At 48.2% G+C, this 115,343-nt stretch carries 100 protein-coding genes and 1 pseudogene (2 of these 101 cut by a window edge); 35 read left to right on the top strand and 66 right to left on the bottom strand.

Annotation, left to right across the window (positions count from 1 at the left end; all coding sequences use genetic code 11):
- Window positions 1-2,688 carry the 5' portion of an NAD-glutamate dehydrogenase gene (locus MJ595_RS20695; RefSeq protein WP_263080004.1) on the bottom strand. Its footprint begins 2,136 nt before the window's first position, so only the first 2,688 of its 4,824 coding nucleotides appear in the window; its start codon is at window positions 2,686-2,688; the stop codon falls past the left edge of the window.
- 343 nt (window positions 2,689-3,031) lie between these two features.
- Between MJ595_RS20695 and MJ595_RS20700 the strand changes: the two genes are divergently transcribed.
- The 7 genes from MJ595_RS20700 (at window position 3,032) to MJ595_RS20730 (ending at window position 10,884) form a co-directional block, all read left to right on the top strand.
- Window positions 3,032-3,994, top strand: coding sequence for a MoxR family ATPase (locus MJ595_RS20700; protein ID WP_263080005.1), 963 nt, complete (start codon window positions 3,032-3,034; stop codon window positions 3,992-3,994).
- 22 nt (window positions 3,995-4,016) lie between these two features.
- Window positions 4,017-4,979: a DUF58 domain-containing protein gene (locus MJ595_RS20705; RefSeq protein WP_263080006.1), complete on the top strand. Its 963-nt coding sequence runs from the start codon at window positions 4,017-4,019 to the stop codon at window positions 4,977-4,979.
- Window positions 4,957-5,433, top strand: coding sequence for a DUF4381 domain-containing protein (locus tag MJ595_RS20710; protein WP_263080007.1), 477 nt, complete (start codon window positions 4,957-4,959; stop codon window positions 5,431-5,433). Before MJ595_RS20705 ends, MJ595_RS20710 begins: the two co-directional genes overlap by 23 nt.
- Window positions 5,426-6,457: a VWA domain-containing protein gene (locus MJ595_RS20715; protein WP_263080009.1), complete on the top strand. Its 1,032-nt coding sequence runs from the start codon at window positions 5,426-5,428 to the stop codon at window positions 6,455-6,457. The genes MJ595_RS20710 and MJ595_RS20715 overlap by 8 nt, the downstream gene beginning before the upstream one ends.
- Window positions 6,454-8,385, top strand: coding sequence for a VWA domain-containing protein (locus tag MJ595_RS20720; protein ID WP_263080010.1), 1,932 nt, complete (start codon window positions 6,454-6,456; stop codon window positions 8,383-8,385). The genes MJ595_RS20715 and MJ595_RS20720 overlap by 4 nt, the downstream gene beginning before the upstream one ends.
- A gap of 10 nt (window positions 8,386-8,395) precedes the next feature.
- A complete protein-coding gene (locus MJ595_RS20725; protein WP_263080011.1) occupies window positions 8,396-10,144 on the top strand; it encodes a BatD family protein in 1,749 nt (582 codons plus the stop codon).
- 359 nt (window positions 10,145-10,503) lie between these two features.
- On the top strand, window positions 10,504-10,884 hold the full coding sequence (locus tag MJ595_RS20730; RefSeq protein WP_263080013.1) for a hypothetical protein: 381 nt from the start codon (window positions 10,504-10,506) through the stop codon (window positions 10,882-10,884).
- 211 nt (window positions 10,885-11,095) lie between these two features.
- Here the strand turns inward: MJ595_RS20730 and pepN are convergent, their stop codons facing one another.
- From pepN to MJ595_RS20755, 5 genes are all read right to left on the bottom strand, one after another.
- The gene (pepN, locus tag MJ595_RS20735) at window positions 11,096-13,726 is read right to left on the bottom strand and encodes an aminopeptidase N (RefSeq protein ID WP_263080014.1); all 2,631 of its coding nucleotides are present in this window, start codon (window positions 13,724-13,726) and stop codon (window positions 11,096-11,098) included.
- Between the two features lie 109 nt (window positions 13,727-13,835).
- Window positions 13,836-14,633, bottom strand: a complete 798-nt coding sequence (locus tag MJ595_RS20740) for a DUF2797 domain-containing protein (RefSeq protein ID WP_263322557.1) — start codon at window positions 14,631-14,633, stop codon at window positions 13,836-13,838.
- Between the two features lie 54 nt (window positions 14,634-14,687).
- Entirely contained in the window at window positions 14,688-14,954 is a 267-nt protein-coding gene (locus tag MJ595_RS20745; protein WP_263080015.1) for a YeaC family protein, read from the bottom strand.
- A 12-nt stretch (window positions 14,955-14,966) separates the two neighbouring features.
- Entirely contained in the window at window positions 14,967-15,893 is a 927-nt protein-coding gene (locus MJ595_RS20750) for a rhomboid family intramembrane serine protease (RefSeq protein ID WP_263080016.1), read from the bottom strand.
- Complete coding sequence (locus tag MJ595_RS20755; RefSeq protein ID WP_263080017.1) at window positions 15,890-16,774, bottom strand: NAD(+) kinase; 885 nt, start codon at window positions 16,772-16,774, stop codon at window positions 15,890-15,892. Before MJ595_RS20755 ends, MJ595_RS20750 begins: the two co-directional genes overlap by 4 nt.
- Before the next feature lie 217 nt (window positions 16,775-16,991).
- On the opposite strand from MJ595_RS20755, the gene MJ595_RS20760 reads away from it, so the two are divergent.
- The gene (locus MJ595_RS20760; protein ID WP_263080018.1) at window positions 16,992-17,450 is read left to right on the top strand and encodes a DUF2780 domain-containing protein; all 459 of its coding nucleotides are present in this window, start codon (window positions 16,992-16,994) and stop codon (window positions 17,448-17,450) included.
- Window positions 17,451-17,677: 227 nt separating this feature from the next.
- Here MJ595_RS20760 and MJ595_RS20765 read toward each other — a convergent pair whose 3' ends face one another.
- The 6 genes from MJ595_RS20765 to MJ595_RS20790 form a co-directional block, all read right to left on the bottom strand.
- Complete coding sequence (locus tag MJ595_RS20765) at window positions 17,678-18,994, bottom strand: HAMP domain-containing histidine kinase (RefSeq protein WP_263080020.1); 1,317 nt, start codon at window positions 18,992-18,994, stop codon at window positions 17,678-17,680.
- A 31-nt stretch (window positions 18,995-19,025) separates the two neighbouring features.
- Entirely contained in the window at window positions 19,026-19,706 is a 681-nt protein-coding gene (locus MJ595_RS20770) for a response regulator transcription factor (RefSeq protein WP_263080021.1), read from the bottom strand.
- A 68-nt stretch (window positions 19,707-19,774) separates the two neighbouring features.
- The gene (locus tag MJ595_RS20775; RefSeq protein ID WP_263080022.1) at window positions 19,775-20,308 is read right to left on the bottom strand and encodes a PepSY domain-containing protein; all 534 of its coding nucleotides are present in this window, start codon (window positions 20,306-20,308) and stop codon (window positions 19,775-19,777) included.
- Between the two features lie 93 nt (window positions 20,309-20,401).
- Entirely contained in the window at window positions 20,402-21,250 is an 849-nt protein-coding gene (locus tag MJ595_RS20780) for a transglycosylase SLT domain-containing protein (RefSeq protein ID WP_263080024.1), read from the bottom strand.
- Between the two features lie 115 nt (window positions 21,251-21,365).
- Window positions 21,366-23,147, bottom strand: a complete 1,782-nt coding sequence (gene aceK / locus MJ595_RS20785) for a bifunctional isocitrate dehydrogenase kinase/phosphatase (protein WP_263080025.1) — start codon at window positions 23,145-23,147, stop codon at window positions 21,366-21,368.
- A gap of 24 nt (window positions 23,148-23,171) precedes the next feature.
- The gene (locus MJ595_RS20790; protein ID WP_263080026.1) at window positions 23,172-24,107 is read right to left on the bottom strand and encodes a hypothetical protein; all 936 of its coding nucleotides are present in this window, start codon (window positions 24,105-24,107) and stop codon (window positions 23,172-23,174) included.
- 211 nt (window positions 24,108-24,318) lie between these two features.
- Between MJ595_RS20790 and MJ595_RS20795 the strand changes: the two genes are divergently transcribed.
- Together MJ595_RS20795 and MJ595_RS20800 are read left to right on the top strand one after the other, a co-directional pair.
- Entirely contained in the window at window positions 24,319-24,774 is a 456-nt protein-coding gene (locus MJ595_RS20795) for a DUF882 domain-containing protein (protein ID WP_263080027.1), read from the top strand.
- A 244-nt stretch (window positions 24,775-25,018) separates the two neighbouring features.
- The gene (locus tag MJ595_RS20800) at window positions 25,019-25,303 is read left to right on the top strand and encodes a hypothetical protein (protein WP_263080028.1); all 285 of its coding nucleotides are present in this window, start codon (window positions 25,019-25,021) and stop codon (window positions 25,301-25,303) included.
- 121 nt (window positions 25,304-25,424) lie between these two features.
- Here the strand turns inward: MJ595_RS20800 and MJ595_RS20805 are convergent, their stop codons facing one another.
- Complete coding sequence (locus MJ595_RS20805; protein ID WP_263078002.1) at window positions 25,425-26,792, bottom strand: transposase; 1,368 nt, start codon at window positions 26,790-26,792, stop codon at window positions 25,425-25,427.
- Between the two features lie 213 nt (window positions 26,793-27,005).
- On the opposite strand from MJ595_RS20805, the gene MJ595_RS20810 reads away from it, so the two are divergent.
- Window positions 27,006-27,947, top strand: a complete 942-nt coding sequence (locus tag MJ595_RS20810; RefSeq protein ID WP_263080029.1) for a hypothetical protein — start codon at window positions 27,006-27,008, stop codon at window positions 27,945-27,947.
- Window positions 27,948-28,085: 138 nt separating this feature from the next.
- Here the strand turns inward: MJ595_RS20810 and MJ595_RS20815 are convergent, their stop codons facing one another.
- Window positions 28,086-28,295, bottom strand: a complete 210-nt coding sequence (locus MJ595_RS20815; protein ID WP_263080030.1) for a cold-shock protein — start codon at window positions 28,293-28,295, stop codon at window positions 28,086-28,088.
- 606 nt (window positions 28,296-28,901) lie between these two features.
- On the opposite strand from MJ595_RS20815, the gene MJ595_RS20820 reads away from it, so the two are divergent.
- Together MJ595_RS20820 and MJ595_RS20825 are read left to right on the top strand one after the other, a co-directional pair.
- Window positions 28,902-29,813 (top strand): hypothetical protein, encoded by a 912-nt coding sequence (locus tag MJ595_RS20820; RefSeq protein ID WP_263080031.1) that lies wholly within the window; start codon window positions 28,902-28,904, stop codon window positions 29,811-29,813.
- Window positions 29,814-29,965: 152 nt separating this feature from the next.
- Window positions 29,966-31,142: pseudogene (locus MJ595_RS20825) on the top strand (IS3 family transposase).
- Between the two features lie 494 nt (window positions 31,143-31,636).
- On the opposite strand, the gene MJ595_RS20830 reads toward MJ595_RS20825, so the two are convergent.
- Entirely contained in the window at window positions 31,637-31,873 is a 237-nt protein-coding gene (locus tag MJ595_RS20830; protein ID WP_263080032.1) for a hypothetical protein, read from the bottom strand.
- Between the two features lie 157 nt (window positions 31,874-32,030).
- The gene (locus MJ595_RS20835) at window positions 32,031-33,014 is read right to left on the bottom strand and encodes a transposase (RefSeq protein ID WP_263080033.1); all 984 of its coding nucleotides are present in this window, start codon (window positions 33,012-33,014) and stop codon (window positions 32,031-32,033) included.
- Between the two features lie 70 nt (window positions 33,015-33,084).
- Between MJ595_RS20835 and MJ595_RS20840 the strand changes: the two genes are divergently transcribed.
- On the top strand, window positions 33,085-33,660 hold the full coding sequence (locus tag MJ595_RS20840; RefSeq protein WP_263080034.1) for a hypothetical protein: 576 nt from the start codon (window positions 33,085-33,087) through the stop codon (window positions 33,658-33,660).
- A gap of 968 nt (window positions 33,661-34,628) precedes the next feature.
- The gene (locus MJ595_RS20845; protein ID WP_263080036.1) at window positions 34,629-35,777 is read left to right on the top strand and encodes a retroviral-like aspartic protease family protein; all 1,149 of its coding nucleotides are present in this window, start codon (window positions 34,629-34,631) and stop codon (window positions 35,775-35,777) included.
- A gap of 139 nt (window positions 35,778-35,916) precedes the next feature.
- On the opposite strand, the gene MJ595_RS20850 is transcribed toward MJ595_RS20845, so the two are convergent.
- A complete protein-coding gene (locus tag MJ595_RS20850; protein ID WP_263080037.1) occupies window positions 35,917-37,053 on the bottom strand; it encodes a hypothetical protein in 1,137 nt (378 codons plus the stop codon).
- A 242-nt stretch (window positions 37,054-37,295) separates the two neighbouring features.
- On the opposite strand from MJ595_RS20850, the gene MJ595_RS20855 reads away from it, so the two are divergent.
- The gene (locus tag MJ595_RS20855) at window positions 37,296-40,202 is read left to right on the top strand and encodes a UvrD-helicase domain-containing protein (RefSeq protein WP_263080038.1); all 2,907 of its coding nucleotides are present in this window, start codon (window positions 37,296-37,298) and stop codon (window positions 40,200-40,202) included.
- Window positions 40,203-40,260: 58 nt separating this feature from the next.
- On the opposite strand, the gene MJ595_RS20860 is transcribed toward MJ595_RS20855, so the two are convergent.
- On the bottom strand, window positions 40,261-40,521 hold the full coding sequence (locus MJ595_RS20860) for a helix-hairpin-helix domain-containing protein (protein WP_263080039.1): 261 nt from the start codon (window positions 40,519-40,521) through the stop codon (window positions 40,261-40,263).
- A 30-nt stretch (window positions 40,522-40,551) separates the two neighbouring features.
- Window positions 40,552-41,772: a DUF4236 domain-containing protein gene (locus tag MJ595_RS20865; RefSeq protein WP_263080040.1), complete on the bottom strand. Its 1,221-nt coding sequence runs from the start codon at window positions 41,770-41,772 to the stop codon at window positions 40,552-40,554.
- Between the two features lie 295 nt (window positions 41,773-42,067).
- Here MJ595_RS20865 and MJ595_RS20870 point away from each other — a divergent pair, with 295 nt between their 5' ends.
- The 8 genes from MJ595_RS20870 (at window position 42,068) to MJ595_RS20905 (ending at window position 51,195) form a co-directional block, all read left to right on the top strand.
- Window positions 42,068-43,624 carry a type I restriction-modification system subunit M gene (locus MJ595_RS20870; protein ID WP_263080041.1) on the top strand — a complete coding sequence of 519 codons (1,557 nt, stop codon included), beginning with the start codon at window positions 42,068-42,070 and terminating at the stop codon, window positions 43,622-43,624.
- On the top strand, window positions 43,621-44,877 hold the full coding sequence (locus MJ595_RS20875) for a restriction endonuclease subunit S (protein WP_263080042.1): 1,257 nt from the start codon (window positions 43,621-43,623) through the stop codon (window positions 44,875-44,877). Before MJ595_RS20870 ends, MJ595_RS20875 begins: the two co-directional genes overlap by 4 nt.
- Window positions 44,878-44,881: 4 nt before the next feature.
- Window positions 44,882-45,871 (top strand): Fic family protein, encoded by a 990-nt coding sequence (locus tag MJ595_RS20880; protein WP_263080043.1) that lies wholly within the window; start codon window positions 44,882-44,884, stop codon window positions 45,869-45,871.
- Window positions 45,868-48,966, top strand: coding sequence for a type I restriction endonuclease subunit R (locus tag MJ595_RS20885; RefSeq protein ID WP_263080044.1), 3,099 nt, complete (start codon window positions 45,868-45,870; stop codon window positions 48,964-48,966). The genes MJ595_RS20880 and MJ595_RS20885 overlap by 4 nt, the downstream gene beginning before the upstream one ends.
- A 267-nt stretch (window positions 48,967-49,233) precedes the next feature.
- Entirely contained in the window at window positions 49,234-49,599 is a 366-nt protein-coding gene (locus MJ595_RS20890; protein WP_263080045.1) for a calcium-binding protein, read from the top strand.
- A 65-nt stretch (window positions 49,600-49,664) separates the two neighbouring features.
- On the top strand, window positions 49,665-49,829 hold the full coding sequence (locus MJ595_RS20895) for a hypothetical protein (RefSeq protein WP_263080046.1): 165 nt from the start codon (window positions 49,665-49,667) through the stop codon (window positions 49,827-49,829).
- A gap of 29 nt (window positions 49,830-49,858) precedes the next feature.
- The gene (locus MJ595_RS20900) at window positions 49,859-50,533 is read left to right on the top strand and encodes a GIY-YIG nuclease family protein (protein WP_263080047.1); all 675 of its coding nucleotides are present in this window, start codon (window positions 49,859-49,861) and stop codon (window positions 50,531-50,533) included.
- A gap of 44 nt (window positions 50,534-50,577) precedes the next feature.
- On the top strand, window positions 50,578-51,195 hold the full coding sequence (locus MJ595_RS20905; RefSeq protein WP_263080048.1) for a plasmid pRiA4b ORF-3 family protein: 618 nt from the start codon (window positions 50,578-50,580) through the stop codon (window positions 51,193-51,195).
- A 7-nt stretch (window positions 51,196-51,202) separates the two neighbouring features.
- Here the strand turns inward: MJ595_RS20905 and MJ595_RS20910 are convergent, their stop codons facing one another.
- Window positions 51,203-51,436 carry a hypothetical protein gene (locus MJ595_RS20910; RefSeq protein WP_263080049.1) on the bottom strand — a complete coding sequence of 78 codons (234 nt, stop codon included), beginning with the start codon at window positions 51,434-51,436 and terminating at the stop codon, window positions 51,203-51,205.
- Window positions 51,437-51,474: 38 nt separating this feature from the next.
- On the opposite strand from MJ595_RS20910, the gene MJ595_RS20915 reads away from it, so the two are divergent.
- Window positions 51,475-51,897 (top strand): hypothetical protein, encoded by a 423-nt coding sequence (locus MJ595_RS20915; RefSeq protein WP_263080050.1) that lies wholly within the window; start codon window positions 51,475-51,477, stop codon window positions 51,895-51,897.
- A 2-nt stretch (window positions 51,898-51,899) separates the two neighbouring features.
- Here MJ595_RS20915 and MJ595_RS20920 read toward each other — a convergent pair whose 3' ends face one another.
- From MJ595_RS20920 to MJ595_RS20930, 3 genes are read right to left on the bottom strand one after another with little or no spacing between them, the layout of a single operon-like run.
- On the bottom strand, window positions 51,900-53,741 hold the full coding sequence (locus tag MJ595_RS20920; RefSeq protein WP_263080051.1) for a hypothetical protein: 1,842 nt from the start codon (window positions 53,739-53,741) through the stop codon (window positions 51,900-51,902).
- A 4-nt stretch (window positions 53,742-53,745) separates the two neighbouring features.
- A complete protein-coding gene (locus tag MJ595_RS20925; RefSeq protein ID WP_263080052.1) occupies window positions 53,746-54,954 on the bottom strand; it encodes a hypothetical protein in 1,209 nt (402 codons plus the stop codon).
- Entirely contained in the window at window positions 54,954-58,475 is a 3,522-nt protein-coding gene (locus MJ595_RS20930) for a hypothetical protein (RefSeq protein ID WP_263080053.1), read from the bottom strand. Before MJ595_RS20930 ends, MJ595_RS20925 begins: the two co-directional genes overlap by 1 nt.
- Window positions 58,476-58,508: 33 nt before the next feature.
- On the opposite strand from MJ595_RS20930, the gene MJ595_RS20935 reads away from it, so the two are divergent.
- Entirely contained in the window at window positions 58,509-58,937 is a 429-nt protein-coding gene (locus MJ595_RS20935; protein WP_263080054.1) for a hypothetical protein, read from the top strand.
- 256 nt (window positions 58,938-59,193) lie between these two features.
- On the opposite strand, the gene MJ595_RS20940 is transcribed toward MJ595_RS20935, so the two are convergent.
- The 17 genes from MJ595_RS20940 to MJ595_RS21020 all read right to left on the bottom strand — a co-directional run bounded on the left by MJ595_RS20940 (window position 59,194) and on the right by MJ595_RS21020 (window position 75,566).
- Window positions 59,194-60,519, bottom strand: a complete 1,326-nt coding sequence (locus MJ595_RS20940; RefSeq protein WP_263078492.1) for a transposase — start codon at window positions 60,517-60,519, stop codon at window positions 59,194-59,196.
- A gap of 39 nt (window positions 60,520-60,558) precedes the next feature.
- Complete coding sequence (locus MJ595_RS20945) at window positions 60,559-60,849, bottom strand: hypothetical protein (protein ID WP_263080055.1); 291 nt, start codon at window positions 60,847-60,849, stop codon at window positions 60,559-60,561.
- The gene (locus MJ595_RS20950; RefSeq protein ID WP_263080056.1) at window positions 60,849-63,641 is read right to left on the bottom strand and encodes a tape measure protein; all 2,793 of its coding nucleotides are present in this window, start codon (window positions 63,639-63,641) and stop codon (window positions 60,849-60,851) included. Before MJ595_RS20950 ends, MJ595_RS20945 begins: the two co-directional genes overlap by 1 nt.
- Window positions 63,642-63,644: 3 nt before the next feature.
- The gene (locus tag MJ595_RS20955; protein WP_263080058.1) at window positions 63,645-64,388 is read right to left on the bottom strand and encodes a hypothetical protein; all 744 of its coding nucleotides are present in this window, start codon (window positions 64,386-64,388) and stop codon (window positions 63,645-63,647) included.
- Between the two features lie 32 nt (window positions 64,389-64,420).
- Window positions 64,421-64,831 (bottom strand): hypothetical protein, encoded by a 411-nt coding sequence (locus MJ595_RS20960; protein ID WP_263080060.1) that lies wholly within the window; start codon window positions 64,829-64,831, stop codon window positions 64,421-64,423.
- Window positions 64,809-65,429: a hypothetical protein gene (locus MJ595_RS20965; protein ID WP_263080062.1), complete on the bottom strand. Its 621-nt coding sequence runs from the start codon at window positions 65,427-65,429 to the stop codon at window positions 64,809-64,811. The genes MJ595_RS20960 and MJ595_RS20965 overlap by 23 nt, the downstream gene beginning before the upstream one ends.
- The gene (locus MJ595_RS20970) at window positions 65,419-65,712 is read right to left on the bottom strand and encodes a hypothetical protein (RefSeq protein ID WP_263080064.1); all 294 of its coding nucleotides are present in this window, start codon (window positions 65,710-65,712) and stop codon (window positions 65,419-65,421) included. Before MJ595_RS20970 ends, MJ595_RS20965 begins: the two co-directional genes overlap by 11 nt.
- Window positions 65,697-66,692, bottom strand: a complete 996-nt coding sequence (locus tag MJ595_RS20975) for a major capsid protein (protein ID WP_263080065.1) — start codon at window positions 66,690-66,692, stop codon at window positions 65,697-65,699. The genes MJ595_RS20970 and MJ595_RS20975 overlap by 16 nt, the downstream gene beginning before the upstream one ends.
- Entirely contained in the window at window positions 66,689-67,069 is a 381-nt protein-coding gene (locus MJ595_RS20980; protein WP_263080068.1) for a head decoration protein, read from the bottom strand. The genes MJ595_RS20975 and MJ595_RS20980 overlap by 4 nt, the downstream gene beginning before the upstream one ends.
- Before the next feature lie 35 nt (window positions 67,070-67,104).
- Window positions 67,105-68,091 (bottom strand): Clp protease ClpP, encoded by a 987-nt coding sequence (locus tag MJ595_RS20985; protein ID WP_263080069.1) that lies wholly within the window; start codon window positions 68,089-68,091, stop codon window positions 67,105-67,107.
- Complete coding sequence (locus tag MJ595_RS20990; protein WP_263080070.1) at window positions 68,069-69,562, bottom strand: phage portal protein; 1,494 nt, start codon at window positions 69,560-69,562, stop codon at window positions 68,069-68,071. The genes MJ595_RS20985 and MJ595_RS20990 overlap by 23 nt, the downstream gene beginning before the upstream one ends.
- A gap of 62 nt (window positions 69,563-69,624) precedes the next feature.
- Window positions 69,625-70,404 carry a hypothetical protein gene (locus MJ595_RS20995; protein WP_263080072.1) on the bottom strand — a complete coding sequence of 260 codons (780 nt, stop codon included), beginning with the start codon at window positions 70,402-70,404 and terminating at the stop codon, window positions 69,625-69,627.
- A 186-nt stretch (window positions 70,405-70,590) separates the two neighbouring features.
- Window positions 70,591-70,809 carry a hypothetical protein gene (locus MJ595_RS21000; protein ID WP_263080074.1) on the bottom strand — a complete coding sequence of 73 codons (219 nt, stop codon included), beginning with the start codon at window positions 70,807-70,809 and terminating at the stop codon, window positions 70,591-70,593.
- A 5-nt stretch (window positions 70,810-70,814) separates the two neighbouring features.
- Window positions 70,815-73,139 carry a phage terminase large subunit family protein gene (locus MJ595_RS21005; protein ID WP_263080075.1) on the bottom strand — a complete coding sequence of 775 codons (2,325 nt, stop codon included), beginning with the start codon at window positions 73,137-73,139 and terminating at the stop codon, window positions 70,815-70,817.
- 71 nt (window positions 73,140-73,210) lie between these two features.
- Entirely contained in the window at window positions 73,211-74,359 is a 1,149-nt protein-coding gene (locus tag MJ595_RS21010) for an IS4 family transposase (RefSeq protein ID WP_263079026.1), read from the bottom strand.
- A 38-nt stretch (window positions 74,360-74,397) separates the two neighbouring features.
- Window positions 74,398-74,991, bottom strand: coding sequence for a phage terminase large subunit family protein (locus MJ595_RS21015; RefSeq protein ID WP_263080076.1), 594 nt, complete (start codon window positions 74,989-74,991; stop codon window positions 74,398-74,400).
- Between the two features lie 68 nt (window positions 74,992-75,059).
- Window positions 75,060-75,566, bottom strand: a complete 507-nt coding sequence (locus tag MJ595_RS21020) for a hypothetical protein (protein WP_263080077.1) — start codon at window positions 75,564-75,566, stop codon at window positions 75,060-75,062.
- Window positions 75,567-75,673: 107 nt separating this feature from the next.
- Between MJ595_RS21020 and MJ595_RS21025 the strand changes: the two genes are divergently transcribed.
- Window positions 75,674-76,144, top strand: coding sequence for a DUF3489 domain-containing protein (locus MJ595_RS21025; protein ID WP_263080078.1), 471 nt, complete (start codon window positions 75,674-75,676; stop codon window positions 76,142-76,144).
- 18 nt (window positions 76,145-76,162) lie between these two features.
- Window positions 76,163-76,492 carry a hypothetical protein gene (locus tag MJ595_RS21030; protein WP_263080079.1) on the top strand — a complete coding sequence of 110 codons (330 nt, stop codon included), beginning with the start codon at window positions 76,163-76,165 and terminating at the stop codon, window positions 76,490-76,492.
- 361 nt (window positions 76,493-76,853) lie between these two features.
- On the opposite strand, the gene MJ595_RS21035 is transcribed toward MJ595_RS21030, so the two are convergent.
- From MJ595_RS21035 to MJ595_RS21105, 15 genes are all read right to left on the bottom strand, one after another.
- A complete protein-coding gene (locus MJ595_RS21035) occupies window positions 76,854-77,222 on the bottom strand; it encodes a holin family protein (protein ID WP_263080080.1) in 369 nt (122 codons plus the stop codon).
- The gene (locus MJ595_RS21040; protein ID WP_263080081.1) at window positions 77,219-77,668 is read right to left on the bottom strand and encodes an N-acetylmuramoyl-L-alanine amidase; all 450 of its coding nucleotides are present in this window, start codon (window positions 77,666-77,668) and stop codon (window positions 77,219-77,221) included. Before MJ595_RS21040 ends, MJ595_RS21035 begins: the two co-directional genes overlap by 4 nt.
- A 3-nt stretch (window positions 77,669-77,671) precedes the next feature.
- Window positions 77,672-77,947 carry a hypothetical protein gene (locus MJ595_RS21045; protein ID WP_263080082.1) on the bottom strand — a complete coding sequence of 92 codons (276 nt, stop codon included), beginning with the start codon at window positions 77,945-77,947 and terminating at the stop codon, window positions 77,672-77,674.
- Window positions 77,913-79,241: a site-specific DNA-methyltransferase gene (locus MJ595_RS21050; RefSeq protein WP_263080083.1), complete on the bottom strand. Its 1,329-nt coding sequence runs from the start codon at window positions 79,239-79,241 to the stop codon at window positions 77,913-77,915. Before MJ595_RS21050 ends, MJ595_RS21045 begins: the two co-directional genes overlap by 35 nt.
- 185 nt (window positions 79,242-79,426) lie before the next feature.
- The gene (locus MJ595_RS21055) at window positions 79,427-79,807 is read right to left on the bottom strand and encodes a DUF6362 family protein (RefSeq protein ID WP_263080085.1); all 381 of its coding nucleotides are present in this window, start codon (window positions 79,805-79,807) and stop codon (window positions 79,427-79,429) included.
- Between the two features lie 274 nt (window positions 79,808-80,081).
- Window positions 80,082-82,217: an AAA family ATPase gene (locus MJ595_RS21060; RefSeq protein ID WP_263080087.1), complete on the bottom strand. Its 2,136-nt coding sequence runs from the start codon at window positions 82,215-82,217 to the stop codon at window positions 80,082-80,084.
- Window positions 82,214-83,140 (bottom strand): hypothetical protein, encoded by a 927-nt coding sequence (locus MJ595_RS21065; RefSeq protein ID WP_263080088.1) that lies wholly within the window; start codon window positions 83,138-83,140, stop codon window positions 82,214-82,216. The genes MJ595_RS21060 and MJ595_RS21065 overlap by 4 nt, the downstream gene beginning before the upstream one ends.
- Window positions 83,119-83,871: a Bro-N domain-containing protein gene (locus MJ595_RS21070; RefSeq protein ID WP_263080089.1), complete on the bottom strand. Its 753-nt coding sequence runs from the start codon at window positions 83,869-83,871 to the stop codon at window positions 83,119-83,121. The genes MJ595_RS21065 and MJ595_RS21070 overlap by 22 nt, the downstream gene beginning before the upstream one ends.
- 55 nt (window positions 83,872-83,926) lie before the next feature.
- Window positions 83,927-84,535, bottom strand: coding sequence for a hypothetical protein (locus MJ595_RS21075; RefSeq protein WP_263080091.1), 609 nt, complete (start codon window positions 84,533-84,535; stop codon window positions 83,927-83,929).
- Window positions 84,532-85,377 carry an ATP-binding protein gene (locus MJ595_RS21080; protein WP_263080093.1) on the bottom strand — a complete coding sequence of 282 codons (846 nt, stop codon included), beginning with the start codon at window positions 85,375-85,377 and terminating at the stop codon, window positions 84,532-84,534. The genes MJ595_RS21075 and MJ595_RS21080 overlap by 4 nt, the downstream gene beginning before the upstream one ends.
- Window positions 85,374-85,850, bottom strand: coding sequence for a hypothetical protein (locus tag MJ595_RS21085; RefSeq protein WP_263080094.1), 477 nt, complete (start codon window positions 85,848-85,850; stop codon window positions 85,374-85,376). The genes MJ595_RS21080 and MJ595_RS21085 overlap by 4 nt, the downstream gene beginning before the upstream one ends.
- The gene (locus MJ595_RS21090) at window positions 85,847-86,152 is read right to left on the bottom strand and encodes a helix-turn-helix domain-containing protein (RefSeq protein WP_263080095.1); all 306 of its coding nucleotides are present in this window, start codon (window positions 86,150-86,152) and stop codon (window positions 85,847-85,849) included. The genes MJ595_RS21085 and MJ595_RS21090 overlap by 4 nt, the downstream gene beginning before the upstream one ends.
- Before the next feature lie 161 nt (window positions 86,153-86,313).
- Window positions 86,314-87,261: a hypothetical protein gene (locus tag MJ595_RS21095; protein ID WP_263080096.1), complete on the bottom strand. Its 948-nt coding sequence runs from the start codon at window positions 87,259-87,261 to the stop codon at window positions 86,314-86,316.
- Window positions 87,254-87,955 carry a hypothetical protein gene (locus MJ595_RS21100; RefSeq protein WP_263080097.1) on the bottom strand — a complete coding sequence of 234 codons (702 nt, stop codon included), beginning with the start codon at window positions 87,953-87,955 and terminating at the stop codon, window positions 87,254-87,256. The genes MJ595_RS21095 and MJ595_RS21100 overlap by 8 nt, the downstream gene beginning before the upstream one ends.
- A gap of 99 nt (window positions 87,956-88,054) precedes the next feature.
- Complete coding sequence (locus MJ595_RS21105) at window positions 88,055-88,417, bottom strand: hypothetical protein (protein ID WP_263080098.1); 363 nt, start codon at window positions 88,415-88,417, stop codon at window positions 88,055-88,057.
- 186 nt (window positions 88,418-88,603) lie between these two features.
- Here MJ595_RS21105 and MJ595_RS21110 point away from each other — a divergent pair, with 186 nt between their 5' ends.
- Genes MJ595_RS21110 through MJ595_RS21125 form a run of 4 tightly spaced genes read left to right on the top strand, consistent with a single transcriptional unit; the run spans window position 88,604 to window position 91,043 of the window.
- Window positions 88,604-88,837, top strand: a complete 234-nt coding sequence (locus tag MJ595_RS21110) for a hypothetical protein (RefSeq protein ID WP_263080099.1) — start codon at window positions 88,604-88,606, stop codon at window positions 88,835-88,837.
- On the top strand, window positions 88,830-89,282 hold the full coding sequence (locus MJ595_RS21115; protein WP_263080100.1) for a DUF2924 domain-containing protein: 453 nt from the start codon (window positions 88,830-88,832) through the stop codon (window positions 89,280-89,282). The genes MJ595_RS21110 and MJ595_RS21115 overlap by 8 nt, the downstream gene beginning before the upstream one ends.
- Window positions 89,263-90,603: a recombinase family protein gene (locus MJ595_RS21120; RefSeq protein WP_263080102.1), complete on the top strand. Its 1,341-nt coding sequence runs from the start codon at window positions 89,263-89,265 to the stop codon at window positions 90,601-90,603. The genes MJ595_RS21115 and MJ595_RS21120 overlap by 20 nt, the downstream gene beginning before the upstream one ends.
- On the top strand, window positions 90,603-91,043 hold the full coding sequence (locus MJ595_RS21125; protein WP_263080104.1) for a hypothetical protein: 441 nt from the start codon (window positions 90,603-90,605) through the stop codon (window positions 91,041-91,043). The genes MJ595_RS21120 and MJ595_RS21125 overlap by 1 nt, the downstream gene beginning before the upstream one ends.
- A gap of 21 nt (window positions 91,044-91,064) precedes the next feature.
- On the opposite strand, the gene MJ595_RS21130 is transcribed toward MJ595_RS21125, so the two are convergent.
- Window positions 91,065-91,427 (bottom strand): DUF3024 domain-containing protein, encoded by a 363-nt coding sequence (locus tag MJ595_RS21130; protein ID WP_263080105.1) that lies wholly within the window; start codon window positions 91,425-91,427, stop codon window positions 91,065-91,067.
- A 155-nt stretch (window positions 91,428-91,582) separates the two neighbouring features.
- Here MJ595_RS21130 and MJ595_RS21135 point away from each other — a divergent pair, with 155 nt between their 5' ends.
- The gene (locus MJ595_RS21135; RefSeq protein WP_263080107.1) at window positions 91,583-91,768 is read left to right on the top strand and encodes a hypothetical protein; all 186 of its coding nucleotides are present in this window, start codon (window positions 91,583-91,585) and stop codon (window positions 91,766-91,768) included.
- A 65-nt stretch (window positions 91,769-91,833) separates the two neighbouring features.
- Here MJ595_RS21135 and MJ595_RS21140 read toward each other — a convergent pair whose 3' ends face one another.
- The 5 genes from MJ595_RS21140 to drmD all read right to left on the bottom strand — a co-directional run bounded on the left by MJ595_RS21140 (window position 91,834) and on the right by drmD (window position 107,710).
- Entirely contained in the window at window positions 91,834-97,779 is a 5,946-nt protein-coding gene (locus MJ595_RS21140; RefSeq protein WP_263080108.1) for a DEAD/DEAH box helicase, read from the bottom strand.
- On the bottom strand, window positions 97,776-98,540 hold the full coding sequence (locus MJ595_RS21145; RefSeq protein ID WP_263080110.1) for a hypothetical protein: 765 nt from the start codon (window positions 98,538-98,540) through the stop codon (window positions 97,776-97,778). The genes MJ595_RS21140 and MJ595_RS21145 overlap by 4 nt, the downstream gene beginning before the upstream one ends.
- Window positions 98,541-98,542: 2 nt before the next feature.
- A complete protein-coding gene (locus tag MJ595_RS21150; RefSeq protein WP_263079044.1) occupies window positions 98,543-100,018 on the bottom strand; it encodes a hypothetical protein in 1,476 nt (491 codons plus the stop codon).
- 103 nt (window positions 100,019-100,121) lie between these two features.
- A complete protein-coding gene (locus MJ595_RS21155) occupies window positions 100,122-104,438 on the bottom strand; it encodes a hypothetical protein (RefSeq protein WP_263080111.1) in 4,317 nt (1,438 codons plus the stop codon).
- Window positions 104,435-107,710 carry a DISARM system SNF2-like helicase DrmD gene (gene drmD, locus MJ595_RS21160; protein ID WP_263080112.1) on the bottom strand — a complete coding sequence of 1,092 codons (3,276 nt, stop codon included), beginning with the start codon at window positions 107,708-107,710 and terminating at the stop codon, window positions 104,435-104,437. Before drmD ends, MJ595_RS21155 begins: the two co-directional genes overlap by 4 nt.
- Window positions 107,711-107,942: 232 nt before the next feature.
- On the opposite strand from drmD, the gene MJ595_RS21165 reads away from it, so the two are divergent.
- A complete protein-coding gene (locus tag MJ595_RS21165) occupies window positions 107,943-109,061 on the top strand; it encodes a helix-turn-helix domain-containing protein (RefSeq protein WP_263080113.1) in 1,119 nt (372 codons plus the stop codon).
- Window positions 109,061-109,630, top strand: coding sequence for a DNA-binding protein (locus MJ595_RS21170; RefSeq protein WP_263080114.1), 570 nt, complete (start codon window positions 109,061-109,063; stop codon window positions 109,628-109,630). Before MJ595_RS21165 ends, MJ595_RS21170 begins: the two co-directional genes overlap by 1 nt.
- 19 nt (window positions 109,631-109,649) lie before the next feature.
- On the opposite strand, the gene MJ595_RS21175 is transcribed toward MJ595_RS21170, so the two are convergent.
- The 5 genes from MJ595_RS21175 to MJ595_RS21195 all read right to left on the bottom strand — a co-directional run.
- Window positions 109,650-109,883 carry a hypothetical protein gene (locus MJ595_RS21175; RefSeq protein WP_263080115.1) on the bottom strand — a complete coding sequence of 78 codons (234 nt, stop codon included), beginning with the start codon at window positions 109,881-109,883 and terminating at the stop codon, window positions 109,650-109,652.
- 35 nt (window positions 109,884-109,918) lie between these two features.
- Window positions 109,919-110,185: a DUF3081 domain-containing protein gene (locus MJ595_RS21180; protein ID WP_263080116.1), complete on the bottom strand. Its 267-nt coding sequence runs from the start codon at window positions 110,183-110,185 to the stop codon at window positions 109,919-109,921.
- Window positions 110,186-110,272: 87 nt separating this feature from the next.
- Window positions 110,273-112,117: a hypothetical protein gene (locus MJ595_RS21185; RefSeq protein ID WP_263080117.1), complete on the bottom strand. Its 1,845-nt coding sequence runs from the start codon at window positions 112,115-112,117 to the stop codon at window positions 110,273-110,275.
- A gap of 4 nt (window positions 112,118-112,121) precedes the next feature.
- Window positions 112,122-113,330: a hypothetical protein gene (locus tag MJ595_RS21190; protein WP_263080119.1), complete on the bottom strand. Its 1,209-nt coding sequence runs from the start codon at window positions 113,328-113,330 to the stop codon at window positions 112,122-112,124.
- Window positions 113,330-115,343 carry the 3' portion of a hypothetical protein gene (locus MJ595_RS21195; protein ID WP_263080120.1) on the bottom strand. 1,508 nt of this gene lie beyond the right edge of the window, so only the last 2,014 of its 3,522 coding nucleotides appear in the window; its start codon lies beyond the right edge, outside the window; it ends in the stop codon at window positions 113,330-113,332. The genes MJ595_RS21190 and MJ595_RS21195 overlap by 1 nt, the downstream gene beginning before the upstream one ends.

Here is a 115,343-nt window from a genome sequence, read left to right on the forward strand (position 1 = left end):
GTCATCATCATCGTAATGTATAACCTGTCCGGGATGAATAACCTGCCCCTCCACCAGATTGTCCGTCACATCCAGCAATGCCCTGATAAAGGTTTGGTAACAGGCCACCCCTTCCGCTTGTAGCTCTTCTCTGGAACCTCCGGAGGGCAGCTGTTTTGGTACAAACCCGCCCTTGGCTCCCACAGGGACAATAAGAGCATTTTTTACCTGCTGGGCTTTCACCAATCCCAGCACCTCTGTTCGAAAGTCCTCAATCCGGTCAGACCAGCGCAGTCCGCCCCGTGCTACTTTTCCACCACGAAGATGGACACCTTCGACCCGGGGAGAATACACAAAAATTTCATAAAGAGGGGTAGGTTTTGGAATACCCTCAATGTCCCTGGGAGACAACTTAAGAGAAATATACGATTTGGATTCGCCCTGTTCATCTTCCTGATAAAAATTGGTTCTTAAAACGGCACAAATAACACTCTGCATCCGCCGTATAATATGATCTTCACTAAGGACAGTGACATCATCCAATGCTTCAAGAATGGATTTCTGAATATGCTGCTGCTTTGCCAAACGTTGTGTTTTTGATAACTCCAGGGCTGGATTAAAGCGAACATCAAATAATTCTGCCAACATTTGGGTAATGGCAATATTATTACAGAGCGTTTCAGCTATATAACTTTGACTGAAGCCCACCCGAATTTGCTTCAGATAACGGGCGCAGGCCCTTAGCATGGTTACCTTGCGCCAGCTCATTCCTGCCGCCAGTACCAACCGGTTAAATCGATCATTTTCAGCCTGGCCTAACCAGATTTGCTCAAAAGCCTGCCTGAAAACCGGTGCTATTTTCTGAATATCGACGTTGCTGTTTTCCCCAAGGCTTAACTGGAAATCATGTATCCAGATAACCTGCCCATCACTTTTCCGAATGACATAGGGGTATTCTCCAAGTACCCTAAGCCCCAGATTTTCAATAATGGGAATCTGATCCGCCAAGGGCAATGGTTCAACATAATGATACAGTTTGAAATGAATCAGCCCCTGTTCATCATCAATGGCCTGATAAAAACCCATTGAAAGGGGCATTGCCGGGTTAATTTCCTCAAAATGCCTGACATCTTCTACTGCCGACTGTGGCGAGAAAACCTCGCGGTAACCCGCACTAAACCCTTCTCTGTAAGTGGAAACCAATTTATTACCATCAGCCTCGCCATAAGATTCCAGGATGCAATCTGCAAAATCATCTTCCCAGGTCAATGCCGCAAGGGTAATTTCTTCGTTGATGCTATTTCTGTTAAATTCTACCCGGCCACGAAGCTTAAGGATAAAATGCACCCGGGCTAAAACCGATTCGGAAAAATAAGTGGTAAATTCCGAGTCTACGGCTTGCAGTCTCTCACACAGGATTTTTTCAATGCGGGTTCTGAACTCAGTGCTATAGATATCCCTGGGAACAAACACCAATACAGAACAAAATGGTCCATATGCATCCTGTCTTACAAAAACCTTAACTTGCTTTCTTTCCTGAATGCGCAAAATAGCGGTTACGGTTTCATAAAGCTCATCCAGTGATGTTTGAAACAGTTCATCCCGGGGAAATATTTCAAGAATCTGGCTCAGCTCTTTGCCATGATGACTTGATGACTCCAGTCCAGCACGGGCAATAATCGCATCAACCTTTTTTCGGATATAGGGGATAGTGACAGGGCTTTGCCTGTAAACCGGCGAGGTGCAGAGTCCCACCAACCTGCTTTCAGAAATGACCTGACCATTTTCATCAAACTGCCTGATAGAGATAAAATCCGGATAAGCCGGTCTATGCACACTGGAACGAACGGCAGCTTTCGAAAATGATAATTTTTCATGGTGTTTAAAAAAGTCTTTTTCGATATAAGGCTCAAGTTGAAGTTGTCCCAGATTACCCTGGTGCATGGGCCTCAATAGACCCAGTAAACTATCAGGGGATCTGACAATCTGTTTCTTATTACTTTTCTCAATGACCTTTAATTCTTCAAATCCAAGGAAGGTAAAATTATCTGCCAATAGCCACTCAAGAAAATCCTTGATTTCATTTTCTTTAGCCGTTTCTGTACTGGCGATCAAATCAGTGACTTTTTTCCTCATCACCTGGTGGTCATCCACCACCCGGACAACATCTGCAAGAACGCCAGCTAACTGCTCGCGCAGTTGCACCAATTTTTCCTCATTTTCGAGCCGATCCACCTCCAGATAAATAAATGCATCCCGGCCAGCAGTAACCCCCTTTCCCTGCTCAAAGGCAAGATTATGATCTGCATCCCTCAAACAGGCCAGGGAGCCATTTCTCACCAGATGCGTTTCGGTTCCGAATTCATTGAGTTTCATTCGGACAGAATCCACCAGAAACGGCATATCCCGATGAACAATTCGAATCACTGTGTGAGTCGAATGCCAGCCGTGGTGAGAGTGGTTCGGATTGAACACCTCGATTTTCGGCTGTGCCGGGTTATGCTGCTGCATGAACTTCCAGAATGACAGCGTGGAACTCACCAGTCCACGTCGATCCCCACCCAGCAAGTCCTGGCGGGTATCCATTGAATAAAATCGGTAAACAAAGTTCTTGAGATATTCAAATTGTTCTGGCTTACTATGTTCACTCAACTCTTGCAGTAACTTGTCAAGGGCTTCTTGACGTTCCTGTGTATCCAGGTGGCCCATCCTTGTGTCTCCATGAAAAAACATCCCTTCTATTTTCAAGGTAGACCATGAGACTCTATAAACCTATATTAACCTGTGCAGTACATGGTTTTCTCAGGATCGCCGTTTTATTGACGGTAGGGAATAGTGCACTTTTCCCTTAATAAAATGTCAGTAATCGGTAAAGAGCAGGTTCAGGGTTGCAGGCTTCTGTAAGGTTCGACTATTTTTCTATTCCTGAGCAGCCGAATGCGTGCTCTTTACGGCCATGAAATCAGGCCTTTGGGTTTCCGGAGAGAGATCAGAGCTTCTGAAAATAACTCAAACCGGGCAGGATGCAAATTGACGCTGATGATTACTTTTTATGTCTTATAGCAATACGCTGAGCCAGCTTAGAGAGTACCTCTCCGCCTGTATTATTGGTCAGGAACACCTCGTTAACCGCCTTTTAATCGCCCTGCTGGCGGACGGGCACCTTCTGGTAGAAGGTGCTCCGGGACTGGCCAAAACCCGGGCCATAAAAGCCATGGCTGATGGCCTGGATGCCAATTTCCACCGGATTCAGTTTACTCCGGACCTGCTCCCTGCTGACGTAACCGGTACCGATATCTATATTCCGGAAGACAGCAGCTTTCGTTTTCAGCCCGGACCCATTTTCCATAACCTGCTGCTGGCAGATGAAATCAACCGGGCTCCGGCAAAGGTTCAGTCAGCATTACTGGAAGCCATGGCAGAACGTCAGGTCAGTGTGGGCAGAAAGACCTACCCACTGCCTCGGGTCTTTATGGTGATGGCCACTCAAAACCCCATTGAGCAGGAAGGAACCTACCCACTGCCAGAGGCTCAGTTGGATCGTTTCCTGATGCATGTAAAAGTGGGCTACCCATCCGTTAGCGCCGAGAAAAAAATCCTGAGGCTGGCACGGGGAGAGGCAATGAAACAAATGCCTCCGAAGCTGGAAGAACTGATCAAGCAAGCCAGTATTCTTGAATCCAGGCAGCAAGTACTGGCTATTCATATGGAACCGGTGGTAGAGGAGTATATTGTCCAACTCATCAATGCCACCCGTAATCCTGAGCCTTATCACTCAAAGCTGGCCAGCTGGTTAGACTACGGTGCCAGTCCCAGGGGAACCATTGCACTGGATCGATGTGCCAGAGCCCATGCCTGGCTCGAAGGGCGAGATTATGTCAATCCGGATGACGTTCAGGCGGTGGCCCATGATGTGCTCAGGCACCGGTTGCTACTGTCTTTTGAAGCCGAATCTGAAGGTAAGGATACCGACCAGGTGATTGATATGCTCCTCAAAGTTGTGCCCGTAGCCTGAAATTCAAAAGAGAGTTTGATGGATGAGCAGCATATACTGTGACTTGGACGATCTGGTTCGCCTGCGCTTTAAGGCACGAAGTCTCCAGTTATTCAACAAGGCAGCCTCAAAAAGCCTGTTGTCCGGTGGCATCCTGTCTCCATTCAAGGGTCGGGGGATTGATTTTGAAGAAGTCAGGGCCTATCAACCAGGCGACGATATTCGCTCTATTGACTGGCGCGTAACCGCACGCCGGTCCAAGCCACATACAAAAATCTTCAGGGAAGAGCGGGAAAGGCCTGTGCTTATTCTGCTTGACCAGAGTCACTCACTCTTTTTTGGCAGCCAGCTGAACTTCAAGTCGGTAACCGCCTGTGAAGCCGCATCAATGGTTGGCTGGGCCACACTATTTAACAAGGATCGGGTGGGAGGCATCCTGTTTAACGAACAGGAAGTCTACAATATACGTCCCAAGTCCTCCAAACAGACCCTGATGCATTTTTTGAAACAGGCTGAAAAAATCAATAAGCGACTAACCCTCGACGCCATGCCAGCCTCTCCTCCCGAAGGTTATATGGCCAAAGCTCTGCGCCATGCCAAACGGGTGGCCCATCCCGGCACTCAACTGTTTATTGTCAGTGATTTCAAAAATATGGATAGTGATGCAACCCGCTTGCTATCCCAGTTAAAACGCCACTGTGAAATCATGGCGCTGCATGTTTCAGACCCGCTGGAGAGAGAACTGCCGAAACCCGGAAACTATGTGATCACAAACGGTGTGCACCGGTATGCCATTGATACCCGAAAACACGCACAACGACAGCGATTCCGAAACCAGCAGCAGGAACAGGTTGAAAAGCTCCGGAACACCCTGCGTGAACTCAGGATACCTCACCTGAGTCTCTGTACCAGTGAAAACACGGCCGAACAGCTTCTTTTTATGCTATCTGCCAGAAAACCGCATAGAAACACCGGAGGGTCGCATGGATCAAACCTCTCTTCTTGACCAGCTGCGCCCCAACCTGTTGCCGGAACCTGTGAGCTATTGGCCTCCTGCCATGGGTTGGTGGCTTATTGCAATACTCCTGATAACCGGCATCGCCGTAGCCGCTACCTTCCTGGTTAGGCATTACCGTAAAAACCGTTATCGCAGACACGGTCTCAGGAAAGTACAGGCCATTTATCAAAGCTACCTTAATCACCAACAAAAAAGACAGTTTGCCCATGACTGCAATCGCTTGTTGAAGGCCGTCGCCCTGCAAGCGTTTCCCCGACAAAAAACCGCTCAACTAAACGGACAGCCCTGGCTGGACTTTTTATACGAGTCTTCAGGAAATGGCCTGTTTAAACAAACAGCGGCAGCAGCCCTGGGTGCAGAACGATTTAAACCGGACCAGGAACCCGATGTGGAACTGCTCCATACCCTGACAAAGAGCTGGATCAAAAAACACCATGCTTGAACTGGAATGGCCCTGGATACTACTGGCAGCCCCATTACCCCTGATAATTTACAAGTTAATTCCACCGGCTGCCCAGGCAAACGAACGCGCATTAAAAGTTCCCTTTTACCGGGAACTGGTCAGTAACACCTATACCAGCACTGTTGAGATAAAAAGCAGCAATACATATACCATCTGGCTGTTAGGACTTATCTGGCTGTTATTACTATTGGCTGCCAGCCAGCCAAAGTGGCTGGGTGATCCCGTACAACTGAAAGGTTCCGGCCGTGACTTGATGCTGGCGGTAGATCTGTCTGGCAGCATGGAAATAAGAGATATGGAGCTGAATAACCAGGCTGTAGATCGTTTAACGGCAACAAAACATGTTCTGACAGACTTCATTCAGCGACGTCGCGGGGATCGTATAGGCCTCATTTTATTTGGCTCTCAGGCGTATTTGCAGGCACCGCTGACCTTTGACCTGAAAACCGTCAAGACCTTGATGGACGAATCAAATATTGGTATCGCCGGCAACAAGACAGCCATAGGTGATGCCCTGGGCCTGTCCGTCAAGCACCTTCGTAATCGGCCGGAAGAAAGCCGGGTACTGATTTTGTTAACTGATGGTGCCAATACCGCCGGTCAAATCAGTCCCATTCAAGCCGCCAAACTTGCCCAGGAAAAGCAAATCAAGATTTATGCCATTGGCATGGGAGCGGATGAAATGATCCAGCCGGGACTGTTTGGCTCATCCATTGGTGCCAGAAAAGTCAATCCATCCGCAGATCTTGATGAGAAAACCCTTACAGAAATTGCCGAACTAACGGGTGGCCAATATTTCAGAGCCCGTAATACCGAGGAACTGGATAAAATTTATCAATTGCTTGACCAACTTGAACCTGTTGACCAGGAGGAAGAGGTGTTTCGCCCCAGTAAGGCTCTCTATCCCTGGCCTCTGGCCTCCGCACTTATCATCAGTTTATTGATGGCATTAAGTTCATTGTGGTCCGGCTTCAGGCCTTTTAATAAGCGGGGGCAGGTATGATGCTGTTAGACAGTTTTCACTTTCTACGCCCCCTGTGGCTTATTATGCTGATTCCCTGCCTGATCATGGCGGTGATGTTATGGCAACGAAAGCTTCAACAAAGCAGCTGGAAGCAGGTGATTGCTCCCCATCTCCTACCCCACCTGCTTCAGGGAAAAGAGCAGAAATCCGGTAAATTCCCCTACTCCCTTCTGATTATCGGCTGGTTCATTGCCTGCCTAGGACTGGCTGGCCCCACCTGGGAAAAAATCCCTATTCCGGTCAACAAAAGCCAGGAACCACTGGTTGTAGTGGTGGATATGTCATATAACATGCTGGCAACAGACCTTAAGCCCAACCGGCTCACCCGGCTGAGATATAAATTACTGGATCTTTTCGAAAACAGAAAGGAAGGCCTGACAGGACTGGTTGTTTATGCAGGCTCAGCACATACGGTTGCACCATTGACCGATGACAGTCGTACCCTGGCCAACCTGGTTAAGGCCCTTAGCCCTGATATTATGCCATCCCAGGGCAATAACCCGGCTACCGGCGTTGAAATGGCCATAAACCTCCTTCAGCAAAGTCTTGGTAAACCCGGAACGATACTGCTTATCACCAGTCAGATCAGTGACTCCGGAACCCATAAAATCGAGTCCATGCTGAAAAGCTCACCCAATAAACTGTCCATCATCGGTATTGGCTCCGAGCAAGGGGCTCCCATCTCACTGCCCAGAGGAGGATTCCTGAAAAATGAGCAGGGTAAAATTGTTATCCCTCAGCTGGAACGTGACAATCTGGTGAACCTCACCAGAAAAAACCGGGGCGTCTATCATGATTTCACCCTGACAGATGCAGACCTCCAACAAGTACTTCCGAAAACATCCAGAAGCGATGAGGCTATTCAGGTTGAGCGACAATTTGATCAATGGCACGATGCGGGCTTCTGGCTGGTATTGCTACTGCTACCTTTAGCTTTAGGCGCATTCCGCCGGGGATGGGTGACCCTGTTTTTAATCGCTGTACTGTACCAACCCTCGCCCAATGCCATGGCACTGGAGTGGCCATCCCTATGGAAAAACCAGAACCAGCAGGGAGCAGAAGCCCTTGAGAAAGGTAACCCGGAAGAGGCTGCTGAGCTATTTCAGGATCAACAGTGGAAAGCTGAAGCCCTGTACCAGGCAAAAAAATATAAAGAAGCGGCGACACTCTTTGGCACATCAGAGGTCGCGAGCCAGCTCTATAACAAAGCCAATGCCCAGGCCAGGGCCGGAGAGCTGAAACAGGCGGTTGCCACTTACCGGCAGGCACAGGAAAAGCTCTCTTCCAGTCCGGAAGAGCAAACAAGATACCCTGCCCTGAAAGAAGATATCACGTTTAATAAAGCCCTGGTTGAGAAGTTGCTGAAGGAGCAGGAGAACCAGAAAAATAATAAAGACCCGCAAAAAAATAAAGATCAGCAAAAAGACAAGAACCAGCAACAGGATCAACAGCAATCACAGGATCCATCTGACCAGCAAGACCAGCAAGACCAGCAAGACCAGCAAGACCAGCAAGACCAGCAAGACCAGCAAGACCAGCAAGACCAGCAACAGGATAACTCTAACCCATCAAACCAGCAGGAAGGGCAGAATCCACAGAACTCACCACAAAATCAGCAAGAGCCTGAATCTGCCAAAGACCAAAATAACCAGGACCAGCCACAGGACTCCCCCCCGAAGCCGGAAGAGCAACAGTCCACACCTGAATCATCAGGGGAAGATGAAGACCAGCAGACCGAAGGTGAGCAAGCCAAAGCCAACCAGTCACCTGCGGAAGCAGATAACAGCCCCATAACACCTGATGAACAGGCGCTGGAAAGCTGGCTCCGGACCATTCCTGACGACCCGGGTGGCCTGTTAAGACGTAAATTTATGCAACAGCGTGAACAAGAGCAAAGAGAGGAATAAAGAAACTGGCATGGAGATCATTCAGAATACAGCGCTTTATCGCACGTTCTTAGTCACCCTGCTGTATATGCTGGTCGTCTTTTCACAACCATCATTTGCAACCTTCAGTGCCTCAGTGGATCATTCCGTTATTGGTTCTCACGAAACCTTTGAACTGAATCTCAGATCTGACACGGATAGTGCCAGTGCTCCCGACCTGAGCAAGCTGGAGAAAGACTTCGATGTTCTCGGAACCCGCCAAAGCCGACAGGTGCGGATTATCAATGGCCGCAGTGAATCCTGGAGAGACTGGATCATTACCCTGGCACCCAAAAGAACAGGATCGCTCACTATTCCTGCTATATCACTGGGCTCAGAGCAATCCTCCCCGGTAACCATTACCGTCAGCGGCACCCTTAATCAGCCAGGAACGACCAGTAATGTCAGCCCTGTTTTTATGAGGGCAGAACTGGATACCGAGCAGGTTTATATTCAGCAGGAGGTGGTACTGACCCTTAAGATCTTCCATCGGGTCAATTTATATGACGATAGCCGCTTATCACCCCTGGAAATTGAAGATGCCATTGTCCAGCAATTAGGTGATACAAAAAAATACGAATCGGTTATCGATGGCACTCGCTACGGTATTTTTGAACTCAAGTTTGCCATCTACCCCCAGAAAACCGGTAGCCTGATGATCCCTGCCATGACCTTTACCGGCACTATGGCCGATAGAAGGGCACCCTTCAGCGGGATGTTTTCAATGGGAGGCAAACCCATTGTGGCCCGATCCCCGGAAATCTTGCTGTCCGTACAGGAGCAACCCGATGACTATCCTGGCCATGATTGGCTGCCCACCAAAAAGCTAACCCTCACTGAATCCTGGAGCCAATCGCTGGATTCCATCAAAGTGGGTGATGCGGTTACCCGCACCATTACCATGCAGGCCGACGGATTGAATGCAGCCCAGTTGCCCCCCCTTAACCTTCCAAGCCCATCGGGAGCCAACAGCTATCCGGACCAGTCCTCCACAGAAGATATACCCACAGCAGAGGGCATTATTGGCAAGCGGGTTTCAGCCATTGCCATAGTACCAACCCAGGCAGGGCCTATGACCTTGCCTGCCATTAAAGTCACCTGGTTTGACACCCAGAGAAAGATTGTCAGAACCACAGAAATCCCCGGTAGAACCATTCAAGTTCAACCTGCGGAAAATTATGAGCTGGTTCAGCCCTTCAAGGCTGCGGCACCGGTTGAAACAACAACAGAACAGACGACTCCCGTAGCAGAGGAGGAGGTACCCCCTCAACAGGAAAGCTACTGGAAATGGCTTGCCCTGGCGATGGGATTGCTTTGGCTGATAACAGGGTTAGGAGGCTGGCTGTTCTGGAAGAAATCCAGAAAATCACCCTTACAAACAACGAATAAAGCCACTGGAAAAACAACAGTCGTCGTTGATAAAACAGATGAGAAGTCACTATTCCAGCAGTTTGAAAACACCTGCCATAACCATGAAAAGCCGGGCATGATACTGGAGAGCTTTAAACAGTGGAGCAGGGTATACCTCAATGCTCCCGAGCTGGCAACAGTCCAGCAATGTGTACAACGGTTTGACTCGGAAACACTTAAAACAGTGTGCCACCAAATAGATTCAGCCATCTATTCTGGCAAAACGGCCGAAGCAGAAGCGGAGGAGCTGCTTGCTCTTTGTCAGAAGATGAGAAAGAACCGCAGCAGAAAAAAAATTCATGAAGAAACGGTAGAGCTTTATCCTCAGTAAACCGCATCCATTTAGAGATTGATGCATAACTTCCTCGTTCCCAGACTCCAGAAGGAGTCGCAAAAGTCTGAATTTTCTCCGTCGTCATCCCGTACAAGGATTGTACGGGATTCATATCACAGGGAGGTGAATCTCTCAGCTCGCATGATACGTGCGGTTAGACTGCCTTCCATGGCAGATGGTTCCTGTACAATCCCTGTACAGGATGACGCTATTGAGTCTATTTCATGGTTTCGCGACACCCTCTCCCCCCTGGGAATACATACGGATGTTTCAAGCTATCCCCAAGCAGCAGGGGCTGCTTCGCTGTCCCACTGACTGCTGTTGTTAGGTGAAGTAAATGATTCGGAGTTTTATTTATGAAGGTATATTTAACAAATCGTGAAGATCGTGATGAGGAATTCGCTTTTGAAATAAAAAAAATTGTTCATCTTGGAGGTAGAATTAATATAGTCGCTATTGGTTATGATAAATTTGGTGAACAAGCTCAATTAAGATTCTATCTTAATACCACAGGAAACCTTCAAATCTCCGAAGGTATTTGGAGCTACCCTACCCCTTGGAAAGAAAATAGTAAATTTTCTGATTCTGATAGTGACTCAGGAACTGATGATCGTTCATCAAAAATAGAAGGTGAGTTGGAAGATTTTGACGGAAAAACAATAATATTTTGTGGGACTTGGAAAGATGCAGATGGTTTATATGACTTAGAGATTGATGCACAACTCACTGAGACCTAACACTGTACTTACCACCAAGAGAAAATCTGCATTCCCAGACTGGAGGGGGTGTAGCGAAGCCCTCAGCGCAATGCCCTGTTTTTTTTTGAACCACGAAGGAGACTAAGTAAACCAAGACTTTTCTTAACATTCTTCGTGTCCTTCGTGGTTCAAAAAAAACTTTTGCGAAACCCTCTGGAGCCTCGAAACGAGTTAACGTTACTGCATCAAATTACAGACTCTTATTTACCACCTCAAAAACATCCGTGGATAACTCAGGCACTTTGCTGATAGATTCCAGCGCTTTCTTCATCAGCTCCCTGCTTTGAGGCTCGTATTTTTTCCAGCGAGTCAACGGTTGTAACAGACGGGAGGCCAGTTGCGGGTTTTTACAATCATATTCAATCACAAGATCAGCCAGGAATTGATAACCTTCGCCTTCTGAATCATGGAACCCGGCCATATTCTGGGCAAAGGCTCCCACCAGGGCTCTTAGCTTGTTAGGACTGGTGGCATCAAACAGCTTATGTTCCATCAGGGATTGCACATGAGACAGGGTTCCCATCTGGGGACTCCCCGCCTGAACGCTAAACCACTGATCCATCACATTGGCATCATCCTGATAGCGATTAAGGAAATCGCTGAGCAATGCATCTATAGAAGGTTTATCCTGATACTCCGCATTCACCACATAAGACAACGCGGCAAAACGATCAGTCATATTGCCAGAACGATCATATTGCTCTTTGGCAAGATCCATCATTTCCTTGTGGTTTAGAGCTACCATATAACCCAGACAAATATTTTTCAGGGTTCGTTCAGCAATATCCCTGGCCTCTGGACGGTAAGGTTTTTCCTGTGACAGCTCTTTCCAAAGCTGATGGAATTGGGACTGATGGGCTGCGGCAATTGCCTGCTTAACCTGCTTCCGCGCCTTATGAATCAACCCGGGCTGAATACTCTCTGATTGTTCAGCAATAGCGGCTTCAAAAGGCAGCGTCAGCATTTCAGTTTTTACGGCCATATCCAGGGTGGAGTCCGCCAACACATGACCAAACGCATCAATCAGTTGCTGATCAGGCTCTTTTGACTCTCCTCTTGCCAGAGCAGCTACCAGCTGATTAATTTCTGCCATGGCCAGACGTTGACAGGCATCCCAGCGGTTAAAACTGTCAGAATCATGCTGCATCAGGAATACCAGGTCATCTTTGCTATAGGCGTATTCCAGGCGAACAGGTGCAGAAAAACCGCGCAACAATGATGGCAAAGGCTTTTCAGGCAAATTATTAAACAGGAAGGTTTCTTTGGCCTGTTTAACATCCAGAACCTGCTCAACATCCCCATGCTCATTCAGGGACAGTGCTTTACCGGAGTTATCAAGAAGTGCCAGCTTGACGGGGATATGGAAAGGCGCTTTGTTCTCCTGACCGGGGGTTGCAGGGCAGCTTTGCTCTATTGTCAGGCTGTAGGTGCCAGAGGCTTTATCATAGGCATCAGAAACATGCAGAACCGGTGTTCCTGACTGGCTGTACCACAACCTGAACTGACTGAGGTCTTTACCGCTGGCATCTTCCATTGCCTTAACAAAGTCTTCACAGGTTACCGCCTGACCATCATGGCGCTTGAAGTAAAGGTCAGAACCTTTACGGAAATCCTTCTCTCCTAACAGGCTATGGATCATCCGAACCACTTCCGCCCCTTTTTCGTAGACCGTTACGGTATAGAAATTGGAAATCTCTATATACGACTCAGGACGTACAGGGTGAGACATAGGACCCGCATCTTCTGCAAACTGAGCCGTTCTCAACATGGCTACGTCTTCAATCCGCTTGACCCCACGGGAGTTCATATCAGCGGAAAACTCACTGTCCCTGAATACCGTGAACCCTTCTTTTAAACTTAACTGGAACCAGTCACGGCAAGTCACCCTGTTACCGGACCAGTTATGGAAATACTCATGGGCCACTATCGCTTCTATGCGCTGATAACGGGCATCGGTTGCTGTCTCAGGGCTGGCCAGGACGCAGGAGGAGTTAAAAATATTCAACCCCTTGTTCTCCATGGCTCCCATATTGAAATGATCCACAGCAACGATCATAAAGATATCCAGATCGTATTCACGCCCATAGACCTCTTCATCCCACTTCATGGATTTTTTCAGGGATACCATGGCATGATCACACTTATGGATATTATGGGACTCGGTAAAGATCCTCAGGGTCACTTCCCTGCCACTCATGGTGGTATACCGGTCTTCAATAGACTCCAGATCACCAGCCACCAACGCAAAAAGATAGCTGGGCTTTTTGAAAGGATCTTCCCATTTTACCCAGTGCCGGCCATTATCCAGCTCCCCACGCTCAACATCATTACCATTGGCCAGCAGCACTGGATAACGCGCTTTATCCGCAATAATTTGTGTGGAAAAAGTAGACATTACATCCGGGCGGTCCAGGTAATAGGTGATTTTCCTGAAACCTTCTGCCTCACACTGGGTACAGAACATTCCGTTGGACTTGTACAGTCCCTCCAGGGAAGTGTTTTCCTGAGGCTTGATGCGGTTCTTGACCTCCAGAATAAATTGATCCCGGTCTATAGGAATAACCAGCTCGGACTGGCCTTCCCTGAACTCATCTTCCGCCAGTTTTCTGCCGTCAATGGCAACACTGACTAACTCCATATCAACACCACTAAGAACCAGATCGGGATGCCCCTCACCCTGTTCATTCTGACGTATGTGTAATGTTGAAGTGACCAGTGCATAATCTTCGTGAAGATCAAAGACCAGGTTGGTCTTGTCAATCCAATAGTCAGGTGCCTGATAGTCTTTCAGAAAAATAGCTTTGGGCTGCGATTCTTTCATTTTATAAACCTTTTTTATCAATCAATGGCCATAGGGCTGGGAGGCTGTTGAGGTTTTATCCTGAATTCAACAACCTCCGCGCAACCAGGTTAGACCGGCTTGTATGCCCCTAATGAACACAGACACGGGCTTGATAGGCAGTATGTTTCCGCACATTGAATACACCAGTATCCAGCAGCAGATACTGCCCCTTGATACCTTGCAAAACACCTTCTATAAAAGGTGTTTTATCAAATGATAGAGAAGTGACCTTAGTGGGATAGCATTCAACAGGATAATCAATAGTGATTGCATCCAAATTTTCAAGGGGTTGAATAGCCTGAAGACCAAACTCTTTCTGGATAGCATCAATGCGGCTTCTATTCATGGCTAATAATTCAGAAGCTGCCTCAACCAGATCAACCGGTTTAGCAGGGCCTTTTAACATAGCTCTCCAGTTGGTCCGGTCATTCACAAACTCCTTAAAGAGCTGCTCCAACAAACCAGACTGCTGTCGTGTAGATACCCGAATAAAAGGCAGTGCCTGGGTTGCCCCCTGGTCAATCCAGCGGGTGGGAACCTGGCTGGCCCGGGTGATACCCACCTTGAGTCCGGAAGAATTGGCAAGATAAACGATATGGTCAGCCATGCAAAACTGCTCACCCCAGGCCGGGTCACGACAGGTTCCTAGATGGTAGTGACACTTTTCCGGACTGACTATACAGCTGTCACATTGGGGCAATTTGCGAAAGCAGGGGTAACAATACCCCTGACTGAAACTCTTTCTGGTTTTCCGTCCGCAATGACTACAATGAATTTCTCCCAGATACTCCAAAGAGAGTTTCCGGCCTAATAACCCGTTTAAAGGCAACTGCTGATTGCCTACAGCCAGGGTATAACTTACCTTATCCTGAAGTGCCACTGGCATTTTACTTAATGAGCCAGAAAGCCCTTCTTTCCCGGTTAAATCCACTGCCACTCCTTACGGTTTAAATCGGATGATACTTTCGGGGCTATCAGAACCTGTGTCAACAGTGGTTTCATCTTTTCCCTGCCGGCACTGCACAGGCATATAACCTGTACGCCGGGATTCAGGCAGGTGTTGACGTTCGTATACTAACATAGCCAGCAGAACCACCTCTTTCTGTTCTGCGGTCAAATCCAGTCCATTGGGCCATTTACCTAACTCCAGGGATTCTTTTAACTGCCGGTACAACCCGGGGGTTACCTGACTGACAAATTCACTCATGTCCATTCGTTATTATTCCTGCTTTTCAGCGTTTTTTTTGCCTGTTTTAACTAATATTCCAGCAAGCCCTCCGATAAATGCTCCGGACAACAAGCCTCCGGTATGGGCGGCGTTAGCTATGCTACTACCCAGCATAAAGTCCAGTGCTCCGGTATATCCAACCACTAAAAAGATCAGCATAAACCCATAAATCGCAGGCAAAATATCAAAGTGGCAAGACTTATCGACTTTCTCACGGATCATACAGTAGCCCAGCAATCCGTATATCACCCCGGAAAATCCTCCAAAGATCACGATATCACCGCCAAAGATATATTGGGCAAAATTAGAAACCAAACCTGATGTAATAACCAGCAATAACAAATGCAACCCGCCAAACCTGGCTTCAATCCTTCGCCCCAGGTCAAATAACCACATCATATTAAACACCAGGTGCAGTACTGAAAAGTGGAGCAAAACCGGGGTTATTAAGCGCCAATACTCTCCCTGCTTCAGGGTGAACGCCAGACTGGATAAGTAGACCGTTGTTCCCTGGTCGGTTGGCAGGAATTGCAAGGGTACAAAATTAAGTGCTGCAACCACTGCCCCGTTCTGGCCAAAGTCAGAAATAACGGCAACCAGTACAGAAATAACCAATAACAACAGTGTCAGGGGGTACCTGGACCATGGAATATTTTTTGTCATGGCCTTTATTCCTACCCCCTTTCGTTCAGGGGCAGGAGTTAACTTCAACAGACCCGATTGCCAGTCCTGATACACCTGCCTGACGGGATCAACCAGTGTGGCACTTAAAACCCAAATGACCTGCACGCCCACTTCCTCGGTTATCTTGTGAGGAATTCCCTGACGATAAAGAAAAAAAGACAATGGACTCAAGTCAACCCCGGGCGGAACCTCCAGAGCCCGACACTCTTGCCGCTTATCATCTGGATGGCTCACCGGCTATATTCCTGATAGTTCCAACGCAACTTGGAACGACAGGCCTCATAAAAATTATGGTTTAACGGATGGATCGCTCTTAGTTTTTCCGGCTTCTTCCGAATAATAATCTGGTCTCCAGGGGCTCCCCCTATATGAATCTGGCCATCACAGCTAACCTGAGGGTAGATGTCATTATTCGTACTGATAACCAACTTAAGTTCACTATTGCCATCAACAACCAGGGGGCGGTTCGTCAGCATATGGGGAAACATGGGAACCAGCACAATGGCATCAAGGGTGGGGTGCATAATAGGGCCACCACCGGATAAGGCGTAAGCGGTAGAACCTGTGGGGGTAGAAATAATTAATCCATCCGAGCGCTGTTTATAGACAAACTGACCATCGATATAGAGTTCAAACTCAATAATCCGGGTGGACTTCCCCGGGTGCAACACCACATCATTCAAGGCACTTCCCTCGCCGATCAATGTCCCGTCACGCTTGACCTGGGCTTCCATCAAAAACCGGCTTTCTTCCAGATACTGTCCTTCAAGTACCTCTGATAGCTGGGTTTCCAGTTCACTGGGGCAAATATCGGTTAAAAAACCCAACCGGCCGCGATTAACGCCAATTACCGGTACATTATAATGAACCAGGTCTCTGGCAGCCCCTAACAGGCTACCATCACCTCCAACAACAATAACAAGGTCACACCGCTCTCCCATTTCAGTACGCTGACAAACAGGCAGGCCATGCCCCGGAAGCAGGTTGTCAATTCGCTCATCCAGGAATACAGAAAGCTTTCGGTCACCAAGAAACTGTAACAGGCGCGTCAAGGTATCCGACGCTTCCGCACGCCCCTGGCGACCGGTCACTCCTATACATTTAAACTGTTCCATAAAAGATACACTTGTTATTCACTTTGGGGTCACAGACTATAAGCAATCACCTTGGAATGGAAGGCAAGTTATGCACTGAAGATGGCAAACTTAAAGCAGTACGTCTACTTTTTAGGTGCATTGTCAATAAAGTCTACCGACTATGATTTATCCTAAACGATTAATTGCCTGCGTTATAATACTACTTCTTATGGTATTACTTCAGGGATGTGGAAACGTGCCATGGAAGTCAACACCATCATCTCCTGAGCAGAAAATCAGAATCGATGAGAACAGCCTTACCAGCTCACTGGTTCAGTCGTTGGGGGTGACGACAAAACAGGCAGAAGGAGGAGCCGGAGCCTTACTGGATGTAGCAGAAAACACGCTTTCCAAGGCCGATTTTTCGAAAATTGTTACCGCCATACCTGATGCCGGTAGTCTACTGGGAACCACACCCACAATGGGTGGAAATTTAGCTTCCAGCGGTGGTAGCAGCAAGTTAATAGATGGCTATAACCATATAAAAAAACAATTTGAATCCCTGGGACTCAACAGCTCGATGATTTCCAGCTTTATATCTGTAATGGTTCAATACCTTGGCAAAGGAGATGACAGCACCCCCTCAGACCTGCTTCAATCAGCACTGTCTACAGCTTTATCCGGTTCTGCCGGCTCTTTAATTAACAGCTTTTAAACGCAGTGATTCTGCACCTGTTCATATGAACAGAAACTTAAGAGGCTATTTCTAAATAGCCTCTAGCAGCCTGTCGGACTTAGCCGATCGTAGCGAGAAAAAGACCGGTTTGAGCCATTTTTTATGCTGATTCGAGGCGAATAGTGGTTCTATTTAACGAGAATCAGCATAAAAAATGGCCAAATCCGGCTTTTTCGCAGTAGGTCAGAGCTAAGTCCGACAGGCTGCTAGGGAGCACAAAGGCATACGCTAAAACCGTCTTTATTTTCAAGCGTTACAGTCAGGCCGTGCATATGTGCTACCGCCCGAACCAATGAAAGCCCAAGGCCAAACCCGTCTTCCTTACGACTTCTATCAAGCCGATACAAACGACGAAAGACTTTTTCCTGTTCGTCAACCGGTATACCTGGTCCCTGATCATGGATACAGACTTTGTTTGAATACACCACCATTTGAATGGTTCCACCATCAGGAGAATACTTGATGGCATTTTCTACAAGGTTATAAAGGGCTCGAAACAACAGCTCACGATTCCCCTCTAAAATAAAGGTTCCTTTTAGCTCAAGCTGCAGCTGCTGGTCATTGCATTCAGCCAGGGGTATAGCAAGCTCAATGACCTCTTCACACAACCCGCTGATGTTGCAGGGGCCAAAAGCAACCCTCCTGGCTCCCTGCTCCAGGCGGCTCAGTTCCAGCATTGCATTAAAGGTGGTCAGTATCCGGTCAACTTCACCCCGTAATACCAGCAATTCTTCCACTCCAGCAGAACCCTTGGCAATATGACCATCCATTCGGATACGCAGCCTGGATAATGGCGTACGTAAATCGTGGGCAATATTATCCGTTACACTGGCAATGCCTTCCATGCCACTTTCAATTTGATCCAGCATGCTATTAATGCTGTTAGCCAGCTCATCAAATTCATCATTTTTTGTACCCACCGGAACCCTTGCACTTAACTTGCCCTTCCTGACTTCTGAGGTAATGCGGTTCACATGGGCCAAACGGTTGAGTAATTTCCTCGCAAACAGAAAGCTGACGAGTGATGCGGCTAATAATGCCAGCAACATGGAAGAATACAGGGCAAGCTGAAAGCGACTGGCAAACAGGTTAAAGTCTGGGGCGTTATACCCCACCAGAACATCCCCCCAACGAGTGGCGATACGACTACCCCTTACATTTTGCAGGCGCTCTTCCACGCCTGCTGAGTCGTCCCATACTAAAAAATCACCTATTAATGGTGTTTCGGGAATGCTGGCAGGAAGGTAGTTCAGATTACCAAAATAGCCCTGACGGTTTTTAAGCACCACCAGTGAGTTTCTATTATCACCGGCTATTCTTTTCAGATTATCGATAAACTCAAATCGACTTTCAGTCTCTGAGAATGACTTCAACGTCGCCAAGGTTTGAAAGATAAATAAATCCTTATGCTGACGGTAATATCCAATGCTGTATTTACTGACGATTCCGATGATAAGCAAACACAACAACGTCATCACTGCTGTATGCATAAGCGTATAGCGAAGCAGTGATGATGACTTCAAAGGACTGAATATCCCCATAACCCCCTTCAACCTATGAAGAACTGCCTCTAAGCACGTAACCTACCCCCCTGATGGTGTGAATCAACCCTTTTCCACCACACCGATCCAGCTTCTTTCGCAGTTTTGCCACATGCACATCAATAAGATTACTGCCCGGGTCAAAATGGTATCCCCATACGGCCTCAAACAGAAGTGTCCGTGAAATAACCTGACCCTGGTGCTCCAGAAGATAACGAAGTAGTTGAAATTCCCTGGGTTGCAGAGCCACTTCTCCCCCCTCCAGAAATACCTGGTGTGACAGTAACTTCATCGTCAGGTTATCCACTTTGATCTGTGTTTTTTCCTGGGCCGTATTTCCCCGGCGAATAAGTATCTCAACCCGAACCAATAACTCAGCAAAGGAAAAAGGCTTGCAAAGATAATCATCTCCTCCCTGCTTCAACCCCTTTATCCTTTCATCAACCGCATCCAGGGCACTTAAAATGATCACAGGGGTATTGATACCTGTAGCCCTCAGGCCCGCCAATACCTTCAGTCCCTCCATTTCCGGCAGCATACGATCCAAAACAATAGCATCGTATTCCCCTGAAGACGCGAGAAACATACCTTCCCGACCATCTCCGGCCTGATCAACAGTCCACCCCTCCTCTGCAAAGCCTTTGGCAATATAGGTTCGGGTGGTTTCGTCATCCTCTACAACCAGTAATTTCATAAAATTCTCTCGCCCGGAATGCATATGACCATTTAAGTGTATGCAGATACTATACGGATATTAAGGGGCTAATCTTTATGAAAATTTCTGGTCGCCACCGGTATGGGCTTACCTGTCTCCACATCAACGATCACTTTACGAACACCCTGGTCAGTCATCAATTCTATTTCAAAGAAAACCACCCCTTTTTCGTGCTCCAGTTCTGCCTCAAGCAAAGTACCCGGAATCATTTTCTTCGCCTCGGCAACGGCTTTTTCCAGGGTTATGCCATTAAAGAAACTGCCGTATTTGCTTGAGCTAAACCGGTCTCTTTCCTGCTCCTGAATAGCACCGGTATCCGGATCTACACTGACCTCTATTTTCTCACCCCTGGTCTGATCAACCACTTCCAGCTCATACACCATTTTATGATCATGATCCCGGTCATCTACACTAAATTCACTCAGCTTGCCGGAATATTGCTTGCTGACTATTTCCATTGCCTGCTCAGGTTTTACCTGGGCTTTTTCTATTGCCAAACTGGTAATCACACTATCCTGACCAGCAAGTGCTGCTGTAGAAACAAGATACAGGCCTAAAATAATTTCTTTCAGCGCTTTCATTTTTAACCCCCTGACTCACCTTTGCATCATCTTGTTACTGGCTACTATACACCAGTAACCATTAAGGCAACGTGATGAGTTCATTAATTAAAATTAATTTTCTTCTCTGAACGGGAAAGGGGGACCCGGCCTAACTCCATGCTTTACTTTCCCTGCTCCAGAACCAGGAGTAAATTGATGACTTTTCTTCGAAGATATTTTTTCTGAAAAAGTTTTCTGTTGTTTTTGTGATAGTTTTTGCCGGGATGGACTCCCCCCTCGCTGTGAGAGCATTGTCCTGGCCACTGGTCTCTTTTGCGGCAAAGCTGTCCTGACAGGCGTCAAGGTTCTTTCCTTTTTCATGGAACAACATTTTAGCTGTGCCGCGTACTGCTTAGCCTGGTTCTCAACCTGCCGGGCATAATTCAGAATTTTCTTCTTTTTCCTATGCGTTTTCCTGTTATAACCCTCATGACCCTCATGGTAAGCCAGATAAAGATTATAAGCATCATGCCTTTTAATTCGGCATTTTTTACGGCTTTGCTCATTATACCAACCAATAAACTGGACACAGTCAGCAAAGTTATCCCGTCTTGCCAGATATTTGCCTGTTTGTTTACGGTAATGCTTCCAGGTGCCATCCAAAGCCTGGGCATAGCCATAAGCCGAGGATAGATATTTTTTCTGCTTTTTATGCTTTGTCCGAGGATCAACTGGGCGGGCATTATGACGAAAATCCGACTCTTTTTTAATCATTGCCATCATCAGTGGCGTAGAGCTGCCCCATCGTTTAGCTGCTTTTTCTGTTTGCCTATACCAATCAGGATTGGCCTGAACTACCGAACAAATATTACAGGTATTTACTGGCTTACGGGCAGGCATCTTTTTAGCGTTAGAAACACACCCCGAAAGTACCAGAGGAAAAATAAAAACCCACCCCAGCCTGTAAAAAAAAGTCGCCATTGCCCCAAGTGTCTCCGGATTGCCCTTTAGGACAAACCTTATAAACTCAGGGCATAAGAATTAGCGCATAAGACTCATTAAGAGTAATGTACCAGTCTAGCGTCTAAAACAAGATTTATCCGGCAGGCTCTGTATAATATTTGTTACTTTTAGACGATCTTTGTACTCCCGGTTTCTGATGGAATAAGCGAAAGCGACGACTTCTCCGGTATGGAAACACATCCATTATCTCACCGCTTGATATTTCTTCCTGTACGGCGCACCAATATCTGGCTGTAAATAAATCACCATGCAACTCTTTAAACATTCTTCGGACATGACTATCTGGAAACAAAAAAACCGGAAACTCTTCAGGAAAAATATCATTAACACCCACTGAATACCAAGGCTCTGCGGCCAGCTCTTGCTCAGGATATAAGGGCTCTGGAATATCCCGAAAATTGCACTCCGTCAGATAACAAATTTCATCATAGTCATAAAAAACAACGCGACCATGACGCGTTACCCCAAAATTTTTAGGCAACATATCACCCGGGAAAATATTGGCCGCCGCCAGTTGTTTAATGGCATTGCCGTACTCATCAAGTACATCACTCAACGCCTGACCGTCACTCTGATCAATATAGATATTTAACGGAGTCATTCGCCGCTCACAATACATATGCCGGATCAAAACCTGATCGCCAGCTAACTCAACCGTTGACCCTGCTTCATCCAGCAAAACCTGTAGCAATTCCTCTGAAAACCGGTTTTTGGGTAGGGAAAGGTTGGAAAACTCCTGGGTGTCCGCCATTCGTCCCACCCTGTCATGGGTTTTTACCAGATAATAACGATCTTTCACCCGCTCTTTTGTGACTTCTTTCGGGGGATCAAAACGATCTTTGATTATTTTAAACACAATATCCAGAGAGGGCAGGGTAAACACGGTCATAACCATGCCCTTGATACCCGGTGCAATAACAAACCGGTCTTTGGAATAAGCCATATGCTCCAGCAAATCCCGATAAAAGACAGTCTTGCCATGCTTGAAGAAACCAATAGAGCTGTACATTTCCCATCGGGATTTACCCGGTAACAGAGTATGTAAAAATTCTATGCACTCCGAAGGATTTCTGGCATCCACCATAAAATAGGAGCGGGTAAAACTGAACAGAATACTGATATCATCATTATCACAAAGCAGGGTATCAACATACAGACGTCCATCACCATCATTCAAAGCCGATAGCACAAAAGGCAAAAGACGGCTGGAAGAAACCACCCGGCCCACCAGATAAGCCCCCTTATTTCTGTAAAAAACCCATTTCAGTACATCCACCCGAATATCCGATGGGTTTAATAATGAAGGCGACTGCTCTCTCAAAGCAACCACTATATTCCGAACGTCACGACGACAGTTTTGCCACGGCAACTCATTTGAAAAGTCACCTAAAACTTGTTTGACCAGGCTGACCAATCCCCGGTCAGGCCGATAGGTACGATAAATTCCTCTTGGGCTGTGTACTGAAAAACCCTCAAACTCAGATGAAACAAAAGACTCTGATGCATTGGCTGCCTGGTTTGGAAAAACCTTGCGATAAACCGAGTTATAAAAGGTTTCTGCAAGTTCAGGATCAGTACGGTAGGAAATCAGATCCATGTATGCTTGCCGGGCTTCCAGCCAATACTGGTGGTGATAAAAATCTCCTTTGGCTCTTTTATTTAGCAATTGCATCACATGGCAAATGGCATGGTCATATAAATTGATACGGTCAGAAGCCGCCTGCTGGGCAGCACACCAGTCAGCATTCAAAAAACGCTGCCGGGCACCCAGGGTAATTTCTGTAAATTGAGTTCTATAGTCACTAAACCCCTCGAGAATCACCCCGGCAATTTCACGTGCAGTAGCACTGCCCATAACTCCCCCACGGATACATTGTTGTTATTTTATACCCCGCTTTCCCTGCAACCCACCGGTATGGATCATTAAAATTCGGCAACCCTTGCTCAACCGGCCTTCGACTATTTTTTTCTTTAATGCCAACATCACCTTGCCGGTATATACCTGATCCAACGGTATGCCTGTATCTAACTCAAACTGGGCAATAAAGTCCAGTAATTCAGGTGTTGTGCCACCATAACCACCACAATGGCTGTCAGTATTCAGCTGCCAGTTTGCTGAAACGTTTCCCACCAGACTGGTGATATCATGGCGCAAAAAATCAGCCCCCTTCAATACCGCTATGCCGTACATCAGTGACTTCAGACCCACTGACCTTGCAACACCCGCCAGGGTAGCTCCAGTACCACAGGCCAACCAGATTTGATGGTAGGAACACGGATCGACACCACCGGCCGATAGAATTTCTTCACAGCCCTTAACCCCTAAACCACCGCCTCCTCCTTCAGGAACAACCAGAACTTCGCTGGGTCTATAGCCTAACTTCTCTACCAGCTCATTCTGAAATACCAATTCATAACGACGACGATAGTCTATCCTGGTGACAAAATGCAGAGCCATCCCCCAGCGCTTTGCATCCTGAAGGGTGGGTGTTAGCTCTTGGTGCTCTCCACGGATAATGCCAATGGTATTAAAGCCTGATAACCGTCCTGCCGCCGCCAAGGCATGAATATGATTAGACCAGGCACCACCAAAACTCTGAATATGATTAGACCAGGCACCACCAAAACTCATTACCGTATCAATGCCCTTGACCCTGGCATTTTCAAGATGATATTTTAATTTAAACCACTTGTTGCCACTGATCCGGGCATGAAGCTGATCAAGCCGGAGAACGTCCAGAGTAACTCCTCCCCGCTCTGCCCAATCTGGCCTTACCCGCTGAACCGGAATAGGACTCTTTAAACAATCTGTCATTGATATAAACACACGTTGATTATTAAACCGCAGGGAACTTTATTCATTTAACAGGCTCAAATCTACCTTATGGTTATTCAGCGAGCTTCTTCCCATGTCAGGCGATAAATCAGGCCTGCTCAGCCGCCGGCAATTTCTGAGTCGATGTTTACAGACCACTGCCGGCTGTTTAATAGCCCAGAGTTCTGTTGCACGGGGATTGAGCCAATACATGCACCATTTAAATGAAAGGCAGCTCAGCTTTTTTCACCTACGCACCGGTGAAAAACTAAAAACAGCCTACTGGGCTGATGGACACTATCTGGATGATGGCCTGTCAGAAATCAACCACCTGCTACGTGACTTCAGACAGAATGAAGTAGCCGCTATGGACCCCCTGTTATTAGATCAACTCTTTTCTATCCAAAGGATTCTTGCCAACAGTGACACAATTCAGGTTATCTCCGGCTATAGAACCGAAAAAACCAATAATATGCTGGTGCAACAAAAACGTGGAGCGGTAAAAAATAGCTTTCATACCCTTGGACGGGCTATCGATCTGAACATTGCTGGCGTAGCATTAAAAGACCTTAGAGAAGCAGCGCTTTTGCTTCGTGCAGGTGGTGTAGGTTACTACCCCCGGAGCCAGTTTATTCATCTTGACACCGGGCCAGTGAGGACGTGGTAAATTTTTTTACTTTTAAATAGAATCAAATATTCTAACATTTCCAATAAATACTAATAGTGACTTCTTTTTCAGTAAACTCGCTGACATCCGGATACTAAAAAAACAGGCTATGCTCATCTCCGGTATTTTAAAGTGATTTATACCCAACATATAGCTTTCTCTAAAATTATAATTTCGATTTATAATTTGCATCATTTGTGTCCATTGCAAAACTTAATGAGGTATTAAGCAGGGGGTACATGAAATGTATTTCTCAAAAATATTTTTGTCTAACCATGTCAGATTATTTCAATATTTAATTATATTCCTTGCTTATTGGAGTATCACCGCAAATGCCGGTAATCATAGAGAAAAGCATATCCCTATAGAATTTAAAACGGATGGACAAGACTTAAAACCGATCATTAATAATAGCCGTTTCGCTCTTATCGCAATAGTTCCAGAGGATAACCCCTCTTTTTTTGAAGTTAAAATAACCCTGGAAGACAATACTCTCTCCCAGCTATTCCCGCATGATGAACGTCGATGATCGTTGGTATTGACAATAAGGCAGCAAAAATAATGAAGCCGATCAAAACTGAGCCGCCAATTAACAAAGCGGAGCTTTAAAGAAAAAATGTCACCCCTGAACGTAGCTACGATATGGCCGGTTATGATGTATCGAATGGAATCACCCTTTTCTCTTCAATACCATGAGTTACTGTGTAAAAAAGCCCCTCCCACGTTTTTATCAGCCAATGCAAAAAATAGCCCTGTATCCATTTCCATAATGCTATACGGACTCCTTTTGAGCGGGTTCTTAAAGCTTCCTGAAACTGGGGACAGCACAGTTCCTGTATTTGATCTACGAGAAAAGCAAGCATCGTCAGATAGGCCAGATTTGTGGCTAAGTGCTTCTCACCGTGACCGTAGTTATGTTCGAGATCGTAGCCTTGATTTTTCAGGGTGTTAAACGTCTGGTTCTCAATATGCCATCGGCAGCGCCCTCCTTTCATGACGGGTTCTATGGTTTCTTCGTTAAGCGGAATATCAGTCACCCAGCACCAGATATGCTGTTTACCTTTTTTATCGGTTTCGACAAAATCAAGCACATTAACCTGTTCTGCATATTTTGCCTTGTTCAGCCTGACGTCATTGGCATAGCGAAACCACCACTTAATTCCAGTCTCTTCATTAACTTTTTCAGCACGGTGAACTTTTCCTTCTTTATCCAGCTCATCCATCGCTTCAACCAGCGAGGCATGGTTGCCATCTTTCGCGACAATGATGTAATGCCAGCCATAACTCTTAATCAGTTGGACAGTGGGGTTGTCAGCATAAAGACTGTCCAGAAGAATAACGAACTTTAGACGTGGGTGATGCTCTCGTATGGTGGCAAACAACCGTTTAATGGCATTTTTTTCACAGTCATTTTTGGTCGAACCGTCCTGGCAAACTATGGCTTCCGGTGCCAATGGCAAGACTGTTTTTTGATCCGGGTGAGCAATGCATGCTGCCATTAACTGGTGGTAGTGAGCTTCGTTGGCCTTTCCCTTATTTTTAGTACAGCACTCCTGACAAGGTTTTTTATTATTGCAGGAGTAAAATAGCCCAGTTCCATCGATCGGGAGCAAGTAGTGATTTTTCAAGTTCCCGCAGTGAAATTCGAATGCCTTCAGTAATCCGCCCCTTTGGACGTTAGACAGCAATGTCTTAAAAGGCTTTTTGAACTCTACGGGATCTATTGGATCCAGGATTTCCCGCATACTGGTATCACAGGGAGCACGTTTTTTTATCTGATACAGGTGCTCAAGGTTATGCCTTACTTCTTGCTCTGTTTTATCACGCTCAAACGAGAGGAGCGATGGGTACTTGAGATGCATCATGGCAAAAGCGGACATGGAGGCATCATGTATTGTTATTTTTCTGGAATCCTTGTTTGGTCGGACATCTGGAATTTGCTCATAACTTTCAGAAATCGTAGTAATTAAACTGTTTGCACAAAGATGCTTACGACTTTTTTGGAATGGATAAGCCATGAGAGACAGCCATTGATAAAGTATCCCTATCAAAAGTAGACGTTATTTTGTGCGAAATCACTCCATTTGGAATTTACTGTAAGCCTTGCTGTTGCAGTGATTTAATTGATGTCACGGGAATAGCTGACTCTCTCCATAGGTCGGAATATCCCTAATACTGACCCTTTAAGAGATCAAGACTTTACAGGCATTTTAAAAAACATCGAACTCTTGATGATGAAGCTAAAACTAAAATGCATAAACATCACACTTGGACCAAAACCTGATAACTTCCGGGTCACCCTAACATTTGCAAACAGCCCCCAAAGGGAGAAGATCGCTGCCCTTATAAAATGGTCCGAAGAAGGAGGGAGCAGCATAAAATGGCACACAGGCCTTCCAGATAGAAAAGAGTTCACCCCGGAAACCCTGAGCTACATGAGGGATACCATATGGCATGACCAATGGATGGCATTGCCTTTGTCCCATGGCTTTCTTGCACATGTTTTTGAAGTTGTAGTGTTTATGTATAACACCCATGTCAAGTCGCCTGACTACACTGGTCAAGATAAAGACCCGGGTTGCCACTGCCATTCATGCAGCTTAAGGGCGTGGGAGTTCCTTTGCCAGGGGAGATATACACCTGAACCCACTGATAAAATGAATATGTCAGTTACAGTGAGTCACCCCTATGGGAAATACTTCACATTTCCATTCGAAACAGCTGAACCAATGAATTCAGTGATTATCCGGCAACCAAGTGGTATTGAAAAACAGTTTGACTGGTATGCCTCAGGGAAAAAAGCAGGCTCCTTGACTCTTAACTTTCCTACCGATAATCCTGAATCGTCAACAGTTGCCGATGCCCGGAAAGAAGCAGATAGCAGTGAATCTTTAATAGATAAGCTACCCGACAAAATAGCCATTTGCATACATACTAAGCAAGCATCAAATGTTCACGAAGATCCAGGCTGCATAGGTAGACTAACTGGTTGTTTCTCTATTTGCTGCATACAGCCATGTTCCACTTGCTGCGATAATAGCTGTTCTTGTTGCCTATGCGTCTATAGGAAAATTATTGCTCGCATTAACAGTAATCACCCATTTATGGAAAAAAGAGGCGTATACGAGCCTGTTCCTACTGAAGAGGGGGAAGAGGAAGAGGATAAATTTTAAGCAGCCCAGGCTTTCATGTTTCTTTTTCACCAGGCTGAAATAATGCCAAAACAAAAAAAGGCACTACTCCAAAAAGTAGTGCCTTTCTCCCCCTCACTATCTGTGAGGTTGTAGACTACATCGCTGTAACCCCGTCCATTACAGAGGACGAATTTCTTCTGCCTGAGGGCCTTTCTGACCTTGGGTTACTTTGAACTCAACACGCTGGCCTTCTGCCAGAGACTTGAAACCATCACCAATGATTTGACGAAAGTGAGCAAATACGTCTGGCCCACCATTGTCCTGAGCGATGAAACCAAAACCTTTCTCGTCGTTAAACCACTTAACTGTACCGGTAGTAGTAGACATAATCATATCCTGATATTTAAATAATAACTGCTGCCTTGTAACAAGGCCGTGGAGCTAGAAGTTTTATTATTACTTATGAAGAACATGACGAGCTATTACACTCGGAACATCAAATCTATACATAAAGAATAAATCACACTTTTAACGCACCGCTATTATATACTTCTTTATCACTTAGGCAAGGTGTATATATGCATCTTTTTTGTAAAAATAGTACGTACATTCCACAAACAACACCCTCTAACGTTGAGTTTACACCACTTAACCAGCCCCTCTGTGATTCTGGCAAGGGTTATGGCATAAGTTCCATTACACTCAGGGGTTCTTGAGGTTTTATCATCTGCTCAGCCAAAGTCCGTGGCTTCCCAGCCAGGCGTAATAACGCAGGAATGCCCATGTATCTCACGCTACTGCAACAAAGGCACAAACTCTGGCTCTCCAGCTGACTTATAAAGCAGCCTTCCCGGAGGCTTGAGTAGATCACTGCGTGTTGAGCCAGTTCCCGGCGTACCCCTCTGGATACTATCCAGGGCCGCTGCTTTACGAACCACCGAGCTCACTATAAAACCTCATCCCCCCCCAAACATCAACAAAGGAATAATCATCATGCAAAAAAGATTGATTGATCACTTTAAAATATTAACCCTTTGTCTTCTCTATTATCAGCCTCCCACCAAAGCAGGAGTAGAAAAAAATAATTCCAATGGCTGTAGCAAAAACTGTTACAAATGTAAGTTTATGTCGGAAGATACAAGCCCCGTTGAAATTCGCTCAGCCATATCAGCAAAAGATCAATCGCAAGATACTTTTAAAGAAGCAGAACCCGATAGAGATGAAAGCCCTACGCAGACTCCCGATACGATAGAACCCCATAACCAGGATACAGTACCTCCTTTACTTATCCAGCAATCCTCTCATGCAACAACTACGATAACTTTTGATTGGCTCACATACACTCACCACAACCCTGCATATCTGCCTGGTCAATTTATCTTGACACCAATGCCCCATCCATATCCGCCCTTAGTGCATCAAACTCCCTTTCAAAATATCAGTGGAATAAACTGGGACATTATAAATACACCATTGGATTTTCAGGATTTAGCAAATCCAGAAATTTTAAACTATATAGAACAGATTTACGGTTTCATCAATAATGAACAATATATTGAAGCATGCCCCATGTTGTATTCACTATTTGATCAAAATAGTAACTATTACCCGCAATTAATAGCAGCTGATCAAAGTCATCATTTTGAGGCTTTATTACGACTTGAACAACTTAGAAACAATCTAAAAATAGGTGACTTAAAATTTGAAGACAATGATTTAAAAGCCGCAAAAAAATATCATGTTACATACGCCAGTTTTAGCCAGGTAAAACTACACCCCTTACAGAGTCACATGCCTGATAACGCCAAAATACTCCATAAAGAATTATTTAAATGGCATCAAATGCGATTACTCAACAACTACCAGGATTTATTCACAAGAGGCTGCAAGCCGGACGTTATCTGAGCAAAAAAGACTGAAACATAGATCTCCATTCCCAGCTTCCACCTTCTTTTAAAGCCCCTCTTGGGTCAGCTGCTGCACATCAAGTTGAAGTGGTTATAGTTTTCCGGACACACAAACAATGGTAATCTTGAAACCCTACTAAGGTGTGAAGCATGTCGGAAAAGAAAGTAAAAAATTACACTGCTGAGTTCAAGGAATCTGCTGTGAAGCTGGCAGTTGAATCAGATAAGCCAGTGACTGAAACTGCTCAGGAGCTTGGGGTTAATGCGAATACCCTGCATACCTGGATAACAAAGTACCACCGCCATAAGGTGGCTAATCAGCCCAGGAAAAATGATGAGCATGTGTATGATGAAGTGAAACGTTTGCGTAAAGAGCTGAAAATACTCAAAGAGGAGCATGCTATTTTAAAAAAGGCGGCAGCCCATGTGCCCTGTGGGTATTCTTTGCAAGAGAAAGTCTCTGAAATTTCAGTTCATTAAGGACAACCAGGAGCGCTTCAGTATTACTGCCATGTGTCGGGTTATGTCTGTATCGACCACAGGCTTTTATGACTGGTGCTCTCGTCCAGAATCGAACCGAAGTCAGGAAGACCGTGCATTGAAGGCAGATATCCGCGTGATACATGAAAAACACCGCCAGCGTTATGGTGAGCGCCGTATAAAAGACGATCTTGCTGATCAGGGTAAAAACGTTAGCCGTCAACGAATCAGTCGCCTAATGAAGGAGGAAGGCATTGTTTGCAAAACAAAGCGCAAGTTCAAGGCAACAACAGACTCCCGCCATAACAAGCCGGTGGCCGAGAATCTGCTGAACCGCAATTTCAAACGGGAGCAGCCCAATGAGGCTTACGCGGGAGACATTACCTATATTCGTACCCGGGAGGGCTGGCTGTACTTGTCCGTATTCATTGATTTGCATTCGAGGGCTGTGGTTGGCTGGTCTATGAGAGATCGCATGACGGCATCACTGGTCACTGACTCCCTTGTGATGGCTATGTGGAAGCGGAGGCCAACAGAAGGGCTGCTGGTACATAGTGACAGGGGCAGCCAGTATGTCTCGGAAAGCTATCAGAAATTGCTGAAAGAAAATGGCTTTATTTGCAGTATGAGCCGTAAGGGAAATTGCTGGGATAATGCGGTGGCAGAGAGCTTCTTCCATACGCTGAAAGCTGAGCTTGTTCACCATGAAGACTTCCAGACAAGGGAAGAGGCGAAGCAGGCAGTTTTTGAATACATTGAGGTCTATTATAACCGCCAGAGAAAACACTCTGGTAATGGCTACCTGGCACCTTTCAAATATGAACAGAAAATTGCCGAGGCAGCGTAAAAAAGTGTCCGGAAAACTCTTGCCAGATCAAATCAGTATTCTCGTGCTTCTAATGAGTTGGCACGGCCTGCGCCTTCTTGACTGGGAATGCATAAACAACATGAATTAAGGAGTTTGTTATGGCAACGCCAGCTAACCGGCCAGCGTGTGCACGGCTCGGTGAAAATCAACAAAATGCTTGATAAGTGCTCGCTATTGTTGAAAAACGCCCTGACTTCCAGTGAAAAACCAACTGGTTCCGTACTTCTGCCAGTGGTACTCAGGAGGACTATCACACGATAATGAATCAGACCTGTTGATCTAATATATTCCGTGCACGAAAAAAGCCCACGTAACTTTTTATTACGTGGGCTTTAAAGAGTGGCGGTGGCAGCGATACCCCCTGCGAACTATTGTGAGAATGGCTTAATTTGTACTATTGTTCTTCTATCTGCACAGCTCGTTCTCAACCACCTTTAACCCTTATGAAACAAAACATAATCATTTACACAACTTCACTCTTCAAGTATTTTCACCCCATCAAAATGAGCACCATTTTCGTTGCAATTCATTGCATCCATATGCAGCATCACAGGCTTCTTTTGAGCTTGAGCAGAAAGCAATAAGGATTGGATCATCATTCTCCATTCATAGCTCCCCCCCTCTCTTAAAGCCCCTCTTGAATCTGTAGCAGCACAACCTGTTTTTAATTTTTCCTTCACGCCTATTAAAATATCGCCACGTAAGCCCACCTCTTTAAGCGTATAAGACCCTTGTCAGCTAAACCCAGCAAAAGCAGAACCAGACGCAACAGCCAGCACCAGAGTCAAAATTAATCGCATATTTTCTTTACACCTTTTGGTCTTACATAACATTTTTCAAAAAATAAACAACCATGGCTATCAGTCATCAACCTGAATAAATCCACTTACTTATGACCAGCCCTTTCACCCAGTGCTGACCAATCTGTTTTGAGTATTGCCGTAACGAGGCAATGGTTCCTGCCGCTCGCTGGAAACGGTTACCCTCAGGCTGCATAGTCTTCAACCACTCATGGCCATCAATTCCCAGGCGCACCAGTAAAGGAGGCAGGTCAGCAGGAATAACACCTTTTTCGTCTGGCCTCACTGAACGACCAGTCCAGTCAACCAGATAAAAATAATCCAGTAAGGAAAAAGGCACCGATTTATCAGCCGTGATACCTTTCCACTGCAATGGCTTTAAGTGATTACACTGTTTTTTCCCGCTATTTTGCTGCCACTGCCTTATCCGATCCTGAATCGAAGTAAAATCAGAGGACTCTGGCCTCTTTGCCTGTCCTGCCCGTACCGGGTTAAGGTCAACATAGGCCATGCAGGTCAACACCGCTGCCTCATCAAGCAACGCCTGACTTTTAAAGCGCCCCTCCCAGAAGCGGCCTTTACAACCGTCTTCCAGATTAGCCTCCCGAGCCAGATGTTCATTCAGGCAACGCATAAACCAGCTAATATCCAGCAGACGGTTGCGATAATCATCAGCAAACTGCTCCACCCGTTGATACTCTGCCTTGCTCAGTTTTTCCCCTGCTAGGTAACGTTGAACCAGCAAAGGCCCTGCAAACAACTGCGTCCAGCGTTCAAGCACCCCTCGGGTTGTCAACACTTTACCCGCCGCCTCATTCACAAACAGCACCACATGATAGTGATTGGACATCACCGCATAGGCGCACACTTCAATAGTAAAGACACCTGCCAACACCTTGAGCCGGTCAACTACCCAGGCTTTACGGTGCTCAAAGCTTTTCCCTGTCAAATGATCCTCACCACAGAGAAATGCCCGCCGCACACACCGCGCCATACAGTGATAATACGGCGTACTACCCAAATCCACCAACTGCCTCCGCGCTCGGGTCATCACTTACTCCTCAGCCTGAAATTACTACAACTGAGTAAAAAGTAGACGCCCTGTCCGAAGAGTCAAATTGGTGGCTGTCCTGCAAACCGTCCTGCAAACCGGTCAACCGGTGGCTGTCCTGCAAACCGGTCCTGCAAACCGGTCCTGCAAACCGGTCCTGCAAACCGGTCCTGCAAACCGTCCTGCAAACCTGCAAACCCTCAGTCCTGCAAACCCTCAGAAAGTGGGCAAGGAAACCGTTGAGTACCTGGAAAAAGAAAACCTGATCAAGGTGACCGTACCCATCAAGATCATTCGCAGAGGGGGCAAGAGCACCATTGAAACACCGGACGGACCCGTACAACAACATGATATGAGTCAACTGCAGCACGCCCTGATACAGGGTCACCGGTGGATCAAACTCCTTGAAAACGGTAGGTACAAAAGTGTTCGCCTACTGGCAGATAAAGAGAAAGTTGATAAGGCCAGAATATCAAAATGCATCCGCCTCACCTGCCTGGCTCCCGATATTCAGGAGGCTATCCTTTGCGAAACAGGGGAATGGGTGCTGACCATCGAGGCTTGCCTGAAACCCTTCCCCATGCTGTGGACTGAGCAGCGGGAGCACTTTAAGAAGCTGGCAATCAAATTCCCCGAGAATGGATAAAAACCTGACTGCAAGACCATCTACATCTACTCTGCTATAAATAAGGGCATGTTGCACAAGTATGCTAATGATATGCGCCAGATTCTATATTTGTTGTTTTCCCTTGTATTGCTAGCAATAACAAAGCTTTCAGCAATCGAATACCAAATAAAGTTCAACTATCCTCCGACTAGCGATACTCCCGATCTGTATGTAACAGTTAAGCCCAATGACTGCGGACTTGAATTTCTGTGTCAAACAGACACTGTTCAGTACTGCTGGATAAAGCCTAAATATATTCTACTTCACAACGATACTAGCTACCCTCTAAAATCATTGGAAAATAACACTAATGGTTCATCACCATATTCGGTTGCAATGAGATTCTACCCAAATCGTATAATTAAGGGGTTAGTCTGTGAAGGTAGCTCTTTACCAGTCCACGGGTTAATTACAACTGTCTCAGCAGATTAGAGTTGCTACTCATACCCTACCTTACCAACAAGGAAAACTCATCTTCAGTCTCGTCCCCCTACCAGAAAACCGCCAACGAACTCGATACACCGCCTCCAGCAAAAAACAGTAATAACGTATTGTTTTAAAAAGAAAAACCAAAGTAGAGGAGGTCAACCCGCATTTCCTCCACTTTGTGAGAGAAGAGAGAAAAACACAGAAAAAACGGGGGAAAATGGTGTTGATATGGGGAGAGTTAAAACTACGGCCACCAGCCGTAAAACTCTTAAAAACAGGGGCTATAAACAAGAAAGCCCCAACGACATTCGTCGTTGAGGCTGTATGTAGTGGCGGTGGGGGCGATACCCGTTGCGAACTTTTTTGAGAATGGATTACCTGATACTATGGTTTATCAGTAGGCGGTTGGTAGAGTGCATGCATTTCACCAACCACATACGCTTGAGCTATAGTTGTTAGGGTGAGAAATCTATCTCCAACAGTCGCTTACATGGTTTACGCACTTATCACTTGAATTCATGAACACTAAAAAAAAGCAAATCCAATTTGCTTTACACGCAGTCATAACACTACTATCATTTTCTATTTTTACAGATAATACATTTTCTGAATACCACATCCCTTCCCCCAGTTTAATTTATTCCAAAGAAGTACTTATGTTACAAAAAAACATCTTATTTTCTGGACTTGGAAATGGTAACCAAGATAGCACATGTTATTTATGTGCAAAAAAAGGAACAAGGAATAACGAACATGACCAACAAATAAACAACCGCTCCCCCAGCGAATCTAACGGGACGTCTCTTGAATACTCTGCTTCTGGCGATGGTGGAGACGACAATGATCCAGATAAAAACAAAGATGTACGTTTATTAAAGGAAGATAAAGAAAAATCAATGGTTTTGTTACAGTCATTGGAAGGAGTCACCTCCAGTTATCTGCCAGTTAGAATAAACGGATGCATCAGGCAAGCGCTGGTAGATACAGGTGCTCAGATCACAATAATTTCTAAAAAACTTATTCAAGAATGTGGACTCTTGGAAATTTGTGATACACGAGTTTATGGAATGGCTAAAGGGATAGGGTCAGCAACGGTTTTTGGCCGTATTCATTGTCTTATACTTGAAATATATTCCTACAACCGCTATTTATCGATTGTTACAGGGGCAACTATTATAGACTATGAGTATGACGATGACGATGACGATGACTACTATGATTTAATTATCGGATTAGATTTTCTAAAAAAGTTTTATGCTGAAATTGATTACAAAAATGACATCATCACATTATTTTTAGATAACAATCATAAAATGTATAATCCGCATATTGCTAGCAAGAAATATTCTATCCCATTAATCCTGGAAGAGGATCTAGATAGAGCTGAAGCTTGCAAATTAGATCAAAGCAGAAATTATTTTTCTTGCAAAGAATGCCGGCATAAAGTAAAGCTCGAGAGCCAAAAAATGTCAGAAATTCACAAAAGACAAATTAGTAATACCGATTTAAATCAATATTTAAAAGACTCTACCAGTTACCGCTCAATCACTTTGGGAGAGTTCTTCTACAGAGTCAGAAATTTTAAGCAAACCATGGATGAAGCTATTAAATTATTTATTGATATGAAAGGTGATGTAGAAGGCTATCTTCAAGAATTGGAACAGTAATTGTTTATAATTTTACTTCGACAGCAAGAAAGAACGGAGCCAAGTCTTGAATATTGAAGGTCTATCTTTACGGAATACGGATAAGCGGTTGGTAGAGTCATGCACCCCACCAACCGCATACCTTTATCAACGTTTTTTTTCAACTACCAGAAACCGTCGTCGCATCAAAGTTGGCTCTACGCATAGCCTGCCAGTGGCTTTGTTTTTTAGCGTACCGCAACTGCAGGTCAGCTACCCGCTTTTTATATGCTGTCACCTTATCTTCCCTGACTGCCACCAAATGCAAGTCCCTGAGTTTGGTTGATAACTCTTGGTAAACCGCAGAACTACCACGTTTCTCAAACAACTCATCCACTCGACGCCAGTAAGCAGGTTCTTTTGCAGCGACATCAACAATATATTTATCCAGCTCTTTGCGACGTTCTTCTTCTGCCCTACGCAAACCTTCCGCTTTTAGCTCTCTCGCTTTGTTTTTTAATTCAGCAGTCGTCTGTTGAGAGACTGCCGGATCATTTCGTTCGGCCTTAAGCAACGATGCAATTTTCTCAGCCCTTACCGCTCCCGATTCATCCAGCAGCAACGACTTTACTATTTTCTTACAATGAGCCAGCGGCAAATCATCCAGCCAGTTATCAATACAGCTTTCCAGATTAACCTCACTGGCATCCGGTGAGTTTTTTGCAGCCGCTTCGACAATATATTTATCCAACTTGAGGAAGTCACACAATGCACTCTGGCTGGCAGTCAAATCACTTAAGCCTGGAGGAACCGGGATTTCGCCAGCATTCTCTGCGACCTCATCATCTTCCAGCGCAGCCAACCACGCAATATAAAGACTGCGATAATCCCCTCGCATTAACTCTGAGCGAATCGACAGCAGGCTACCCATCCAGCCTTCACTGCCCTCCTCCCACCAGTTATCGTCATAACAGTCTTCATCGGAATAACAAAATTCAATCAGCCAGTGATCCCGACTGGGTTTAAAGCAGGAATGCTCCCCAGGAAAGTATCGCTCAAGCAACCTCCTATCAAAGCACGCCTTTGGCATCTTGACTATAAAACGTCTGTAGGAAAAGTTTGAGTCGTAGACAAACGCATCAAAGTAATCCCTCAGCATCTGCTCCGGCTGTGCTTTCAGGTCACCGTAATTGTAGGTATTACAGAAATGGGTTGAAGATATCTTGGCCCGAGAGGATATACTTCTCAGCTGATCCATTTCATCTCGCGTTAACTGACGGTCAACGGCAACAAACTCGTAATATTGGTACTCACTCATCGTTTTTACTACCTTGAATAGAACGCTGCAAGCCTGTTTCTAAAGGCGATGACTCTAATGATCTGATGCAGAATAATACCAATAGAATAGGACAAAACAGACTCTTTTTCGGCGGGTTAGTAAAAAACATTCCTATCAAAGCAGGTACTTGAACAAAAAGGCAAATTTGACGTGTTAGGGCTTGCGGCACTAATAGCCCAGTAACAATAGATTACCTGCTGCTTATTCTCTACTATAGCGCCATGAATATACTACTCTACAACGATCTCGACCCTGATCGCATCAAGGGTTTTGCCAAGGTAAGGAAAGCACTGGAAGCCGGTAACTTCACCCAGGCTGATGTGCGAAAAATTGGTGACAACCTCTACCGAGCCAGGCTTAACAAAAACGACCGCCTGCTGTTTGCCTTACACAGTTATCAGGAGCAGTGTTATTGTCTGATATTGGAATATCTCCCCAACCACGCCTATGAGAAATCACGTTTTCTTGAACGAGGCGTCACCATTGATGATGATAAAATACCCGAAGTCACTGGCATAGAGGCTGCTGAGCCGGTCCCACTGGTTTATCTGAACCCCGACAATGAACGTTTCAACCTGCTGGATAAAATCATTTCCTTCGACGAGGCGCAATCCTCGGTTTACCAACTGTCACCACCACTGGTTATCATCGGCAGTGCAGGCAGCGGCAAAACAGCCCTGACCCTGGAAAAAATGAAGCAAGCCACCGGTGATGTGCTTTACGTCAGCCTGTCACCCTATCTGGTACAAAATGCCCGTAACCTTTACTACTCCCATCACTACGACAATGAAGACCAGGAAATCGAGTTTCTTTCTTTTCGGGAGTTCCTGGAAAGTATTAAAGTTCCAGAGGGGCGGGAAATCAACCTTAAAGACTTTGAAGGATGGTTTCAGCGCCATAAGGGCAATTCCCAGCTTAAAGACCCTCACAAATTATTTGAGGAATTCAGGGGGGTTCTCACCGGCCCCTCCACGGAGTCAGCCTGGCTTTCCCGTGCAGACTATCTGTCACTGGGCGTGAAGCAATCTATTTTTAACGATGACGAACGCCCGAAGGTCTACGATCTTTTTGAAAAATACCTGCAATTCCTGAAAAAAGAGCAACTGTACGATACCAACATCGTCAGCCACGGCTACCTCGAACAATCCCAGCCGAGATACGACTTTATTGTGGTGGATGAAGTGCAGGATATCACCAATATCCAGCTGTACCTGATCCTGAAATCCCTGCGCAATGACGGCCAATTTATCCTCTGTGGTGATTCAAACCAGATAGTGCATCCCAACTTTTTCTCCTGGTCCAAGGTTAAATCCCTGTTTTTTGAGCAACAGGGGCTGACCGGCCATGGTGAAGTCATCAGAATCCTGCAATCCAACTATCGTAACGCACCGGTGGTGACCCATATTGCCAACCGGATACTCAAACTCAAACATGCGCGTTTCGGCTCTATTGATAAAGAAAGCAATTACCTGGTCAATAGCATCGGAGCCCATCAGGGTCGGCTGCAACTCCTTAACGATAAACCGGATGTCAAAAAAGACCTGGACAACCGAACAGCACAATCTACTCGCTTTGCTGTGCTGGTCATGCACCCGGATCAAAAAGCCGCTGCCCGAAAATGGTTTAACACCCCGTTGATATTTTCTATTCAGGAAGCCAAAGGGCTGGAATATGACAATATCATCCTCTACAACTTTATCAGCGATGAAGAAAAAGCCTTTCGTGACATCGCCGCCGGGGTTGATCCTGCCGCTCTGGAAAAAGAAAGCCTTAACTATGCCCGTGCCAAAGACAAGCACGACAAATCCCTGGAAGTCTACAAGTTTTACATCAATGCCCTATACGTGGCCATGACCCGTGCGGTGCGAAATCTGTATGTCGTCGAAGCCAGCCACAAGCACCCGATGGTTCGCCTGCTGGATCTGGCTCGATATAGCGGTGATCTGGAGGTTGACCAACAGAAATCCAGTCTCGACGAATGGCAGAAAGAAGCCCGTAAGCTGGAACTGCAGGGCAAGCAGGAGCAGGCAGAAGAAATCCGCAACCGCATACTGCAAATCAAGCCCGTCCCCTGGCCAGTTTTGGACAGAGTTCATTTTGAAACACTGCAAACAGAAGCCATGGCGGGTAAAAACAAGAAGAAACAGATTCTGGCGCTGGAATATGCCCTGATTTACCACCACCGCCCCATGCTCAACGCCTTGATCAACACGGGTTTCAAAGCGGCCTCACAGCCAGAAAACAAGTCATTGCAACAGCTAAACCGCAAGCACTACATGAGCTATGACCTGAAAAACCCTGGTGCCGTGCTGCGTGACACTGAGAAATACGGGATCGATCATCGCACCATTTTTAACCTGACCCCGCTCATGGTGGCAGCCCGACTGGGCAATGCGGGTCTGGTTGACGCATTGATTGAACGGGGCGCAGACCCGGATAAACAAGGCAGCAATGGTTTTAATGCCCTGCAAATGGCACTGGAACAAGCGTTGTTTGATAATAAATATGCCGCTGCCAAACTGACAGCGATTTATGAAAAGCTTGAGCCTGACTCCCTGGCTATTCAAGTAGAAGGCCGACTGATCAAGCTCGACAAACGGTTAATGGGACTGTTTGTGCTCAACCTGATGTTCGCCCTTTTTTACCGCACCCTGGGAGACGCCCTCAGTAGGTCCCAGGGGTTTACGGCCAAAGATCTGGCCGAGCGAGTACAATCATTACCGGATGCCGTACTACCAGAACGACGCAAACGACAGTCTTACATCAGCAGCATTTTGTCCGGCAACGAAGTAGAGCGCCAATCGCCTTATAACCGCCAACTATTCAAGCGGATCAAGCGGGGCCATTACATCATCAACCCTCTGCTAAAAATTCGCCGGGGCGAAGACTGGCTGTCCGTGCATGACCTGCTGAATGTGGATGATCTCGGGTTCATTCCCCTCACACAAAAGATGGACAGGGAGAAGTTAAGTTATTACCGGAGATATCACAGCGACTATCTTGACAGTGCCGATGATTACAGCGAGAAATTACTGAGTCACTTCCGTAAAGAAGTCAAAAAGATCACTTCAGACGATCGCCGGATCAGAAAGGTGATCGATAGCGAACAATTAACAGAGGTTCAATAATGGATCTTCAGGAACCTGAACAATTCAGGTCATGCCGAGCACCGACTCATCTGAACCACTAACCCAACCGCCCTGGCAAATTAGTCCGCCGCCGGGCGGAGGTGATTTTCTCCCGGCGTTTTTTACCGATGCCGTCCAGCTCCATCAACCGATCCGGGTTCTCCTCGATAATATCAAACACCTGTTCACCAAAGGCTTTCACCAGCCGCTTGGCAAAGTGAGGGCCAATCCCTTTCACCATCCCGGAGCCGAGATACTTCTCAACCCCTTCAATGGTGGTCGGTGTCACCGTTTTAATCTGCTGAACCTTAAACTGCACTTAAACAGGCACGGATTAAAGCCACCTCACTCACAATGACATAGCCAACTGCTCTGATGAAATAACAGAAAATGGCTCAACGCTTCTGAAGATACCGGTTTTGGTCATATTCCTGCGCAGATCAAAGGTCGCCATCACCTCTGGCAAAGACAACTCATCCAGCGTTGAAAAGTCCACCTGCTGCCACGCTTCACGGGATACCTTTGCAGAGTACAGGCACTCTTCATCAAACGACGCTGTCGCAGAATTCAGGCGCTGGGTATGCCCGGTGAAAATCACCGTTTGCACAGGTATGGCTCTGAATATTTCCCCGATAAGCCGAAAGCCAATGCCGTGTACGTAGTGCATATACAGCTTTCTTTTTTTGGTGGGCGTTAACCCTTTTGAAATAAGCCGCCACTCTTTTTCCTGTACTTTATATTCAATACCGGGCAGCTCAGTAATCTCGGGAAAATGCGTCTCCAGCGCAATCCGTTTCATGGTGCTATCAACGATTAAGCGGGTATCCACTTTATGAGGCCACTCCAGCCGTCCTAAAACCTCATAAAGAAACGCCGTGGCATTGGCAACTGAGGCAAACCGGTCATTCCAGCGTGCTCTTTGCTGTTGTTCATGTTCATCAACCTTGCGCTGCCAGACCACCTGTTCTCTTCGGTACTGGCTTTCCAGTCGCTGGTTCGCTTCATCAATAGCCTTACGTCGCCAGGGCAGCACACGGTCAAGCCAGGTAATGGGTTGATAACAGGGTTCTTCCGGTACCGGTTCATCCAAAGGGCAATAATATAATGACCAGTCGAAGGTGCTGTCGGGTTTGGGGGTACTCTCATGAATATGAGTGATAGCCAATAACGGTCCATTTAACCGTGCGCAAGCCATCCGCAGCAATGCCGTCATATCCTCCCAGTGATGTTGCCGAATACGCCAGGCTTGCTCTTCTGTAAAATTATTACCCTCATCATCCTGTATCAACAACCTGTGGGCACTATCCAGAATAAAATAGACATTGTCCTCGGTAGACGGCACCCGCATATGAGAGATATCAACGCGGTCTTTCATACTGCCTCCTGGCTTATCAATTCGGGTACGGTAGGACAGTCCGGAACCGGGTACGCCAACATTGGCATAGACGCCTTTCTTCCCGGCAGTCACCGAAGCGCCCTTAACACCTGCACTGACACTGACGCCACTTTTGGAAAGATTTAAACGAACACCGGGCAGAATTTTAATGGCTCGACGAAAGCGATATCCCATAGCGATGCACTATTCCTTAGTCACCCTTTAAAAATGACATTTTTTCATAATCAGTACCAATTGGAAAAATTGATAGAAAAAAAGATCAGCTCCCCTTCGGGGATAGCTAATACAACAACCCGTTTTAAGGCAGGTACAATGCGTTAATTTCCTGTAATCTACTCAGCAGTAAAAATTTCACCCTAAGCTACCGAGGCCCATGCTCCGCCTGGTCAATAACAGACCAAGGCTCACCTCCGGGCGGTAGCGTCTCAAAATTTTCACATTCCACGTCTCTGAAAACAGGATAAGCACCATGAAAAGTATGCAACAAAGGAAAGAGCTGCATCGACAGATATGGCAAATTGCCAACGATGTACGGGGTGCAGTGGATGGCTGGGATTTTAAACAATACGTGCTCGGTGCCCTGTTCTATCGTTTTATCAGTGAAAACTTTGCCAGCTACATAGAAGGGGGCGATGACAGCATTGATTATGCCAAGCTGGATGATGGCGTGATCACCCCGGAAATCCGGGATGATGCCATCAAAACCAAGGGCTATTTTATTTACCCCAGTGAACTGTTCGCCAATATCGTCAAGAACGCCAGCAAAAACGACAGTTTAAATACGGATTTGGCTGACATATTCAAGGACATTGAAAGCTCTGCCAATGGCTACCCGTCCGAAGTGGATATTAAAGGCCTGTTTGCCGACTTTGACACCACCAGCAACCGCCTTGGCAACACCGTTGCCAACAAGAACCTTCGTTTAACTGCGGTACTTAAAGGGGTGGCCGGACTCGATTTTGGCGATTTCCATGGCAGCGATATTGACCTGTTTGGCGATGCCTATGAATTTCTTATCTCCAATTATGCGGCCAATGCGGGTAAATCCGGGGGTGAGTTTTTTACCCCGCAGCAGGTCTCCAAGTTGATTGCCCAACTGGCCATGCACGGGCAAACCAGCATCAATAAAATCTACGATCCTGCCTGTGGTTCCGGCTCTTTGCTGCTGCAAGCCAAAAAGCACTTTGATGCCCATATTATTGAAGACGGTTTTTTTGGTCAGGAGCTCAACCACACCACCTATAACCTGGCCCGTATGAACATGTTTTTGCACAATATCAACTACGACAAGTTCAATATGCAGCTGGGCAACACCCTGACCGAGCCTCATTTTGGTGACGATAAACCCTTTGATGCCATCGTCTCCAATCCACCCTATTCGGTGAAATGGATTGGCAGCGGCGACCCTACCTTGATTAACGACGACCGTTTTGCCCCGGCAGGTGTGCTGGCTCCTAAATCCAAAGCGGATTTCGCCTTTGTTATGCATGCCCTGAACTATCTTTCTGCCAAAGGACGGGCGGCCATTGTCTGCTTTCCGGGTATTTTTTACCGGGGGGGGGCGGAAAAGAAAATCCGTCAGTATCTGGTGGATAACAATTATGTGGAAACCGTGATTTCCCTTGCCCCCAACCTGTTTTATGGCACCACCATTGCCGTAAATATTCTGGTGCTGTCCAAACATAAAACGGACACCCGGATCCAGTTTATTGATGCCAGTGGTCTGTTTAACAAAGGCACCAATAACAACCTGTTGACCGATCAGCATATTGACAAAATCATACAGGTCTTCGATAGCAAAGAGGATATTGCGCATTTTGCCAAAGCAGAGACGCTAGAGAATATTGCAGAGAATGACTATAACCTCTCTGTCAGCAGCTATGTGGAAGCGGAAGACATGCGGGAAAAAGTAGATATTACTCAGCTTAATGCTGAGCTCAGCACGACTGTTGAGAGGATTACACAGCTTCGGTCTGATATTGATGCGATTGTGGCGGAGATAGAAGGGGTGGAGACTGAAGTATGAACCAGATAAGCTTTATGAAGAAACTGCTTGATGGGGTTGAGGTTGAGTGGAAGGCCCTGGGAGACGTTTCTCAATTTATAAACGGTAGAGCTTACAAGAAGACTGAGTTATTAAACGAAGGAAAATACCCAGTTTTACGCGTAGGAAATTTCTTCACCAATGATAGTTGGTATTATTCAAACCTAGAATTAAATGATGATAAATATTGTGACAATGGAGATCTTCTATATGCTTGGTCTGCTTCATTCGGCCCCCGAATTTGGGAAGGGTCAAAGGTTATTTATCATTACCATATCTGGAAGGTTGTGCCTAATGAAAACTTACTGCTCAAAAAGTTTCTTTTTTATCTCTTAGAGTGGGATACAAAAGCACTTAAAGAAGAGCAGGCTACCGGCTCAACGATGTTACATATTAGTAAGGGGGCGATTGAAAAAAGATTAATTCCCATCCCCTGTCCAGAAAACCCCAAAAAATCACTGGCAATTCAAGCCGAAATCGTCCGGATTCTGGATAAGTTCACCGAGCTGACCACCGAGCTGACCACCGAGCTGACCACCGAGCTTAACGCACGAAAAAAACAATTCAACTACTATCGTGACGAATTATTAAGTTTCAAAAACAGTGAAGTGGAGTGGAAGTCTCTCGGAGAGATTGGTGACTTTATTCGTGGCAAACGCTTTACCAAAGCGGATTACGTGGAAAGTGATGGAATCAAGGTTATTCACTATGGGGAAATCTACACACAGTACGGAACTTCAACGTCACAGGCTCAGTCCCAGGTGCGCGCTGAACTGGCTGAGTCACTACGCTATGTCGAACCGGGGGATGTTGTATTCACTGATGTCGGCGAAACGGTAGAAGAGGTTGGCAAAGCCGTGGCCTGGCTGGGTAGTGAAAAGATAGCAATACACGATCACTGTTATGCCCTTCGTCATTCGATGAATCCAAAATTTGTTTCTTACTGTATGCAAACAGCCAACTTCGTTGCAGCAAAGGCAAAATATATTGCCCGTACAAAAATCAACACCTTATTGATCAAAGGATTTTCAAGAGTTCAAATACCCGTCCCTTATCCAAATGATCCTGAAAAGTCGCTCGCAGAACAGGAGCGTATCGTAACCATACTCGATAAATTCGAGATTTTAACGACCTCCATTAACGAAGGCTTACCCCGAGAAATCAAACTCCGCCAGCAGCAATACGAATATTACCGTGATTTGCTGCTGAGCTTCCCCAGGCAAGGAGCACTCTAACACTATGGCTTATCAACCACCCTTTACTATCAATGCTGATATTCTCAATCTGGTGGCCGAGATTAGCCAGCAGGTGGGCAGCCTTGATGTTCGTGGTTTTAACACATCACCGCAACTACGCAAACAAAACCGGATTAAAACCATCACCGGCACCCTGGCTATTGAAGGTAATACCTTAACCGAAGCGCAGATTACCGCCATTGTGGATGGCAAGCCCGTGCTGGGCAGCGTGCGGGAGCTGGCCGAAGTCAAGGGCGCTATTGCAGCCTATGAAGCATTGCCTGGCTATCAACCGGCGAAACTGGACGATTTACTGGCAGCCCATGGTGTCATGATGGGCGATATTCTCACGAATGCGGGCAAGTTTCGCACGAAAGCCGTGGGTATTCACAAAGGCACGGCAGTGCATCATGTTGCTCCGCCTGCCCATCAGGTATCAGGATTAATGGCTGATTTAATCCACTGGTTAGCCCAGGCCAAAGACCATCCCCTGATCACCAGCAGCGTGTTCCATTACGAATTTGAGTTTATTCACCCCTTCAGTGATGGTAATGGCCGTATGGGGCGCTTATGGCAAACCCTGATCTTGTCCCAGTGGCATCCACTGTTTCTCTCTTTGCCTTTGGAAAGCGTGGTTAAAGACCATCAGCAGCGCTACTATCAAGCTCTGGAAGAGGCCGACCAGCAAACCGATAGCAGCCCGTTTATCCACTTTATGCTATGGGCCATTGCTGAAACCTTGAGGCAAAACGCCCCTGTAAACGCCACTGCAAACGCCCCTGAAAATATCCCTGTTGACGTAAACGGACTCAAAACCCCCGAGGCCATCCTGACCTTGCTGACGGCTAATCCGGATATGACACGTCAACAGTTGGCCAATGTTATAGGCAAAGATATCCGCACCATTGGCCGGGCGTTGACCAAGTTGCAACAAGCGGGCAAAGTGACGCGGGTTGGTTCTGATAAAACGGGGCATTGGGAGATTAATCTGTGACAGACTACAAAACCATCGCCGAGTCCAAAAACTTTATTGTTCTGGATAAATACACCCGCGACCATGAGGTTAACGAAAGCTACCAGAGTGAAGATGATCTGGAGCAGGCGCTTATTCGTGACCTGCAAAATCAGGGCTATGAATACGTTTCCGGTTTAAATTCCCCCGATAAAATGCTGGCAAATGTACGTGAGCAGTTGCAAACCCTCAACAATATGGCTTTTTCTGACCATGAATGGCGGCGTTTTGTTGAAACCTTTCTGGATAAGCCCAGCGATAACATTATCGATAAAACCCGGAAAATTCACGATAACCATATTCACGATTTTGTTTTTGATGACGGGCATATCCAGAATATTTATTTGCTGGATAAAAAGACCATTGCCCGTAACAAAGTGCAGGTGATTAAACAGTTTGAACAAACCGGCACCCATGCCAACCGCTACGATGTCACCATTCTCGTGAATGGCTTACCGCTGGTGCAAATCGAGCTGAAAAAACGGGGCGTAGCCATTCGTGAAGCCTTTAACCAGGTACATCGCTACAGCAAAGAGAGCTTTAACAGCGAGCATTCCCTGTATAAATATTTGCAGCTGTTTGTGATCTCTAACGGCACCGACAGCCGCTATTTTGCCAATACCACCCAGCGCAATAAAAACAGCTTCGACTTCACCATGAACTGGGCGAAGGCCGATAATACCTTGATCAAAGATCTGGAAGACTTTACCGCCACCTTTTTTCAGAAAAACACGCTGCTCAAGGTTCTGCTGCAATACTCAGTATTGGATATCAATGATACCTTACTGGTGATGCGCCCCTACCAGATTGCCGCCACAGAACGCATTTTATGGAAGGTAAAAAGCTCCTTTGAAGCCAAAAGCTGGAGCAAACCGGAAAGCGGTGGTTTTATCTGGCATACCACCGGTTCTGGTAAAACTTTAACCAGCTTTAAAGCAGCACGTTTGGCCACTAAGCTGGATTTTATCGACAAGGTATTTTTCGTGGTAGACCGGAAAGACCTGGACTACCAGACCATGAAAGAATACCAGCGCTTTTCGCCCGATAGCGTCAATGGCTCTGATAGTACTGCTGGCCTTAAACGCAATCTGGATAAAGACGATAACAAGATCATCGTTACCACCATTCAGAAGCTCAACAATCTGATGAAAAGCGAGGGCGACCTTGCCATTTACCACCGTCAGGTGGTGTTTATTTTTGATGAATGTCACCGTAGCCAGTTTGGTGAAGCCCAGAAAAATCTGAAGAAGAAGTTCAAACGCTTCTATCAGTTCGGCTTTACGGGTACGCCTATCTTTCCGCAGAATGCTTTAGGTGCGGAAACCACCGCCAGCGTGTTTGGCCGTGAATTGCATTCCTATGTGATTACCGATGCTATTCGTGATGAAAAGGTGCTCAAGTTCAAGGTGGACTACAACGATGTGCGCCCGAAGTTTAAAGCCATCGAAACCGAACAGGACGAGAAAAAGCTCAACGCAGCGGAAAACAAGCAAGCCCTTTTGCACCCGGTCCGTATTCATGAAATCTCTCAATACATTCTGAAACACTACCGCCAGAAAACCCATCGCCTTCAAATGAGTGAAAAAGGCTTCAATGCCCTATTCGCAGTCAGTAGCGTGGATGCCGCCAAGCTGTATTATGAATCGCTCAACCAATTGCAGGCTGACAGCGACAAGCCGCTGAAAATCGCCACTATTTTCTCCTTTGCCGCCAATGAGGAGCAAGATGCGGTGGGGGATATTCAGGATGAGAGCTTTGATGTCTCGGCCATGAATAGCAGCGCAAAAGAGTTTTTAAGCGCAGCGATTAGCGATTACAACGCCTTCTTTAAAACCAATTTCAAGGTCGATAGCAAAGGCTTTCAGAATTACTACCGTGATTTGGCCAAGCGCGTTAAATCAAAGGACATCGATTTATTGATTGTGGTGGGTATGTTCCTCACTGGCTTTGATGCACCTACGCTTAACACCTTGTTTGTAGACAAAAACCTGCGTTACCACGGTTTAATGCAAGCCTACTCGCGCACCAACCGCATTTATGACGCCACCAAGACGTTTGGCAATATTGTTACCTTCCGTGATCTTGAAAGAGCCACTGTGGATGCTATCACCCTGTTTGGTGATAAAAACACCAAAAACGTGGTTCTGGAAAAGAGTTATAAGGAATACATGGAAGGCTTTACGGATTTGGTCACCGGTCAGGCCAGACGCGGCTTTATGGAAGTGGTGAGCGAACTGGAGCAGCGCTTTCCTGACCCTTCGGCTATTGAGAAAGAGTCTGACAAAAAAGCCTTTGCCAAACTGTTTGGTGAGTATCTGCGGGTAGAAAACGTGCTGCAAAACTACGATGAGTTTGCCAGCCTGAAAGCTCTGCAAGACATCGATATAAGCGACCCGGATGCCGTTGAGGCATTTAAGGTCGAGCATTACCTGGATGACGACACTCTGGCTCAATTGCAGACCATACGCCTCCCTGCCGAACGCAAGATTCAGGATTACCGTTCTACCTATAACGATATTCGTGACTGGCAGCGCCGACAAAAATCCTCTGAGGAAAAAGAAAAATCGACTATTGACTGGGATGACGTGGTCTTTGAAGTGGACTTGCTCAAATCCCAGGAAATCAATCTGGATTATATTCTGGAGCTGATCTTTGAGCATCACAAGAAAACCAAAAGTAAAGCCGATTTGGTTGACGAAGTACGCCGTGTGATTCGCGCCAGCCTTGGCAACCGTGCAAAAGAGGAATTGGTGGTTGATTTTATCAATCAAACAGATCTCGATGAGATTGGTGATAAAGCCAGCATTATTGATGCCTTTTTTGCTTTTGCCCAGAAGGAACAACACCGTGAGGCAGATGAACTGATTGATTCTGAGAACCTGAATACTGAGGCTGCCAGGCGGTATATTGCCACATCGTTAAAACGGGAATTTGCCAGCGAGAATGGCACCGAGCTCAATGCCATTCTGCCTAAAATGAGCCCGCTGAACCCACAGTACTTGACGAAGAAACAGAGCGTGTTTCAGAAAATCGTGGCTTTTGTTGAAAAGTTCAGGGGAGTGGGTGGTGAGGTGTAGCTTCCATTGACAGGCACTCGGGGAAGCTGACACTTTTTAGGACTCTGCTTATTTGTATTTCTAGGAGCCTGTCGGACTTAACGCAGGCCTGCTGCGAAAAAGCCTGATTTGGTCATTTTTTATGCTGATTTTCGTTAAATAGAACCACTATTCGCCTCAAATCAGTATGAAAACTGGCTCAAACCGATCTTTTTCTCGCTACGGCTGGTTAAGTCCGACAGGCTCCTAGGCAACGACCTTTATTCAACTGACGAAGCGAATTAAACCATGGACATTCAACACCAACCATCAATGCAGAACCTTATTGAAGACGAAATTGTGGTTGACTGCTATGACAGCGAGGAGGTGGTTAGTGGCTGGTATCACTGGCTATATGATCAGATGAAATTTCCATTTACCGCCCGTTGTATTCACGAAACCCGAGGCTCATTGCTTCGGGTTGACGAAACGGTGACTGTAACCGATATGGGGGATATGGATGAATGTGATGCTGGTATGCGAGTGTTGATCGAATGGAAAGACCGTACATGCTCCGTTCCGCTGGAGCAGCTTGTTTATGAGGGTGAGGATAAAAATACCCAACAGGCTATAAAAGTCTGGAATTACTGGATGCAGCAGGGTTATTCATTCTGACAAACAGTATCAAAACCAATGGAAACACCAGTAATTGTCCAACAAAACATCAATATCTACCGCCTATGCAACCAACTACAATAAAACTTTTCCTCGTTAAAGGCAGCCCAACAGGGCTGCGCACTGCTGAAATACCGAACTGGACGGGCAAGGCTATCGCAGGGCCTCGCAGTGACCTTGATGACTTTCTTGACCGTGAAGAGTTGAGAAGCCCTGTGTTTATCTTCTGACCGGCACTGATTCTGAATCAGGCGAGCCTGTGCTTTATATTGGTGAAGCAGAGAATGTTTCAAAACGCCTGAAACAGCATGCGAAAACAGAGGAAAAGGATTACTGGATTCACACCTCTGCGTTTGTCAGCAAAGATGATAATCTGACCAAAGCCCATATACGCTACATTGAAGGCAAGCTTATCCATGCCGCTTATGCCAGCAAGCGGGCTGCTGTTATGAACAGTGCGTCCAGTGGTTCCTCACTGCCGGAGGCTGATCGGGCAGAGATGGATATTTATATTGAGCGAATGCTACAACTGTTACCTGTTCTGGGGATTCACCACTTTTCAGCCCCGACTGTCTTCTCACAACCTAAACAAGCAGCTTCACTGGAAAAACCCAAGCCACCAGCAATAACCTTCTACTTAAAAGTTAAAGGATTGGTCGCCTCAGGTGCACGCTCTGAGGAAGGTTTCACAGTGTTCAAAGGCTCAAAGGCAGTAACAACACCGGTTAAATCATGCCCAGCTGGTACGCTTAAAGAGCGAGAACTTCTGATTCAAAAAGGGATTATCACCCTTGAAGAAGGCTGCTATTGTTTTGCTGAAGACTATGAATTTAGCAGCCCTTCTTCTGCCGGTGCTTTTATTTCTGGCAGAAGCACTAATGGACTGACGGCTTGGGTGACAGATAGCAAACAGCCACTCAAAGAACTGATCTAAAATAAGCAATTTGTTCCAAAAAATGCTATCAGGAGGTTAGCTGAATGCCACGCCCCAAACAGATCCCAAATATCTACCAGTTAAAAATTAGCCTTAAGGAAGCCAAACCGCCGATATGGCGTCGTGTACTGGTAAACGCAGACATCCCTCTGTCTGACCTTCACTGGGTTATCCAGCTGAGTATGGGTTGGACGAACAGCCATATGCATCAATTTAATCATCACGGCCGCCTTTTTGGAGAGCCAATGAATGATATTTACTGCGACGACTTGAAAACCGAGAACGAAGCTGACACACAACTTTCTCAGCTATTAACAACAGAGAAAGACCGGCTCGGCTATGAATATGATTTTGGTGACAGTTGGTCTCATGCTATCAGCCTTGAAAAAATACTCCCACCCAATCCTGAGCAACCACTGCCTTATTGTATCAAGGGTAAAGGCGCCTGCCCTCCGGAAGATTGTGGAGGTATCTGGGGTTATATGAACTGGGTGGAAGCCCTCAATGACCCTGAACATGAAGACCACGAAGATGCCGTTGAGTACTATGGTGATGAAATATCCGATCCTGATCACTTTGATTTAAAGGTAACCAACAAGGCTTTAAAAACCCTGAAAACTCATCAAATTCTCTCCTCTAACATGCCATCAATGATGGCTTGATACTTCATCAAACTTCCACCTCATACTGCGCCAACTCCGGCGCAGAGCCTTTGATTTCCCCATCTTGCACAAACGCTTTCTGCCCTGCCTCAACTGACTCGCCTTTTACTGTAACCACAGAGCCATCTCTTAACTCTGCCTGACTGGTGCCGTTGCTGTTGTTGGCTGTGATGGTAACAATGGTTCGGCTGCCTTCCGGGATCAGCGCCTTGAACTTTTGCCAGATGTTGGTGGTTGCCATGAGCTACACTTCTTCCATTTGAAATAAGGTGAAAAGCGGTGGATATTACTGAAGAGTATGAAGATGTGCTTCAAAACCTTGAATCCCCTATCATCAGTATTTTTCGTCAATACCCATCTCTAGTTGACTGGGAGGTAAAGCGGGCACTCGAAGCAACAATCGAACACTATAGAGCAGAATACGCTAACCGCCCGCCCAAAAATAAACACTTGTCTGACATTGAGCAGAAGCTCACTCATGCTTTAGTCACCGTCTGTGAGTGGCGGCTCGGTCGCACTGGGATTGAAAGTGTTCTCACACTGAATGAACACTTCACCTTTCAGTTGAAACAAGATGCCCCAAAGAATACGTCAGAAGAATTGCAAAAATGCCTCAAGAGAATCATCAAATCTGTTGACCGATGGCACAGAGAAGGTGGAAAGCAAGGGTATCTGAATTTTTCGCAACAGTTCTTTCCCTGAGTTCAATAATGCCTTTCCAGCTCAATGATTTGAGTAACCTTTGCCATCCTTACCTTAATACGGGTGCTGAGGCATAAGGTACGCCAGTCTCCTCTGATATCCTGAACCTCAACCAGTTTACCCGGTTCTATCAGGCCGGGGGCTGCTTCGCTGTCGGTGAGGGGGATCTCGATGGTAGTGGTGCTCTGGTTGCCGCCTTTGCTGAGTTCGTTTCTGCCTCGCTCGGTGTTGACCTGGGTTTCTGTCAGCCAGTCTTCAAAAATATCCGGGGCGGGATTATCACCAGCTGTACCTTGTCGTTTGACGTTGACGGATACGCCTTCATAAATGCCGGAGACATAAACAGCATTATAGTGTGGTTCCGGTTGCCAGCTCGCACTCAGGCTTATGACCATACTGGCGGGGACTATTTTGTCCATGGTAGTGTCGGGCCAGTTCCATGGACTTTCCGGATAGCGGGGCTGGATAGTGAGAGTGTCTGTGTTTTTATCGGGGATGATAACCGCTCCGGCTGTGGTGGCGATTATGGCCATGACCTGCATAGCCGTTTGGTTCTGGTAACTGAAGGTGTTGCCGGGGATGATCCAGTCAGGGGTGGTGTAATCACCTTCGGTGGGCCAGTTAAGAGTAAAGCCGGTGTTGGTGAGTTCTTCTGTAGCCGCCTGTTTTGCATTGATGCTGGTTGTATTGCTTTTGCTTCTTAGTGGTGCATAGGGTGCGGCTAACAGGCGGGTTCGGCTGGTGCCGTGAATGGTGTAGCGTTCCCGGTTAAATGCCCGGTCGGTGTCATAACGCTCAATCATAAAGACCCACTGCCAGCCGTTAATATCCACTTCAATTTGCTTCATGCCATTACTGTCTGGCTCCACCTGTGCCAGGCTGCTGGCTCCCCATATTTCTCCCCTTAACGACCATGCAAAGCTATCAATATCGAGGCTTATATCCAGTTCCCGCATTTCTAATGGAATACGGTCGGGTAGAGAGACCACAGTGATGGTGTTCATAAAAAGATAGCTGTCCCTGATATCCGGTTGTTCGGGTTCTGGCTTATCGGGTTGGGGTTCTGTCTCGCCGCCGTATTCACTGGTGACATGCTCATCCGTAATTTTCTGACCGAAACCCCACGGGATTTTGACCGGCTGATCCTGTGCCTGATGACTGTAAAAGTGCTGGTTTAGACGAGAATCTTTTGGGCGAATTGCCTGCTTTTCAGGGCGGACGCTAAAACGGAAGTAAACGGCAGGCGTTGATAATGGGCTATAGCGGCGATGGCTAAAGTAAAAATCAAGGAGGATTGAAGCGGCTGGCTGATAGCCTTGATATTCATCCTCTATTTTTTCTGTAAATTCATCCACCCGGTAAAAGGATTCAGTCTGCTGTTTATCCTTTCTGGGAGGGATTTGCCAGTGGTGATCTTGCTGTCGGTCCTGACTCTGAATACTTTGATCCCACGGGCTTTGCTGTTGTTGATCCCTTACCGTTAGCTGAATCCATTGGTCTGTTTTTTTATTGTCTTTGGGCTGAGCCGGTTTAAATCTGGCTGATACATTGACTTCCCTATAGGCCAGCCTGCCCCAGTTAAGCTGAAACAATACGCTGTTTATTGTTGCATTTTTTGAACTAACTGTGTGCTCACTGTATTGCCTGCTGGCATTTAGATACAGGCTTTCTTTGCTGATTTCACAGTTAAAGCCTTTGCTCCATTGCGACTGGTACTCGCTGACCACAGAAGGCGGTGGCAGAAAGATAACGCTGGGTTTGGGATAAAAGCTAAAGCGGGACCTAGGAAGGTAGAATTCAGAAGCAAAAGCAAAGTCTGCCCTGACCGGAGGTTGGTAAGCCATGGTCTTATGACGGGATAATTTCTGGCAATAGTGGACCGTGAGCTAAGGGGCGAGTGTAAGGCTTGGCCTTGAATTGTGCAGTACCTATGGCCTGATTATTTTCCGTATCAAACCACCATTGAGGCTCGGTGCTGTCACCGGTTCCGGCTATGGTGCAAATATAAATATAGCCCTGAAACTGGACAGGGCGGATAACGTCACCTACCTGATAATCAGTGTCCGGTTGCCATGGCTGGCCATAGTTATCCATCGCTAATACCAGCACCTCCCCTTCATAGGGACTGGTATCCAGCGCATAGTCACCGGTGGCCGGATCGCTCAGGGTGCTATCCAGGACTGCATGCCGGGTTTGCTCACTGCCTGCCACTTCCAGTAAGGACTGGGTAATGGCAAAGACCCGCCGTGATACCGGAATACCGTCTTCTGTCACTGTTCCCTGAATGGTGGTAGTGTTGCCATTGCCGGGAATAATAATTCCACCCGCTCCTCCTGTGTCATCTGGGAGACCATTGCCCTCAATCCAACTAACGCCGGAGTTAATAAGGGTTAATGGCGCATCGCCATCGTAGTTGGTTCGAGAGCAGACTAATTTCAGGTCATCTGAAGAACTAAAATCCCCCTGCCATTTTCCGATGCTTAACTGGAAGTTATCGGGAGCAGGAGAACCAGAAACAGCTTCAGGCAGAATAGCCAGGTCTTTGATAAACACATTTTTTGCCACATCAATAGTCGCATCGCCCCTGCCAATGTCTACCTTAATACATGTGTCAAAAATAGTGTTTGAAGTACTGGGATAGTAACCCGCTGTTGTCACTGCGACAGAAGTGCCATTGATATAAATTTTTAAATTACCGTTATCGGCATATTTGCCGGGGTAATCAAAAATAGCCGCTATTTCTATAAGCTCATCAAGGGGCAAAGGATCGACGGTGGTAAACTGAAAATAGCGGGATGGATTATTATATATCTGAATTTTGCAATCCAGCTTGCCATCTGTAAGCCGAACATAGAGAGCGGTATTGCCTTCATTAGTCACTATATTCACCAAGGGGGAGTTATCAGAACCTTCCCCGCGCTCCAGCAGCATCCAGATTTTATGCCTATAACCATTATGGCTAAAATAAGGAACCCCAACATGAAAGCCAAAGGGGCTATACTGGTTTGTCTCCAGATAGCCCTCTATATTGTCCTTATCAAAAAATACCCCCGCCATCAGTCTGCGTCTCCCCGAATCTGCAAGGTAAACCTGTCGTTTTTCTCTGTACCCTGACCGGCCAGCACCGTCCGGCAAATCCACAAAGGAGCCAGACAGCCATCGGTATTAAAGCGAATGGCATTACCCGCAGACCAGCCTGTGCCCCAGCCTTCTTTTTTCAGGGTAAAATAAGGAACATTGGTTTCCGGGTTTATGGGAGCCGTATCGGTGTCGGTATTGCCGGAGGCGATAATCCCCAGTTTTTCTTCCACCACCTGAAAGCTATTGGTACTGGTAAAGAGTATGGCCCACCGACCATCGATAGCGCCTTTATTGGTGACCTCTACCGGGTAGTTAATGGTGTTGTATTGTGCGGTGGTCTGGTCACCGATACGGTCATCACTCCAGTTGGGTGAGCCGTTATCCCACACCTTTTGGCTATAAAAATGGTGAACCCTTGCCTGTAAATCACCATAGACTACGGCACTGCTGACCGTGGTTTCCCCGGCAGGCAAGTCCCAGGGGACAGGGGCGATAATGGACAGCTCACCGTTAATCTGCACATCACTCACCACGCTCATATGTTCCACCCGGTCTTTTGCGGTAAAAGGTGCGGTGAGTGGATTGCCTTCAACATCCATCAGGCTTAACGGATCGGCAAAAGTGATCTGTCCCGCCTCCCGGTCAACGGTATACTGATTAGTATCCAGCAAGGTGCCGTCACTATCTTCAATGATGATCTCTGCCTGATGGTTACGGCTGAGGTTAACTGCCTGACCGGCATTAGGCGTAGCCAAATCTGTGCTGCTGGTGTGATTAATCACCACAATATCGCCGGGACGAAATACCGGCACTTGGCCGTCGGGTGGTAAACGCACCGGGTCCAGTCCAATTAATCCGGCATCCAGCGGCAGGTTGGTTTCTACCACGCAGTTATAGCGAATGCTTTGGGGAATCACATAAATAGACTCAGCCCCATCGGTAAACTGAAGTTCACACCAGCCGGTAGCCGTATCTATTTTTCCCTGAACCTCTGCCGTATTAAACGCGCCATTAAAATCTGCGGTGGCGGTAATGATCTCCGCGTTATCTGCCCGAATCGCAGTGAGCTGCAAGCTTCCAATACGAATGGGAGCGCCCGGTGTTCTGAATGAAACCGCATCGGTTTTAAAGCCCGATCGAATAGTAGCTGCGGCTTCAATAGTGACAGTGCCAGGGACTCCATCGGGATAGCTGGCTAAGGTGGCCATCCCGCCGGTGTAATCAATGGTGCCCACATTGATTCCGGCATTGGTAGCGGTACTGACTGATTTATAAAGCAAACCATCCCGGTCAAAATAGGTATCTCCCTGCCAGCTAAAAATCAAGCTACCCGGTAACAATGGGTCGGCTATTAATGGCAGCAGATCAATGGTGAGTTCAGGATTGCTAATGGTTTCGGTATAAGCGCTATGGCTGAGGCTATTATCCTGGGCTTTGGCTATGACCGTTGAACCTGTAAACAGTTCCGTTTTAGTCACCGTGGTACTGGCCAGGCTAGCACCGCCAAGAGTGCCACCTCCTGTTACTGTGTATTCCGTATAGTCATAATTCTCAATAGCCTGCACACTAAAGGCACCGGTCTGGTAATCCAGGGTACCGGTTAAGCCTTGCCAGCCTCCGGCGGTATCGTCATACAGGGTTTTAGTTTTCTGATGGGTGGTGGTATAACTCTGGAAATCTTTGGTATTGGCGGTATTGGGTACATTGCTGTCACGCTCCACCATAAACTGAAGACTGACCGAGCCAGGTAATAATGGTGCTCCCGAAATAGTGCCGGTCATCATCCCGGCACCGTCAACAGCTACAGAAATATTCCCTCCTGCCACCTCACCTTGCTCATAGCTGATCTCGATCTCAGTACCACTATCCGGCATGGCCTCCAGCTTAAAGCCCAATTCTCCCGACACATAATAAACGGTTCCATGCCCATCCCCGGACAGCACACCATTCCCCTGATCGGTCAGGGTTTTAGTTTCAGTGCTGCTAATATACGTCACCGTCAAACTGCCGGGTTTAATACCAGGCTTTTCGGTGACATGGATAAAAGAGGGAGCATCGGCCACAGCATCCCCGGTATGAATAGCCATTTCATCATCATTCTGTGCCACATAGTTAAAGACAATGGCACTGTCCGGGTCTGGCATAGCATCAAGGGTGAGAGAAACACTGCCGGTAGCAAAATCCATAGTGCCTGTGCCGCTCCCTTCCAGAAGTCCGTTGCCGGGATCAATCAAATCCTGCCATTTGTTCAAGGCAATAAAACTGATGGCGAGCGTCCCCGGTTTAGGTTTGGCCTCGGCCAGATTAAGGGTGTAGTTAAAGCCCCGGTTCTGGTTGGTAATTTCAAGGGAACTGCTAATGGCTGCCCCCACAACGGCTGTTGCAGGGGTATAGGTGACCGAAGCCTGGCCGGTGCTATAACTGCTATTGCGCCAGACATTCAACTCCCCGGTTTCATAATCCAGGGTGATACTGGCAAAGCCGTTAACACCGCTGCTATAGATAAAGCCGCCCTTGTTGTCATCCTGCCAGGTGCCACCTTCAAGGGACAATGTCACACTACCGGGTAAAACGCCGGTTTGCAGAAAAGTACGGCTCTGGTTGCCGGTAATATGAATCAACTGACAGGATACCGAACGACTGCTATCACTGGTGGGCACGAGGTTTTTAGCGGTATAAATGCCGGATTGATCCAGTAGAGGGCTTTCCACCCGAGCCGATGGCACTAAAGGCGCATACACCGAACGCACCTTAACGCTTAAATCCCCCTGAGCAATGTCCGCCTTGGTAGGCTGGATACTGTAATACTTGGCCGCATCTGCAACCTGTGTGGCATTAATAATACTTTTGGGTTTGGTGGTGCCAGAGGGCGTTACCCGACCGCCGGGAAAATTAAAGGCCAATGCCGAGCCGATTTCCATATCCACCTTGCGGCGAACCAGGTCAATATAACTGCCAGTAGCGTATTCATAGGTAAAGGTTTCCAGGGCATGCTCAACCGCTGTGACCCGGATAAACTGCTCATTGCCAGTATCCTCATCCAGCAACCGATACACTTCACCTACCTCCGGCAGCTTCTGTTCTTCCCGCTGAACCGCACCGATGCTTCTCTGCCCGGCCATCTGGTTTCCCAATAACTCAAAACTGGCAATGGTGCTCGGCACCACATAGGCCTCTATCCGGTTACGGGCATCCTTGCGTTCATCGGTCTGGCTATCGGTATTAAACAACAGAACGGAAACATTGGGGTCATTAGGTGGATCAGTGAGGATGACATGACTGCCCAAATACACATCATCATTATCAGTATTTACACCTAAAAACGCCTTTCTTAATGCGACATCTCCAATCGTCCGGTCTATTCTTGAGATATCCTGAAACAGATTATTGATATTACTGTCTATGATTTCATTACCAGTAACTCTGCCACCGCCATCCTCTTCATCGGTAAGACGCTGGCTTTCGAGTAGTTTAATATTTTCACTACCAATTCCCATACTCACTCCTAAAAATTAAAGTTAAGGACTAAAATGAAACGCTACCGGGCAATTTATTCATTATTTTTATTTTATTTGTTGACTGTAACTAGTTTCTGTAATGCAACAGTTTTTGAAGGAATTCCAAGTCCTGATTATTTAGATGATTACCAAACAAAGCATCTTCTTAAACTATTCGTTATTGAATTGAAGGAACATGAAGACTGGCATAATACTCTTGATGGAATAATACAAATCGATCAAAGCTATAAAGCATTTTGGTCATTTTTATCACTTACATTAAATTACTTGCAATCAGCTATAAATGGAGAAACTTATAACATCAATAAACTTAAAAAAGAGTTCCCCATGATGCAGCAAATGATAATAGACCCATTCTCAAAAAATTTACAGATGTTAAAAACCGCTTATGACTATTTACAACAAAACCATGAACTCATGCATATAGAATTCCCACTATAATTAAACGAAGAATAACTGTTCGAAAATCATAATCTTTTTCATAAGATTTTTTTATTAAAAAATTTGAGGTCACTGGTGAATTGATGCTTTTATCAAAAATAACATGAAATTTTCTTTCATCAGAAAAAATCAAACTTAACTTTAGAGTTAGTATGACATGAACGTCTGGTTATATTTTAAAAATTGTGTGCAAAAATACATCCAAACGTTTTTTCAGATTCGGTATTATTCTTGATTATTGCGTTGTCGCCGCTATTTATGCCGCTTTTTTCTTTTCTTTGACTATTCCGTCAGTCAAACTATTAAAATTGAACTCATATTTTTGGCTATATCGGTTCCAGCCCTCACGAATAGGTAATCTGGGGATAATTCCTGCGAGTGCAAATCTTAGCATGCCAGCGGTGGTTGTGTCCTGATCCCGCCAAGGAATCCTTGAAATGCCCACGCTTGCTTGATTTTTACAGACGGTCAACAGTTGCAATAATGCGTATCCAGCCATCTTCAGATGCATCCACCGCAACAGAGTTCTCAGCTTTTGCTGCCATAACTGGCGGCAACCAAATGAATGTTTAATTTGCTGAAACATGGGTTCAACCGGCCATCTTTTCGCATAAATACGAAGGATGTCTATACCTTCAAGTCCAGTATTGGTTGCAATGAATATACGGCTTTCTGTCAGTCCTTTATCATTTTCAAACCGACCCCAGACAACCCGAACCTTGCGGCCTTTCAGGAAGCGAGCCCGACATACCCGGGTGCGATAACGTATCTTTCGAAATCTGCCGTATATTCTTACGGTTGTTTGATATTCCGGTAGCTTCTCCACTTCCGGGGGCGTCATTTTGATGCCATACTTTTTGGGTCGCCCACGTTTTTTTGCAGTGGACTCCAACGGTAAGGCATACAATGCCCGGTTTAACGGGATTTGCCCTACTACTTCATAGCCCATTTCCAGAACGGGTTGCATTAGCGTCCAGTTCATATACCAACAGTCTGTCAGCAAGCGCAGTCCTTGCACCTTCACCTCTTGTCTCACCACTTTTAGCATGGCAACAGCGATTTTTAGCTTACTGGCATTGCCTGAAGCAGGAGATGGAAAGGAAAGCACAGGGATGGCAGTAAATACTTCATCTTTAGCCCGCTCAAATACAACAGCCAGGGATACCCAGCATTGTCCCCAGATATACGTTGGCCGGTTCCTTTTTTTACTGTGCTGGTGATGGGTTCGGCAAGCGGGAGCCTTGTCAGAAAAACGCTCCACCACCCAATCATCAAGACCAATGTTGATAAGTTCACCCCGTGGTACTTTTGAGCATACCAGCTGAATGAGCCGGCATGCGAGGCTCCTCCACCGCCACTTGCCTTGAGAGAGCCAATGGTGGTAACTGCTCCATACGCATTGAAAGTTATTAATAGATAACAGCGCCTGAGTGACAAAGCCTTGCCCGGATAGCATGCAGCCAAAAAGAAGTTCGCAGAACGTAGGTACTGCTGTTGGGGATAGCGCTGAAGCAAGAAACGTTGTATATAAGGCAAGCTCCCGGAGGATCTCTTTATGATCTGAAGTGAGCATAGCAACCATCTTTGTATTTTGTTTGGAGATGGTTGCTATTAACCGATTTCAGATGAAAATCGTACTATTGTTCTTTGGTAACTCTAAAGTCGAGAAAATCAAAGTCATTACTCTATTCGGAGTTTCTACAAGAGCCATCAACTCCAGAATGGTGGCTCTGGTCACCCAGCCTGCTTCATCACCACCAGTTAAGGTAATCGGCCTTCCATACAACTTTGCTTGCTCCTGTACCATCAAAGCCCCCGTCAGACTGCGGTCAATATCCTGGGCCACCGGATTCCAGTCAAACTCATCCACCCAAAGCAGGTCATCGGGCAATTCTATATGGTCGAGCATCATCAGACAGATCGCATCCCTGCATATTTCAGCATATCCAGTAGTTTGATTTCGTCTCGTGGATTTATGCCCACATTGATATTACCGCCGGGGTAGTCCAGGCGAATCACTTTATCTGGCATTGTTTTCTGTTTTGGCGGTTGCTGTGGTGCCTGAATAGCTGGTTGTGCTTTTCTTTCTTCCCGCTTTTGCTGTGCCGACTGCCTGCGTCGTTCATCATAAATCTGGCTATTCAGGTTGAGGGCTTTTTGCAGGTTTTGCTGTGCGGTACTGTCACCGCTGGATTTTGCTTCTTCCAGTTCTGTCTGTAGCTGGCGCTGTCTGGCCTGATATTGGCGTTGTTCTATCTGCTCATTTTTACCCTGTAATCGATCCAGTTCATTTTGCAGACTTTCCAGTGTGCTTTGGCTGCTGTCTACTAATCTTTCCATGCTAGCCTCTGCCTGCTGAATCGAACGGTTCAGCTGATCAAGGCTTTGCTGATCCAGCAGGTTCATGGTACTGGCTGCGGTTTTACCCTGACTGATAAAACCTTCCATGGTGATCTGTCCCTGTTCATAAGCCTCCATCAGCTCTGTAAACGCTATTTTTTGCTCAAGAAACTGCGCCTTGATATAAGCGGCATTGGCTCCGGTTTTGGTTAGCCAGCTATCAATGCCTGTGGGGTCGGCTGAAATAGTTTCGGATAGTCGCTGTGCTTCTGCCTGTGCTGCTTCAAGCTGGTCTTTCAGGCTGGCAATATCATCCTGTGCGTTGCCGGTGGTGCTTTGATCGACACCCTGCACAGACTCAAATGCCTGTACTGCGGCATTACTCATCTGGCCCAATTCATCCGTAAGGCGGGTATAGTAATTTGCCAGAGTAGCAGCGACCGAACCGGCAGCCTCGCTCATTGCCTCTTGTTTGCTGGCGGTTTCTTTGGTGGCTTTGGAGTACTTTTCGGTAGCCTCAGTCACCTGCTCTGTTTTTTCTTGTAGCCCAGTCATGGCTTGCTGGGTTGCGGTCAGGTTTTCCTGAAGCTCCCCCTGGTCCTGAGCTATGTTTTTTGTGGTTTTCTGACTTTCTTCTCGAATAGCCTGTTGGGTTTGTTGGTTACTATCAGTGAAACCCTCAACGATACCTCTGAAAGCAGCCTGAATATCCTTCGCATCCTGTTTGACCTGCTCAGCAAATTGATCACTGGTGGCTTGTAATGATGCTTGAACCCGTTTTGTTTTAGCGACCAGCTCATCCGCATTAAGAAAAGAGAAGAGTTCACTGGCTCCGTTAGCAATTTGAGCAAAGGCGGCACTCACTGCCAGACCAAAAGACTTAACAGCGATGGTGAAGCCATTGAAAAACAGCTTTAGTCCATTACCAGTCATCGTAAAGGACTGGTTTAACCCGGCCAGAGTCTGGCTGATAGCATCACTGGTACTTTTGACCCTGGCGACCACATCATCAAAGGTGATCCCGGCAAAGTTGGCCTTGATAGCCTCGCCCATTTGCACAAAGGCATCACTGATAGATTGTGCCAGCCTGAACAAACGACCATCTTCGCTCATACGAGTGATCTGCTCAGCAATGGCTTTTAACTGAGCCTTGGCGTACTCCAGCGCACCACTTTGGGCAATTTCATCCAGAAAGTTTTTCCAGCTGTCTTTCAGGTTGCTGACATAGCCTGATAACAGGCTCATATTCTCTGCGGCAGCACCAGAGGCACTTTTACCAATCTCATTAATCAGCAGTTTGATGGTTTCCTGGCCGAGCTTGCCTGCGGTGGAGAGCTTTTGAAGTTCCTGTACGTTTTTGCCCGTGGCTTTTTCCAGCAGCGACCAAACCGGTACACCCCGCTCTACCAACTGCAAGATTTCTTCACCTTGCAACTTTTGTTTCGCCCATGCCTGACCGACGGCTAAGGTGATACCATTCAGCCGTTCCATCCCACCGCCGAGCTTGGATGCCTGGTCGACAATGGCCTGCATGGTGCCATCCATAGGATCGAGGCCGAAGGCTTTCAGGCGGACAAAGGATTCTGCAACCTGTTCAAGTTGGTATGGGGTATCCCGAGTAAACTGTTTGATCCACTCAATAGCTTTTTCGCCGCCTTCCAGTGAACCCATAATGGCATTGAGCTGAACCCGTAAACGCTCGAATTGATCGCCAGTATTCAACAAACCGGTAACGGCACCTTTTAACCCATAAAGGCCAACAGTCGCCCCGATCAATGCCGCAAAACGACCAGATAAGCGCTGAATACTGCCAGAAGCTTTCTCAGCATCCTTGGCGACCTTTTTAAAAGCCGTTTGTTTCAGGGCTGTAGCAGCCCGTCTGGCCTTTTGATCAAACTGCTCAAAAGCTTTGCTGGTTTGGGTTATTTCTCCTTTTAGTTTCTTCTGCTGAGCTGACAGATGCTTATGAGAGAGTCCCGCTTTCGTTAATATCCCCCTTAATGCTTCCAGCCGAGCACGTTGCTTTTGGTAGGCGGCACTGGTATCCGATGCGGCCCGACGGGCAGCCCGCAGTTGCTTTTCCAACTGTTGTGTCGGCTTGTCTGCTTTTTTATAGGCAACGGCTAATTTTTCTACCTTGTTTCTGGCCGCAGCATAGTCAAGATTCGCCTGGCGCACCGATTGGATTTGCTGCTTAAACGATGCCAGCAGCTTATCCTGATTACTCAGCTCAGTGAGTTTATTCTTTAACTGGCGGGCTTCGCTGCGGAATTTTTCCAGAGATGCCGAGGACCGCCGCACAGGGCGAGACAGGGTATCCCTGGCTTTAAGTACCAATCGAATGGCAGACTCTTTGATGGACATGGGTTAACTCGCCAGATCCAGCTGCATAAACTGACTTAAGCCATTGCCGCTGATAGTGGTATCCGCCAATACATCCAGTTGCAGGGTAATACTGGCAAAGTCATCACTGATAAAGCCCAGGTTTTGCACCGGGCTAAATTTCACCCGGTGAACCCGGATATTAAACGGGCTGCCTTCCTGGGCATCATTCAAGCCCTCCATAAACAACACAAACTCTTTACCCGAATTCACCAGCGCCTGCACCATACTGGCAGCCACCGGCGTATAGCTGACTTTGACGCCCTGATTATCAATACCACCGCCATCAACCACCTTGATGCCACTGGCAACCCGGACATAATCATCCCCTTCGGTGAGTACTGTATCCAAGGAGTCTTTGACGGTAATGGATTGACTGCTATCGGGCAGCTTATCGAAAGGGATCAGTTCATCGGCAATACCAAACGAAGCCTGCTCTTCATCAACCACCGGGGTAACCGCCACACTTTCAATGCCAGCGCGAAGGGCTAAAGCAAGATTATCCGGGGTAAAGTCATGGGCATTCAAAGCAGCAGTCACACCCGAAACCCGGCTGAGGACATTACGATTGCCGCCACCACCCAGATAATTCTTCAGCTCTTTCCGATCTTCTTCAAAACTGAAAGTAAACTCACTGACGTTGCCAATGGGCAATAAAGGCGCGCTTTTATCATAGGGCTGGATATGAATCTGACCCGCACCAATAAAACTACGTTCTTGTAGGCTCATATAAACAATCCTTGTTGGTGTTTTGAGGGAATTTAAAGAATGGCTTCCACCGTCAAGGTGATATCCGCAAAGGACAACTGACTGTGGCCAGGGGCTATATCAAATTCGGTTTCGCTGAGGCTGTGTTTAATAGACGCCGGGCAGAGTTTTTCGTTCAGGGGAAAGACCTCCCTCACCTGCCGGGCATACTGCAATAATTCCAGAGTGGTCTCAGCCTGTGTTTTGAGGGCTACGCTGATGATAAATGAAAACTGATAGCGGGCTTTGCTCCCCTGGCGATTGATTTCACGCAATGTATCCAGCTGCACCAGAATCGCCGGAAACTGATCGCCATTATCGATCCCCGTGGCTGAATAACCAAGAAGTACATTATCTATTACGGCAGCCAACTTACTGGTAATGGCATCAACAATGATAGCTTCAGGACTCGATATGGAAGGCATAATGGAGTTCCTGTTTCACCAGGGTGATGTAGCGTTGTTCAAGTGATGGCTCAATATCCTTTAACGCCCGTGCCGCATCGTCATGAAAGCTGTTCTTCTCCAATTTAATGGGCAACCCCATCCACATCATGCGTCCCTGGCGACGTGAGCGCACATATCGGTGACGCCATTCTTTTTTACGCTTAAATACCTGAGCACCATTGCCTGTTAAACGCGGCACAATAAATGCGCCCTGCCAGAATATCCTGCCGGTTTTAACCCCCTTGGCCATGCGCAGGGGTTTGCCGTAATAATGAGCCGCAATTTCACTGGTGCCGACAAAAATACCCAGCGTGTATGCGTTGACCACCACATTACCGGAAGGACCATAACTTGGCGTATAGAGTTTAACCTTCAATCTTCTGAGTTTTTTTAGCTGCTTCTGGGTAATGGGGTGAGCCCGGCTGATTGCCCTTAATACCTGCCGCTCTGCATACACAGACAGTTTGCGCATAGCCCGATGAACAGCCCGGTTAACCTTTTCAGGGGCACTGGCAAACTCACGCTGATAGCGTTCTAGGCCACCGTCAATCCATAAGTCGTAAGTGCTATTGCTCATGGAGATTCCAGGCCACAAACTGGCCATCGTCTTTTAGCTTTCGATCCACACGCCATGCCTGCCCTTCTGCTTCAACCCTGTCACCCCGGTTAAGAAGAATATCACTCGCCAGAGTGATCACAGAAAGCTGCTCCATCAACGCATCAAAGCTACCCGTAGCCACTACTTCACGGCTGATGATCGCCTGCGTTGTTATGACAGCCTCACCTGGACGAACGACCTGAACCGGTTGACCCAGGGTTGCCAGCACGACTTGATCCAGTTGCTTTAACTCATCTTGCACTTGATCACCGCCCGGGGCTTGAGACAAATGGGTAGAGGGTTGGACTGGGTGTGGATCTGTACGCCCTTATCAAAGTCCAGAATCTTCTGTTTAGCGTAGCGAGGCAGCCCAATGGTATTGACCGTTTCAATAAAATCCGCCGGAGCAAACCAGGTTTTGAAGATGCCAGTGCCTTCAGGGATCACATAGGCCTCATCGGCTTTGATAAACGGGATATCACCCACCTGCCCCCGGTATTCTTCCCAGTCAATATCACCGAAACGGAAGCCTGCCTTTGGATCATTGCGAAGCAGAGCACTGTCCTGGTAACGGTGGTAAGCATCTTTCACATACTCATGACCCACCAAACCATCGTAGAAATCAGCGCCACAAAATGCCCTTAATCCCGAGTAAGGCTGGGCACCTAATGCGGCATCCACTTTACGGCGGAGCTTCACCGACTCAATGCGCACATCGGTCAGCTCATCACTGAACTTGTAGGTATGGGTCTGTTGCTGAACACCAAACTCCTGAAACAGGTCGTAAATCACACTGCTGCCATCGGCATCGAGAATCTGGCCTTTCAGCGCACCCAGTCTCAAGTGTTCGAGAGTCACCTCATGGTTGGCATTCATATCGGCCAGGCGCTGGTTCACCACTGTCTTCACTCCTTCCAGGGCACTTTCTGAACCGAAGGCCCGCACGTTACGCACTTCATCAGCAATAATGGTGGAATCATAGGGAATATGGGGAATCACAAAACTGCGTACCTGACGTTTACCGCCTCGGGCTTGGGGAGCCGGAGCGCCTCGTTCGGTGGTGGGCAACAACTTCAACTCACCGTTGCGGGACTCAACAATGGCCGTGGTGGTATTGATGCCACTTTCCGTAAACAGCCCCAGCTCACCAATACGACCCGGCTTATAGGACTGATCATTCAGCGTTGCGGTCAGGCTGGTTAAGCTGAACGCATCGTCGTTAAATATATCCAGCAGGCTCATGCGCTTTCTCCCTGTCGCAGAATAATGTTCAGTGCTTCCAGCTCATTGGTTGCAGTGGCTTTCTGTTCATCGGTGATGGCCTCTGGCCAAATAAGCAGGACTTCATCCACTTCTGCCAGCCGGGCAATAATTACGGCTTCACCGCCGGTTGCATCCGTCGCCACATGATCCCAGAGCACCCCTACAGCCATTTGCAGACCATTATCTGCTACAAGATCCAGCGGGCCATAGACATCGGTGGCAGTGTTTTTGCCAAGCACAGTCCCTGGCAACAGCGTCAGATCCGGAGCCAGTTCGACCAACTCCCGGCTGATTGAGTTATTTCCTTCAGACACAATAAATTCGCCAGTGTGTACCGGCTCGATTTTTACGGGCATAGGGTCAGTCCTTTGAAAGGGTGGGGAGAAAAGGTTTAGACAGCGGTGGTTTGCTTGTTGCGTCTGCGATACACAGACTGTGTATCAATTAATGGCTTCAGAACCTGCCCTTGCTGCTTTGGGGTCAGGGTATTGTTAATGGGCTTGTCGTCTTTGGTGAGTAGCTCAAATAGTTCAGATCGCACCTGCTCTTCTGTGCGGCCAGACTGGATATAACTACCGGCTTTGTCAGGGCAGTGAGCAGCTGTACAAAGAGACTTGATGGCTTCACACTCTGCCAGACGATTATTGACGTCTTCAATACCCTGCTGCTGACTCAGAAACTGCTCGGCCATTTCCGGGTAACCAGCCTGATTGCACAGACGCATGACACTGAGGGCATGGACACCTTTATCTTCAGCGTCATCGGACTTAACACCCTCAGGAGCTTTGTTGAAACCGGATAAGTCAAAACTGGCCGCTATTTTTACCGGGCTATCGATGGCATCAACCAAGCCTTTCTGGTTAGCTTCTTCTGCGGTAAACCAGGTCTCTTCATCCATCAGTTCTTTTACCTCCTCGGGTTCCAGCGCACACTGGCTACAGTAAGTCTGGGCAATCACCTCGGTGGTTTTATCCAGCATATCTGCCATCTTACGCAACTCTTCAGCATCACCCCCCACCCAGCTAAACGGGTTATGAATCATCAACAGGGCGTTCTCAGCCATATGAATGGTGTCGCCTGCCATGGCAATCACACTGGCAATACTGGCAGCCAGCCCTTCAATACGCACATGGATATGAGCCTTGTGGTAACGCAGGGCGTTGTAAATAGCAATGCCATCAAACACGGAGCCACCGGGACTGTTAATTCGGACAGTAATTTCATCCGCTTCGATATCCTTGAGGGTATTGACCAGCTGTCGGGCAGAGAGTCCGGCCCAGTCACCAATCACATCATAAATCAACAATTCGGCGGGCTGGCCCGACTGGTTTTTCAGGGAGTACCAGGCTCTACTTTTATTGAGCGGTTTTTTGTTCATCCGGTGAATCGTCCTTATCCGTGGAAGGGGTGGTTTTCAGGTCATTACGAGCATCACTATCATATTGCAACGCCAGCTCATCGGCCCGGCGATTATCAGCAGCGATCTCATCATCAATCTGTTCACTGTCGTAGCCCTGCTCTGACACCACTTCTGAACGGGATTTGAAACCACTGCGAACGGCCAGGTTCTGGGCCTGCATATCCTGCACCGGATGCATATAGGGCCAACCCTGGGGAATCCATTTCACCCGGCGGTAATCTGCCTTGCGGGTGTGGTAGCCCGGTGCATGAATGGCACCACTGAGCACTGCCAGATCCAGCCAGTAATTCCAAACCGGACGACACAGTTGAAAAACAATCTGGTTATGTTGAATCTGCTGGATGCGTCGCCTGAATTCATTCAGCACTACCCGCAGAGCTCTGTCACTGACACCTTTCATATCACCGGAGAGAATCTCGTAGGGCAGGCCAATACCCGCGGCTACCGCCATTAACTGTTGGCGGATAAAGTCCGGGTAATTACTCGCTGCTCCTGGTGGCGTATTGAAGGTAATTTCCTCACCCGGCGATAACTCCTGCATAGTCCCCGGCTCCATGGCCACCATGGGAACACCCTGAAGATCATAAACAATGGGTCTGCCAGTGAGTGGATCAACCTTTTCCTGTTCCGGCGCAGGCTTGGTGATAAAGCCGGTAAAAAGATTCGCAATCTCCTGACGCAGCAGCGTGGCATCATCAAACTTATCCAGATGAAACATCCGCAACAGCACCTGGGTTAGAAGCGGTTGTCCCCGTAACTGCCCCGGTCGTAATGGCTCGTAAATATGAAGGATTTGATCTGCCGGAATACGACGGAGATTGGCGGTATCCAGCGTGGTGTAATCAGAGGGATGTGCCTTATGCATCCAGTAGGCCACACGCTGACCGAAGGTGTTAAGTTCAATGCCCGCCCGAATGGTATGGCCGTTTTTCAGGTCATCGTTGTAATCCCAGGGGACAAACTCCGACTCCAATAACTGGAGTTGTAATGGTACAGAAAAACCATCTTCCAACTTGCGGGGCCGAAAGCGAATAAAGCACTCACCGGATTCCAGCATCGAGCGAGTTGCCAACGATTGCTGTCCATAGAAGTCCAACTGACCATCCGCATCCGATTCATCGGTCCAGTCCATAAATAAGGTTTGTAACTTCTTGCGAAAACGATCATTCGTAGCTTCTGACTTGGGCTTAATACCGGTACCGATAATATTGGCGACCAGTTTATCCAACCCGGAAGCTGCCCAGGGATCATTGCGAATAGCGGCCCGCGAGCGATTGATCAGCGTACCCAGGTTGCCGGTCAGTGCACTGTTGGGGCCACTGGCAGGGGCAGACCAGCTCTGGCTTCTGCGGCCTCGGCCTGCGGAGGTATAGGCCTGGTTAACCACTACATTTTTTTTACTGTCCTTTTTTAACCAAAAGAGACGCATCCATGCTACCAATTCAAACCATCCTCTTAAGTAAAAAATTGAACCTGATTTTTTACAATGCGCTAATAGTTGGCATCAGGTGCTTTGGGCGTGGCACATAATTTAAAGAGCAATTCTAGCTCAACCATGATTTTTGGATTAGGCTCACTACCAACACTTAAACTTGACTGAAATTGCTTGTTTTCGTGAATATATGCTATACGAGGAGGAATAACAGTACTTCTTAGAGCCAGAAATTTTGTTCTTGTACGGTCAAAAATACCACTATTTTGAGACGGGTCTGCACGAGCCAAATTAAAAATACCAGCATCAAACTGACCGGTTTGTTGATCAAAAAAAACAGTTGATGTACAGACTGGAACAAATCTCTGCTTTCTTGATTGCTCAGATCGCAGTAATACATTGACAGTAAAATCCTTGTAGTTTTTTCTAGACGTCAAGTTAGAAATACCATCCATGGACAGGGAAATTAACGCTAGAGAAGCAGACACTTTGGAAAAACCATCGTCACTTTTTTCAGAAAGATCCTTAGAAAAATTTGAAATATTTAATAGCAAGAATTCATCATCGACTTCGACTGTGCCTTTATAAATATCAAAATGTTTTAAACCAGAGAATTCTTTTTCTTCACCAACCCCCTGCATTGCCACTAAATTTTCTTTCCCATATACATAATTAGTAGGCAATTCCAAATATGGCTCAAATAAATCACCCACTCCTACCGCACTACAAAGCTCAAAAGCATCGTCACTAGCCACTTTCATTTCGACTGCATATTGAATTGCGTGTAGATTAAATGAATAAAACAAACAAATTAAAAATATTTTAAAATATCTTTTCATGATAACAAAGCCAGCTATTCTAGTAGTATTCCACAAGCAGCAAAAAATACTACTTTAAGATTTCTAAATAAACCAACATAAATTTGACCTAATAATTACAACTTGACGAACAAAGAGCAAATATAAATTTGCAATTAACAATTCATTCTAAAAACTAAAAACACAGTCACTTTCTAAAATCATATATCACACAGCATTTCTCGAATAAATACCATATTGCCTGGGCCGCTTCTGCTTCTTTTGCAACTCCCGCTCAACGGCATTTAACCGGCGCTCCATCTCCCCGAAGCTGGCGTACTCTACTTTTCGCCCTTCAAACTCTACGGTGCGGGTTTCACGAAGTAACACGGCTCGCTTCAATGCCAAATACTCCGCATCACTGATAATGGGTTCTTGCTGGGACATTGGTGTTACCCGTTGAGATAAGTACTTCGGGACAAGCGTCTTGGGCGTGTACTGATGGCTTCTGATGACATATCCGCTTGATCAATTTTTACTTCAGGCTCTGGCCGTTGCTCTGCCAGCCTTTCAAGATCCAGTCCCCGGTGTTGTTGAAGGATTCGCACTGCAGTTAAAGCGTAAACCCGACAATCCAGTGCCTCATTGCGCTTCTTCTTGGCATCCCATTCAAAGTAAGCGACGCCCTTTTTATACTTACGAACCTTCTCTTCAGCCGTAGCCTGCTTGAAATAATCCTCATCAAAACAATCCTTCACCGGCCAGTGACAATAACCTGCACCGGGTTCCAGTATCCGGTAACGCTGGTAGATCAGCTCTTTGGCGGTGTCTGTACCCACCAAGGTCAGATAGATGCCTTTCTTGTTGCGGGTTTTGGGAAACGTAGCGATAGGTTTGCCCGCCTGGGATGCGCCTTTAATAGGAATTAACCAGTCGGCTCCCTGTTTTCGAGAAAAGGCGTAGACCTCATCAGTATAATGACCACCGGAGTCCATACAGACCTGTGCCAGATTCATCAGCACCCCATCCTGACGGCGATAGGGCTTGCGCAATCTATCTACCAGAATGTTCCAGATATCAGGCCGGGAGAGATCACCATAGAGCCGGATATAATCAACAGACCAGCTTTCTTCTCCTGCGCCCCAACCAACAACTTCGTATTCAATCCGGTCATCCTGAACATCAACGCCACAGGTCAGTACTTCTGCATGCCAGGGCACGTCTGCCGGGTAATGCTCACGACGCTGGTAAAGCAATTCATAATCAACGGTTTCTCCAGTCTCTTGCCAGGTCTGACCAAGAACTGTATTGGTCCAGTCTTTCAGCAGGATGGGATCATTCTTAGCCGCAAGAAAATCTTCTACCGCATTAGCCCAGCTATACCAGCCATTAGGGCTATAAAGCGAGCTAAGGTGATAACCACGAACTTTGCCATCAGCTTCAGGATTCATTGAGATCCATTGACCCTTGGCCAGCAGCTTGGGTTTGTCATGCTCCTGCATCCGATGGCCACAGCTGATACATTCAAAGCATGCGGTATCTGGGTTGTTATCTTCAAAACGAATCTGCTGCCACTCAATCGATTGAAGGTGGCTGCACTGTGTACAAGGCACATGATACTGCCGCTGATCGCTGGCTTCATAGGCCGCTTCTATTTTACTAGCCCCGGCAATATTAGGCGTGGAGACCATCAGGATTTTCCGGTTGCGGGAAAACGTCGCTGTTCGCTTGATGGCAAGATTAATGGGACTGCCCTCCCCGTCCACATCATCGTCATAGGCATCCACTTCATCCAGAAACAAAAACCGGGCAGGCATGGAGCGCAGGCCGGTGGCTGAGTTGGCTCCGGTGATAATTAACACCCCATTTGGAAATTCCTTCACCATCTGGGTATTGCCGGAATCCCGGGATCGGGGATCTTTCACCCGTTCTCTCAGAATCGGCATTTCCTCAATCATCGGCGCAATACGCTGCTTGGAGGTCCGCTTGGCCATATCCAAGGTGGGCAGTACATACATCATGGGGCCTGGGGTATGGTGGACGACATAGCCCAGCCAGTTATTGCCGCACTCGGTATTGTGTGTGGGTATCCAGCCTTTGCCGCACAGGTACAGGTGGCTGGGAGAGCTGACTTCGATGCAACGGACAGGTACAGAAGCAACAGGCTCTATTGCCTCAATTCGACGCCGCTTTGCTTGTGTTGGCCTTCCTTCGCTGCTGGAGCGCATGCGAGCGACTTTTCGGGTTAGACGGAACATCGGCTCTTCAACATAAGCCGTCCACGACACTCGCCAACCCGGCTGGCAAGTGTAAACATTTCCATTGGGATAAGCTTTGGTTCTCGAGGGTCTGTCATAAATGCTGACTTTATAACCAAGACTCTCAAGTATCTCGGACATCCCATCAACCAGCTTACGGTTGATGTTACTGAACTCACAACGCTTACCGTCTACGTCAATAGAACCATCGCTATCCATTAATCCCTGAATCAGTGCTAACCGCTGAGCCCTGGAAGACCTTAGATAGTCTTCAGGAATATGTTTATTACCAAGAACATCGAGATACCGCAGAGCCTGAGTAAAATCAGAGCCATGGCGGGCAAGATTCACATCCCCCTTGTTTTCAAAAAAAGATTTTAATCTGATGGTGGGATCAATAACGATATTAGCGCATCGACCTTTGCGCCAGGCAGGCAGACGAAACACTGCCTCAACACCACAGTCCTTGAGGTGTTCGGTAAGCTCCGTATCTGATTCATCCACACTGATATGATTCATGGTGCTGTTGCCATCACCTAGCCATACCCCCAAAACGTAAGGGTGGATGACTCTGTAGGGGACAATTATCCCTAACTCTTACTGTCGCAATGAGTGGCTGGCCTTACAGGCTGGCCAAACATCTCAATATGAAACATTAATTCTGTACTGGATGAAGTACGGTCAAACAGAAGGCTTGCCAGCCACTCCAGTCCATATCGAAAAATACTATTGGCAAGGCGTCCATGTTTTAGCCTTTTGATGGGCTTAATTTCAGCACGCCATTCTCCTGTGCAGTAAGCCCAACAATAGGCAAGGGTTACAATTCCCAGCAGGCGCTCAATACGCTCTCTGTCTGACAGGTGTGTACTCTCCAGATCGAAACCTCTACCCTTTAAAGCTTGGAATAGTGTCTCAATTTCCCATCGCCTCATGTAGTCACCCAGCGCCTCCTGACCTGCTTCATTGCTGATAATGATGACGCGTTCCTGCTCTGAGCGATAACAGGAAAGAAATACACGAACACCCCAGAGTTCCCGTGCATGATTCAGATGCATGCTTTCTCCCACTTTCAGACTGAAAAATCGATACGCTTTCAATTTTTCCGTTCGATGGCGGTTCATTGTGCGGGTGTCGTTTGGAATGCGGATACGGAAAGGAATTTTCTGCGCTATCAGCCACTTTAACCATTTTTCACCCCGAAACTCACGGTCTGCGGTTAAATACTGTATACGCTCTGTACCCAGTAAGTTGATAAAACGCTTCAGCAGCGTGATTCGTTCCTCCATGCTGGACATGCCCTTTTTGGGAAGGAGCGTCCAGACAATAGGAATGGCAGTGCCTTTATAAGCAATTGCCACCATCATGATATTGATTTTGAACTTTCCAAACTGCCAGTTGGAGCGATCCAGGCACACAATCCAGTTGCCTTCAGGCACCATCCAGTCAACAACCATTCGTGCCACACAATCCAGCTCGAAGCCTTTCCACATCAGGAAACGTTTGAGGCGCTTACGTCTGGAGTCTATTTCAGTGTGGTGCCCCATCGTTTGAGCTATACGGGACAAACTGACCGTGCCAACCTGTATAAGGCCAAAGATGGCGAGAGCCATAAGGTTAATACGGGATTGATGCCAGTTAAAAGAAGCTTTAAGCTGTTTTTCCAGAGAATGAGTATGCTGCACAAAAAGTAAACTGCTTGAGGTAAAGGACTTGCAGAATACTGATTGAAAGCAGCTCATTCTCCCTCATAGATCAACGTTTACCTCAGAATTGTCCCCTACAGAGGGTGGATGAGCAGGTCTCGCTCCGGCAGATCTACTGGCTGACAAACATCAATGGCATAACGCCGTCGCCGACTATTACCAATAAACGTTCGACCAAGCATCTGCTCTGTCGTTAGTGTTTTTTGTACCGGCTGATCATTGGTAAAGTCCCAGACTGGCCAGCGATGACTACCATCACAAGTGACTGTTTCACCATCGTCAAAGTGCAGAGTAAAACACTCCCTGCCAGTAAAAACGGGTGACACTCCCTGCACACGACAAGGCTTTCCTTGCTCATCAAAAAGCCAGTCTCCCACTTCCATCTGTCCCATTGTTGTCCAGCCATCGACTGTTGGAATCGGTGTATCCAGCGCCAGTGGTCCGCCGACCTGTGCACCTTTCATAAAGGCGATTCGCTCAACAGCCGAGGATGGTGATAGACAATCCATAATCTCTTTCAAATACGGTGTACGCGTAGTTCGCCACCTTCCAGCTTCCTTGGCAGACTTTGTCGGCAAAATCCGGTGCTCATCAGCCCACTCGGACACGGTAAGGCGTGTATCCGGCTTCAAACCTGAAAAAAAACCAGAGCAATAGGGGCTATCCATGCCTACCCTCACACAGTCACGGTCACATTAAGTAGAAATAGGTAAGAACTACCCGTTGGAGAGTGAACTTACTGCCGACTCAATTCACGGAGAATATTTTCCAGCTCCTCTTCCAGAAGCTGCCGTATCTGCCGTGGTTCTTGCTCAGCCGCCAAAATATCCGCTAACCGATCAGGAATACCCAGCAACGCATCCCGAATAATCCGCCCTGCCCGGAAAGCATCCTCCCGCACCTTTGAAGCATCAGTGAGCTTACCTGCCTTTTCCTCATACTCCATCTTCGCCATCTTGGCCCGGAAGGCTTCGCGCATGGTGCGGGCGGAGGCAAAATCCACGGTTTTACGATTGTCTACCGGATAACTGCTACTGGGCACTAACTGGCCTTTAGGGGTGGGGGATTCAGGCAAAACAGTGGAGGGTTCAGCCAGTTCCTCTATCGCCTTTTTAGCCGCCACAGGATCGATTCTGCCGCCTTTTACCTTGATCCGGCCCTGTTTGACCAGTTTATTCACATATTGTCGGGACCAGCCGTTCTGGCGGGCAAATTCGGCCTGTGTCACTCCTTGTCCGGCCATGTCCTGCTCCGTCTGGAATCCTTGGATTTATTCCCCTGAATAACTTGCTAAGTGGCCAACACTGAGCCTGTATGTAAGTAGACCGAACAATGATAACCAAGGAGCACATGATGAAAAAAACAACCCTTAGCGACAGTCAGAAAAACGTCCTGCAACTGGGCCATGACAAAGGCACTTTTACGGCGGAAGATCTTCCCCTGAAAGGCGCACCCCGGAAAAAGGTGCTGGAAAGCCTGCTTAACAAACAGCTAATCAAAATCATCAAGCGCAATGATCAATGGCAGGATTACGCCCTCACCCCGGAGGGTCGACAAGTCATCGGTGCAGAAGAATCAGAGCAGAAACCCTCAGGCAAAATCAGAACCGGCACCAAGCTGCACAGAGTCATTGAGTTACTCAGCCGACCCGAAGGCGCTGCCATTTTTGAAATTATGCGGGAGACTGGCTGGCAGCAGCATACCGTCAGAGGCACCCTGGCCGGAGCCCTGAAAAAACGACTGGGGCTGACCATTGACTCAGAAAAACCCGAAGGCAAAGACCGCATTTACCGGATTACCGCAGGGCTGGAAACCCTTTAATCACCAACGGATAGCAAAATGCATAATCCCATTCTACTGGCGGTGAAACTGAGTAACCGCCATTTTATGACCTGCAAACTTCTTCACCCGGATCAACACACCCTCAGCCACCTGAACCGCTGGCATTCCCCACTGCACAAAGCCATTTTTCTTGTAGAGTTGGGTAACCTGCACTGCATCAAGGGAGCTCAAGTCTCTGCAATGCACCGAGACTGGAGAGAGCACCGTATGAACCATCAGGTTAACTTTGCCAGAACTCACCAAGAGCTCTGCTGCTTGGCGAAAAGTGCGAAGATCACCACTCTCTACTGCTATGACAACAATCACTGGCAGGCACAAAAACTGTAAGCGTCGGAAGCACAAAGAAAAACTTGAGTCACTCAGGAATTCAGTGGATAACTCAGTGAATAAGCGGTTAAGAAGTGATCAACACATCGGAGAAAATAGATTTAAAAACTTATTGTTTACTTTTTAAACAGTGTAGATAAGTCACTGTTTTTGTGTATAAGTGGTTTCGTCCAATGGATACGGATGACTTAGGACTGTCAACCAATGTCAACCCCGATTTTCAGCCTGTCGCTAGCGAAATCCCGCGGCCATGAAGACCCGCATCTCTAAATGGGGCACAGGGTCCCCGAAAGCCTGTAAAACAAGGGGTTTTAGCGCTTTGTCGGAGATTTGCCCCGTTCATAAAAGTTCGCGTACCATGCTAGCCTTTCCATGTCCGGCTGATTTTTTCCAGCCCACGACTGGCAATATAACCACCAATACCCAGCTGCACGATGGCAAATAACTTCAGCACTACCTCCGGGTTAATGTCAGCAGCCGACCATCCCAGCCAACGGCACACGACCAGCGCCGTAAAGACCAACATCACCAGAGGTCGCCAGTTACGCTGCAACCAACTCTCACCCTTGGCTTCTGTCTCAATCACCCCTGCCTGCTTGGCCAGTTCGTCCAGCTCACCGTTGAGCATCATCTCCGCCAGTACCACCTTTACCTGCTCTGCGTTTTCAGCATCAGGGAAGACCTTATCGATCACCTTGCCCAGCAGGGGGATGGCTGAACTCCAGCTCATGCTACAGCCCCAACGGTCTGAATGCTGGCCTCTGCCAGCCACTGTTCCACATCAAAACAAGGGCAGTCCTTCAGGCGGTTAAAATGATTGTGACCTTTCACCTGCGCCACAGGGTAGAGAGACTGCAAACCTGTAACCAACAGCTTGAGCATCTGCTTTTGGATGGCCGTGAAGTTATCCTCAGGGTCACCCTCTTTGTTCAAGCCTCCTACCAGACAAATGCCCACACTCTCATGATTATGCCCCCGGCAGTGAGCGCCCCACTGCTCACAGCCCCTACCCTGCTTCACTGAACCATCCCGCTCAATCACCCAGTGATAACCGATATCCATAAACGCCCGCTCCAGCATATGCCAGCGCTTGATATCCTCAAAGCTCACCTTCTGGTCAGCCCGTGTTGCTGAGCAATGAAGCACGATAAAATGGGTTTCCTTACGCTTGGCCATCACTCATCCCCTGATAAAGTAAGACAGCAGTCCGATACTAGCCGTGAGTACTATCCAGCCGAACCGTTCGATATAACTGAGAATCACGCCCCGGGTACTCGAATGAAACTCCAGTTGGCGCAGTCGTTTTTCATAACCATCCAGCCGCTCATTCTGGCGATTCAGGCCGGTGGTCTGATGGGTTATCCGCTCCTCGATCATGGCCAGCCGTGAGACAGCGTCGCTGAGCTTGTCGAGTTTGGAATCAATCTGATCCAGTCGCTTGGAGAGGTTGTCCATCCCTGTCGGTCTCCTTTTCTTCCGTAGCAAGAAGACACTTCCGCCTTCCCTGGCGGTCGTCCTTGACCTGGGCAAAGGTCAGTTTGTTGGAGGCCAGCCAGGCTTCCTTGCCGGTGTACTCCTCCCAGCGGCGAACAATGACATCCACGTACCTGGGGTCCAGCTCAGTGATACGGGCACTGCGGTGACTTTTCTCACAGGCGATGACGGTCGAGCCTGAGCCGCCAAATAGATCCAGAACAATATCCCGGCTTTTTGAAGAGTTACGGATCGCCCGCTCAACCAACTCCACCGGCTTCATGGTGGGATGCAGATCATTACGGGCTGGCTTGTTGTAATACCAGACATCGCCCTGATCCCTCGCACCACACCAGAAGTGCTGTGAACCGTCCTTCCAACCGTAGAGAATGGGTTCGTACTGGCGTTGATAATCAGAGCGTCCCAGTGTGAAGGTATTCTTGGCCCAGATGATAAACGTGGACCATTTGCCACCGCCTTCCCGAAAGGCTTTCTGCAGGGTATCCAGCTCAGACGACGACATACAGATATAAATCGCGCCTTTGCAAACAGCCAGCAGGTTAGTCATGGCCGCCAAAAGGAACTGGTAAAAATCATCGCCCAGGTTATCGTTTTTGATCCGGCGATCTTTCTTCGCCTTGGTATTTTTCTCAGGATTGGCATAGTCGACGTTGTAGGGTGGATCTGTGAACACCATGTCTGCCAGCTGCCCATCCATCAGGGTTTCCACATCTGCTTGCTCGGTAGCACTGCCACACAAGACGCGATGATCACCCAGAACCCAAAGGTCTCCTGTCCGACTGACCGGCTGTTCTTCCGCCTCCGGTACCTCATCGTCATCCGTCTGGCCTTCAGGCTCTTCGGTGATTAGCAAATCTTCCAGTTCTTCGTCGGAAAACCCCATCAGGTCCAGGTCAAAGTCCAGCGCATCCAGTGCGACCAGTTCCTGCTTGAGCAGATCTTCATCCCATGCAGCCGTGGTTGCCAATTGGTTATCCGCAATAACCAGTGCCCGACGCTGAGTCTCGTCCAGATGTCCCAACACAATTACTGGCACCGCTGCCATCCCCAGCTGCTTTGCCGCCATCAGACGACCATGACCGGCAACAATCACACCATCGCTACCCACCAGGACGGGATTTACAAAACCAAACTCTTCGATGGATCGGGCAATCTGCCCAACCTGCTCATCGGAGTGAGTGCGGGCATTCTGAGCGTAGGGAATCAAGCTCTCAACCGAGCGATGTTCGATGGTTTCAACCAGCACTCTGGACATGAATCTTCCTTGACCAACGGGCAATAAAAAACCCCGAACCTTTGCTGGCCGGGGGTTAGGTGTACTTTGCTTCGAGCTTAGCGTTAATTCTTGCTGAAACACCCGAAACTGTCCAATGCGCCAATAAGGGACAATAAACGACAAACCTGTCTGATTAATCCCAACCGTACCCCACAACAGTCAAATTACCCTGATTTTTTTTGCGATAAGTGAATTAAAATTCGATTTATGGCCTTGTGCCAGTGCGCATACGGAGTTTTTCGATTCACCCCCAGCTCCTGCGCGATCATTCGCCAAGGCATACCCGATGCCCTCAGCCACACCAGCTGCCGCTCATCACGATTCAGCCAACGCAACCAGCGCATGCACTCCACCATCCGGTCAACGTCATCCTCCGACGGCTGCGGCAGTTTAGTTATTTTTCCCTCAGCGTGATAGACCTCCCAACGGTTCGGTTTGATTTCAGGCCAGTAACTCACATGGCCCAGGTGGATACCCGACGGCACCCGCCGTGATACTCGCCAGGCTTCCCGGTAGCGGCTTGAGATTTGATCGACATCCCACATGGTTAATTTCACCCTGTTTGTTTTTTTGAATTTATCCCGCACATGACGACCCAGGGGGATGGGAAGGGGGGCGGCTTAAAGCCCCCCCTATACCCCCTTTAGGGGGTAGATTTTCCAGCAACTCAGCAACATGGTTTTCCTGTTAATTTTCAACAAGTTAAAAGTTGCCAGAATCAGTTGCTGACAGGCTTAACGTTAGCAACTAACAAAACGGCCTAACCTATTGATTACCTTATTGATTGATATGTTGATGAGTTTTGGCAGCTTGAGGTCATCAGCTAATCAACTTCCCTTTTTCATCAAGATAAACCCACTTTTCAGGCGCATGATCTTCCAAAATTGCTGAGGTCTGAGCGCACTTGAAATGCGTTGGTTTGATCGGACAAAGCACTTCACCCTCATTCCCCAGAACCATATTTTCTACACACATATAGCCCTGATTACTTCGCAACGGCGGAGCAAGATTGTATTCCTGATAATCCTGAAAAAACTTGATATAGCCCTTGGTGCTCAGCACATTGATTCGCCCTCTGATGGTAGAGCTGGCCCCCAACCCAGACTGGTTTTCAAAGGCCTGGGCAAACTGGTTTGAGGTATACACCCGCCCTTGCAACGCCTCCTGATAAATCAGATTCAGAATCACCTCACGCTTTCTTATCCGTTCGGCATCATGGCGCTTTCCGACGCCATCACCCGCCAGCCGCAAACTACTGGCAGCGGTTTCCTGCCACTCGCCTTTTTCCTTGACAATATGCTGGGTTCTGATAGCAGGACCATTACGGATTTCGTAGTACACCTTGAGTTCCGGATCATCCTCATCAGGCCGGTGAAGCAGGATACCTGCCGTATAATAGCCACGCAGGGCATTGGCTCCGGAGAAGGCCAGAAAGGGGTCTTCCTCGACCCGGTTCTTGGGCATCTTGCTGGTATGATGGACCAGAATAATGCCAGCATCAGGGCTGACGCTGTCGCGCAAAACCTCCACACGTTCCCGCAAGAAATACATCATCGCGTCATTATCATTTTCCCCTTTTGCCAGCGGTCCCGAGTCAAAGACATTACGCACCGGGTCAATCACCAGAATATCGATTCCCTCTGGAAATGCCTTCCGAATGGCCCGGGATACCCTACGCACCCCCTGTTCATTCAGGGACAGTTTCAGGCGTGAGGTCATCACCAGATTTTGCCGAACCAGCCGCATTTGATCATGGCTCAGAGGTAACTTGCCGACACGCTCGCGCAGGTAGTGATACTGCACTTCCGACTGCAAATAGAAGACCCTCAGGGGCCGGAGGGATCGCATCCCCAGGAAGCTGGCTCCACAGGCTGCGTGAGCCAACAGGTTCAGTACAAAATCACTTTTACCCACCTTTGGAGCACCAGCGATTAACAGCATGCCATCGGGTGTCAGCACTCTCGGGTAAATCAGGTCATCCGGCATCGGTGCCTGGTCGTCCAACAACTCCCCCAGCGTGAAGGTATGCACCGACTGGCGGATAGGTTTTTTCTCTGCAGTAGCCAACCAGAGCCTGATTTCAAAGCCTTCCTCCACCGCATCAGCGCCATCCCATTTTTCAGGTTTGTCCTGCGGTGGCCGCACAATGCATACCGATACAGCCCCGGCATCAGCAATAGCCACAGCCGCTTTTTCCGCATAAGCCAGCCCGGCTTCATCATTGTCCGGCCAGATAGTGACCTGCTTGTTTTTCAGGGGCGACCAGTCGGTTTTATCAACCGGGGCACTGGCTCCATTCATGGCGGTGGTGGTGCAGATACCCTGATCAATCAACGCCTGTGCAGCTTTTTCTCCTTCCACCAGAATGACTTTATCTACTTGTTTGATCGCAGGCTGATTGTAGAGTGGCCGAACCTCTGGCGCTTTTTGCTTTCCGGCTTTGACATCCCAGGGTCGGTATTCTTTGCCGGTGGGTGGATCATAACGATAAACACAGGCGACCAGGTTGCCACTGCCGTCGTGATAGTCCCACTTACCGGTATGCGGCCCCAGCTCGTCATAGGCGACAGCGGGTATTTTTAACGTCACTACCGGTGCCGCTACCGGAGGCAAACCCAACCAGTCAGCCATGATCTGGATTACTTCCATAAAATCCCGTTTCTCATCCAGTCCTTGCTGAATAGCCGTCAGCCCGACAATATCGCCACCCTCACCGGTTTCAAAATCATGCCAGAGTCCCCCCCGTTCTCCGATCAGCTCCACCTCAAGGCTTTTTCCCTTTTCGCCCCGCACATTGCCGATGACAAACTTCTGCCCATGCACTTTGCCCTGCGGGTAGAGATAGCCCAGATAATCAGGCAGTCGCGCCAGAACCCGTTGTTTCACCTCATCAGGAGCCAACTCATCTTCTACTGGCAGATCCACCACATCATTAAAATCCGTCCATTGACTCATGAACTCACCTCCCAGCACTGTTGCTGCCAGGGGCACATTTTGCAGATATAGTGTCCAGCATCCGAACTGATCCGGGGCAACAGTTCTCCGGCATCACAAGCCTGCAATATTTTCACGGCTTTATCACTGCTGCGCTGGGCCAGCCCCTGATCAAAAGGCACCTGTTCAAAGTAGAGCTCGCAGGTATCTTTATTGACGGCTGTGAACAAAGCGGGATGCTGTGAAATACCCGGCACCTGCTCTTCCATATAGGCCTGATACAGAGCCATCTGTGCGGCATACACTGGCTTGGAAATGGTCACACCCTTTTTGACCGTATCCTTCCAGGAGCGACTGTTCATGGATTTGCATTCCCATAATGCCGGGTAAGTCATGGCAATAGCGGCCGGACCGCCATTAAAAATCCCGTCCACATGTCCTCGTAAAGTGCCATCCAATGCCTGAAAACCGAACTGCCCGCCATCCCGTGTTTCGGTATAGAGGTCAAAGCCTGCCTGGCGTAGCCAGTCGATAGCCAGCGTTTCAAAGCTATGGCCAAACTGGAAAATCCGCAGGGTACGCCCCTGAAAATGCTGCCCCTTATCCACGGGCTGATGCCAGTACTCATACTGCAGACGACGCTGGCACTCTTCACCCAGACGGGACGCCCCCAAATAATTACGGGGTGTTTTATTTCTCTCAACGGCCTCAAGAGCCTGATCAATCTGTTCTGTCACCTGATTGCTGAAATGCAGCAGGGCATCATCATCCACCATGGTCTTACCCTTATTGGTTGTCTGGCGGTGAATACGCTGGCAGCGCCTGCTACAGAAATAACGCCGGGTGCCAGATAACTGTGTACGCTGAAGGAGCGGAGTCCACCCGAAACCCCGGGCAGGCTGGCCATAGATATAGCAGGCCATTAATCCGATAGCGTCCGGCATAGCAACCGGGCCAGGGTTGAGCGGCCTTTGCCGTTATAGAAGAACTGCTGCACCTGCTTATCGCTATGGGGCGACTTGCTGATTCGGAACTCACCGTAGTCATCACATTTGAGACCATGTTCGTTGGCCGTCCGCCCCAGCTTCTGGGCAGAAATACAAAACTCGGCTGCCAGCTCTGTGGCCGTCCAGAACTTCTCTGTCAGTTTGGGCAAAGGCACACATTCAACACCGACAATTTCACGGGTAAGGGTTGCCATGAGTGCCTGCTTTGCTGTTTCACCCAAATTAGGCAGGCTTTCTGTTGTTACTTTGAAATAATCCGTTACCGCCTCCAGGGCTTTGGCAGGATGAACAGGCTCTGGGTTATGAAGGGTGCTCCTACTAGGTGTACCCTCTGACAAGCCGTAATAACCGTTTTTTCTGAGTCCTGGTAATACATCATGAGTCACCCAGCGTTTAAACTTTTTGGCTTCAGGTTTCCTCGACTTAAGAATACAGGCGTATAGTCCAGACTCATTAATGATGCGAACTTCCTGCTCTCCGTAGGGGGTACTCATAATGTGAGTACCCTTTTCATCCTGATCCAGCCCTCTGATGCCGTTATGCGCATCCCGAAATCCCAATGCATCCGTCACATCCTTCGCCACAAACCAGGTATTGCCCTCCTCATCAGACAAGGTACGGATATTGCCAAACTGCTCATGGTTAAACACCGTTAAAGCTTTCATCATTTAAATTCCTTTTACGTTTTAATAATCAGCGCCCGGCGCTGACCGGGCAGTGGGTTTATGCCCAGCTCGGTGGTTCTGAGGGAAACGAGGGCTGCTCACCCTGTTGAGGCTGTACTGCTGGTTGCTGCTGCACTGTATTGACCGGTGCCTGATTGACAACAACACCCATCAGTTGTCCATACTGCTTGTGCTCCGGCGTCACTGCCGCCTTGATGACATTTTTCTCACCGCCCTGTTGATCCGGCTCAACGGCAACCCGGGCAACAAACTCCAGACCATCCAGTTCAGCAAAGGTCTGGATCTGGCGGGCTTTCTGTGCCTGCGGAGAACGGTCATCGCTGCGGATACCCCTGGCTGACTGCAAAATACCCCGCACCAGTGTCCGTCCCATGTTGGCCCAGTTCGGTCCTTTGGGGCTGTGCAGGCCGATCAATGTCCAGACCTTGCGCCGGGCATAGGGGCCATCCAACACCACAAACTCACTGTTGAGGTAAACGGCACCGGTCACGTCATTGCAGGTGGCATAGCCATCGTTCCAGCCCATGGTCGGTTCGTTATAGCCGCCGGGACGGATGGACAGCCGCACTTTCAACAGTGTCCCCGCCGGGATCACATCAAACAGGGTCTGGTCTTCGGCATCATTAAAGTCATTCCATGCACTCATGCTTTGGCTTCCTTGACTTGGTTGGGTTGAAAGTGGATGGGCTGGCGCTGGCCAGTCCGAATTTTGTCAAACAGCTGGCCCAGATGAGCAGGTTCCATCACGTCGAGGCGACCACTGCGGTCTTTGGCCGGGTAACCATAAGGATTCAGGGTCTGGCAGACAAAGGTACGACAAGGGTTTCCTTCCGGGTCAGGGACATTCGCCAGCGTCACCACCTGATCAACAATTCCCGGTAACTCCAGCCCGGTTTTACTGCCTTCAATCTGGGGCTGGTAGAGCTTGCGATTAAAGTCATCCACCCGTTCTTCCAGAATGGCGACAAATACCACATTCTTGTCCCGGGTATGTTGCAGATGGGTCAGTGCCGCAATCATCTCCTGACCATGCAGACCGTAGGTGCCACGGATATCCGGCTTACCGGTTTTCTCCGAAAAGGACTGGGGTTGGCCTTTACACCACTCAAAACAGAGCCTGCCCAGTACCGTAATGGAGTCGATAAAATAGGTCTGGTAGGAAGCCAGCGTCTTTGGGTCACCGTACTGCTCACACACCGCCTGATAATGGGCCTGGGAAAACGACTGGTCATCCCGCAAGGATGGGTTGGGTCCCCCCAGAAAGACGGCAAAGTTACGGAACTCCTGCCAGGTGCGAGGCCGCAGGGTATTGCCGGGCCAGTCCTGCACCGCCAGATCACCGGCTTCCAGATCCATAAACAACGTTGTCTCGGGATCAAGGGTTAACAGCAACGTGGTTTTACCGACACCGGAAGGCCCCAGCAGCAACAGCTTGATCCCCTTTTTTTCCTTCAGTCGTTGATCTGCACTGATAATAGGCAGCCTCATCCCTGGCTCTCCTCTGCATCTGAGAGTTTGTAGACAGGCTTACCGGTTTTCAGGGTTCTCGCTGGCTCAAAGGCTTTACGGATGGACTCCGGCCAAGCGGTATACTTCCGCTCGGCTACTTTGTAAGTGACATCCAGGTACTCCGTAGGATCGCCACCCTGAGCTGCGATCTTTTCTGCGATGGCCTTGAGCTGCTTTTGATCCCAGCTCACCCGCTTGGGCAGGTCTGCCGATACTTTCACACCGGCATCCTGTAAATGCACAACACCGTTTTCCTTACCGCTTTCTGTGCGCAGTTTCACCACATCGTCGCTGTACTTGTAATCAATCGCCCCTTCAATAAACGTCATCAGGCTTTTGATCCGATCCAGCTCCGCTCTGACTTTCCTGGATAAAGCCATCAGATCCGCAGCGGGTTTGGCAGCCAATTCACTAACGGACTGCGCTGTGATTGCCATCAATTCAGTTTTCATGGCTGACCTCCTTCATTCACGACTGGGGTATCAACCGCTTCATACAATCGGCTTTGTTCAAATTCGAGTACATCCGACAGGCGGTAAATAACGCGGGCTCCAATGCGAAGGAATCGTGGGCCAGTACCCTCCTGCCTCATGCGAGCCAAGGATTTGATGCTGATATTGAGGCGACGAGCCAATTGAATGGAGTCCAGATGAACGACCTGATTTTCTTCTGTAGGAGAAACTGTAGGCCGCTTTGTTTTCGACCTACAGTAAGCCAGATAATCTGGCTGCTGGTTTTCATATCCGTCTTGCATAGTGCCCTCCTCAGGCGTTGTGTGTATGCAAGAGTTATGATGAGGGAGCTACTGTAGGACAACTGTAGGAGCTGTAGGAGAAACTGTAGGAGAAGCAAAAATCTGAAAATTAAATGAAAAAAAACCGGCTCAATGGCCGGTGATCGTAAGATTCACGAGAACTAAACAACGATACCGGCCTTACGGGCAGCTTCAACCTGCACAAAGAACTTCAGCCAACAGTAACCGGACGCACCTGGTTCATAACCAATAAACGCTTTCCACCGAGTATCTTTATGAAAAAACTGGCTGAGATTATTAGATTTGACATTTTCCAGCAGCAATTGCGTCAGTATTTTCGGTGAACGGTGATACTTACCCGCATTATAAAGCCGGGAGATCAACAAACATCGCTCTGGTGCTCCCTTCAGAATCCATGGTTCATGCCCATAGACCTGTAAAATCCCCCGATCTTCATCCCACAGAATCCCTTCTCTTTCCAGTCGCGCCTGCTCCGGATTGATAAAGGAAAGGAAACGATTGCTATCTACGGCGATCTCACGGTCAAGCATTAACTCATTGACTTCAACCAACTGACACCCTGCTGGCAACGCCAACCGTTTGTAGCGCAACGTCTCTGTTGACATCACCAGACAAGATGCAAACCCCTGGTCTTCAATAAAATCAGCAATCACATCAAACTCAGCATTAAGGCAGCGTACCAACAGCACCTGAACTCCCTGCCTCTCACCCAATGACCAAATGCGTGTATCCAGTAATGCTTTTGGCGGCTCCAGCTGTAGCTGGTGACTCAACCACTCAGGAAACCACTCCATCCGGTATTGGTACATTCTCAAGTCATCTTCAGAGACAACATGACGACCTTCGCAGTAATAAGCCCACTCGCCCTTTTCCCGGTAGACCTGCCGATAACCATCATCCTCGTCGTCAAATGGGTAGTCCACCATAATTAATCGGTCATCGGCCGGGCCTTTGGGTATAAACGCTGAGCTACTGATCAACTCCTGCCAATCATCTTCATTGTAAAGTTGCAATTCACTGATTCGCTTGCAGACCAAACCGGCGTCAAAGCACCTGCGCAAATAATCGAAGGCCCGCCGTTTAATCATTATTATTTTCCTGCAATATATTCAGACCAACCAACAGGTCATGGTTGATATAGTGCTCTCTTACTGACAGATCCCTCAAGCTGCAGCCATTGGGATGCTGGAGCCGGACGCAAATAGTTTCTTTTGGATGTTCATCCGTTTCTTCACAATGAAAAACCACGGTGGCAGTACACATCGTAAATTTTTGAACATCACTCAGGTCCCCAAGCCCCGCATCAAATAGCGTATCATAAGCATCAAACTGTCTTGATCTTGGTTTGGGTTTATAGGTCATAACCCCTTCATTCGGCGCAACCTTAATACCCAGCTCTTTCACCACCGCTGATCGAATGCCATAGCGAAGACCAAACTGATGGGTAAAATCCGGGCGTTGCCGAAAAAAATCCATATTGACCTGGCGTTGCTCGATACACTTGAGATCTTCTTTCCGCCCAAGCACTTGTCGACAGAATAGTTTTTTCAATTCGCCACGAATTTTTTTCTGGTTGGCATACACTTCAAGCACACCTGTAGCGGGTTCATAAGTGATGGCATATTCACGGGCGGGATGAATAACCGATAACTCAATATCGCTGCCATCGGGATTAAGCACTTCAACATAAGTACTTAAACCTTCCCGGTAAATCATGAATTGCAGTACTGTCACCAAATTATCATCGCTGTCAGCCCGCTCCCGGGAGATGCGCTTAACCACCAGTTGGTTTTTATTGAAGACCTTCCTCAAAGCTGCCTCAAATAAGGAAAGGTCGACATCAAGTGTCAGTGGTACAGGAGCTGGCAGATAATACCCTTCTCACATACGTTGTCGTCCACGGTTATGCTCAACATAGCGGATCTCTTCAGCTTTACGGAACGACTTTTCGTTGCTGGCCAGTAAACAAACCGCATTGTCATGGGGGTTACCTGAGTAATCCAAAGACAGGTCTTGCAACACCTGCTGGCCTATGGGATCAGCTAATAGGTCAATGCGTGCTGCCACCCGAATCAATGCTGCCTGTTCGCCCTTACTCAGGCCATGCACCCGACTCATCAACTCTTTGGGAGATACGAGTCGGGTCGTTCCCGGGGAAATGGCGTTTATATCAATGCCACACAGCTCAAATAATGTGTCTGACTCTTCGTCAATGCAGTGCAGTACACGATTCACTGTTTTCATAGGGGGGTTCCCCGTTGTCAAAGTTGATCCATAACTTCAAACGAACAAATACTGTATATTTATACAAGTATAAGGTCAACAAAAGACGATCAGTGTCAGACACCAACAGGCGGGCTAACCAAGGGGCATAGCGTGTCAAATTGCCCTTTTACAAAAGAGAGCATGATCCCCAACAATAGAAAACAGATGAGTCATGACTGGGTGATAAACATGGAAGAACTCTTCTCAGAAAAAGAAAACAGCCCCTTGCCTGAGCAGGAAGTGATCACTCTTCTTTCTCAAGCCATCCTGCGCCACCTTAGAAAAAGAGACGCTCTCACCTTCTCCCAAAATAAAGAACCTGATCGACTGGATAACTGCGCCACCTCATGCCTGTATGAACACAACGCTGAGAAAAAGGTAGAGGTGGATAATGAGTGAACCAACGATTGCAGCACGCCTGGTGGCGTTGCAAAACATGAACACCGAAGAACTCCGGGCCTTATGGAAGAAACTGAATGATAAACCTGCTCCCCACCTGGATCTTCGAATTCTACGACAACGGCTGGGCATGCGGATTCAGGAGCTGGCGCTGGGTGGCGTAACGGATAACACCAAAGAGCGGCTGAAACAGGCCAGTAAGCATAGTGAGCACAAGGCGGTACGGACTAACAGCCGGTTAGTGAAGCCACCATTGGGGACCGTGTTAACCAAGGAGTACAACGGTGAAACCCATCGGGTGATTGTTACGCCCCAGGGCTTTGAGTATCAGGGTGATACCTATAAAAGCCTGAGTCGCATTGCCAGCTTAATCACTGGTACCAACTGGTCAGGCCCTTTGTTTTTTGGCCTGAAAGGAGGCAGTAATGGCAAGGAAAAATGCTAAAAACACGGTAATTAAAAAACGGTGTGCGATTTACACCCGCAAATCATCAGAGGAGGGATTGGAGCAGGAATTCAACTCTCTCCATGCCCAGAGAGATGCCGGAGAGGCTTATGTGCATTCTCAGAAACATGAGGGCTGGGTGGTGCTGCCAGATGACTATGATGATGGCGCATTCTCAGGAGGCAACACCGAGCGACCTGCACTGCAAAGACTTCTGAGAGATATCAAGGCCAGGCTGGTTGATATTGTGGTGGTCTATAAAGTGGATCGACTCAGTCGCTCCCTGTCAGATTTTGCCCAGATGATTGAGTTATTTGATCAGTACAATGTTTCGCTGGTGTCGGTGACACAACAATTCAACACCACCTCCAGCATGGGCAGGCTGACACTGAACATCCTGTTGTCGTTTGCCCAGTTCGAACGGGAGGTCACCAGTGAACGCATCCGGGATAAATTTCTGCTATCGAAAAAGAAAGGGATGTGGATGGGAGGCGTTCCGCCCATTGGATATAACGTCCACCAAAGGAAGCTGGTCATCAACCAGGAAGAAGCGACCATTGTCAGAACCCTGTTTAAAACCTTTGTGAAAACCCGTTCAGTGATTGGTACCTGTGAACTGCTTAACCACAAAGGGTATAAAACCAAAGAAGTCATCCTGAAAGATGGCTCCACCCGAGGTAACGTCCCCTTCAGCAAAGGGGCTGTGCATCGTATTCTGAAGAACCGGATTTACATTGGTGAGATTGGCAACAATGGACAGTGGTATCCCGGCGAGCATGATTCCATTATCAGTACTGACCTGTGGGCCAAGGCGCAGGGAACATTTGATGTCCACGCCCGGCTGCGTTCGAAAGAATCCAGACAGCGAGTAACTCCTTCCTTCCTGCGCGGCTTGATATTTGGACCCGACGGTCATGCCCTGTCCACCAACAGTACCCGCAAAAACGGCCAACAGTTCCGCTATTACGTCAGCCAAACTGCACAGAAACAAGGGGCCTCAAAAAGCCCACTGCCACCCCTGTCTGCCTCCACAGTGGAAACCATGGTGTTGGAAGAAACCCGCAAACGACTGGCCAGTCCCGAGCTACTGTTCCAGGTCTGGCAACAGATTAATCAGGCAGAGCCGTCTATTAAAGAAAGCGATATCCGCCAGGCTATGACCGACCTTGGCAACGTCTGGAATGAATTGTTTGCACCGGAAAAGAAACGACTGACCGAACTACTCATCCAGCGTATCGAGCTGAAAGTAGACGAAGTAACCCTTTACTTCAAACCCGATGGCATCAACGCCATCACTCACGAACTACAAGGAAGCGCATAATGGCCACCATCAAAAAAGTAGGAAAGGAAACTGTGGAGTACCTGGAAAAAGAAAACCTGATCAAGGTGACCGTGCCGATCAAAATTATTCGCAGGGGGGGCAAGAGCACCATTGAAATGCCTGACGGCCCCGTACAGCAACATCATATGGATAAGCTGCAACATGCCCTGATACAGGGCCATCGCTGGATCAAGCTCCTTGAGAACGGTAGGTACAAAAGTGTTCGCCAGCTGGCAGATAAAGAGAAAGTAGATAAGGCCAGAATATCAAAGTGCATCCGCCTCACCTGTCTGGCCCCTGATATTCAGGAGGCTATCCTTTGCGAAACCGGGGAATGGGTACTGACCATCGAGGCTTGCCTGAAACCGTTCCCCATGCTGTGGACTGAGCAGCGGGAGCACTTTAAGAAATTGGCACTTATTTTTCCCAAAGAGCTTTGATTAAAGATTACTGAGTACTACTTAACTAAAAAAGTAGGAATGGCGATCTTCAGCCACAACATCAAGAAATTCCTCAAAATGCTTAACGACTGGCAGTGGCTCGTAGTTATGCCACCGCATATCTGATTTATGCCAGAATATCTTCCAGTGTTTATCTTCACTTTCAAATAGTGCTTTTGCAAATGGGATCTCAATTCTTTTGCTAGCGTCCCGGAAGTGAGGCCGAGTTTCAGAAAGTTCAACGCTCTGTTCATCTATATGAAAGCAGAAATCAACCTGATCTCTGACATGAGCAGGAGGCCTACGCTTGGCCATAAATTTATCAATAGCTCTTTCAAACCGCTTAATCTCAAACTCACTGAAAGTCATAGTACCGCCGAACATAACCTAACTTTGCTTAGAACCAAAATCCTGTGTCACCAGACAGATAATAGTTCATTTTTGGTATTGTTCCCCTACCAGAAAAACGCCAGCGAACTCGGCACACCGCCTCCAGTGAAAAACCGTACTAAAGTATTGTTTTAACAGGCAAAACCAAAGTGGAGGAGATCAACCCGCATTTCCTCCATTTTGTTAGAGAAGAGAGAAAAACACAGAAAAAACGGGGAAAAATGGTGATGGTATGGAAAGGTTTAAAACTACGGCCACCAGCCGTAAAACCCTTAAAAACAGGGGCTATAAACAAGAAAGCCCCAACGACAGGTGTCGCTGAGGCTTTAAAATAGTGGCGGTGGGGGCGATACCCCCAGCGAACTTTTTTGAGAACGGAAATCAAAAAAAGTAATGTACGTCAATCAATAACGCACACAAACTCCGCAATAGCCAATACATCTCCTTCAAACTCAGGCTCCAGAATTATCGGTTGATAGTCATGGTTAAGCGGCTTCAAAGTAATCCGGGTGTGCTGCCAGCTATCTTCTTCCATAGCAAGCTTTTCGCTGGAATACACTTTTACCGTATATTCACCGCCAGTTTCTTCATCAGCAACGCCTGCATGCCAGACCAGTAATTTACGACCCTGTCTTGAGCCCGCTGGTACCGAACGAAACAGGCAATAGCTGTCCGCAGGTATCTCCGGTTCCATTGAATGGCCTACCACCTGGGCCACAAACATACCTTTTGCTAAAGATACATCCTCAATATTAACCCAATGTTCTGCATGATCGGCCAACCCCTCTACCCCGGCCTGCTCATCACTCCAGCTACCCGCCGCAGCCTTAAGGGCGACCATAGGCACACAATTCACATAAGGTTCAAAGTTTTCATCCGAAGGCGTTACCAGTTTGAGTGCCTGTGCGGGGTTGGTGACATCGCCTGTTTTGGTCTGAGTTGCATCAGCGACTATATCAAACCAACTATCATCGGCTTCCAGCTCTTTTGCCTTTTTCCTGTTAACAACCGCTCTGGCAATACGACGCATATGCGCACGCATCACCGTTTTATCAAACAGCTCCTGATACTGAATCTCGATCACTTCATAATCCGTATTCCGTAATTCATCCCGAATCTGGCGGTCTTTCGCCGCCGTCTGAGCATTGCCATGCAAGTGTTTACTCATACCATCCAGATAGATACAAACCCCTTCGTAAATATCATTGGGTTCATGGAAGTATGCATCCGGCCTGGTCACTACGTTACCCGACAGCGGGATTGGGCGCTCTGTCTCAAACTGGGACAAACCTGCTGCATTCAGTAAGGCGACCAGTTGTTGCTCCGGTGAATTGCCTGGTTTTTTTGTTCCATCATCCGCAGGCAAAACCGAGGTTACTTCATGCTCATAGCAAATTGAGTCGCCCCAATCAAGGAAATACTCAAGGGCAGTATGCCGATTCAACTTATCGTGATAAAACGAATTTCGGAAGTGTTGTAAACAGTCAATGCACGAGGTGTCGCAAGCTGACGGGCACTCTTCCACCAGCGCATGGGCCGCTGCAATAATCTCAGGCCAGTGGTTCAGAATCTGCTCCAGCAAACCAGAGCCACCGGGCATTGGGTCATAAAGAAGTGCATCCACTTCCTCTACCCCCGGTTTGCCCAGCACCTGCACCTGCAGGTCAGAGATTTCCATATCCAGAACCTCCGCTGCCCCCTGCCGCAATGACTCCATGATGCTGTAAGCCACTTCCTGTGAATGGCAGTCTGGTATTACCAACGCATCAGCGACAACCTCCGCATAAAAACTGATGTTCTGAATCGGTCGACCACACCGCTCGGTATGGAACTCATTAAACTTCTCCAGTTCCGTGGGTGTACTCATCGCAGACCGGCTGGCACCGCAAACCAGACAGATCGGATACCCCAGCAAACCTCCGGTCTTCACCTGCCCCGAAGCCCCAACATTGACCAGCCTCAGATGCATGCCATGACGAAGTTGCACCGGAGCCTTACCCCACTCGTAATTTTTACCGCCGGAGTGTCGGCCCTGATTCTGGCCAAACACGGCGACCGGCATTTGAAAACGGTAATCTTCATCGTCAGAAATATACGAGTGGTGTGGGGCGTCCACATCACATACCGCAACGCCGAGGATGGATGTCGCTCCCATAGAACTGACCTGGGCAGCAGAACTGTTATTTGTCTGGCCGGTTTCCTGAATCGACTCCGCCGCCACATCCACAGAAAAAACCAGTGGCTCTTCAGGAATAAGATGAAAAGTTCTTGGGACAAATTTATGGCCATTGGCATAAATCAGATTACCCGGTACGTACTCACGGACAGCCAGCGCCGTATTACGGCGAATCTCCCAATCGGAAATATTGGAACCATAGCGGGGAGCCACATGGGTCAGCGTCACCGCTCCGGTATCCAGACCATAGCCGGGTAAAAAACCTTCTGCGGCCAGAACGCCGTAAGTGTTGGTTTCATCAACCCCTTCCGCCTGCTGCCGAAAGCGCTGAGCTTCACCTTTCAGTTTTTTTACCAACCGCTCACAACGGCCCCGTAAGGCTTCTTCATCGGAATCCAAAGCCCCTTTGTTTTCAGCCACATGCCGCAAACGAGCCAATTGTCCAAGAGCCCACTGCAGACGCTGAAACAGACGATTGATCACCGCCTGTAATTCATCCGCACACTGGTCAATGGTTGCCGCAAGGCAAGCAGGTGCCACCACCTCTTGATCCGCCTCAGGCCATCCCTGACTGAATGCGGCCTGAACAGCATTCAATAACGCCACCCGATGCCGTTTAATCTGCCCTGCCAGCAGTTGCACCACCATCGGTTCTTCCCGCACAAAACCCTCGACGGTAAACAGATAAGGCTTAATCTGTCCGGGCAAGCAGGTATCCAGCGCCACTTTCAGCTGTTCATGTTCTTTGGGCAGAAGGTTTTGTTCCCGCAACATTTTCAGCAACGTGGTCAGCACCGTCGCATGTACATGCTTGGCCACCATCACCGAGTTACGGAGGTTGAAACTGGGCGACTCAACCAGCCCCTCCAGCATTTTCAATGGCTCATTAAAGTAGGCCCGGTCATGGCTGGTAGCCCGTGCATAGGTCAGATCCAAAGCCATGCGGAATTGCCGGCCCGCCCGACCGGCTCTCTGCCAGTAGTTGGCCGGTAACGGAGGGACATTACGCATCAGTACCGCATCAAGGGCACCAATATTGACCCCCATTTCCAGCGTGGGAGTACAGACCAGCGTGTTTATACGTTCGCTATCCCCCTTAAAAGCGTTCTCAATACGCTCTCTTTCAGGCCCGGGAATCTGTGCTGAATGTTCCCGTGCCCGCAGCATCGCAAACTCCTGATCCAGCAGCAGCAGGTCATAGTTATCGGGATTTTCATCCTCATGCACCAACTTGCCTTTACAACGCCAGGCCATACAAGCATCAGCAGGGTTAGAGCGACTATGCAAACGACGACAGGTCTGGCAGCGATACATGCCCTGTCCCGGAACCAGCACCAGGTGATCAACATCCACCTGCATACCGCCGTGGCAACCCGGTAGATTTTTCCCCCTTGCCCCCTTCAGCTGAACCGGCACCAAAAGGTCCAGCTCTTGCGTGCAAAGGCTCCAGACATCCCTGAGAAAAGCTTCGGTATCGTCCGGCGACACGCCCCAGTTGGCAGCCGCCTGTTTGGCAACGCTGCCATGGCGACTGAACCACTGCCGGATACGACGCTCATCATGCTGACCGTCCCGCTCAAATACCAGCCCAGCAGGAACATCCCGCATCATCGGGATAAAGCCACGCTGAACTTCCAGCTCTCCTTCCAGCCAGAATTTCGACCACACTTTGGTAATTGAATCAAACACCATCCGTCGTGACCGGGCAGCGTCCAGCAGGGAGGCAATGCCATCGGCCAGTTGTTCCGCCTTGCAACCTAACCGGTTAGCCCATTTCAGAATCATGGGCAGCTCCGGGTCCAACCCCTGGTAGTGGACTTTCAAACGGCCCAACGGCTCAAGACCGACACTTTGCCGTGCCCCCAGGGTGATCTCCCGAATAATCTGAACCCTTAAAAACCACTTCCGTTCCTGCCCGTGGGCCTGGCCCGCTTTTGACTTGGGCTCAGCTCGCCAGACTTCAGGAATCAACGCCCGGGACAGTTCATCATCCGCGTCAAGATACTGATCCATCCACAAGGTCAGGTCACTGATGGAGATATTGCCTTCCCGCAGTTTTTTATAGATCAGTTCCCTCAGGCGATAGCGCCGGGAGCGATCCTGCATCCAACCAGCCTGGAATGCAGCGTCCTGGCGATTATCCGCAAACACCAGCAGACGACGACGTTCCGCCCGGTGAATCATACTTTGTGCCAGTACATGCACATCCGCCACCGCCGTGGCCCTTACTGGTCTGGCAGGTTCACGATACTTACCGCTCGAACGTCGACCATGGGCACCACAGGACACACAGCGGGATAACTGACCGATGGACTCTTCTTTCTGCTGAACAAAATAAAGAGGTTTAAACGCTTTATCCCGGCCACAACCGATGCACTCGCTTAGTTCCTGATCGTGGGCAGTACCACAGTAACGACAGACAAACAAAGTCGCCGTTCGAGCCGGTTCATCCTCATCCCGCCCCACCTGGTGATCCAGCGATAAAGCACGCACGCCGCCGTGGTTAATATCCGCTCCGCGCCATGCCCGGCCCTTTCCTTCGGCACCACCACCACCGGGTTCATTTCCTGTAAAATCAAAATCCTCCAGACCATGCTCAAAATAGTGCTGCCCGCAGGTGGTGCAGCTGGAGATGGGGAAGGTTTTAAGATCCGGTTCCTCTCTCAGGGCATCTTCTGCCGACAGACTTAGCCGGGAAGACAGGTTGTCGCTATCGGGGAACGTGACCACAGCCCCACCAATACCTCGGACAAAACCATGCACCACAGGCCGCAACAGGGGCCGGTCACCACTACGGGCAGCAGCTCCCAGCGCCAGCCAGATTAACACCTCTTCTTCGGTAATTGTTCGCCCCAGCGTATCGCTCAACGATTCCAACAATCCCTGAACCGCTTTTGGCTTGCGCAAGGCTTCGGCGATCTGATAAACCACCTCGTTATGACTAAGCCAGTGATTCAGGGTTTCCCGCCAGTTGTTGCCGGTCATATGGCTGCCGCTGGTGCTTTGAAACCACAGCCGAAACCCCTGAAGATCCGATTCATTCACATCGGGCCGATCCAACTGGCTAAGCAGTGCCAGCACATTTTGCAACTGCAGTGACTGGTTTCCGGTAAAAGGAGCGCTGATGGTACGGGGCTCCCCCCAGATATCTTGCTCATAGGCTTCGCCGACCAACTCTACCTGCTTACCATCCACCCCAAAAAAACGGCTGGCAAAATCACGACCCGCCTCCGCACCTTTTCGGGGATCGGCAATGGTGGCCGAGGTGGCAATACAGACTGTGCTTTGCTCATCCTTGCCGCAATAAGCACGCAGGCGACGAATCAGGCAGGCGGTTTCCGCACCACCGGCACCGGTAAAGGTATGAGCCTCGTCAAACACCATAAAATCAAGGCGGGCATTGTCGAACAGTTCCAGATCCTGCTGCCGGGTCAGCAGCAGTTCCAGCTGTTTGACGTTGGTGAGCAATATTCTGGGCTGCTGGCCCGGTGTGCGCATGGCTTCCCGGCTCACCCGTTCCTCTGCCGGATGCAGGGCGACGTCCACTTTCTGCCGACGCATTTCCTCCAACTTGTTGTGGTAATCGACAACGGTGCTTCCTGCTGCCAGACGCACACCATTAATATCCGACTCTTTCCGGGGCGTTTTGCCCACATACATACCAAAGCTGACCCCTGTGCCCACCAGCAGTTCCCGCATCCGCTGGAGCTGATCTTCGGCCAGGGCGTTCATGGGGTAAACAATCACCGCCGTCACGCCCGCCTCTGCGTTCTCATCCCGCAACTGCAGACAGCGGCTAATAATGGGGAACAAAAAGGCCTCCGTCTTGCCCGAGCCGGTACCCGTAGCAACCAGTGTCGTTTTGCCGTTATGAATGGCCCGAAACGCCTGCTCCTGATGTTTATAGGCCGACGGGTAAGGTGACAGCTGTTTTATATGGGGATGCAATACCCCCTCATCCACCAGCTGATCCAGCGTCGCCCCTTTCAGGAAAGTGCGGGACAACGAGATATAAGGCCCCTGCAACAAGGGCGTGCCCCGGGTCTGCTCCAGATTGAGCAGTTCACGCATTTGCTGGTACAACGCCTCGTCGGCAAAGGCGTAAGTGCTCAGCTGATAGCGGAGAAAATCACTGACCACCTCTTCGGTGTAGGTAATCGGGTTCATCATAAGAACAGTGCTCCCTGCTCATTCTTTTTGGGTTCTTGACGACTCTGGTCGTTAGTCTCTGTCCCGGTAGCGTCTGGCAACGGTACAATTTTCCGTATTAACGCCGCATGGGCTTCACATTCCTGCCAGGAGCGTTCCACATCTTCGTTCAGCTGCCAGTCGTAGAACCGGGGGCCAAGACGTTCTGCCACCGGCTGGTGTTCTTTAGCCCGGTCATCATGGCCCAGACCGTAATCGGCGAGGCGCAGAGTTTCAGGGATCAGCCAGCCTTCGCCGTTGTTTTGGGAAAGGAAAGCATCGAGGCCTTTTTCCTGTAGATCGTGGAAGGCGATTAGGGACAGGACTGTATGGCGGAGTTCAGGGTCTTTATTTTTCTCTGTACGCCAGAAACCTTTGGGATTTAACTTTGATGTGAATGCATCAGACAATCGACTTTTAGGGAAGTCACACTCTCCCAAAATATAACCGTATTCGCTCTCACCTAATCCAAGTGATGATGCGACCAAAGCATCAACTATACAACGCAACCTCAAACGCTCTGCACTTCTAATCGCCAGTTTTTCCGTTCTATTCTTGCATACAGACGATGAAAAAATATTTGATGTAGCGATGAGTGACATCCCAATAAAATTTAAGATGGCTGCATACTCTATATGTGGAAGTACCGACTCCTCTACAACAAACCAGTTCAAATGCAATCCACCACAACGCCTTCTTGCAACAAAATCATATGCAAAGGGTGAAAGTCTCATATTGACCACAACTAAACACTGCCACCTTTCTCTGGGAATGGTATGACATTGCTTGTAGCAGCCTTGGTGACTTTCCCGCAATAAGTTGCAGCAAATAACTTCCAGCCATTTTCAAACCAGTGGCTCTGAACTAATGACCGAAGCGTCAATACGCCCTGACCACCCGGATTTCGCCAGCGCATACCTGAGCACTTCATCCGCTGGGTAACCAAGGTTTTACAGGCTGCCTCTACCACACCAGAGCCGATCGGAAGGTTATTCGACAAGTGTTCAGCATAGCGCATACGCTGGCGATTTTTTCTGAAATACTCCAGCTCGGTCTTTAATTTTGAGCGGCGCGGATGCTTTTTATGCTGATAAGCCAGGGCTTTAATAATGCGCTCAACCCCATCGAGTTCCTCTTTTAGGACGTGTCGGTAAGTGACAAACTTTTCTTTGGACTTGATGCTGTTTTCTCCATAAGCCTGGTCAAATGCTTTCTTCAGGTGATCGGCTGCGTGGTAGTAATCAATAACCTCAACACCCGCTGGTAGTTCCTGGGAAAGGTATGACCAGTTGTCCTTGGCGCCATCAGCGACTTTGACCAGTGACAGCTGTGGCTTTTGTCGCAACGCTTCTTGCAATAGTGCTGACAAAGACTGCTTGAGTGTGAGTTTTTTAGTTTCTGGCATTCGTCCTATGCGGACTGTTGATAAACGCTCCCCCTGTTGATCGTAAAACGACAAAGTTCCGCAACTGGCCTCCTTGCAACCTGTTGGCCCTTGAGTCCGTTTGCCTTCAGAAGCGCTCCTGGCTCGCTTTTCTACTCGTTTGCCATCTTTCATGGGCAGCATAACGCCATCCAGGGAGGCGGCTACTGTGACCGCATTGGTGGGCACGTTAAGTTTCTCAATAAGCATCTCTTCAAAAGGCTCACGGTGCTGTTCCCACTGAGTATTAAATTGCCTGGGGAAACGAGCAAGACTGCTTTCTGAGGGAGACATACCTCCCATGAGATCAAGGAGGCTTTTTGCTTCACCGGGAGACATTTGAGCAACAACCCAGGCAGCTTGCTTTGCAGCCCGAGGCGTCCAGAAGCCTTCCACGATCCCGGCTTTCAACTCCATGGGCACGATACACGGCTCTTTGCCGTTACGGTAAAGTGTTCGCATAACCCGGACTGAACCAACCGCTGTCTGGTAGGTTTTATAACTGCGCAACACCTGCTTATAAGTGATCCCGCTGACCTCAATAGCTGGGGTATCAATATCAAGCTCAGCCAGCGCCTCTGCTAAAAAATCTTGCTGAGCTTGATTAAAGAGAGCATTAACGGTCTGCTCAAACTCTTCAAAGTGCCTGATAGGATTGCCAGACTCTCGCAGAGCCTGCAATTGGTGGCCTAACCGTTGAATCGCATCACAAGAAATGGTGGCGGCTTCAGTCCGTAGCTGACATACTTCCATGGGGCGGCCTCTCACTGGCAAGGTGTTGTGTGCTATCAACATCATACCTGTGATTGGCTGCCTTCTGTTTAAGCATTGAAAAAATAGCTGCCTACTACTTTCCCCGGTTGGCAAGCTGAAGAAGCTCGGTCAATTTGAGACTTTCACCCTATGCAAATGTATTCATAGCGGTAGCGATAGCAAAAACATTTTTACTATTGAATACAGCAGCCGTATTTCCACAAGGAAAGTAAGGTGTGCAAGTAGCTCTTGCTGTGCGAGCATTTGTTGCCGAAGTAACATCGATGAAGGTTACTTTGGCAGTCGGTGACCATTTGGGCTGGCCTGCCAACTCCCCGGTTTTATATACCTTCAACTTTGCAGCCTCTATACCCATTAAATACTGAGGCTCAAAAACACTCTCATGAGGATCAATTACGCGCCATACAGCCGAGCGCCCTTTGCCAGAAACCCAGCCCTTGGATGAAACTTGAAACTGCTCAATAATATTGCCTTCTAGTAGAGGCAACGCCACATCCTCAATCTGTTCAACCGCCAAGGCCTGCGTACCATCCCGAGACAACACCAGCCACGGTTCCCGATCCAGAATATTCTCCGGCCCGCTGTAATCCTGCCAGTTACCTTTCAGCCAGTGACCGTATTCATCAGGCTGGTAGCCCTTATCCTCCCATTTGGGACGAGGCGGGAAGAGTTTGGAGTCGTTGGTCATATGAAACTCAGTGGCATATTTAATGCCCCAGCCCTGCTCACTTTTATCCCCTAGCAGCACACCATTGGCGTAGATTTTCTGCAGCACCTGCAAATCCTGTTCACTGCGGATTTCCAGAATGGCTTTCGAATAAGGCGAGAACTCCAACACCCGTTCCCGGGGATAGGCCAGAGCATGGCGCTCAGCCTGTTCCCAGTCATCCACATTGCGGTGCATAAAGGCCGCCCGAATCGCTCCGGTTTCTCCCCCTTTCTGAATAACCAGGGGGCAGAATTTGAAAGAGCGGTGAATATCAAAAATCCCTTCCCGGTTTTCAAAACCAAACAACCACTGCCAGTCACAGTGCTCCAGAAACAGTTCCCGCAATGCCGTGGTGCCCTTATCGGTGTAGATACCACTGGGCACAATCATTCCCAAACGACCCGCGCCTCGCAGCAAAGCATGACTCAGCTCCAGAAACATTTTGTACGTGTTCAGATCTGCCGACCCCTGGTGCAAAAAAGGATGAGCGGTATCGGCAAACCCTTTGTGTCTGGCACGTTCTTTCTGCCATTTTTTATGCAATGCTTGTGACGCCTTAAAACTGTCACGGGAGCGCCCACCCAGATTCAGGTCATGCTTTTTATTGCCTTTTTTATCTTCATTTATCTTGTCGCCAAAGGGCTGGCCCACATATTTGGCCCAGTTTGACATACCCTTGAGCCCGGCGTTATAGGCAATCCAGTCATGCTCCAGCTGTGACCGGTTGCGGAAATACTCCAGCTGTTTAGCCAGTGCTTCCTGCTTGCCATAAGCCCGGTAAAGCGGATCATGGTTGGAGAAAAACTCCTTGGAATTGGGCTTTTGAATCTCCCAGGGCGGGTTGCCCAGCACCCCGTCAAAACCATCCTGCTTAACGGTAAAGACATCGGGAAATTCCAGTTCCCAGTGGAAGAAGCGTTTTTCCCGGGCTACCGCTGAGGCTATCTCCAGCACATCTTCATCAGGCTGGGCAAAGTCCAGGGGCAACGGTGCCCGTTCAATCTGGTCGCCGGGCCAGAACCAGAGGGCGCACCACAAATCCATCCGTTGCTTGATGGCATGGTAGTGAGGATTGTTCAGCACCTGTTCCCGATAGAGGGTGGCGCGCTTTTCACTGGCATGCACCGGCAGTCGATGCAGTTTGCGGAATACCTTGAACAGCTCATCGTGCACGGTATTGACATCCAGTGAAGCATTGGCATCCATCTGGCCGCTTAACATGGCCATCAGCTGTGGCTGCACATTCCTGCCCCGCGCTTTGATGGCATTGGTAAAGACATCGCCCTTTTTCTTGTCTTTATCATCCACATAAAAATGGTTGATCAGGTTACCAGGCTTGTTCTTCTGGTAATCCTTATCGCCCCCTTCCCGTTGCCAGGCCATGGCCGGGTAATGCCGAAAACTGTTAAACCAGGTGCCCACCAGGGCATTACCCACCTTGAGCTTGTGGTCCAGGAAACCAAAGGGCAGATCCCGATCCATGGTTTCCACCCACAGCGCCATGCGCCCCAGCTCCACCGCCAGTGGGTCAAGGTCAACGCCGTAAAGACAACGCTCGACGATATGACGCTTCAGCTGAGCCCGCAGGCTCTCTTCAAAATCGGGATGGGCCGGATTCAGTTTGGTGAATTCGTCACTGAGCAAGGTCGCCAGCTGACCGTCGGCCATGCGGGGCACACCGCCCGCTTCATCTTTTTCCAGCAGCCCATGTGCATAAAGGGACTGAACCAATGCGTCAGTAAGGTAGCGCAAGGCACCCGCTAAAAAAGAACCTGAGCCCATGGCAGGATCGCAGATTTTCAGGGCAAGAATCGCTTCCGGCGGCCTGGGCTTCCACTCCACGACGTTTTCCAGCCCGGTACGTGGATCAACTTCAGTGTGCAGAGCATCAAAAGCCAGGGGCTGCAAGGTGCGGCGAACGGTGGGAGCCGCCAACTGTGGACGGGTGTAAAAAGTGCCTGCCCCCTTACGGGTACCACCCCATCGCACCAGGTAGAACTGCCCCGGTGCCACCAGCCGGACACAGAGTTGTTTGGTGGCCCTGGTCAACATCTCCTGCTGTTCCGCCAGGGCTGCGGCCTTTTTACCCCGGGGCTTTTTCACCAGCCCTGCCAACCGAGCAGCTTTTTCCAGCCATGCCTGGGCCCTGAGCAGATGATCCTCGCTCAACTGCAGGGTGTCGTCATCGTCTACCGCAGGCGTTTCTGCCTCCGGTTCAGCGGCATCGACGGCTTCCTGTTCTTCTGTGACAGAATCTTCTACCTCCTGCGCTTCATTGCTCTCTTCTTCCTCGCTTTCATCCCCAGCGCTATCGCCTTTTTTCAACGCTTCAAACAGCTGTTTGATGGTTTTGTCATCCATGGTTTCCAGCTGGGAGAGCGTCAGGGCAGGCTGATTGCCCACACCCAGGAAAATCACCGGATCGTCCTCAGCCGCCTGCTTTAATTCAAAGTCCAGCAAGCCCTCATAGAGGATACCGATGTATTCAGAAGACAGCATGGAAAAGTCCACGGGCGCATCCACCCACCGACTGGCCCGCCCCTGACGCACTTTCATGCGGGTACGGGTCAACAGTCGCAACAACTTATGAACCTGTCGGTCACTAACGGTGTTGGCAGTACTTTCGAGTATGGCTAACGCGCGATTAATTGGGTCGTCGCTGGCAGCATCTCCAGGTTGAAACAGAGCACCACCATACTGAGGAACTGCGAGTTGTGGATGGGCGGAACCAAAATGAATCAGGTTGAACAGCCCCAGCATTCGAGGCCAGGCACTGACACTTCGGCTGAGCCGTTCACTTCCACGCCCTCCGGCACGGCGATCCAATTGCTGACGCAGACCCTCCAAGCCATAAGCCTGCTGATAGATAGGATTATCCACCGGCAATAAACCTCTGGCCTCAGCAAACAGGGTAATAATGCAGCGCATAATAATGCGTGAGCCGGCGACATACAGGTCGCTATAATCCAGTTGCTGACCATCATTACGAGCCTGCTCAATGGCTCCGTGGGAGGCCGTAATCAACTCCTCCACCCCCTGCCGAACCCGTTCACCAAGAACGCTGGATAGTTCTGCCTGCCCCTTGCGTGATTCGCTGATGGCTTTTTGCAGCCGACTCAATCCATCGGGAGCCAGCAGTGTTTCCTTGTTAAGCAGGCAGCGCCAGGCCAGCGTCTGGGGACCAGGCTGACCTTCGACAAACCACAAGTCGATATCCCATTCACACCAGGCGTCATAGTCCTGACCGGCATGCACCAAGCGCCATTGACGACCATTGGTCACCAACGCCAGGGGTTGTTGTTGCCGCCGTAGCCACTCAAGTACTCGCCCCAGCAAAACCCTTGAGCGACCAACACCCAGACGACCGGCAAATTGCCGGGAAGCACCCTCTTCAGGAACAAAGACCGGTAAGGTTTCGCCATTAGGCCCAACCCACAACCGACGTGGCTTAACCTGAACGCCTGTAAAACTGCGAATAGCCCAGTGAGTTTCAACATTCTGGGCTTTTTGCCACTCGTCTGCGGGCAGCCCCGTCAGGTTTTGCAGAAAGTAGTCCAGCAGCGGAGCCAGTGTTTCATTAGTACCATCAAAAGCCGTCAGGGCACGTCGCAGCTTTTCAATCTGCCAGTCTGGAAGTTGCGGCAGGGTATCCGGGAAATAGTCTGCCAGCTTTGCAGTAGAAATCAGAAGGCCACCGTGATTCAGGGCAGCCCAGGCTTCATTGTGTAAACTCATGAGCGCACCTCCGGTAAACGAATTTCAATGGTCACCGGGAATACCTGCGCATCCCCGCGTAGTTGATAACGCTGGGGTAATACATGTTTCAAAACTCTGTCTTTCTCAGCTTTTAGACGCTCCAGCAAATCGCCAAACTGCCCCTGCCGTCGCTTGAGTTCATCGTTAAGATCACGAAGTTTTTTTTCAGCATCCGAATCCGCATCCCCATACATGTCCAACTGAATTGATGCCTTACGTTCTTCTTCAATTTCTCGTTTCAGCTTTTCTATGCTTTGAGCACCCTTAAGGGTGTTAACTTCTTTTATGCGCTTTTCAAATGCCTCTTTCTCCCGAGCTTTAGCATCGTCATAAGTCAACCTCAGCTCTCGCTTTATATGCTCAGATATGGTTTCCCGAAAACGATTAATAAAACCTTTGATATCTTGATGCACTTCATCCCAGATATCACGGGCTTTCTCAGCCTTATCCTGTGCAGGTTGAGCAACATTATTATTGCCATGGCAAGGTCCGTCATAAGGCAGTGGCTCACCCAGCGTATCACCCTGTACCGGCAGAGCGAGTGTTCGAGTCCAGTGATGAAAGGTTTCCCTCAGTTGATTGATCGCCATTTCTTCAACCGTCAACAGAATCAGTGCATCCGCACCTTCAGGCACTTCACCGGACGTTACCACCCATCGCCCCGGTGGCTGAAACTCGTTCTGCCCCCCGGGGAAGCGCAAGCGGGCAAATGCATTTAGGGCATGACGAAACAACGGATGACCAAGATGCAAGAGAACCGTGTCTGGCGAAGGCTTAAACACCGGACGACCGTTGACGTTGTCAACAAAGAATTGGTTATCAAACACAACCCAAGGCATAGCACCGGTAATACCACGCAATGCGGGTAGCCGTAACGTATCATCAACGATTGTTTGCCAACGGCTTGGTAACGGTGTTTTCAACCGCATACGCCCTTGGCGATCAGGCCCATCAAGAATATCTCTGTTGGCACCAAGCCCCATGGCAATAGCCAAAGTCTCTTCCAGTGTTTTGGGTGACAGATCAAGATCCGTCATCAGTTGCATAAGTTGTTGCTTCTCCGTTTCTCCCCGCTCTTCAGTCTGCACACGGGCGTCATCTGCCTCACCACGTCGCCCTTGAATCTGGAGATCAAGATTATCCAGCACTTCGGAATCTTCATTAAGCTCCATCATTCGACGCTGAAAAGCTGCATCAAAGAGTTCACCAACAGAGCCAAGGTCTTCACGAATATCGTTTACTTTATTCAGTACCCGAGCAACAAAACCGAGGTCGGCATCATCGTCACTGGTAAAGTGATAAATGGTGACATCACGAGCCTGACCATGGCGGTCAATACGACCGTTGCGCTGTTCCAGTCGAGACGGGTTCCAGGGAATTTCGTAGTGAATCAACAGCCGAGCCGTATACTGAAGGTTAAGTCCTTCCGAGGCGGCATCCGTAGCCACCAGAATTTTGACGGCGGAATCGGGGTCGTTAAAAGCCTGTTTGATGGCTTCCCGCTCCTCTTCACTCATGCCCCCATAAAGTTGTATGACCCTGTGCTCGTCATCACCAAACTTTGAATTAAGGCGGCCCACCAGGTAGTCCAGCGTTGTCTTGTACTCAGTGAAAATAATCAATCGCTCATCAGACTTCCACTGCTCTGCCTGACGAAGTTCTTTGTCAATCATCTCCACTAGACGATCAAAGCGACTATCTGATGTTGGCACGCAACCGACTACAGGTAACTCACTCAACCCCAATGCAGTCAATGAAGCGTCTATAGCGTCTATTTCTGTTTTCAGAATTTTGGCATAAGGGTGTATCCACGCACCGATAATATGCACTGCATGCTGACCACGACTTTCCCGCTCTTTGTCATCGTCTATATCTTCTTCCGTAGCTCGTCGGGCAGCCAATACTTCTGTGGCCTGTAACGCCTCATTTTCTTCAAGACCAGACTTGAAACGAAGCCAGCTATCCGCAAAGGTAACAGGACTGGAGAGAAGACGTTTTCGCAAAATTTCAATAGCGAAGTTAAGCACCATCCGCGCTTCAGGCGCAGCCTGTATCATCCCTTTAAGCCCATTGCAGAAACGGCGTACTGCTTCAGCCAGCTGCTTTTCGTCCCGCAACATATAAAGCGGCAGTGGTTCAAGGTGCCTTTTGGCAAAGCGTGGTACCCGACCCGCACTTTTATCCTGATCATTGATCTCGCTTTTCAATCGGCGAATCAAAACATCGCCAATCATGTCCCGCTCTTTATCGGTAAAATTGGGAGCCTGAGTGAACCGCACTGGGTCCAGTTGTTCCAACAAGCCAGAAAAACAGCGAGTGTGGCCGTTGTGGGGGGTCGCTGTGAGGAATAGTCGATGTTCGAAATAGGGGGTCAGCAGTCGCAGCATTTTGGCCAAATCACTGTCTGCTCCAAAGTTGGAAGGCATGAGATTGTGGGCTTCGTCAACTATCAACAAATCCCAGGGCAGCTGAGCACCGCCTTGTATTCGTGTTGACTCACAATTAGCAATAAACTGCTCGAGCACATCTGGCTGACGAAGATAATGATAAGAAGTGATAATACGCGGTAATACGCGCCAGGGGTTTGCATCCAACCCCATTTCCCGCTGCAGTTTATGAGTAAAGACCTTATCGACAACATCAAACCCCAATGAAAACTTCTCTTCCATCTCCTGCTGCCACTGGGTTCTCAGTGATGCTGGGGTGATAATTAATACTCGTCGAATTCGGCGTGTTCGTATCAATTCAGCCAGAATTAATCCTGCTTCAACGGTTTTACCGAGTCCGACATCATCGGCCAGCAACAAAGATACTCGGGGCATGCGCATAGCCCTTGCCAAAGGCACTAGCTGGAAGTCATCAACACTGACGGCTCCATAAACAGGCGCAGTGGGTACAGACTCTGACCGCTGCTCTGGGGAGTGAGCAGAAAGGAAAGGGGTTAATGCACTCCATCTTGTCGCTCGCTGGAGTGCCATAAATTCATCCATGGTCATTGGCGGGTCAACGTCTACTCGCGGTAGTGCGTTAGGTTCCAGAACTACAGGGCTACGCTCTCGTTCCCACAACAGTGATTCCTGCGCATCACCCTCAGCGTCACTGAAATCTACCGTAACCAGATGCAACAACGCAGAGGATTTACCTCCACTGACGGACTCAACAGCCGAGATAACTCCCCGCCTGTTGCGGACAGTAGCCAGCATACCTACTCGAGGCAGAGGTACTGAATGCTCTGTATCTGTAGTAGCCAATTTCAAACTTTCCTTGAGGTACATTAGTCAAAAATGAAAATATGATACTCTTTTTTAACAAGAAATCGTCCCCTGATACCCGCTACCCAGAAAGACTTTTAAAGTTAGATATTCGAACAAGATTGACAGCGTGACTGACAAAGCTTCCCTTTCTGTTTGATATAGTCCTTTTACCGGTCCATACTCAGATAGCAGTTGACAAAAGTTGACATCCATTTACTATTGGCACCCTATGGAAAAATCACTGAACATTCCCGCTCTGGAAGCCGCAATGAGCGAAAAAGGCTTCAACCAGTCCTCTCTTAGCAAAATGCTCGAGGTCTCCAGGGAAGCTGTATCCAAATGGCTCAAAGGAAGCTCATTCCCTAAACCGGATAAATTATTACGGCTGGGTATGCTGTTGGGCCTGTCTTTTTCCGAACTGGTTGTTCAGGAAGATGACAATTCTCCGGTAGTTGCCTTTCGGAAAAGGAAGGGGACAAAAACCAGGGACGAAGACTTTCAGAAATTTGTCAGCATGGGGCGGTATCTTGAGAATCTGGCACCTTACCTGCCTTTCGATAACCTGACCAAGCCTTTGGTATTAAAAAACCCGGTGCTCGAATACGATTACCTCCAACAAGTTTCTGAAAAAGTCCGAAAGGATATCAATGTGGGACCAGAAGATATTCTGGATTTTAATCATCTGATCCGTTATTTCCGTAAATTGCAGACGATTCTGATTCCTGTAATGTGGGGACAAAAAGACAGGCATGAGAACGCTAGCCATGTCTATCTTCCCGAATCCATGACAACATGGATTTATCTTAATCTTGACGTTAACACGCATGACTTCCTTTTCTGGATGGCTCATGAGTTAGGCCACGCTCTGGCTCCTGATTTGCGTGGCGATGACGGGGAGGATTTTGCGGATGCTTTTGCTGGTGCATTATTGTTTCCAAACCAGCATGCTGAGCAATGCTACAGGGAACTGAAGGGAAAACATCCGGGAGCACAGGTTAATACTATCAAGAAACTGGCTGAGCAGTATGTCATTTCTCCTCTGGCTATTTTCTTTCAAGTTAAAGCCTATGCAGAACATAACGGCCTTGCACCACTGGAGTTGAAATCGATTCATGGGGCAACGACCAATTTCAATAAGAAATTCCCCAACTTAATAGATGCACTTATTACAGATACTCCGGTACAGCCAGAGGTGTATATCAACCTTGTGAAAGAAGGCTTTGAAAGCCCTTTCTTTGAGGCACTCTCTCAATACCTGAAAGCACACAATAAATCCGAGAGTTTTGTTCAAACAGTACTCGATATAAACCTTGTTGATGCAAAAGCCTTACACCATGAGTTATCCTGATGGCCCAATCCAAAGTACTGGTTGATTCGAATAGCTATTTTCGTCTGGCAAAAAGCATCCACCCTCTTCTTTTCCAAACATTTGGAGAAGATGAGTACTGTCTTTATGTGCTCCCCGAGCTTGATAATGAGCTGGGAAAAAGTAGACGTTTGAAAAGCAAGTTTGCCTGGGCATCAGACGATGAATACATTGAAAACCGCAAACACTACCCCAGTGTTGGCAAGAAACAGAGCAAGGCTATTGATGATGCCTATGACTATATTTGGAACTACATAGAGACAGAGTCACCCGGCCCTTCCAAAGTGGATGCGCGATATCTCGCTTATGCTTATGTCTTAGGTATTTCAGTAGTTACAGACGATGCTGACATGCTTGCTGTTGCCAAGGTATTTAATATTAAAACGTTAAAAACCTTAGATCTAATGAAGCTGATGGTTGATTCTGGGCATATTGATATGAACAAAGTGCGTGAAATAGTTGGCTTCTGGAGATATTGGGGAGACATGCCTTCAGGTGAAAAGAACTTCAAACAGCATTATCGCCGACTGTTTGAAGAACCTCCTCCTTAACCTGCTCACACATACCCTATTACACTTCTACCTCATACTGCGCCAGCTCTGGCGCAGTGCCTTTTATCTCGCCGCTTTGGATAAAGGCTTTCTGCCCTACCTGAACTGACTCACCTTTCACAGTAACCACAGAACCATCCCTCAACTGCACCTGACTGGTGCCATTGCCATTATTGGCTGTGATGGTGACGATGGTTCGGCTGCCCTCGGGTATCAGCGCCTTGAACTTTTGCCAGATGTTGGTTGTGGTCATAAGTCTGATATCCTCGAATAGCATTCATAACAGTTTTATATTCTGCCGTCTGCAACCGCGTAGATGCTCTTAAGAAACAAATCCATTGTTTGTGAGTCTGGAGATTGAATGGCGTGCTTATTGTGAAAATAGATAGTCAGCTCTGAACGGTGATCAAACAGACGAATTGTATAGCCATCATCCAACGATGCTGCCTTTATACCTTCCAGTTCGAATACATTCTCTGTGGGATTTTTATTACCTTTTTCAATAATTCGAGCAAAGGCTGTCAGGCATTTCTGGATATCTAAATGTTTTTCCATACATTTTTCCCGAAAAGCAATGCTTTAATTTTCTTGTTGTACGTCTATACAGCTAAAAAGGATCATCAGCTACAAGACCTCTACTTATCACGGGAAATACCTGACCAGCTCAATGGTTTGAGTAACCTTTGCCATCTTTGCCCTGACCTGAGTGCTGAGGCAGAGGGCTTGCCAGTTGCCCGTTATATCCTGCACTTCAACCAACTTGCCCGGTTCTATCAGGCCGGGAGCTGTTTCTGTGTCGGTGAGTGGGAGTTCGATGGTAGTGATACTCTGGTTGCCGCCTTTGCTTAGTTCGTTTCTGCCACGTTCGGTGTTGACCTGGGTTTCGGTTAGCCAATCCTCAAATATATCGGGTGCCGGGTTATCGGCTGCGGTGCCTTGGCATTTGACGTTGACGGATACGCCTTCATAAATACCGGAGACATAGACGGCATTGTATTCTGCTTCCGGTTGCCAGCTGGCGCTCAGGCTTATGACCATGCTGGCGGGGACGATCTTGTCCATTATGGTTTCTGGCCAGTTCCATGGGCTTGCCGGGTAGCGGGGCTGGATGGTGAGGGTGTCTGTATTTTTGTCGGGGATGATAACGGCTCCGGCGGTGGTGGCAATTCTGGCTATTACCTGCATGGCGGTCTGGTTTTGGTAGCTGAAGGTGTTGCCGGGGATTATCCAGTCTGGTGTTGTGTAGCTTCCTGTTGTTAGCCAGTTGAGGGTAAAGCCGGTGTTGGTGAGTTCTTCGGTGGCGGCCTGTTTGACGTTGATGCTGGTTGTGCTGCTTTTGCTTCTCAGTGGTGCGTAGGGGGCTGCTAAAAGACTGGTTCGACTGGTGCCGTGAATAGTGTAGCGTTCCCGGTTAAATGCCCGGTCAGTGTCATAACGCTCAATCATAAACAGCCACTGCCAGCCATTAATATTCACTTCTATTTGCTTCATGCCATTACTGTCTGGCTCCACCTGTGCCAGGCTGCTTGCTCCCCATATTTCGCCCCTTAACGACCATGCAAAACTATCAATATCGAGGCTTATATCCAGTTCCCGCATTTCCAAAGGTATACGGTCGGGTAAAGTCACGACGCTGATAGTGTTCATAAGCAGGTAGGTTTCTCTAATATCGGGCTGTTGGGGTTCGGGCTTATCGGGTTGGGGTTCTGTCTCGCCGCCGTATTCACTGGTGATATGCTCATCCGTAATTTTCTGACCGAAACCCCACGGGATTTTGACCGGCTGATCCTGTGCCTGATGACTATCAAAGCGCTGGTTTAAACGGGCGTCTTTTGGGCGAATTGCCTGCTTTTCAGGGCGGACGCTAAAACGGAAGTAAACGGCAGGCGTTGATAATGGGCTATAGCGGCGATGGCTAAAGTAAAAATCAAGAAGGATTGAAGCGGCTGGCTGATAGCCTTGATATTCATCCTCTGTTTTTTCTGTAAATTCATCCACCCGGTAAAAGGATTCCGTCTGCTGTTTATCCTTTCTTGGCGGAATCTGCCAGTGGTGGTTTTTTTGTTGATCCTGATTCTGAACACTTTGATCCCATAGGCTTTGTCTATGGCTATCCATGGCCGTTAACTGAACCCACTGGTCTGCTTTTTTATTATCTTTAGGCTGAGCCGGTTTAAAGCTGGATGATACAGTGACTTCCTTATAGGCTAACCTGCCCCAGTTAAGCTGAAACAGTGCGCTGCTTGCTGTGGCGTCTTGATAATTAACTTTGTGCTCACTGTATTGTCTGCTGGCATTTAAAAACAGGCTTTCCTTGTTGATTTCACAGCCACGACCTTGACTCCATTGTGACTGGTACTGACTGACCACTGAAGGCGGTGGCAGAAAGATAACGCCAGGCTCGGGGTAAAAGGTAAAACTGGATTTAGGAAGATAAAATTCAGAAGGAAAAGCAAAGTCAGCCCTGACCGGAGGTTGGTAAGCCATAGTCTTATGATGGAGTAATTTCTGGCAGCAGTGGACCGTGGGCTAGAGGGCGGGTATAAGGCTTGGCCTTGAATTGTGCGGTGCCTATGGCTTGGTTGTTCTCGATATCAAACCACCACTGAGGCTCGGTGCTGTCACCGGTTCCGGCTACGGTGCAAATATAAATATAGCCCTGAAACTGGGCAGGGCGGATAACGTCACCTACCTGATAATCCGTGTCCGGTTGCCATAGCTGGCCATAGTTATCCATCGCTAATACCAGCACCTCCCCTTCATAGGGACTGGTATCCAGCGCATAGTCACCAGTGGCCGGATCGCTCAGGGTGCTATCCAGGACCGCGTGCCGGGTTTGCTCACTGCCTGCCACTTCCAGTAAGGACTGGGTAATGGCAAAGACCCGCCGTGATACCGGAATACCGTCTTCTGTCACTGTTCCCTGAATGGTGGTGGTGTTGCCATTGCCGGGAATAATAATCCCACCCGCTCCTCCTGTGTCATCTGGGAGACCACTGCCCTCAATCCAACTAACCCCGGAGTTAATCAGGGTTAATGGCGCATCGCCATCATAATTGGTTCGGGTACACACCAGTTTAAGGTCAGTGGCAGCACTAAAGTCTGCCTGCCATTTTCCGATGCTTAAGTGGAAGTTATCGGGAGTAGGAGAACCAGAAACAGTTTCAGGCAGAATAGCCAGGTCTTTGATAAACACATTTTTTGCCACATCAATAGTCGCATCGCCCCTGCCAATGTCTACCTTAATATATGTGTCAAAAATAGTGTCTGAAGTACTGGGATAGTAGCCCGCTGTTGTCACTGCGACAGAAGTGCCATTGATATAAATTTTTAAATTACCGTTATCGGCATATTTGCCGGGGTAATCAAAAATAGCCGCTATTTCTATAAGCTCATCAAGGGGCAAAGGATCGACGGTGGTAAACTGAAAATAGCGGGATGGATTATTATATATCTGAATTTTGCAATCCAGCTTGCCATCTGTAAGCCGAACATAGAGAGCGGTATTGCCTTCATTAGTCACTATATTCACCAAGGGGGAGTTATCAGAACCTTCCCCGCGCTCCAGCAGCATCCAGATTTTATGGCTATAACCATCATGGCTAAAATAAGGAACCCCAACATGAAAGCCAAAGGGGCTATACTGGTTTGTCTCCAGATAGCCGTCTATATTATCCTTATCAAAAAATACCCCCGCCATCAGTCTGCGTCTCCCCGAATCTGCAAGGTAAACCTGTCGTTTTTTTCTGTTCCCTGACCGGCCAGTACGGTTCGACAAATCCACAAAGGTGCCAGACAGCCATCGGTATTAAAGCGTATGGCATTACCCGCAGACCAGCCTGTACCCCAGCCTTCTTTTTTTAGAGTGAAGTAAGGGGCATTGGTTTCCGGGTTTATGGGAGCCATATCGGTGTCGGTATTGCCGGAGGCGATAATCCCCAGTTTTTCTTCCACCACCTGAAAGCTATTGGTACTGGTAAAGAGTATGGCCCACCGACCATCGATAGCGCCTTTATTGGTGACCTCTACCGGGTAGTTAATGGTGTTGTATTGTGCGGTGGTCTGGTCACCGATACGGTCATCACTCCAGTTGGGTGAGCCGTTATCCCACACCTTTTGGCTATAAAAATGGTGAACCCTGGCCTGCAAATCACCATAGACTACGGCACTGCTGACCGTGGTTTCCCCGGCAGGCAAGTCCCAGGGGACAGGGGCGATAATGGACAGCTCACCGTTAATCTGCACATCACTCACCACGCTCATATGTTCCACCCGGTCTTTTGCGGTAAAAGGTGCGGTGAGTGGATTGCCTTCAACATCCATCAGGCTTAACGGATCGGCAAAAGTGATCTGTCCCGCCTCCCGGTCAACGGTATACTGATTAGTATCCAGCAAGGTGCCGTCACTATCTTCAATGATGATCTCTGCCTGATGGTTACGGCTGAGGTTAACTGCCTGACCGGCATTAGGCGTAGCCAAATCTGTGCTGCTGGTGTGATTAATCACCACAATATCGCCGGGACGAAATACCGGCACTTGGCCGTCGGGTGGTAAACGCACCGGGTCCAGTCCAATTAATCCGGCATCCAGCGGCAGGTTGGTTTCTACCACGCAGTTATAGCGAATGCTTTGGGGAATCACATAAATAGACTCAGCCCCATCGGTAAACTGAAGTTCACACCAGCCGGTAGCCGTATCTATTTTTCCCTGAACCTCTGCCGTATTAAACGCGCCATTAAAATCTGCGGTGGCGGTAATGATCTCCGCGTTATCTGCCCGAATCGCAGTGAGCTGCAAGCTTCCAATACGAATGGGAGCGCCCGGTGTTCTGAATGAAACCGCATCGGTTTTAAAGCCCGATCGAATAGTAGCTGCGGCTTCAATAGTGACAGTGCCAGGGACTCCATCGGGATAGCTGGCTAAGGTGGCCATCCCGCCGGTGTAATCAATGGTGCCCACATTGATTCCGGCATTGGTAGCGGTACTGACTGATTTATAAAGCAAACCATCCCGGTCAAAATAGGTATCTCCCTGCCAGCTAAAAATCAAGCTACCCGGTAACAATGGGTCGGCTATTAATGGCAGCAGATCAATGGTGAGTTCAGGATTGCTAATGGTTTCGGTATAAGCGCTATGGCTGAGGCTATTATCCTGGGCTTTGGCTATGACCGTTGAACCTGTAAACAGTTCCGTTTTAGTCACCGTGGTACTGGCCAGGCTAGCACCGCCAAGAGTGCCACCTCCTGTTACTGTGTATTCCGTATAGTCATAATTCTCAATAGCCTGCACACTAAAGGCACCGGTCTGGTAATCCAGGGTACCGGTTAAGCCTTGCCAGCCTCCGGCGGTATCGTCATACAGGGTTTTAGTTTTCTGATGGGTGGTGGTATAACTCTGGAAATCTTTGGTATTGGCGGTATTGGGTACATTGCTGTCACGCTCCACCATAAACTGAAGACTGACCGAGCCAGGTAATAATGGTGCTCCCGAAATAGTGCCGGTCATCATCCCGGCACCGTCAACAGCTACAGAAATATTCCCTCCTGCCACCTCACCTTGCTCATAGCTGATCTCGATCTCAGTACCACTATCCGGCATGGCCTCCAGCTTAAAGCCCAATTCTCCCGACACATAATAAACGGTTCCATGCCCATCCCCGGACAGCACACCATTCCCCTGATCGGTCAGGGTTTTAGTTTCAGTGCTGCTAATA

This window comes from Endozoicomonas sp. Mp262, from assembly GCF_025643335.1.
Classification (GTDB): domain Bacteria; phylum Pseudomonadota; class Gammaproteobacteria; order Pseudomonadales; family Endozoicomonadaceae; genus Endonucleibacter.

Excerpts from the sequence above, each read along its gene's own strand:
- MJ595_RS20700 (WP_263080005.1), top strand. The coding sequence starts at position 3,032 with ATGTCTTATAGCAATACGCTGAGCCAGCTTAGAGAGTACCTCTCCGCC.
- MJ595_RS20705 (WP_263080006.1), top strand. The coding sequence starts at position 4,017 with ATGAGCAGCATATACTGTGACTTGGACGATCTGGTTCGCCTGCGCTTT.
- MJ595_RS20710 (WP_263080007.1), top strand. The coding sequence starts at position 4,957 with ATGGATCAAACCTCTCTTCTTGACCAGCTGCGCCCCAACCTGTTGCCG.
- MJ595_RS20715 (WP_263080009.1), top strand. The coding sequence starts at position 5,426 with ATGCTTGAACTGGAATGGCCCTGGATACTACTGGCAGCCCCATTACCC.
- MJ595_RS20720 (WP_263080010.1), top strand. The coding sequence starts at position 6,454 with ATGATGCTGTTAGACAGTTTTCACTTTCTACGCCCCCTGTGGCTTATT.
- MJ595_RS20725 (WP_263080011.1), top strand. The coding sequence starts at position 8,396 with ATGGAGATCATTCAGAATACAGCGCTTTATCGCACGTTCTTAGTCACC.
- MJ595_RS20730 (WP_263080013.1), top strand. The coding sequence starts at position 10,504 with ATGAAGGTATATTTAACAAATCGTGAAGATCGTGATGAGGAATTCGCT.
- pepN (WP_263080014.1), bottom strand. The coding sequence starts at position 13,726 with ATGAAAGAATCGCAGCCCAAAGCTATTTTTCTGAAAGACTATCAGGCA.
- MJ595_RS20740 (WP_263322557.1), bottom strand. The coding sequence starts at position 14,633 with ATGCCAGTGGCACTTCAGGATAAGGTAAGTTATACCCTGGCTGTAGGC.
- MJ595_RS20745 (WP_263080015.1), bottom strand. The coding sequence starts at position 14,954 with ATGAGTGAATTTGTCAGTCAGGTAACCCCCGGGTTGTACCGGCAGTTA.
- MJ595_RS20755 (WP_263080017.1), bottom strand. The coding sequence starts at position 16,774 with ATGGAACAGTTTAAATGTATAGGAGTGACCGGTCGCCAGGGGCGTGCG.
- MJ595_RS20770 (WP_263080021.1), bottom strand. The coding sequence starts at position 19,706 with ATGAAATTACTGGTTGTAGAGGATGACGAAACCACCCGAACCTATATT.
- MJ595_RS20775 (WP_263080022.1), bottom strand. The coding sequence starts at position 20,308 with ATGAAAGCGCTGAAAGAAATTATTTTAGGCCTGTATCTTGTTTCTACA.
- MJ595_RS20780 (WP_263080024.1), bottom strand. The coding sequence starts at position 21,250 with ATGGCGACTTTTTTTTACAGGCTGGGGTGGGTTTTTATTTTTCCTCTG.
- aceK (WP_263080025.1), bottom strand. The coding sequence starts at position 23,147 with ATGGGCAGTGCTACTGCACGTGAAATTGCCGGGGTGATTCTCGAGGGG.
- MJ595_RS20790 (WP_263080026.1), bottom strand. The coding sequence starts at position 24,107 with ATGACAGATTGTTTAAAGAGTCCTATTCCGGTTCAGCGGGTAAGGCCA.
- MJ595_RS20795 (WP_263080027.1), top strand. The coding sequence starts at position 24,319 with ATGCACCATTTAAATGAAAGGCAGCTCAGCTTTTTTCACCTACGCACC.
- MJ595_RS20800 (WP_263080028.1), top strand. The coding sequence starts at position 25,019 with ATGTATTTCTCAAAAATATTTTTGTCTAACCATGTCAGATTATTTCAA.
- MJ595_RS20805 (WP_263078002.1), bottom strand. The coding sequence starts at position 26,792 with ATGGCTTATCCATTCCAAAAAAGTCGTAAGCATCTTTGTGCAAACAGT.
- MJ595_RS20810 (WP_263080029.1), top strand. The coding sequence starts at position 27,006 with ATGATGAAGCTAAAACTAAAATGCATAAACATCACACTTGGACCAAAA.
- MJ595_RS20815 (WP_263080030.1), bottom strand. The coding sequence starts at position 28,295 with ATGTCTACTACTACCGGTACAGTTAAGTGGTTTAACGACGAGAAAGGT.
- MJ595_RS20820 (WP_263080031.1), top strand. The coding sequence starts at position 28,902 with ATGCAAAAAAGATTGATTGATCACTTTAAAATATTAACCCTTTGTCTT.
- MJ595_RS20835 (WP_263080033.1), bottom strand. The coding sequence starts at position 33,014 with ATGACCCGAGCGCGGAGGCAGTTGGTGGATTTGGGTAGTACGCCGTAT.
- MJ595_RS20845 (WP_263080036.1), top strand. The coding sequence starts at position 34,629 with ATGAACACTAAAAAAAAGCAAATCCAATTTGCTTTACACGCAGTCATA.
- MJ595_RS20850 (WP_263080037.1), bottom strand. The coding sequence starts at position 37,053 with ATGAGTGAGTACCAATATTACGAGTTTGTTGCCGTTGACCGTCAGTTA.
- MJ595_RS20855 (WP_263080038.1), top strand. The coding sequence starts at position 37,296 with ATGAATATACTACTCTACAACGATCTCGACCCTGATCGCATCAAGGGT.
- MJ595_RS20865 (WP_263080040.1), bottom strand. The coding sequence starts at position 41,772 with ATGGGATATCGCTTTCGTCGAGCCATTAAAATTCTGCCCGGTGTTCGT.
- MJ595_RS20870 (WP_263080041.1), top strand. The coding sequence starts at position 42,068 with ATGAAAAGTATGCAACAAAGGAAAGAGCTGCATCGACAGATATGGCAA.
- MJ595_RS20875 (WP_263080042.1), top strand. The coding sequence starts at position 43,621 with ATGAACCAGATAAGCTTTATGAAGAAACTGCTTGATGGGGTTGAGGTT.
- MJ595_RS20880 (WP_263080043.1), top strand. The coding sequence starts at position 44,882 with ATGGCTTATCAACCACCCTTTACTATCAATGCTGATATTCTCAATCTG.
- MJ595_RS20890 (WP_263080045.1), top strand. The coding sequence starts at position 49,234 with ATGGACATTCAACACCAACCATCAATGCAGAACCTTATTGAAGACGAA.
- MJ595_RS20895 (WP_263080046.1), top strand. The coding sequence starts at position 49,665 with ATGCAACCAACTACAATAAAACTTTTCCTCGTTAAAGGCAGCCCAACA.
- MJ595_RS20905 (WP_263080048.1), top strand. The coding sequence starts at position 50,578 with ATGCCACGCCCCAAACAGATCCCAAATATCTACCAGTTAAAAATTAGC.
- MJ595_RS20910 (WP_263080049.1), bottom strand. The coding sequence starts at position 51,436 with ATGGCAACCACCAACATCTGGCAAAAGTTCAAGGCGCTGATCCCGGAA.
- MJ595_RS20920 (WP_263080051.1), bottom strand. The coding sequence starts at position 53,741 with ATGGCTTACCAACCTCCGGTCAGGGCAGACTTTGCTTTTGCTTCTGAA.
- MJ595_RS20925 (WP_263080052.1), bottom strand. The coding sequence starts at position 54,954 with ATGGCGGGGGTATTTTTTGATAAGGACAATATAGAGGGCTATCTGGAG.
- MJ595_RS20930 (WP_263080053.1), bottom strand. The coding sequence starts at position 58,475 with ATGGGAATTGGTAGTGAAAATATTAAACTACTCGAAAGCCAGCGTCTT.
- MJ595_RS20935 (WP_263080054.1), top strand. The coding sequence starts at position 58,509 with ATGAAACGCTACCGGGCAATTTATTCATTATTTTTATTTTATTTGTTG.
- MJ595_RS20940 (WP_263078492.1), bottom strand. The coding sequence starts at position 60,519 with ATGGTTGCTATGCTCACTTCAGATCATAAAGAGATCCTCCGGGAGCTT.
- MJ595_RS20945 (WP_263080055.1), bottom strand. The coding sequence starts at position 60,849 with ATGATGCTCGACCATATAGAATTGCCCGATGACCTGCTTTGGGTGGAT.
- MJ595_RS20950 (WP_263080056.1), bottom strand. The coding sequence starts at position 63,641 with ATGTCCATCAAAGAGTCTGCCATTCGATTGGTACTTAAAGCCAGGGAT.
- MJ595_RS20955 (WP_263080058.1), bottom strand. The coding sequence starts at position 64,388 with ATGAGCCTACAAGAACGTAGTTTTATTGGTGCGGGTCAGATTCATATC.
- MJ595_RS20960 (WP_263080060.1), bottom strand. The coding sequence starts at position 64,831 with ATGCCTTCCATATCGAGTCCTGAAGCTATCATTGTTGATGCCATTACC.
- MJ595_RS20965 (WP_263080062.1), bottom strand. The coding sequence starts at position 65,429 with ATGAGCAATAGCACTTACGACTTATGGATTGACGGTGGCCTAGAACGC.
- MJ595_RS20975 (WP_263080065.1), bottom strand. The coding sequence starts at position 66,692 with ATGAGCCTGCTGGATATATTTAACGACGATGCGTTCAGCTTAACCAGC.
- MJ595_RS20980 (WP_263080068.1), bottom strand. The coding sequence starts at position 67,069 with ATGCCCGTAAAAATCGAGCCGGTACACACTGGCGAATTTATTGTGTCT.
- MJ595_RS20985 (WP_263080069.1), bottom strand. The coding sequence starts at position 68,091 with ATGAACAAAAAACCGCTCAATAAAAGTAGAGCCTGGTACTCCCTGAAA.
- MJ595_RS20990 (WP_263080070.1), bottom strand. The coding sequence starts at position 69,562 with ATGCGTCTCTTTTGGTTAAAAAAGGACAGTAAAAAAAATGTAGTGGTT.
- MJ595_RS20995 (WP_263080072.1), bottom strand. The coding sequence starts at position 70,404 with ATGAAAAGATATTTTAAAATATTTTTAATTTGTTTGTTTTATTCATTT.
- MJ595_RS21000 (WP_263080074.1), bottom strand. The coding sequence starts at position 70,809 with ATGTCCCAGCAAGAACCCATTATCAGTGATGCGGAGTATTTGGCATTG.
- MJ595_RS21005 (WP_263080075.1), bottom strand. The coding sequence starts at position 73,139 with ATGAATCATATCAGTGTGGATGAATCAGATACGGAGCTTACCGAACAC.
- MJ595_RS21010 (WP_263079026.1), bottom strand. The coding sequence starts at position 74,359 with ATGAGCTGCTTTCAATCAGTATTCTGCAAGTCCTTTACCTCAAGCAGT.
- MJ595_RS21015 (WP_263080076.1), bottom strand. The coding sequence starts at position 74,991 with ATGGATAGCCCCTATTGCTCTGGTTTTTTTTCAGGTTTGAAGCCGGAT.
- MJ595_RS21020 (WP_263080077.1), bottom strand. The coding sequence starts at position 75,566 with ATGGCCGGACAAGGAGTGACACAGGCCGAATTTGCCCGCCAGAACGGC.
- MJ595_RS21025 (WP_263080078.1), top strand. The coding sequence starts at position 75,674 with ATGATGAAAAAAACAACCCTTAGCGACAGTCAGAAAAACGTCCTGCAA.
- MJ595_RS21030 (WP_263080079.1), top strand. The coding sequence starts at position 76,163 with ATGCATAATCCCATTCTACTGGCGGTGAAACTGAGTAACCGCCATTTT.
- MJ595_RS21035 (WP_263080080.1), bottom strand. The coding sequence starts at position 77,222 with ATGAGCTGGAGTTCAGCCATCCCCCTGCTGGGCAAGGTGATCGATAAG.
- MJ595_RS21040 (WP_263080081.1), bottom strand. The coding sequence starts at position 77,668 with ATGGCCAAGCGTAAGGAAACCCATTTTATCGTGCTTCATTGCTCAGCA.
- MJ595_RS21045 (WP_263080082.1), bottom strand. The coding sequence starts at position 77,947 with ATGGACAACCTCTCCAAGCGACTGGATCAGATTGATTCCAAACTCGAC.
- MJ595_RS21050 (WP_263080083.1), bottom strand. The coding sequence starts at position 79,241 with ATGTCCAGAGTGCTGGTTGAAACCATCGAACATCGCTCGGTTGAGAGC.
- MJ595_RS21055 (WP_263080085.1), bottom strand. The coding sequence starts at position 79,807 with ATGTGGGATGTCGATCAAATCTCAAGCCGCTACCGGGAAGCCTGGCGA.
- MJ595_RS21060 (WP_263080087.1), bottom strand. The coding sequence starts at position 82,217 with ATGAGTCAATGGACGGATTTTAATGATGTGGTGGATCTGCCAGTAGAA.
- MJ595_RS21065 (WP_263080088.1), bottom strand. The coding sequence starts at position 83,140 with ATGCCGGACGCTATCGGATTAATGGCCTGCTATATCTATGGCCAGCCT.
- MJ595_RS21070 (WP_263080089.1), bottom strand. The coding sequence starts at position 83,871 with ATGATGAAAGCTTTAACGGTGTTTAACCATGAGCAGTTTGGCAATATC.
- MJ595_RS21075 (WP_263080091.1), bottom strand. The coding sequence starts at position 84,535 with ATGAGTGCATGGAATGACTTTAATGATGCCGAAGACCAGACCCTGTTT.
- MJ595_RS21080 (WP_263080093.1), bottom strand. The coding sequence starts at position 85,377 with ATGAGGCTGCCTATTATCAGTGCAGATCAACGACTGAAGGAAAAAAAG.
- MJ595_RS21085 (WP_263080094.1), bottom strand. The coding sequence starts at position 85,850 with ATGAAAACTGAATTGATGGCAATCACAGCGCAGTCCGTTAGTGAATTG.
- MJ595_RS21090 (WP_263080095.1), bottom strand. The coding sequence starts at position 86,152 with ATGCAAGACGGATATGAAAACCAGCAGCCAGATTATCTGGCTTACTGT.
- MJ595_RS21095 (WP_263080096.1), bottom strand. The coding sequence starts at position 87,261 with ATGATTAAACGGCGGGCCTTCGATTATTTGCGCAGGTGCTTTGACGCC.
- MJ595_RS21105 (WP_263080098.1), bottom strand. The coding sequence starts at position 88,417 with ATGAAAACAGTGAATCGTGTACTGCACTGCATTGACGAAGAGTCAGAC.
- MJ595_RS21110 (WP_263080099.1), top strand. The coding sequence starts at position 88,604 with ATGAGTCATGACTGGGTGATAAACATGGAAGAACTCTTCTCAGAAAAA.
- MJ595_RS21115 (WP_263080100.1), top strand. The coding sequence starts at position 88,830 with ATGAGTGAACCAACGATTGCAGCACGCCTGGTGGCGTTGCAAAACATG.
- MJ595_RS21120 (WP_263080102.1), top strand. The coding sequence starts at position 89,263 with ATGGCAAGGAAAAATGCTAAAAACACGGTAATTAAAAAACGGTGTGCG.
- MJ595_RS21125 (WP_263080104.1), top strand. The coding sequence starts at position 90,603 with ATGGCCACCATCAAAAAAGTAGGAAAGGAAACTGTGGAGTACCTGGAA.
- MJ595_RS21130 (WP_263080105.1), bottom strand. The coding sequence starts at position 91,427 with ATGTTCGGCGGTACTATGACTTTCAGTGAGTTTGAGATTAAGCGGTTT.
- MJ595_RS21140 (WP_263080108.1), bottom strand. The coding sequence starts at position 97,779 with ATGATGAACCCGATTACCTACACCGAAGAGGTGGTCAGTGATTTTCTC.
- MJ595_RS21150 (WP_263079044.1), bottom strand. The coding sequence starts at position 100,018 with ATGATGTTGATAGCACACAACACCTTGCCAGTGAGAGGCCGCCCCATG.
- MJ595_RS21155 (WP_263080111.1), bottom strand. The coding sequence starts at position 104,438 with ATGAGTTTACACAATGAAGCCTGGGCTGCCCTGAATCACGGTGGCCTT.
- MJ595_RS21165 (WP_263080113.1), top strand. The coding sequence starts at position 107,943 with ATGGAAAAATCACTGAACATTCCCGCTCTGGAAGCCGCAATGAGCGAA.
- MJ595_RS21170 (WP_263080114.1), top strand. The coding sequence starts at position 109,061 with ATGGCCCAATCCAAAGTACTGGTTGATTCGAATAGCTATTTTCGTCTG.
- MJ595_RS21175 (WP_263080115.1), bottom strand. The coding sequence starts at position 109,883 with ATGACCACAACCAACATCTGGCAAAAGTTCAAGGCGCTGATACCCGAG.
- MJ595_RS21180 (WP_263080116.1), bottom strand. The coding sequence starts at position 110,185 with ATGGAAAAACATTTAGATATCCAGAAATGCCTGACAGCCTTTGCTCGA.
- MJ595_RS21185 (WP_263080117.1), bottom strand. The coding sequence starts at position 112,117 with ATGGCTTACCAACCTCCGGTCAGGGCTGACTTTGCTTTTCCTTCTGAA.
- MJ595_RS21190 (WP_263080119.1), bottom strand. The coding sequence starts at position 113,330 with ATGGCGGGGGTATTTTTTGATAAGGATAATATAGACGGCTATCTGGAG.